This window comes from Paenibacillus sinensis (assembly GCF_019904155.1).
GTDB classification, from domain to species: Bacteria; Bacillota; Bacilli; order Paenibacillales; family Paenibacillaceae; genus Paenibacillus_AQ; species Paenibacillus_AQ sinensis.
This window is the reverse complement of record NZ_JAHCMB010000188.1, coordinates 1-115,343: the sequence shown is the minus strand read 5'-3', so window position 1 is coordinate 115,343 and position 115,343 is coordinate 1. Positions and strand designations below refer to the sequence as shown.

The following is a 115,343-nucleotide window of genomic DNA, read 5'->3' as shown; positions in this document are numbered from 1 at the left end:
TGGTCGAGGCGCGCTCCACAACAATGTCGCGGTTATGGTCCCAGACCAGAATGTTGACGTTCTCCAGCCCCTCGAGGTGCATGATCGGCCCCAGATAGTCCCTGACAAAATCGCGCTCTTCCTCCGCCGTATATTCGCAGGAATCCCAAGTCTGCTTGGCGGCCGGCTCGTTCTGCACCGTGATGCCCCAGATCGGCACTCCCTCAGCCTCATAAGCCCGGATAAACTTGGCGTAGTAATTTGCCCATGCCTGCCGGTATTCCGGCTTCAACTTGCCCCCGTTGTTCATTTCGCCATTCGTCTTCATCCAGGCCGGGGGACTCCACGGAGAGGCCAGCAGCGTGAAGGCGCCGCCTTTTACCCCCATCGCATCCTTAATCAGCGGCAGCACCCACTGACGGTCATGGGAAATATCGAAGCTCTCCAGCTCCACATCGTGATCCTTCACATAGGTATAATTGCCGAGCGCGAAATCGCAGCTGTGGATATGGACCCGGCCCAAGGTGTAGCCAAGCCCGTTCACGGGATCGAAATACCGGCCGATGATTTCCCGGCGCTTCTCTTCTCCGATCCGCGACAGCGTGTACGCCGCCGCTTCGGTAAAAGCGCCTCCAAAGCCGAGGATTGTCTGGTAGGAAACCGTTGGAATCAGCTCCAGATCGGCGGACTGCCCCGGCGTCTTGTCTGTAAAGCTCAGCGTACCGCGGTTGGAAAGACGGTCATTCGTGTCACGGCTGGTCAAAATAATGGTTCCGCTTGTCATAAGTAACGCTCCTTTTCTGAATTACTGAAATTCGGGAGAATACGGTGGATCAAAAAGGCTGATGAACGAATCGAAATGGGTTTCGTAAAAGTCAGCGAGACATCCCGGGGATGTCTTGTTAAATGCCGCTTTCACTTGTTGAAATGCCGCCCTCAATATAAGTATGCGGCTGAATGAGCGATTAACCCGCTAGCGCCGGCCTAATTCTCCTTACAGGGGCTTGCAGGAATCGCGGACAATCAGCTCCACCGGCAGCACAGCCGCTTCCGGCGCGCGGACCGTCTCGATTGATTGGATCAGCATATCCGCCGCTCTCTTGCCGATGCTGCTGATATCCTGACGGATCGTAGTCAAGGCCGGCGTTACCAGCCCGGCAGCTTCGATATCGTCGAAGCCGATGACGGACAGGTCCTCCGGAACCTTCAGGCCCCGCTCCTGCGCAGCTTTGATGGCTCCAAGGGCCAGATTGTCCCCTGCCGCCAGCACAGCGGTCGGCGGCTGGTCCAGATCCAGGAGCAGACTCATCGCCGCGTAACCGTCACGGGTGGAGAAATGCTCTCCTCCTGTAACGATATAATCCTCCCGCTTCCCCAGCTTCAGTCTACCGACGGCCATCTCGTAGCCAAGCCTCCGCTGGCGTCCCGCAAATGTTCCTTCTCCCCCGGATATATGGGCGATATGGCGGTGCCCCAATTCATGCAAATACTGAACAGCCAGGAAGCTGCCGTTGACATTATCGGAGCAGACCGTTCCCGCCTTCCTTGATTCGTAATCCAGAATGACGCAGGGAAGCCCGCTGTCCACCAGTTCCTCCACCCCGGGGTCCAGGGCGTCCGCCAGCACAATCACGACGCCGTCAACACTTCTAAACCGGCAGTGCTCCAAATAGCTGCTGCTCTTCCCCCCGATGTTGCCGGAGATGAACATAAGGTCATACCCTCCGGCTTCCGCCGTCCGCTTGAAGCTGTCGAGAACGCCATTAAAGAACGGATGCCGAATCCCCATCCCGGAGAACTCATTGAACAGAATGCCGATGGTCCAGGACTTCTTGGTCATCAGCGTCCGCGCGTGAGAATTGGGCAAATACCCCATCTCCTTCGCGGCATCCAGAATTTTGTTCTTGGTCTTCTCGCTCACGTCGCTGTAGTGGTTGAACACCTTGGAGACAGTTGTCGGCGAATAGCCGGTCGCCTTGGCGATGTCGTAGATGGTAATCAAGCCTTGTCACCTCCTTTTCGAAATCCATTTCGTTCGAGTGAAGTGTAACGGCTTCCATCTCAAAAGTCAATGATTAAAGTTCCGGGACCGCAAGCTGCACCAACACAAAAAACGCCGCCCGGCACGAGCCGCTGTCTGGCGGCTGCGCTGCTGTCGGCGGCGTCTTGATCTTCGGACCTGCGTACCAGGTCCCTGCCTATCAAACTGATGTCCTGCGTCCTTGTTACTCCGCGCTCTTCCCGGGTTTGTAGTACTTCGTCTTGAATTCGTCGAATGTGACATTATCCGTCTTGCCCGCCTCAAACGACTCATGGACATATTTCCAGTATGCAATCAGATCTGCATGTCTTCCCTGGTAAGTGTCCGGAATCTGGTACAGGGCTTCCACCGATTTCGCGTCGTCCCCATCCTGTCCGTAAATATTGTACTGGGCGAACAGATACATAGCCTTCAATTCTTCATCCGGATTCGAAACGGCCTTCACCAGTGCGGCGATCGTCTCATAGTCCTCATCCTGCAGCGATTTGTCGATCTTCGCCCACAGCTGCTTGTTGTCCTGACTGCTTGTTCCTGCGGGCTTGGTGGAGGGCTGAGCCTGTGCCTGTGTCTGCGCCGAAGCGGCTGGCGAAGGCGATGGTTCCGGCGAAGGCGAAGCGGGAACTGCCGATGCCTGCGGAGAAGGTGCGACCGGCGCGGCGGAAGCCGCCGGAGCGCTGCTCGCGTCCGAAGGCGACACCGACACAGCTGGCACGGCCGATTCAGCCGCCTGCCGCGGTGCAATTGCTCCGCCGCCGCAGCCTGTGGCGGCAAGGAGAAGAATGAGAACTGCCATGCTTTGTAGTTTTTTCATGTATGACCCCTGCTTTTTAATATATATAAGAATGGATAAGCGGCGTGCTTGTCCCGATTCTTCTTTTTACAGGAAAACACTAACCTAATAGTAACACTAAAAAACGGCAAAAAACAGCAAAAAACCAGCCCCGCGCACAGAAACGCACAAAGCTGGCCTCATGCTCCGATGGGAACCTTATCAGAACGCCAGTTCGACTGAACCGTCTTCGTAAATATCGACCCGCTGGGCGCAGAGCAGCATGCCAAGTCCGTTGGCAAAGCCCTTTTCCTTGATATCCTGCTCCCGGCGCTCCCATCTCGGGCGGTCATGGATGATATCGTACAGGTAGTAGAACTCATCTTCCGTCGCCGTCTTCATTTTCTCCACAAAAATAAAGTCCTCGCCGAACAGCGAGCTGAACCAGCCTGCCGCTTCTTCATGTGCCGAGAACTTGGGAAGGTCAGCCTGAAACTGCTTGGACAGAAAATTCTGCTGAAGTCTGCCCTTCTTCTCGTAATAGCTGCTGAGTGTCTCTGCGTTAATCACTGCACATCGCCCCTTTTCCTGAGTTGCCGCCTGAGTCATGCCAAATTTTTATGAAAATTTTATCGTATTTCAGAAAAAGGGGATATGATTTAACGCATGTCTTCCGTCTTCTTCAGAAACGCCCGTACAGCCCGGATGTAGGCTTCAGGTTCCTCCAAATAGCCTGAGTGCGAGCTGTTCTCCAAAATATGCAGCGAGGCTCCAGGAACCAGCGAACGGTAATAGGCCGTCGACTCCGGCGACGCCTCATCGTAACGGCCGCACAGAAAGAGCGACGGCAGATCCAGCTCATGCAGCCTTGGTGTACAGTCGTAGGTCTTCAGAATGCCGGTCGGTGTGAACTCGGAAGGTCCCCACATCGCCATATACACTTCCCGGTTGGCTTTGGCGCGGCTCTCCGCCGCCAGGGGGGACGGCTGTTCCAGCCGGTTCACATGCCTGCGGTAATATTCCTTCATCGCGGCCTCGTATTCCTCCGAATCGGTCGTTCCGTGCGCCTCATGATGACCGATGACCGCCTGCGTCTCGGCAGGCAGCAGGGCCAGGAAACCGTCGGCATCCCGTTTCCACAGCTCTGCGCTCAGGCAAGGGCTGGAGAAAATGACGCTGCGCACGCCGGATGGCGCACAATCCAGAAGATAGGAAGCCGCCAGTATCGTCCCCCATGAATGTCCAAGCAGATGGACCTCGTCCAGGCCAAGCTGCTGCCTGATGCAGGCAAGCTCCTCGGTAAATCGCCCGGTCGTCCAGAGCGAGGGATCAGCCGGTCTCTCCGAATTACCCGATCCCAATTGATCGTAGAACAGCACCGGCCGTTCATCAGCCAGCACATGGAGCGTAGACTTCAGCAGCAGATGCGATCCGCCCGGTCCGCCGTGCATAACGATGAGCGGGACACCGCTATTCTCCTCTCCAGTCAGGCTGTACCAGACCTTTCCGCCCGGCACGTCGACATATCCTTCACGCTGTCTCATCCTGTATGCTCACCATTTTCCTTTCTTGATTCCGTCTGTCCCTATACCATATAGGATGGCCATGCGGAGGTAAAGCCCCAGAGCCAGGCCGGGCACTCTACAGCACAAGAGCTGCTTGCACCTCCGAAATGACAGTGAGCCGAAGAACGGCTCCCCATTCCCGGCTCTACTCCAGCTTCAGTATGCTCTTCCAGGCGTCTTCAATCCTCTGCGCTCCCTCTCGGGGAGTCTCGCGTCCCAGCAGCATCGCGTTCAGATTCGTTGTGAAATCGCGGTACAGCTTGGAGCTCTCCGGTATCATGGGCTGGCTGCGCGCCAATGATAGCTGTTCCTTGAAGCTCTGCAGCAGATAATTCGAACTCAGCCGAGGGTCCGCGTACACATCGCTGCGGGTCGGCAGCGTCTGGAACGACAGGCTCTGCCTGGCCTGGACCTCTTCGCTCGTCAGGAAGGAGATCAGCTCATAGCTCTCCTTCGGATGCTCGCTGTATCGATTAATGACGAGGCTGTGGCCGCCGATTGGGGAGCCCTGTCCGGCGGGACCTCTCGGAATGGGGGCGACACCGAGGTTATCCGGATCGGTGAATTCCTTGGTCTTCAGCAGATCAGCCACCGCCCAGGGGCCGTTGATAACCATCGCGGCCTTGCCCACGCCGAAGTCATGCATCATCGTATCGTACCAGCCTTCGAAGCTCGCGTAGGGCTGTGAAGCTCCCTCTGTCCGCAGCTCCCGCATGAACGCAAAGGCCTTCTGCGAGCCGGTCGAGGAGATTTCAATCTTCCGGTCGGCGGTTACCGTATCACCTCCGAACGCCCATACGAAAGGAAGCGCAAAATAGGAATCCTCGGTGACATAAAGACCATATCTCTCCGGACCGGACAGCGCTTTAGCCATCGCCATCAGCTCGTCCATCGTCTGCGGCGGATGGTCGTAGCCCGCCTCCTTCAGATGGGCTTTATTGTACATCAGCGCCGGAACCTCCATTACGGAGGGTAGTCCGTAGACCTGTCCCTGATAGGTGACCGCGGACAGCGCGGTCGGCACGAATCGGGACAGCTCCCGGGCTTGCGCCAGCTGATCCAGCGGCATAATAATGTCGAGATCGGCATAATCGGGAATCCAGGTATTATCCGCCCGGAGCACATCAATGCTCTGGCCGCCCAGAATGGCAGTCTTATATTCATTGCTGGCAGATGACAGCGCTTTCTCAATAAGGATGACGGAGATATTGGGATGGGCGTCCTCAAACTCCGCGATCACCTGACGGAAGAAATGCGATTCCGACTCCGAAGTCGTCGTCCAGAACACCAATTGCACAGGTTCATCGGCGTTCCCCTTGGCGCTGCAGGACAGCAGCAGCAGGACAATCGCCAGAAGCGGCAGCGCAGCTCTAAGCTTCATAACGCGGGCCTTCCTTTCTTCATCGGCCTTTGACCAGGCCGCTAAAATCCCTGGCCGTGGACGCAGGTCCGGTTCCGTCCGCCCGACTTGGCCTGATAGAGCGCTTCATCAGCCTGCCCCAGCAGGATTTCGGGGCTTGCTGTGAGCGCGGCGGGCATAGCCGCTACTCCAAGGCTCAGCGTTATGAAGGCCTCAATCTTCGAGCCTTCATGCGGGATGCGCTCCCCGGCAACGGCCTTCCGGAGCGACTCTGCGATGCCGGCTGCGTCGTCAAGCGTCCGGTCCGGCAGCAGTACAACAAACTCTTCGCCGCCGTAGCGGGCAACGAAGCCCTGTCCCCGGATCTGCTCCAGCAGAATGCCTGCTACCCGTTTCAGGCAGGCATCCCCGGCTTGATGTCCATACTGATCATTGTAAAACTTGAAGTAATCGATATCCACCAGGATAATGGCGAGCGAACGGTCGCCGGTTGACAGAAGCTCCCACTCCCGGACCAGCGTCTCATCATAACAGCGCCGGTTCGGAATCCCTGTGAGGCCGTCAAGCAAAGACAGATGGTATAGAAAATGATTGGAGTCGATGACCGACCGCAGCGACTCTTTCATCATATTGAAGGATTCCGCCAACTCGGCAAGCTCGTCTCCGCCTTTGAAGGATAGATCCGCGACGCGCAGATTGCCGCCGGCTACCGCCTGTGCCGAGTTCTTGAGATGCCGGATTCGTCGGGTAAGATGGCTCGACAGTACGATCGCAACGGCAATGGACAGTAATACCGCCAGCGCAGTCAGCGTAAGATTGATGAACCGGATAATCTCTCCGTTGTGTTCGATCGTCGTCCTGTACGTCTCCGTATCGGCCTTCTCCCTCACATAGAAGCTGTGCAAAGAGAACGCAATGGGATCAAAGCTGTCTCTGGAGGAAATTTCACGCGCTTCTTCAACGCGCCCATCCTTCTTCATCTGAATAAGCTGGTTGCTCTCCTTCATGTATGACGCCCATTTTTGCTTGAAGCTATTAATCTGGGAGCCGTCCTCCGCCTCCTGGATCATGGCGCTGAGACGGATCAGCTCCTCGCTGACGTACTGAACGCCGGAATCGAAGCTGGTCTTGAATTCATCCTCTACATAAATAGGCGCAATCAGATAGCGCGCCAGGTTGTCGTTCGCCGTTCTGGCGAACAGATTCAGCCGCTGAACGCTCTCCATCCGCTGCTCCGATTCCAGAATGCTGCGCGTCAGATTGACATTGCGCTGCGACAGATAGGTCGAGACGGCAGCGGTAATCAGAAACAACACGATGATTATACTGAATCCAAGATATAGCTTGCTTCGAATGGATAATCTCATCGATCAGCACCCCGGCTGCTTTCAGTATGTTAGTTATTATATCGGTAGGACTTTAGTCGTAATGAAGCCAAAAATCCGCTGCTTCTCCTTATTCCCTTGCATTTCACACTAGGATAAATGACTCAGGGCATCTATTCAGTGCAGATCGTAATATCCCTAACTCGTCTACCAACCGGACCGACACAGCAACGAGCTCAGGAAGCGGAGATTCCGGTGTGCAAGCTGGAGATTATTTACCCGGAAGTCAATGTCCTACCTCTCAGTGCATGAGCCGGTCCAGGGTCGCCGCCGCTGATATGGGCTAAATAGCTGAAGAGGCTGCCGTACGTGACGGCAGCCTTTTTTTCCAATTGCGCTATTTGCGAACTGTGTGTATGAACTTCTCCAATGGAGCGGTGTCGGTAATACTGTCATTGCATTCCCGGTTATCCAGGCATATATAATGGCCGAATCGAGAGAGATTATCCTGCGACATGCCGGCAGCCTTGGTCTGCACCGAGAAGAATGCAAGCTCGTGATGCCGGTTGCAGAACAGGCAGTACCCTTTCTTGTTGGTCGGCGTAAGCCTTCCTTCGATGCCGATGAACTGTCCGCCGTGCGGATATACGATGAACAACTTGTTCGTGGCAATATCCGTCCAGCCCAGATAGGTCACATACCGCAAGTCGATGGATGCCAGATCCGGTATTTTCAGTTTTTTATTTTTAGGGAATAGCTTCTGAATCTGCTTCGGCGTAATCGGCGGAAAAGGCTCCAGGCAAGGTTCCAAAGCGCTAAGATATCTTTGGAAATCATAAGCCGACTCCAAGACCGATATTTGTCCCAGCATCCCCTTCTGATCCTCGGATAGACTGGGAAATGCCTCGACAATGTTCATGACGGCCCGATGTCTTACGGTCTCCAGAACGCTCCGGTCCGCAACGCTGCGCAGTGTCTTCTGAAGGAATTCCGCTTGCTTCTTAATAACATTAAATTGGTGGTTTCTAATAAATGGTGTATTCATAGCTTCTCAGCCCCTTATTATTATTGAACAAGACAATAAGGTGCAAAGCCCGTTATTAGAAACGATAAAGTCAGTTTGGGCGATCGAATTCATTCCACCGCACCCCACGCAAAGTATCGCCCCTAATCAGGCTCTGCATGAGGACTTCCTAGCCAATGAGCAATTCGGTATTGCCAACGGTAAGACCCCCTAACACATACGGATGGGAGAAGTATAGCAAAAATCGCCACCGGGTACAATTGATCCCCGTCTACGGATCACCAACCCCCAGACTCCTTTACACTCAGCGCCCCAAACCATGCAGCACCTTAAAATCCTCCGGGCTCATGCCGGTATGCCGCTTGAAGACCGCGCAGAAATAGCTGGCATTCTCATAGCCGACAAGGGCGGCAATTTCGTAGATTTTTCGGCCGGCTTCGCTGAACATCAGCTTCTTGCTCCGGTTGATGCGCTCCTGAGTGACATATGTTAGCGGCCGCATCTTCAGCGTCTTCTGAAAAAGCCTGCACAGGTACTGGGGCGAAACCCCGGCTATGTCCGCCAGTTCGGCGAGCGGCAGGGGGCGCTCCAGGTTCCCTGCGATATGCCTCAGGACAGGCCGTATTCGCTCCATCCCGTAATCCCGGTTCATTGGTGCGGGCAGAAGCTTCTTCAAATCCAGCAACAGCTGATACAGCAGCTTGGAGCATTCCGCTTCGAATTCCTCTTCCCCCTCTTCCAGCACAAGCATTTGCTGCAGCTCGTTCAGCAGGGAATCCCGCCTGAGATTGGCGGCCCCCGACTCATTCACTCCCGCATACGCCAGCAGCTGCCGGGCTTCTCTGCCCTGAAACGACACCCAGGCGAGCTCCCAGCGGTCGCTGATCGGTGTATAGCGGTGCGGAATTTCCGGAAACAGGAAAAAAACATCCCCGGGACCAACTGTCAGCTCCTTCTCCCCGATGATGAGCCTTCCCTGTCCGTTTAGCACCTGATGGAGCTGAAAATCGGGAAAGCCCGACGTCCGGATCGTCTCCGTCTGATGCTCCCAATACCCGGCCGTCGTCATATAGAGCGGCAGCAAGGACGTTTCATCCGACTTTCCGAAGATCATTTTGGACTCCATTTCCAGCCTCTCCTTAGTTTCATATTTTGATATTTTCAGATAATATTCTTTATTTTCTAAGCCATTATTCAATCATATAATGTTAATATTATACGATCTATAAGAAGGAGTTGCTACTATGCGCACCAAACTGGCTTATACGGCGCCGGCTAACGGCTACCCGGAATGGAACAACAATCCGGAGATTTTCCAATTGGGAAGGCTTAAGGCTCATTCTTCCATGATGCCTTTCCCCGGCGTCCCGGAAGCGCTGGCCCGCGATGCGGCATCTTCGCCGTTCTACCGGTCCCTGAACGGGACCTGGAAGTTCGCCTTTGCGGAGACACCGGAGCAGCGAATTCAATCCTTTTATGAAATGAACTACGACTCCAGCGGCTGGGGTGATATGCCTGTTCCCTCCCACTGGCAGCTTCAGGGGTATGATTACCCTCAATATACGAATGTCCGTTATCCCTGGGCGGAATCCGAGCCGGAGTTAAACCCCCCGTATGCCCCAACACGCTACAATCCGGTCGGCTCATACATCCGTACATTTAGTGTTCCCGACGACTGGAAGGGCCGTCCCGTGTTCATCAGCTTCCAGGGTGTCGAGTCCGCCTTCTACGTCTGGGTGAACGGGGAGCTTGTCGGCTATGGCGAGGACACCTTCACCCCATCGGAATTCGACCTCACGCCGTATCTTCGAGACGGCGAGAACAAGCTCGCAGTCGAAGTATACCGCTGGTGTGACGCCAGCTGGCTGGAGGATCAGGATTTCTGGCGGCTGAGCGGCATTTTCCGCGACGTGTACCTGTATTCGCCGCCTTCCGTCTTTATCTCGGACTTCTTCGCCCGTCCCGAGCTGGATGCCGAATACCGGGATGCGGAGCTGCAACTGGATGTTGAGCTGACGAACTATTGGGACGAGTCTGCCGGTTCCGTTACGGTGGAAGCGCAGCTGTATGACGCCCATGGCAGAGCCGTACTGGAGCAGCCGCTTGCCGCCGCTGCTTCCCTCGCAGGTGAAGAAGACTGCAAGCTCAAGCTGTCGGCCGAGATCCGAAATCCGCTGAAATGGAGCGCCGAAGCGCCGAATCTGTATACGCTGGTAGTGACGCTGAAAGACAGCGATGGCGGCATTCTGGAAGCCGTCAGCTGCCGGACCGGATTCCGCAAGTTCGAGCTGAAGGACGGCCTGATGAAGATCAACGGCAAGCGGATCGTCTTCAAAGGCGTCAACCGGCATGAATTCTCGGCGGATGCCGGCCGGGCTCTCGGCAAGGCGGAGATGATCCGGGATATCGAGCTTATGAAGGCCTTTAATGTGAACGCGGTCCGGACTTCTCATTATCCGAACCAGTCTATCTGGTATGAGCTCTGCGACGAATACGGCCTCTATGTCATTGACGAGACCAACCTGGAGACGCATGGCTCCTGGAAATACGGGCAGCAGGAGCTGGGCGAGTTCACCGTGCCGGCAAGCCGTCCGGAATGGCTCGCCAATGTGCTGGATCGCTGCAACTCGATGTTCCAGCGGGATAAGAATCATCCTTCGATTATCATCTGGTCGCTCGGCAACGAATCGTTCGGGGGTGACAGCTTCATCGCCATGCACGACTTCCTGAAGGAAGCCGATCCGACAAGACTCGTCCACTATGAAGGCATCTTCCATTATAGACCTTCCGAGGCGGCCAGCGATATTGAATCAACGATGTATATCAAGCCCCCCCAGGTTGAGGAATACGCGCGCAGCAATCCGAAGAAGCCGTATATTCTGTGCGAATACGCCCATGCCATGGGGAACTCCCTGGGCGGACTCCATCTGTACTGGGAGCTGTTCGACCGCTATGATATTTTGCAGGGCGCATTCATCTGGGACTGGGTTGACCAGGCGATCCGGACGACAACTGCCGACGGTGTGGAGTATCTCGCTTACGGCGGAGACTTCGGCGAATCGCCGCATGACGGGGATTTCTGCGGCAACGGCCTGATTTTTGCCGACCGGACGATTTCGCCGAAGCTGTATGAAGTGAAGAAATGCTATCAGGATGTGCGATTCGAGGCGGCCGATCTGCGTGAAGGGCTTATTCGCATCCGCAATCAGTATCTGTTCACCGATCTCGGCGTCTATGAGTTAGCCTGGAAGGTCGAGCATGACGGATCAGCCGTTCAAAGCGGTACGCTGCAGATTGCAGCAGCTCCCGGCGAAACGGTAGACGTGAAGATCCCATACACTACTGCGTTCGAGACGGATCAAGAAGCCGTATTGACGGTGTCCCTCGTGACAAAAGAGGCTCAGGCATGGGCTGAAGCCGGGCATGAGGTCGCCTGGGAACAGTTTATTCTGTCTCCCCGTGTCCGCCGCGCACTGTCCGCCTTTGCGGAAGGAACGGCCGAGATGATAAGCTCCAGCGATGAGCTCCTTATCGACTGCGGCAAAGCGGCTGTCCGCTTCAGCCAGGTTACCGGCGATCTGGTCTCCTATCAATGGGAGAACAGCGAGCTGCTTGCAGGTCCGGCGAGACCGAACTTCTGGAGAGCGATGACCGACAACGACTGCGGCAACAAGCTGCCGGAGCGCTCCGCCTTCTGGCGGTCCGCCCTGTCGGAGCGTCGGCTCACCGGCTTCAGCCAGCGCATGGAGGGCGGAACCGCTGTGGTTCAGGCGGATTACACATGGGAGAGCCATCCTTCCTGCACGCTGTCGCTGACCTACCGCATCGCTGCGGATGGAGCCATCGAGGTTCGACAGGCGCTGAACCCCGGAACCGGCCTTGCCCAGCTTCCGGAATTCGGTTACCTCTTCCCGCTGACAGGGCAGCTGGACACGGTATCCTGGTACGGCAGAGGCCCGCATGAGAATTACTGGGACCGCCAGACCGGGGCACGTCTCGGCTCCTACAGCGGCGCTGTCCGGGACCAGTTCGTCCCTTACCTGAAGCCGCAGGAATGCGGCAACAAGACGGACGTTCGCTTCGCCGAGATGTCGCAGAGCGCCGGCGGAGCCGGCCTGCGGTTCGAGGCGGATATCCCGTTTGAGCTGTGCGCCCTGCCGTGGTCGCCGCTCGAACTGGAAGCCCATGACCATGCCTACAAGCTGCCGACAAGCGACAAGACGATTCTCCGGGTCAATTACAAGCAGATGGGTGTCGGCGGAGACGACAGCTGGGGAGCGCCGACCCATGAGGAATTTACATTGCCGGCGAACCGGCCATATGTGTTCACCTTCACGTTCTCGCCGCGTCCTTAAGGAAGCAGGAAACGGGACGCAGCGTAAGAAAAGATAAGAAAGGCTCCTATCGAAGTCTCATCGAAGATGTTGCCGAATTCCTCTTTAGCGGTAGTCTTTCTTGCGGGATCAGGATGCCTGAACTTTAAATGCTCTACGTTCTGATCTATAAATTAACAGGGCTGTCACCAAGCGGTTTATCCGCCTGGAGACAGCCCTGTTTTTTTCGGAATACAGGCTTCGGCATGGGGCTATCCCCTAATCCTTCCCCTATACTTCGTTACTTTCCCTATACCTCATATCGTGCGTTCTGGCCTTCCTCATCCACATATTCGATGACCGTCCGATTGGCGGAGAGATTTACATTCAGGGTGCAGCGCAGATTCCCTTTGCTCCATTCGAGCCGGATTTCGTCCTTGGCGGAGTCCAGCACCCGGAACTCCCCGTTAAAGGCCTCATACCCGTTACGGAACCGGATCAGCTGAAGCAGCCGCTGCACGGCCTTCTTCTCCAGCGATCGTTCGATCTCCTCCACGCTGAAGTTATGCCGGTTGATTTCCCGTCCTTCCCCCGTCCGCTGCACGCTGTCCATATCGTTCTCACCGGCCAGAAGCCCTACATAGTACACCTGCGGAATGCCCGGTGTAAAGAACTGGATGGCCCGGGCTGCCAGATAGGCGTCGTCGTCACCATTCAGGACCGAGTAGAACGAGCAGCGGATCTGGTGGACATCGAACCCGTCACTGGCTTTATGCTCATCGGAGAGAATGAGGCTGAGGTTGGAGCCGCGCTCCACGCAAAGATCGACCAGCTTCCGCGCCTCCTTCGTATCGATCAGATCGTCGAGATCGGGCTTCACGGGGATGCCGTCATGGCAGTCCAGCATGGTGAACTGCTTCGCGGGACGCGCCCGCAAATAATCAAGCAGCGCTTCGCTGTTCTTGTTCACCAGCGTATCGAGGATGCGGTAAGGCAGAATAAAGTCATAAATCCAGAATCCGTGCTCCGCCAGCTTGTATTGAATGCTGTAATGGGCATGAACCTCCGGAAGAAGCTCGATTTCATGCGAGTCGGCCAGCTCCTTGATCCAGTCCAGGAATTCATAAATGTCCGGTTCCACGAAGAAGCAGCTGGTGCCGAGCTTTTTAACGACATAGCCCACGGCATCCAGTCTGACAATCTTGACCTTGTTTCGCTTGAAATTCTCGAAGATCTCCTTCAGCAGGCTCTTGACCGTCTCCGAATGGATATCGAGGTCGATCTGCTCGGACGGATCGGTCTTTCCGAAGGTGGTCCACACCTTCTCCTCTTCTCCGGTCTCCTTGATCGTGAAGGTGGAATATGGCAGGCTCCGCCGCAGAAACATTTTGGCGATGTCCTCCGGTACCGGCTTTCCGTCCTCCCATATTTTATCCAGCGTCAGAAACAGGTCCGCATAAGGCGAACGTCTTCCTTGCCCCAGAAAATCCTGAAAATACGCCGACTGCCGCGAAATATGATTGACCATCAGGTCCAGCAGAACATCGTACTTTTCCCCAATGGCCTTGATCTCTTCCCACGTTCCGAAGCTTGGCTCGATCTCCAGATACGTAAGCGGAGCGAACCCTCTGTCTCCCGACGAAGGGAAGGGGGGAAGAATATGGACACCGCCCTTGAAGATACCCGCAAAATACCGCTCCAGCACATGATTCAGCCCCGCTAAGTCCCCGCCCATCGAGTCGGGATACGTAATCAGCTGTACTTGGTTGTTGACCGCCATTTCCTGACCTCCTATATCTGATAACGTTGTTCAAGTTCCACAAGCTTCGGCAAATCGACGACCGCTCCCATATATTGCAGCTTATAGGCGCTTACCGCCATCCCGAGCTTCAGCGCCCTGCGAATGGGATAACCTTTGACCAGCGCGGCATAAAAACCGGACCAGAAAGCGTCTCCCGCGCCCGTCGTATCCGCCACATCCTTGGCGAGGGTATCGAATTTCACCGTTTCCTTTCCGTTGGAGACCAGAGCGCCGTCCTTGCCCAGAGTGAGAATCACCAGCTTGACGCCAAGATCCAGAAACTTCCGGAGCTGGTTCTCCGGCGTATCGGCCCCGAATAACCGCTGCGCGTCGTCCTCCGACGGCTTGGCGATATCCACGTGGCGCAGGATGGATTTGACATAACGGGCGCCGTCCTCCCCTTTCTCCCATAGCATCGGGTGGTAGTTGGGATCAAAGCAGATGAGCACCCCATTGCGCCCGGCATCCCGCATCACCTCTTCCATCGTCTGCCTCACCGGCTTTCTCGACAGGGGCCAGCAGGAAAAATGGACGATCTTCGTCCGCTCCAGCGCCTCCTTAAGCTCCGGCGTATAGGCCAGCTGATAATCGGCCCCCCGGTAGAAGATCGGGATCGGCGTCGCGCGGCTCTTGGTGATCAACACCATACTCGTCGACTCCTCCACCTGCTGGACACAGCGTGTATCTATGCCGGCCTCCTTCAAATGCTCAATCAGGAAATGGCCAAGCCCGTCGGCTCCCACCGCCGAAGCGACAAGCGGACGAGCCCCGAGCTGCTTCACATTCATAGCGATATTGGAGGGCGATCCTCCAAAAAATTTACGGTACGTCCGGCTTTCAAACGAATCGCCGTATTCCTCGGAAATCATATCGACGAGCATCTCGCCGACGGTTAAAATATCTAGGTTTCTCTCTGGAAATTCCACTCTATCCTCAAATTCAAACACGGGTATACCCCCTACGGTTCTTCTTGAACTTTTCCGGTTATTTGATCGATCCCTGCATCACCCCCTGGATAATGTACTTCTGGGCGAAGAGATAGACGATCATGATAGGCAATATTGTTAAGACCAGACCGGCCATCAAAGGCCCGTAATCCACGGAGTACGTACCATAGAAGGAATAAGTGGACAGCGGCAGCGTCCGGTTGCCGGGACTGATGAGCACAAGCGACGGCAGCAGATAATCGTTCCAAATCCACAGGACATTCAGGATCGAAATGGTCGCCGTGGTCGGGGCCAGCACCGGGAAGACAATCCGGAAAAAGGTCTGCGTGCGCGTGCACCCGTCGATTTGCGCAGCTTCCTCCAGCTCGGCGGGCACCCCTTTGACAAATCCGTGATAGATAAAGACCGCGAGCGAGCAGCCGAACCCGAGGTACATATAGATCAGCGACCATTTGTTGTCCAGCATGTTAAGGGAACCGTAAATCTTCACAAGCGGAATCATGATAGCCTGGAACGGAATAATCATGGAAGCGACCATCATCAGAAATGTGTACTGGCTGAATTTCGTGTTGTTCCGGACAAAATAATGCGCCGTCATGGCTGCGAACAGCGAGATGATCAGGACCGAGCACACGGTGATGATCAACGAGTTGAAAAAGGAACCGAAATAGTTCATATAATCAAACGCTTTGCTGTAGTTCGCCAAATTGAACGATTGGGGAAGCCCCAGCGGATTGGACGTAATCGCGGTATTTTCCTTGAAAGAGTTAAGCAAGAGCAAGAGAAACGGAAAAACAAAGAGAACCAGCAGCAGACTGAGAAGCACCGTCTTAACCCATCCGGAGTAAGCTTTCGTTCCTGCCATCAGGCCTCCACCTCCAACTTTTTGCTGAAATACACCTGGAGAAGCGTAATGACCGTGACGAGCAGGAACAGTACCAGCGCCTCGGCTTGGCCCAGACCATAATCGCGGGACAAGAAGGCCTTGCCGTATACATGCATGGATACCATTTCGGTGCTCTTGAACGGTCCGCCTTTGGTCAGCGATAGGTTGACGTCATACACCATAAAGCCGCGCTGGAGCGTAAGGAAGATGCAGACGATAAAAGAAGGAACCATCAGCGGAAGGGTGATTCGGCCCAGCTTGGTCCAGCCGTTTGCCCCGTCGATGCTGGCCGCCTCGAGAATATCGTTCGGCACGCTCATAAGTCCCGCGATGTAGATAACCATCATATAGCCGGCATACTGCCATACGGTAACAAGAACCAGCGACCAGAACGCCTTGCCGGGCTCCGAGAGCCAGGAGGCTTCCAGGAATGGAATGCCGGTCTTCGTCCCGATATACACGAGCACCTGGGAAAAAATAAACTGCCAGATCAGACCGAGAACGATGCCGCCGACCAGATTGGGCACAAAGAAGCCGGCGCGGAAAATGTTCTGTCCCTTCATTCCCCGGGTTAATCCGAATGCCAGCAGAAACGCCACCGCATTCACCGAAATCACTGTAAACAACACGTATTTCAAAGTCAGGCCGAAGGACTTCCAGAAGACGGCGTCCTTGAATACACCCAGATAATTGTCAAAGCCCACAAGCGATTGCGTAGTCGAAATGCCGTCCCAGTTCGTGAACGTCAGGTATAAACCGTAGAAGAAAGGCACGATCATGACGGTCAGGAAACAAAACAAGGTGGGACCGGTAAACAGCAGGCCGCCGCGAAGCCGGCCCCACCTTCCCTTTTCTGTATTCATCGAGATCCCTCGCTATCCGTATAATAAATGGCAGCGGATAAGGCCCTGCGGCCTTATCCACCATGTCTGCCGCATTGCAGAAGGTTACTTCAGATTCTTCCAGTAATCTTGAATTTCTGTCGCCAGGCCCTTACGGTCGCCCGCTCCGCTCAGGTATTTCTGCATCGAGGCGCCGACAACGGACCAGTGGTCGGCCGGCATCAGGCTCATCGACGGCTCGGACTTGCCTCTGGCGATATAATCCTGAATGGACTTGCCCAGCGGATCGGCTGCCGGAAGCGTAATGTTCTTGAAGGCCGGAATAATGCTCGATTTGTTCACCAGGAAATCCTGGCCGTTCTGTTCATACACAATCCAGTTGAGGAAGGTCTTGGCCGCCTCTTGCTGCTCCGGCGAGCTCTTCTCTTTATCGACTACGATGCGTTTGGAGACCGCCGAGGAGATTTCCTGGTTGCCGTAATCCGACGGATTGTTGCTGACCGGAACCGGCAGGAAGGCGTAAGCGCCGCTTGCGGTATCAAAGCTTTGGATTTGCGGCCATGCCCAGTTGCCCTGGAACCAGAGCCCGACTTCGCCTTTGCCCAGCATTTCGCCTCCGCGCTCGTAAGCGCCGGACAGCGGCGATTTCTGGTCGATGTTGTATTTCATCATGATGTCGAAGGTATCCATCAAGCCGTTAAAGACTTTGTTCTGGGTGAGGTCCACGCTTCCCGCCTTGAGCGATTCGATGAACTTGTCGACCTCGGCCATGTCCTTGCTCTGTCCCGCATAGGCAAGCGGCAGGAAGTGAGCGCCAAGCGACCAGTCCATCGGAGAGATGATCAGGGCCTTCTTGCCGGATGCTTCAATCTGCTTGAACAGCTTCTCCAGGTCTGCGGTCGTCTGAACGGTGGACGGATCGAAGGTACCGCCTACCGCTTGGTCCAGCACCTTCTTGTTATAGATGAAGCCATAGCCTTCAATCGAGAAAGGGAAGCCGTAATTTTTGCCGTCAAAAGTCGTATAGGAAGTCGCATTCTCTACCGCATCCGCATTCCATTTCTCGCCGCTCAGATCGAGAATGCGGTCCTTGAATTTCTCAACGTCAGCCGTATCCAGCATCATCATGGTTGGCGGGTTTCCGGATGCATACAGCGTGGAAGCCTTTTCAAAAGGAGATGTGCCATTGGGTGCCGCCATGATTTCCAGCGTAATGTTCGGGTGGTCCTGATGGAATGTCTTGGCGGCCTCCTCCAGCTGGGTTTGAATTTCGCTCTTCGAGTTTAGCAGGGTAATCTTAACCTTTTTCGCAGAACCGTTGGCCGAGCTTTCAGCGCTGTCTCCGCTGTTGGCATTTCCGCCGCAACCGGCAAGAACGAGAGAGAGAGCTGCAGTGCAGGCAATTCCTTTGACCCATCTAGTCTTTTTCATGTACCTTCCTCCAACCTTAAGATGTAATCGCTTGCAACTTACAAACTGATTATATGTCAAACCTTTAACATATGTCAATGGTTTGACATGTCAAACCTTTAGCATATTATTTTCGAAAAAAAACTTTCCGTTGTTATGTGGTCTCTCTTTCGACCAGCTCAACGGAAAGCACATTGTTAAAGCTCACTTGTTCGCCTTCGATTTGTCTGTGAAGAAGCCGAACCGCCTGATGGCCCAATTCATCGATCGGCTGCCGGATCGTCGTCAGCTCCGGTGTCAGCCAGCGCGCCGCCCCGACATCGTCGTACCCAACGATACGCACGTCCTCCGGAACTCTTTTGCCAGCCCTAATGCATTCCTTGAGGGCATAGGCGGCCAAGATATCGCTTGTCGCAAAAATACCATCGATGTCCGGATTGGATTCCAGCAGCGTATGCAGAAGTTCACTGTACAGCGATTCGTTGAACACGTTCATATCGGTCTGAACGACCAGATGGCCCACACCCGCCCTGCCCGCTACGTCGAGAAAAGCGTCGGTCCGCTGATTGGACAGCATCTTCAGATCCAGGTTGCCGCAAATGTGGGCGATCTTACGGCAGCCTTTGGCCACGAGAAGCTCGGCTGCCAGTTGTCCCCCCCGGTAATTGTCCGAGCTGAGACAGGGAATCTCCTCGTCGATTTTCCGGTCAATCGTAACAATTGGGGAACGAAGATTCTGGTATTCTTCAATCTCAAGCGTATGGCTGCCCATAATGATTCCGTCCACCCGGTTTCGCTTCAGCATTTCGATATAATCCCGTTCTTTGGAGGGGTCCATTTGGGAATTGCAGAGCAGGACCTTATACCCTTCCATATCCGCGTAGTACTCCACCCGATCCGCCAGCTGGCTGAAAAAGGGATGCGAGACGTTGGGAATGATCAATCCCAGAATATTCGATTGCTTGCGAAGCAGGGAACGCGCAATTTCATTGGGCTGGTAATTCAGTTCACTCATTGCCTGGTACACCTTGCTGCGGGTCGTCTCGCTGATGTATCCCCGATTATTCATAACACGGGAGACGGTTGTTACCGATACCCCTGCTCTTAAAGCCACATCATGAATGGTCGCCATCACTCCACACTACTTTCAAAAAGCATATGATTTTAAAAAAATCTGCCAAATCACTTTATTTTACTGCTTTTTGCCGGATTGCAGCAAGTGGCTCTGCCGTTTCATATGGCCATATGAATATTGAACTGAAAAGTTCATTAATTGCCTGCTTCTTTATTTATCCCCCGAATGCCAGTATAGACAGCTTCACATAGGTCCGTTGTATACTTGCCTGACATTCCTTCGAGCGCCGTATTCGTAAACGCGACTACACTGAGTTCCTCTGTTGGGTCAACAAACCAGGAATGACCGTAAGTCCCGCCCATCCGCCATGTTCCTATTGATTCCGGAGTATTTGCAGCAATGGGGTCCTTAAGCAATGTAAGGCCTAAACCAAATCCTCTCCCCGGCCAATACGGCATTATTAGGTCGCCGATTTGATTGGTTGTCATTTCATTAACCAGCGCTTCCGGAAGAATAGGGTATCCTCCACGGCGTAACGTTTCCAGCAGCTTAAGGAAATCACTTGCGCTGCCAACCATGCCAGCCCCGCCAGAAGGATAAGCTGATTTATCGTTCATTCGATTGGGAGCAAGTCGGAATCCCGCTGTCCCCTCAATAAAAGGGACGGTATCTAAATCGAGCAAGCGACGAGGTTCCCCGGGGCCATCAGCGTAAGCGGCGGTCAGCCTGTCCATGTCCACAACTGAAAAAGCAGTGTCTTTCATGCCTAGCGGCCGGGTAACGAGCATTTGGACAGCTTCATTTAGCGGCATCCCTGTGACCTTTTCTATCACTGCCCCCAACACGTCTGTTGCAATAGAATATCTCCACATTTCCCCTGGCGCATAAAGAAGCGGAACCGAAGCGAGTCTTTGCAAATTTTCCTCAAGCGTAATCCGGGCCAGATCCATGCCGTCCGATACTCCGGCTAGTTCGTATGTTCCCTTGTCTTCTTGGAAGAACCGGTAAGTTAGTCCAGCGGTATGTGTAATCAAATGATGAACGGTAATGGATGCATAACCGCCAGTCGGCAGTTTAGGGCGAAATGCAGGCAGCCATTTATCCACTGAATCACTAAGCCGTAATTCCCCTTGTGAAAATAAGACCAATGCAGCTGTTGAAACAATAGGCTTGGTTACCGAGGCGAACCTGAACAAAGCGTTTTCTTGCATCTTCCGCTGCTGCTCGCGGTCGGCATAGCCGGCAGCCCTGCTGTATACCAGATCTCCTCCCTTTGCAATCTGAACAACGGTACCCACAACTCTTTTTTCGGCAAGTGTACGGTCAATCACTTCGTTGACGCATGCATGCAAATCATTTTTTTCCATAATTCTCATTTAGCTCTCCCTCTCCTGTTGTTATTAACTTGATTATTTAAAGTGAGTGTGTTTATTATATAAATAATTCCAGAGGCATTACATAAGCGATTTAAGGTTGGCTCATTCAATCAGAAGGATTATAAAGGTATTTATAATAAATATCTTTGAATTTATAAGGAGGGGATGTCGTGGACGAAATCGATCATCACATTCTGTTTCACCTGCAAAACCAGGCGAGATTATCCATGACCGACTTGGGGAAGCTGATTGGCTTGTCTCAGCCGGCCGTAACGGAACGCGTGAAACGAATGGAAGAAAAAGGGGTTATTGAAAAATACCGCACTGTGGTTTCCCCGCAAAAAGTGGGCAAGCAGTGCACAGCTTACATGCTTTTTCGGACGCGGGAATGCTATGCTTTCCTTGATTTTTGCCGTGAATCGCCTGAAGTGTCTGAATGTTATCGGATCAGCGGAGAGCACAACTATTTATTGAAAGTAATGACCGATTCAACGCTGGGACTGGAAGAGTTCGAAAATCGGTGTGATCCGTTCGGGACCTATACAACCCTAATTGTGATGTCTTCCCCTATCGCATATAAAGACCTTATTGAAAGCGCGAATTTACTGGCATAAAACAGTCCGGTATCGAATGAAAAATAAATAAAAAAAGGAATCCGGCAGATCGGGTTCCTTTTTGCGTTCCAAATATAATGGTGTATCTTTACTTTTTTCTAGGGAACCCGTGCTTTTGGGCCCACCCGGCTATTATCAGAGCGGGAAGCAGCAAGATGAACAAGGAAGCCGGAAGGTATTCCGCCCCGAACCACTCAAGAAGGATAGCGCCGATGATCCCTCCCCCGCCGATAGCCAGATTCCATACGGTAACAAGCATCGATTGGGCAATATCCGCGCCCTTGCCCCCTGCTTGAGCAATGGCTGTCTGCAGTAAGGTTGCCGCCCCTCCAAACGTAAGTCCCCATGCCGTCACGCCTAAAAGAATAACTGGAGGTTGACCTGCGCCAATCCCGATCGCTATGGAGGCCAACGCAAACACTGTGATGCTGACTAATACGAGCAGCCTCATGAAACGGTCGATGAATAACCCTACAATCCAAATGCCCAGGACCGAAGTTATACCGAAGATCATCAAAACCAAATCAACCCTGCCGGCAAGCGCTGTCCGGGCGAGATACGGAGAAATATAAGTGTATAGAATGTTATGAGCCAACACCCAAGTCAAGACAACGAATAGAATTGGCCTCACTCCAGGAATCAAGAAGACCTTATAAAGAGGAAGTTGATCATCCGAAGGTTCCCCTCCATAATCCGGCAGTTTCCAGAGCACCCAAACAATCAAGACTGCTGTCAGCATGGACACGGTTCCGAAAATCAAGCGCCAACCCACAAGGTTTCCGAAAAAGGTACCGACCGGCACGCCAAGCGCCAATGCCAAAGGTGTGCCAACCATGGCCACAGCCATCGCTCTTCCTTTCTGTGAATCAGGCACCATTCGACGCGCATATCCAGCAGTCATCCCCCATAACACGCCGGCTGATACCCCTGCAAAGAAACGGGCTGCAAGGGTCAGCGCATACACGGAAGATAAAGCGGTTATGGTGTTAAACAAAAGAAAACCGATAATACACACCAATAAAAGTGGACGGCGTCTCCATCCGCGGGTGGCGGCCGTTAACGGTATGGCAGCCGATAGTGACCCGACCGCATAAAGAGTGACGAACTGTCCGGCAAGAGCCTCCGTTATTCCAAGGTCTTCTGCCATGTACGGCAGCAAACCGGCCGGCAGGCTTTCAGTAAGTATACATATAAATCCAGCCATGGCCAGTCCCAGCAGGCCAGTTAACGGTAACCGTCGCGAAACTTCAGCACTTTCACCAACTTTGGTAAGAACAGTTGTATTAGAGTTCATGAAGAAAAAGTCTCCTTTATCATGTGTTTGAAATGACTTACGGATAAGTTTATATAATTCATCCGTAATATTGCATACATGATTAAAGGGAATTACGGCAATTTGGAATGATCGTACAGTTATCTCCTTAATAATTCTTATAATTTTAAAGTCGGTGCTTATAGTAGTTCGTTCCGGTTCGCTTCGAGGCGACCTCCAGCATCCGGGCGGCCGAAGCCTGCGCTTCTCTGGCAAGCTGCTCTTCATCCGTGCCGACCAACCTTCCGTCTTTGACGACGACCTTTCCCCCGACAATCGTCATGTCCACGGGCCGTCCGCTGCCGACCGCAGCCGGCAGCGCCGCATCGTCGAACAGCGCTCCCGCGAATTCGAGCCGCCCGGCGTCGATCATGAACAGGTCGGCGGCCTTGCCCGGCTCCAGGGAGCCGATGGCATCCTCCCAGCCGAGCACCCGGGAAGAGCCGACGGTGCCTACCCACAGGCTCTCTTCAGCCGACAGCCCGTTCAGGCCGGAGGTCAGACGGTGCAGCAGATATGCCTGGCGCACCTCCGCCAGCAGATTCGAACCGTCGTTGGAGGCGGAGCCGTCAACGCCGAGTCCCAGCTTCACGCCGGCATTCAGCATTTGCCGGACCGGAAGCACGCCGGAGGACAGCTTCATGTTGCTGCTCGGGCAATGAGCAACGCCGCAGCCGCAGGCTCCAAGCCGGTGAATTTCGTCGTGATTGAAGTATATGCCGTGCGCATACCACACGTCATTGCCCGTCCATCCCGTCTTCTCCATGTATTCCAAAGGCCGGAGTCCGAGCTTGTCATAGCAGAACTTCTCCTCATCCTGCGTCTCCGCCAGATGGGTATGCATGCGCACCCCGTAGCTGCGGGCCAGCTTGGCGGATTCACGCAGCAGGTCCTCGGAGACGGAGAACGGCGAGCAGGGCGCCACGCCGACGCGGAGCATGGAGAACGGGGAAGCATCGTGATAGGTCTCGATGACCCGCTGCGTGTCCTTCAGAATCACATCAATCGGCTGGGTCACCTCATCGGGCGGAAGCCCTCCGGCCGATCTGCCCAAATCCATGGAGCCCCGCGTCGGGAAGAAGCGGATGCCGAGCTCGCGCGCCGCCTGAATCTCCTCGTCAATCAGCTCGCCGCTGACCCCGTTCGGGAAGCAGTAGAAATGATCCGACGCCGTCGTGCAGCCGTTCTTCAGCAGCTCGCCAAGCCCGACCTTGGCGCTTAAGTACACATCGCGAGGCTGCATATGTCTCCAGATGTCATACAGCGTGACCAGCCAGTCGAACAGCTCGCAATCCTGTGCCCAGGGAATGTTGCGGGTAAAAGTCTGGTACAGATGATGATGCGTGTTGATCAGTCCCGGATAGACAATCTTGCCCGCCGCGTCGATCACCGTGTCCGCCGTTTCATAAGGCAGATCGTAACCGATCGCCTTGATTTCATGCCCCTCGGCATAGAGGCTGCCGCCGGGATAGCATGTGCGGCCTTCATCCATGGTTATGATGTTTCTGGCATTCCTGATCAGCAGAGTTCCCATTCTCTTCTCCTCCTTATTGGATAACGCAAATAGGACCACATAAAAAACCTAACCGGACGGACGCAATATCGTTCATATTGCGTTCGTAGTTAGGTTTTACGGATCCTAGTAGAGCCCCCGAACCGATTATCAGGGTTATACGAACTCTATTTAATTGGTTCTTAGTATAATGCTTTCAATTTGAATGTCAATTGTTAAAAGAAAATAGAGTATTGGGCGGATAAATAGAATATTGGGCTGCGTAAGCGTTAAGCTAGAGGCGCTGTGGGCGAGCCGTTTATATATTCATCGCAATTGCTGTACAGCCCCAGCCCCTTCATTACATAGGGACGAACAATGTCTATAAGCAAATCGGTTCGATTATTTTCCCCAACAGTTAGCCAATTACGCGCAGCGCCATAGATTGCTGAGGCTGTCATAGCCGAAATGATCTTTACATGGTCGTGGTCTGTGTAGTCCCCTTGCAAAAGAATGCTTTCAATTATTTGCTGCAACATCTTCTTTACCTTTTCATCCACTAGCGCTGCAATCGATTTGGAATCCATTCTGCATATCTGATAAAAATCTACAATGTAGCGGTGTGTCAGCAGGATCAATTGGTCACATATTTCAACTGTAAACTCCCGCGCATTCATCACTTTCTCGGGAATCATTTCACGAAAAACCTGTTCTGTGATTTCTTCAAGCAAAGCATATTTATCTTCATAATGGGCATAAAAGGTGGCGCGGTTAATGGTAGCTTTCTGTGCGATATCTTTTACGGCTATTGCCTCAAATTCTCTGCTCCGCAACAAATCTCTGAATGCCTCTCTTATTAACTGCCGTGTACGCAAAACCCTTGGATCTTGCAGATTGACCATATCCCTATCCCCTTCTAAACATCAGATATCACAATATGTTGTCTATGCAACTTTCCAAGGAATCTGCCTGTTGAAACCATACAAATGCAGTACTATTATCTTACCAGACAAGTGTTGCTTAAACAATTTGTGACGAGTTTGCTGAAAGGAAGGTACAATATGAACACAAAACAACATAGACTTTTAATATTTGGCGCCGGTGTGATTGGCAGTGTATACGCTCTCCGATTTGCCCAGTACGGACTGGACGTAACTATGCTGGCACGAGGAAAGAGATTGGAGGCGCTGAAAAGGAACGGACTGAAATACAACGATAATGGAACGATACAGCAAATATCAATCAAGACTATAGAAAAGCTTGATAACGATGATATGTATGATTTTATCTTTGTTCCAGTACGATTTGATCAGGCCGAATCTGCCCTGGCTGCGATCAGGAATAATACGAGCAAAACCATTGTCACCTTGACCAACACCATTGGATATGACAGCTGGCTCGAAATCGTGGGCGACCGGTTGCTCCCGGGATTCCCGGGTGCGGGCGGAGACATCAAAGAGGATGTTCTATACGCCCAATTCGGTACCGAGAAACATCAAGGAACCATTTTTGGAGAAATAAATGGACAGACCACCGAACGAGTGAAAGAGCTTGCCCGAATATTTGAATCGGCGGATTTGCATTATGAGATCCAGAGGGACATTCAGTCATTCCATATTTCGCATACTGCGTTGGCTATCGTCAACAAGCATTTCTATGCGAATGACGGAATGGTGGATATAGAAACAGCAAGAAGTGTAGACACTTTAAGCAAGATCGCCGCAGATATTAAACAGAACATTCACCTGGTAGAGCAAGCCGGAATTCCAGTAATCCCGCTAGAAACGAAGGTCATGGGGGAATTACCCGAGAACGATATTATTTCCAGTTACCAGCAGATGCTGAGCAATGACTTTATTATTGATGTAAAGCTTGGAAACCATGCCGTCAGCCAAAGAGCAGAAATAATGTTATTAGATAAAATGTTTCATAAAAAGCTGTCCAGCTCAAAAAAACAACGGTAGTCTAGGACTTTATTTTCCCGTCCAATGCTACCGTTGTTTTTTATTGAGAGTCAGTCTAAAACTTATTTTTCAAAAGCTGCCGATTTCATATTTCTAGTACAGCGTAGGAATAGGCGGACAGGAAACCTCGCGTATAAACCGCGGATCTATGCCGTAGTAGTACCAGAATTGTCCGCTCCAGCGGTAGCCTGAAACCTCCCCATATTCAACACGGGTCGGATAATACCAGAAGCTGTCTCCATCCCACAGCCATACATAAGTGTAGTTGTGCAAGCAATCAATGAGGTATGATCCGCCTTGTGTTGGCGGAATGTAACTGGGCGGAGGGGGCAGCGTCTGACCGGGAGATCCCGACGGCGGCAAATAGGCCATTCGTAATCACTCCTTAACATCATAATCTAGTCGCTTCACCATATGCAGCCGCCCAGTTTAAGGTTCGTTCTGCTTTATATATTCAAGGCTTCAAAAAATCCCGTTCCACAAACAGAATGCAGTCAAAGGGCTGCATGATGATAGCTGCGGATTCGGGTGATCCGCCATAGAGTCCGGGCTTTGCGGCAGCCATCCCCGGCTTATCTGCGGCGATCCCCGCCTCCCCGCTCTTCTTGCCAGGCGCGCTTCCACCGCCCTCGCAATCTCCCGATACCGGCTCCCATCCAGCCGGAATGTCAAAGCTGCATGCGGTCCGGTTATGGTTCATGACGAAGTAATAGCTGCCGTCCCGGCCCCGCCTCCGGGCAATCTCGACGCCATCCGGAGCAGCCGCAATTCCGGTGATACCCGCACTCTTCATGATCTCCCGGACCAGCTTACCCATCATCCGGGGACCCAACTCCGTTCCGGCGTAATAAGCATGTCCCCGGCCGTAGGCATGGCGGGTAACTGCCGGTGTCCCTGCGTAGAAATCGCGGTTATAGACAGCCAGAACCTCCGCGCCTCCCGCCGTGATGATGTCGCACCACAGCTCCGCCTCTTCCACGCCTTCGCCACCTTCGCCGCCATCCGTGCCAACCGCGCCGACTGGCTCTGCTTCAGCCAGGTCCGCTCCATGACCGGCCACACCCGCGACCCCGGACAACCCGGCTTCCTTATACGTCTTGTCGAAATCATCCTCCATGCCGGAGGCGGCTGAGACCGGGGAGACGGCGCTTCCGCCATCCTCCAGCCATTTCACGCCTTGGCCGAACTGGCGGAGACAATCATAATCGTAAATGCTCAGCCCCAGCAGCTCCGCGTACTCTCCCGGCAGCGTCTGCGGAAAAACGGCGTTGTTCCGGTCCTTGACGCCTGTCCGCATATCGAGCAGGACATGGCCGCCCGCCTCCGTATAATCATAGAGCTTGCGGCAAAGCTTAGAATCCGTGACGAACAGAAGCGGAAAGATCAGCACTTTATACTTGCTGAAATCATCATGCTCCGAGATCAGATCAACCGGGACGCTCTGATCGAAGAAGGCCTTGTAGTAGCGGTGCAGATGGGCAACATAATTCAGCTCCGGATGATGTGGCTGGATTTGCAGCGCCCATTCCTGGTCATAGCTGAACACGATTGCGGCCTCGGCTTCGGGCAGACCGCCCCGGAACGCCTCCATATGTGGAGCCAGCTCGGCAATGCTCTGCCGGATCTCCTCATAGCGCCGGCCCGGAATGCGGCTATGCGGCAAAATGCCGTGCCAATACTGCTCGCTGCCGAACAGGCAGGTGTCCCACCGGAAATAGACGATGGCATCCGCCCCGTGGGCGACGGATTGGTACGTCCACAGCCGCATCTGCCCCGGGCGCGGCGTCGAGCCGAGAATTTCCGTGCCCGTCGGTCCGGCAAGCTGCTCCATGACCCAGAACGGCTTGCCTTTCGTACCTCTCATGAGGTCCAGCGCCATGCCGAGATGGGAGGGCGAGCTGCGCCGGATGCGCTCCTCCAGGAACAGCATCGGGTACTGGTCATGGGAGATGAAATCAAGATCCTTCGCCAGCTCGAAGTAATCCGTCTTGTCAAAGAAGCCCATGAAGTTATGGGTAAGAAAATGACCGGGACATACCTCCCGCAAAATATCGGCCTGCCACTTCTGGAACTGTACGACCAAACTAGAGCAGAAACGTTTCCAGTCCAGAAGAAGCGACGGATTATGGCTGTTAGGCGTAGGCATAGGGACGGGAATCTGCGAGAAGCTGGTGTAGGTCTGGCTCCAGAACACCGTCCCCCATGCCTCGTTCAGCGCTTCAATCGAGCCGTGCCGTTCCTCCAGCCAATGCTGAAACCGGCCCCGGCAATAGTCGCAGTAGCACAGATCGCGATGGCTGTTGCCCAGCTCGTTGTCGATCTGCCAGCCAACGACATGGGGGTTGTCCCGGTAGCGCAGCGCCATCGTGCGCACGAAATCTTCAATATGCTTCCGGTACGCCGGATGCGATTGGCAGTCATGATGCCGCCCGCCGAAGCTCACCCTTCCCCCTTCCGCATTCACCGGATACAGATCGGGGTGCAGCTCCATCATCCACACCGGCGGTGCGGCCGTTGGCGTGCCCAGCACGGTCTTGATCCCCCGCTCTCCCAGCAGGGCGATTGCTTCGTCCAGCCAGCCGAAGTCATACACTCCCGGCTCCGGCTCCATCTTCGCCCAGGAGAACTCCGCCATCCGCACGACCTCGATGCCCAGCTCCCGCATCATGTCCGCATCCTGCTCCCACAGCCCGGGCGGGCAGTGCTCGGGGTAATAATCAACGCCAAATCTCATGGCCTGGCCTCTCTCCTTCCTCTTGGGGCACAATCCGCAACGCATTCCGAACTTAACACCGTCCATTCCTTGCCTCTTCCGGTCATTAACGCGTCCCCGGCCTGCCGCTCTCCATTCTTGTTGCCGTTCCATTCCCATCCTCGCGCTTTCCTGTCACACGTACATCTATCCTATGCCCTTTGCTATCCTTTGCCCTTTGCTATCCTTTGACCGCCCCGTCGATCATGCCGGAGATCAGCTGACGCTGGAAGATCAACACGATAATAAGCAGCGGAAGCACGCTGACAACCGAGCCGGCCATGATGAGATGATACGGCGTGTTGTTGCTGTCCTCCAGCGCCTTCAGCGCCACGGAGAGCGTCATATGCTCCTGGGAGCGCAGAATGACGGACGGCCACAGGAAGTTGTTCCACTGCTTGACGAACAGGATAATTCCCAGCGCGGCGAAAGCGGATTTCAGGTTGGGCAAAATAATCTTGCGGAACATGCCGATCTCGCTGCAGCCGTCGATCCGGGCCGCCTCCATCATTTCATCGGGAATCGTGCTGCAGTACTGCCGCATGAAGAAGATGCCGAATGCGTTGGCCAGGTCGGGCAAAATCACGCCCCAGATGTTGTCGATCAGATGCAGATTCTTGTAAATGACGAAGAGCGGAACCATCGTCGCTTCATGCGGAATCATCAGCGAAGCAAGCACGAAGATGAACAGCATGTCCTTGCCGCGGAACTTGTATTTGGCAAAGGCGAAGCCCGCCAGACTGCAGAACAGCAGCGCGGTAACCGTCATGGTCGTGGACAGCAGCAGGCTGTTCCAGGTTATGATGCCGAATTTGCGGTTCACAAACAGCTCGGTGAAATTCTCCCAGTGCAGCGTCGTTGGAATCCAGATCGGCGGATTGATGAAAATTTCGCTGATATCTTTAAGCGACGAGCTGAACAGCCAGAACAGCGGGAACAGGGTCACGAGGGAGACGAGGGCCATCAGGAGGAAGGCCGCTCCGGAAGTCAGGCGCTTTTCTCCTGAACGGCTCGCCCTCTTCGCTGTGGGCTTCATTTTCGTCTGAGTCAGTATCGTCAAGCGAATCTCCCTCCTTATTTCTCATCGAACAGACGCATCTGGATCAGCGAGACGGTCATCATCAGGATGAAGAAGCAGACCGCGATCGACGAGGCGTAGCCGAAGTTGAAATTTTGAAAGCTTTCATTGTACAGCATCAGCACCGGCGTAAGCGTCGAATTGAGCGGACCGCCTTTGGTGAGGATGTATGGCTCGGTGAACAGCGAGAAGGTGCCGATGGTGGAGAGTACGGTGCAGAAGAGCAGCATTTTTTTGACCAGAGGAATCGTGATCAGGAAGAAGCTCTTCACCTTCGTTGCCCCGTCGACATAGGCCGCCTCGTACAGATCCTTCGGAATGCTCTGAAGTCCCGTCATCAGGAGCAGCATATTGTAGCCGAGCCAGCGGTACAGCACCATCGACGCCACCGAGAAGCGCGCCCACCAAGGGGAATCCAGCCACGGGAGCGGGTTCTTGATCCAGCCCAGATTCATAAGAAATGTATTGATCAGCCCGTCCTGGGTGTTGAACAGCAGTACGAATACGAACGATACGGCGACCACCGACACAAAGTTCGGAACAAACAGGGCCATCCGGAAAAATCCCTTGCCCACCATCCAGTTCGAATTCAGCATGCTGGCAAAAATCAAGCCGAGAAACAGCATCAGCGGCACATACATCAGGAAGATGACGACGCTGTTCCACAGCGACAGCCAGAAGTAATGATCCCTCAGCAGGGCCGCGTAATTATCCAGCCCCACGAACAGCTTGTCGCGCGATCCGTTCCACTCCGTCAGACTGAGATAGAAGGAATAGATGATCGGGTACAGCGAGAAGATGCCGAATAATATAAAGTATGGGGAAATGTACAGATACGGAGCATAGCGAAGCTGCCTGTTCCAGCCTGTCTTTTCCATGAGAATCCTCCCCTCCTTGAATCCTTGATTTCTGTATGCGGTCTACTCTCTCTTGGTCTTCTGGCGAAGCTCGTCGGCCATGGCCTTAAGCGCGTCATCCGAAGATGCATTGTTCAGGAATACCTTCGCCCACACATCGGTCATCAGCTTGTTGGCCATCGGGAAATCGGAGGTGTAAGCCAGCGGATACGTGCTCTCCAGCGATTTGGCGTATGTCTTCAGTACCTGCTGTCCTTTGAAATAGTCGAACTGCTTATCCATGGCCGAGGTTGTGTATACGGTAGTCAGCGACGGGAACAATCCCGCTTCCAGCATCATCTTGGTCTGCGACTCTTCGTTGCCCAGCATGAATTCGATGAACTTCCACGCTTCGTCCGCATGCTTCGAGTTCTTGTTGATCGCGAGATTGGAACCGCCTTGATTGGCTCCGCCGTACTGGTCATCCGCAGACCATTTCGGCATCGTCGTCACCGACCATTTGCCGGAGTCCTGCGGGGAGTACTGCTTCTCGATCGTCGCATCATGCCAGGAGCCCCCGACGACAGTTGCGATTTGGCCTTGGCTGATGGCATTGCCCCAAGGATCGGTGTTCGCGCGGGCGTCATAGACGAGCCCTTCCTTCTGCATCTTGATGAGATAATCCGCGATCTCCTTCACTTCCGGGCTGTCCACCGCAACCTTGCCGTTCTCGTCAAAATACCAGAGCCCGCGCTGCCACATCATCGATTCGAAGACACGGTTGCTGGAGTTCGTCTTGGAATCGCCGTACATGAACGCTCCGGTCTTCTCCTTCACGAGCTTGGCGGCTTCGTAATAATCGTTCCATGTCTTGAGCTTCGCGGCGACTTCATCCGGATCGGTCGGCAGGCCGGCCTTCTCGAACAGGTCGTTTCGGTAGAACATCACCACCGGGCCGCTATCCCATGGCATGGCATAGACTTTGTCGTCCATGGTGGCGTCCTTCCATTTGTAAGGCACGATTTTATCCTTGTACGGCGCCACACGGTCGGTGATGTCGAGCAGCGAGTTGATCTGCACCATCTGCGAGAGATTCGTCGATTCAAGCGCCAGCACATCCGGCACCGCGTCATCCGTATTGGAGGACACCAGATATTTCTGATAGAGGTCGGTGGATTTCATCGTCTGGAATTCGACGTCGATATTCGGATAGGCTTCCTTGAAACGGTCCATGTTGAGATCGATTCCCGCTTTGGCCTGCTCCCAGATCCAGACGACCAGCTTGACCTTCTCTCCTCCTCCCTGCTGTGTCCCGCCCGAACCGGAAGCGTTCTGCGAATTGGAGCCCGAGCAGGCGCTGAGCAGCATGGAAGCCGCGAAGAGCCCGGAAAGCAGCATTTTCCCTCTTTTGTTCTGCATGTGTTTATTTGACCTCCTCTAGTGGGTTGATCTCATCATAAGAAAAATGTAAGGGGTTTCACAGCCGATTACCGTTCGAAAAAGGTTCACTTTTATTGGAATGTAGCAAAAACGCCCGGCGGCTCTCCGGGCGATTGGTTCTTTTATTGGATTTCAGTGTCTTTTTGTCTGCTGGCGGTATTGTCCGGGGGCGAAACCAGTGCTCTTCTTGAACCATTTGGCAAAATACTTCACGTCACCGATGCCGGCCTTCTCCGCGATTTCCTCGATCCGGTAATCTGTCATTTCCAGCAGGCTCTGCGCCCGCTCCAGCTTCTTGCGCGTGATGAAATCAATCAGGCTGCAGCCGGTTGCTTCCTTGAACACCGTGCTGAAATAGCTGCGGCTGACGCCGATCCGGTCGGCAATTTCGCCCGCCCTCGGGTCAAGCTGCAGATGCCGGTTAATATAGTCAATGGCGCGGTAAATATCCTCTTTGTGCTGGCGGCTCGAGAGAGGCGTCTCCCGTTCAATCGCCCGCAGGCGCAGAAGGCGCATCACGCCCTCGGTCCAGCGCATGACGCCTTCTACCGGCCCGTCCCCCCTCCATTCCAGTCCGGGAATGCGCGCGAGCTTCACATTCAGCAGCTCATGCTCGGCCAGATCCCGCTCATCCCATGGGCAGAGAAGCAGCGCCGAGCCGTCCGGGCAGGGAAAGAGCGCCCGTCCGGGTATCCCCGATGCGAAATCCGGCGCAAGCAGCCGGTACAGCTGCCGCTCCGGCTCCTCCATTGATTGACGCCCCTCTTCCAGGGATCGCTGCTCAGATTCCTCCAGGGATCGCTGCTCAGATTCCTCCAGAGGCCGCTGCTCCGGTTCCTCCTGAGATCGCCGACCCGCCTGCTCTGTCAGGACAAGCCCACCAGCCTGCTCCGTCAGGACAAACCCGCCAGCCTGCTCCTGTGAAACGTCTTTCAGACGGTCCCTTCTCTCAGCGGAAGCGATATCCGAATTATTGGTAACGCTTCCAATATCGTATACATGAAGGATGCAGCTCTGTGAGATCATCCAGTTCCATTCTTTCTCAAGCTTTGCCGACAGCTTCGCAGACGCCGGTACATCCTGCCGTCGCAGCCAATCGGTCACCGTCTCCCCGTCATCTGCGATTGCCGTCTCCGTAACCCGTGCCGCCGGTACGGATCGGCATTCCCGGCGGATTTTATCCAGGCAGCGCTCCATTTCCTCGTCGCCCATGCTGGTCTTGACAATATAGTCGGAAATGCCGATCTGGATGCCCTGCTGCGCATAGGCGAAATCCCGGTGACAGCTCAGAAACAGAATTTTGATATGGGGATAGCAGTGACGGATTTTCTGGGCCAGCTCAATGCCGTCCATCTCGGGCATCACAATGTCGGTTATGACAACGTCCGGCTCGTGGCGGATTACCTTCTCCCAGCCCAAAGCGCCGTTCGGGGCGTCATCAACGACAGTCATACCATGCCTGCCCCATTCCACTGTCATTTTCAAGCCTTTCCGGACAAGCTGTTCATCATCGACGATCAATACCTTCAGGGGGCGGTCTATCCGTAAGTCTTGGGCCATCGTATCGTCACCTTCGTTCCTTGGTTTCGTTCAGACTCTATCGTGAACATGCAGCTCTCGCCAAAATGCATGCTAAAGCGCTCCATCACATTCCGCAGGCCAAGCCCGCCCTTTTTGCCGGGAATAACTTGACCGTCTCTGACATATTGCAAATGCTCCGGCTTGATGCCAAGCCCGTTGTCGGTCAGCACCGCCGTAATTCCATCCGGTCCGGAGAACAACGACAGCCTGATTTCGCCTTCCCCGTCCGTAAAGCCGTGAAAGAAGATGTTCTCCAGCAGCGGCTGGAACACCATGCGCGGAACAAGGCAAGTCATCAGCTCCGGCGCCGCCTCCATCGTGAACTTAAAGGCGTTATCGTAGCGAAACCGCTGGATCTCGATAAAATGCAGGGAGACGTCCAGCTCCTCTTCCAGCGTGATCAGCGTCCTGGATACCGACAGACTGCTGTCCAGCACAACGACAAGATGCTCGACCATCTTCTGGATATCGCGGCGGCCGGCCAGCCTCGCCTTCCACTGGATGGTGTTCAGGGTGTTAAAGAGCAGATGCGGATTGATCTGGTAGTGCAGCGCCCGCAGCTCCGCTTCGCCCCTCAGCTTCTCGGTTCGGCTAATCTCGCGCACCAGCTCCTGAATCTGCCCGGTCATCTGGTTGAACGACCGGCTTAAATAACCGAGCTCGTCGGAGGACAGCACAGGCGTCTGAATGAACAGCTCTCCCTGGCCGAATCTCCGCATTGACTGGGTAAGCTTCTGAATGGGCCGCGTGAGGCGGAGCGAGAAGAAATGAGCTATCAGGATGACGAAGACGAGCGTGCAGCCCGCAACGAGCAGCGAGTAATTGAGGATCACGCCGGAGGACCGGTAGAACTCGCTATGCGGCACCCGGGCCTCGACGGTCCAGCCCTCCCGCTCCATAACGCCGGACCACACCACATCATCCTCCGCGCTAGCGTATTCCTCCGAGCTCTGGAGCAGCACAGCGCCGTCTCCCGAGCGGATCTGCAGATGAGCGTTCATATTGTGCTGGAACGCCCGCAGCAGATCGACCACGGGGTCCGCCTTCGTATCAATCAGAATCCGGCTGCCCGAAGGAAGTCCGAAATGGTCCTTGACCGGCACCACGAGACTGATGACCGTACTCTCTTCCACGAAGCTATAATAGTAATCCGAACGATGGATGATGACCTGCCGTCCCCCGTCGCCGGAAGCGCCGTGCCAGAAGGAGGAATCCGCCAGCCGGATAGGATCGATCGCGCCGCTGCCGATAATTTTACCCGACGGGGTCACAACTGAAACGCTTACAATATTGACCGTCTCAAAAGACATCAAGTAGCGCCGCAGCGCCTGCTCCTCCTGATAGCGGCTGTAGCTCGGCGTCTCGCCCTCTTCGATCACAATCGGCGTCGAGATCAAATAATTCAGCAGATTCCCCGTAATATTGTCCATTTGCGCGACGCTGGTGTCCAGCAGCAGCTTCAGCTCCTCGATCGCGTTCATCCCATAGCTTCCGAACTGCGCGTTCACGATCTGCGACGATTTGTGGGTGGAGAAGTACCCCATGGCAGCCAGCGGCAGCAGCGCAATGACCATGAAGAACATCAGCAGCTTGGCATACATGCTCCGCCCGACCGGCACAGCCGGAGGACTGCGCCGGTCCCCGCGATACGAAGCGCGCCATTTCATACGATCCCCTCCACAGCTTCGATTGCCTTACCTACTGTATAAGTGTAAAAAGGGCAACCGGATCTGACGCGATCCGGTCCCCCTTGCCAATCCGTACTTCCGGCCTATGACGGCTTGTATCTGCCTGATACCGGCTTATTCGTCTTCCTTGAATACCGGCGCTATACTCAGCTCAAATTCGAACTCCTTCTCATCCAGCCTGTAAGGAGCAAGCAGCGCGGGACCGCAGGAGTTGGAGCCGACGCCACTCATCCGGTAATCCAGATGAACGATCGTCTCCGGTCTGCGGGACAGCTCGTAATTATGCCCGGCCTCGGTCAAATCCTCAGGCGTATAATGCGAAGCATTGAAAGAGAGCGGAGTGCCGCTGTCGAATCTCAGCCCCATGCCGAGCTCATTGGAGACGATGACCCATTCCGTTTCATTGTGGGAGCCATTCTCCTGCGGCATAATATAATCTTCGAACAAATCGTCGACAGTAGTCAAGTATTTTCCCGTTTTGGTGCTGCGTCCTTTGTCGATATAGCTCTCATGGGGGCCTTTTCCGAAGTACTCTACTTCTTCATTCCCCTCCGGCATTACAGCGCACAGTCCGAAGCGCGGCAGAAAGGGAATATTATCCCTCACCTTAACGCCCGCTTGGAGGTGAAGACCGCCCGATGCGTCCGCCGTCCAGCGCGCCGTTCCTTTCAGGATCGGCGGACGCAGATAGCCTCCGAGCGAGAACGCCGTCTCCAGTTCGACAGCTTCGCCGTCCTGGCGGATGATGTCTACGGCGTAAATATGCGTCTTCGCCCGCTCGTAGCCCTCCTGCATCCACTCCTCTTTCACGAACCGGTCGTTATCCGCCGGAGCGCGCCATACCGAGAAAGAAAGCGGCGCCTGCAGCAGCTCTACCCCGTTCTTGACCAGGCTGTCGAACGATCCGGTCTCCAGGTTGAAGCCATACTCAAAGTCAAAGCCGCGGATGACAAGCCGGCCGTCCAGCATCTCCGTATGCAGCGGCGAAAGCGCCTCGGGCTTGAACGTCTCCGGCAGCGGAGCCGGGAGCCTGAACTGGCCGAAGGAAAGCTCATGGCCGGGAGCCGCCCACCAGGTTTCCTGCGCCGTCACGCAGGACAGTGTCACATCGTACCTTCCCGGCCCATCCGGCTTGCCGAAATCGGCTTCAAGGGTCTGCGAGCCGTGCGGACCGGCGGACAGCCCGCCGATTTCGCCCTGGCGGACGGTCTCGCCGTCCCGCTCCAGCTTCCACAGCACTTTGACGCCGGAAAGATCATTGAAGTCGTAGCGGTTGTGAACCTTGATAAGACCCGCCTCCAAATCTTCGGCCTCGAAGATTACGGGAGCGATGACCTGCTTCAGCTCCAGCAGCCCGGGATGCGGCTTCCGGTCCGGCGCCACCAGGCCGTCGATGCAGAAATTGCCGTCATTGGGCTTGTCTCCGAAATCCCCTCCGTAAGCATAGAAGGGACGGCCGTCCTTCATAATCTTGATGCCGTGGTCCACCCATTCCCAGACGCAGCCGCCCATCAGCTTCGGATAGCGGTTGATAACATCCCAGTAATCCTGCAAGTCGCCCGGCCCGTTGCCCATGGCATGGCTGTACTCGCACAGGAACATCGGCTTGCTCGTATCCGGGTCGGATGCATAGGCTGCAATCGCCTCGCTCGAAGCGTACATCCGGCTCTCCATGTCGAGCACTTCCGTGTCCGGACTGCCGCCGTGCCGGGGGTCCGAGCCTTCGTAATGGATCGGACGCGAGGCGTCTCTGCCCTTGGTCCAGCGGGCCATCGCCATATGGTTCTCCCCATAGCCCGATTCATTCCCCATGGACCAGATAATGACGGACGGGTGATTCTTGTCCCGCTCCACCATCCGGTATGCCCGCTCCACAAAAGCCTTCTCCCATCCCGGCTGGCGCGTGAACCAGTTGAAGTCTCCCGCCGGCAGCGCGCCGTGGCATTCCAGATCAGCTTCGCCCACCACGTAGAAGCCGTATTCGTCGCACAGCTCCAGGAACCGGGAGTCGTTCGGATAATGGGAGGTGCGGATCGTATTGATGTTATGCTGCTTCATCAGCCGCAAATCCTTCACCATATGATTGACCGGAATCGTCTGGCCAAGCTCCGGGTGGGAATCATGCCGGTTGACCCCTTTCAGCTTCACTGCCTGCCCGTTGATGGTGAACACGCCGCCTTGGATCGATATTTCCCGGAACCCCACGGCAAAATGCAGCACTTCCCCGCCTGCGCTCACATAGAGGTGGTACAGGTACGGACGCTCCGCATTCCACAGCACGGGGTGGCTGACGCGGAGCTTCAGCGTTCCCTGGCCTTCGATTACTGCCTGTGCGGTTCCCACCGTGGCTCCGTCTCCATCCCGCAGTTCGGCTTCGACTTCCAAACTTTCGGTTGTCCCGATTTCGCAGTCCAGCGCCGCTTCTTCATAGCCCGCCGACAGAGACGTGCGGTTGAACACATCGGTGATGTGGGCGGATTCCCGGGCAAGCAGATAGACATCCCGAAAAATACCGGAGAATCTCCACAGATCCTGATCCTCCAAATAGCTGCCATCGCACCATTTCAGCACCATGACGGTCATCCGGTTCACACCGGGGCGCACATGGGAAGAAATATTGAATTCGGCGGGCATCCGGCTTCCCTGGCTGTAGCCGATGAACTGACCGTTCACCCACAGGTAGAAGCAGGAGTTGACGCCTTCGAACACCGCGTATTTCTCCTTGCCCTCCCACTTGTCCGGGAGCGAGAACTCCCGGACATACACGCCGGCGGGGTTCTCGTTCGGCACGAAAGGAGGATCGAACGGAAACGGATAATTGATGTTCGTGTAATGCAGCTGATCGTAACCGTTCGTCTGCCAGCAAGAGGGCACGGTCAGATCATCCCAGCCGCCGGTATCGCAGTCCGAAGCCACGCATTCCTCCTTCACCTCCGAGACGCTGCTGTGGTATTTGAACTTCCAGCGCCCGTTCAGCGTTACATAATGCGGGGACCGCCCCCGCTTCCGGCTTCGCGCATCCGCAGCGGACGCATAGGGGATATAGTAAGCTCTCGCCGCTTCCCTATTGATTTGCAGCAACTCGGGATCTTCCCAGTACTTCGGAACAAATGACATAACCATCCTCCTGAGCTTGTTGGCTTGTTGGCTTGTTGGCATGTTGGCATGTTGACTAGTCAGCGTATTGAAATATTGGCCGCCTACTTGTCAGCATATTGAATTATTGGCCGTCCGCTTATCAGCCTTATGGTTGACTGGCTTTCTGGCTTCTTGACTTGCCTTTCCATTGACTTGTTACCCGGCTTCTACCACTCCGCGATGCTGCCGTCCCGGTGCCGCCACACCGGATTTCTCCAGCGGTGTCCCGTCTTGGCCATCTCGCGGACATATTCCTCATTAACTGTAATGCCCAGTCCCGGGCCGTCCGGAATCCGGACATGTCCGTCGCTGTAGGCGAAGACCGAAGGATCGGTGATATAATCCAGCAGATCATTGCCTTGATTATAATGGATGCCGAGGCTTTGTTCCTGAATAACGGCATTGTATGAAGCCGCGTCGACCTGCAAGCAGGCGGCAAGCGCGATCGGTCCGAGCGGACAGTGCGGAGCGACCGCCACATCGAACGCCTCAGCCATGGCGAAGATTTTCTTGCACTCGGTGATGCCTCCGGCATGGGACAGGTCAGGCTGAATGATATCGACGATCCCGTCTTTCAGCAAATGCTTGAAGTCCCAGCGCGAGAACATGCGCTCACCTGTCGCGATCGGCGTGCTCGTATGGGTCGCGATGTCCCGCAGCGCTTCATTGTTCTCCGGCAGCACCGGCTCCTCGATGAACATCAAGCGGTAGGGATCAAGCTCCCGGGCCAACACCCGAGCCATCGGCTTGTGAATCCGCCCGTGAAAATCGACGGCAATGCCGAACTCCGGCCCGCAGGCTTCGCGGATAGCGGCGACCCGCTCCACAACGGCATTCACCTTGTCATGCGTGTCGATGAACTGCATTTCCTCCGAGGCGTTCATCTTGATCGCCGTGAAGCCAGCGGCCTTTTTCTCCAGAGCCGCCTGGACGACTTCGATCGGACGGTCACCGCCGATCCAGGAATAGACCCGCATCGTGCTGCGGCAGGCGCCGCCGAGCAGCTGGTACACGGGCGCGTTGAAACTCTTGCCCTTGATGTCCCACAGCGCCTGGTCGATTCCGGCGATCGCGCTCATCAGAATCGGACCGCCCCGGTAAAATCCGCCCCGGTACATCATCTGCCACAGATCCTCAATCCGCTGAGGGTCCTGCCCGATCAAATAATCCATCATTTCCTCAACGGCGGCCTGCACCGTATGCGCCTTGCCTTCGACAACCGGCTCGCCCCAGCCCGAGATGCCCTCGTCCGTGTCAATCTTCAGAAACAGCCAGCGCGGAGGGACGATAAACGTTTCATATCCTGTAATTTTCATGGCATTAAGCTCCTTTGGCTCTTGTTCTTCTGGCCTTGTCAACCTCTTCGGCAAAACGGCGCGCCGTCTCCGTCAGCTTCCCGTACTCTCCCCGCGCTGCCGCCTGCCGGTCCACGAGAGCGCTTCCCAGACCGAGGGCGACCGCTCCGGCAGCAATATACGAGCCGGCATTCGCAAGCGTCACGCCTCCCGTCGGCATCATCCTGAGATGCCCAAGCGGCCCCTGCAATTCCTTGATATAGGCAGCGCCCAGCGAACCGCCAGGGAACAGCTTCAGGAGATCGGCTCCCGCCTCATGCGCCCTGACAATCTCCGTCGGCGTCATTACGCCGGGAATGGCAATCCGCCCTGCATTTACGGTCAGCTCCACAATATTCTCATTCAAATTTGGGGAAAAAATAAAATCGGCCCCCGCCGCGATCGCCCCCTCGGCCTGCACTGCCTCCAGCACCGTTCCGGCTCCCACCAGCAGCTGCTCTCCGTACTTCGCCTTCAGCTCCGCTATCAGCCGGTTCACCTCCGGCGTATCGGCCGTTATCTCCAGCGCGCCTACGCCGCCTGCGGCCAGCGCCTCCGCGATCCCCGCGACATGCTCTGGCTCCGGGCGGCGGATGACCGCCACAAGCCCCGAAGCGATAAGCTGTTCTATCCGGCTCTCCTTGTCCATGTCCTTCCTCCTTCACATTGATGGGCTCCGCTTTCTCTCGAACACCTATCGGGTTATATCCTCGCTATCCGTTCCTCCCGCAAGGAGCCGCTCCACGTCATACCGCGCAGGCAGTCCCTCCACATCGCCGCTGACCCCCACCACAATGGAGCCGACCGCATTGCCGCGCCGCACGGCTGCCGGCAGCTTCTCCCCCAGCAGCAGGCCGCTTATAAATCCGGCGGCGAAGCCGTCTCCGGCGCCCATCGGATCAACCAGCCGCCTTACCGGGAAGCCTGGCTCATATCCGGCGCTCTCGCCGCTGCGGTAATAGGCCCCGTCGCCGCCGAGCTTGATGACAACCGCTCCCGCGCCGGCTTCAAGAAGGCGCTCTGCGATTTCCTCCGGCGCATCGCCTCCCGTCAGAAACCGGCCTTCCTCAACGCCGGGCAGCACATAATCGGCCAGACCCGCCATTGCGCCAAGCACCCCCCTAGCTTCTTCTCTGTTCCAGAGCTTCCAGCGGATGTTGGGGTCGAATACAATGGCCGTTCCATGCTTCTTCGCCGCTTCCATCGCCCGAAAGGTCAGCTTCCGGCACTCCGGACTCAGCGCGGGAGTGATGCCGGTGACATGCAGAATGCGCGCTTTTGCCACATAGGCCTCATTCAGTTCGCGCTCATTCATGAGACTGGCAGCCGATTGACGGCGGTAGTAGTACACCTGGATGCGGTCCGGAGAGATCAGTTCTTTGAAGAACACTCCCGTCGGCGCCTCATCCGCCGTCCGCACCTCTGAAGTATCCACGCCATGGCCTGTGATGAACTGCCGGACATAACGTCCGAACGGATCGTTCCCTAGCTTGCTGAACCATCCCGCGCTATGTCCCATACGGGCAAGTCCGATTGCCACATTGCTCTCCGCACCCGCCACATGTTTGTGGAAGCCGTCCACATACTCGAGAGGAGCCATCCGGTCCGGCACGAGCTGAACCATGGTTTCGCCAAAGGTAACAACCTCCATCCTCTTCCTCCTCGCCTGTTCAATAATTGAATATCCAGAATTTAAAGATCATATCTTTAATTTGAAGTTGACAGCATATTCATCAGATTGTTCGGAAAAATTTATAGATTCGTGGTGATTTTACGAAAAATCATAGAATTAAGCGCTGCAATTATTCACTTTGTTCACAATGATACGATCTTTGTGTTACAATCATATTATCTTATCGACAGGCAGTCAATACTAATCTCTTATCGTAGGCGGACCTGTGCTAAAATAAGGGCATTCATCCCAAGACAAGGACGGACCATTATGAAACAGACGAAACAAACCGCGTTTCAGGCTACGATGGAGCTTATGAAACAGAAAATCCAGAGTGGGGAATGGGCGCCGGGCGACCGCCTCCCCACCCTGCAGCAGCTTGCCGCCGATTTCTCTGTCAGCGTCACCACCGTCCGCGAAGCGCTGCGGATTCTGGAGAGCCAGGGCAATGTCAGCATTGAGCACGGGAGGGGCATGTATGTCCGTAACGACCCGCTGCTCCTGGATAACCCGGCGGCGGCGCTCAAGGAACTTGAGGACATCTCGCTCGTCGATCTTCTGGAGGCCCGGCTGCTGATCGAGCCGGAGCTGGCCGCCCTGGCGGCACAGCGTGCTGATGAGACGCAGGTGCGCAGACTGCGGGAGCTGGCGGAGCGGATGGTGCGGCAGATGGAAGAAGGCGGTCCCTTCTTCGAGACGGACCTGGCTTTTCACCAGCTCATCGCCGAGAGCGCTTCAAATCCGGTACTGGCCCGCATGCTGAATTCGATTCTCCCTCTGCTGGCGGAAGGCCGCAAGCAGACGAATACGCTGCCCCATATGCGTACCAAAGCGTCCAACTATCATATTCTGATCGCCATCGCGATTGAGGAACATGATAACGGGACGGCCCGGCAGCTCATGGACAGCCATATCCGCAGCATGCTGACAAGCCTGCGGAAGTAGTCTGCCGTATAGCTCCGTATACCCCAAGGCGCAGAAGGCCCGGGGCGCCGGACACACAAGTCGCGAGACGTAATACCCAAGGAGGCGACGCCCGTGAAAATGATGATTTGCCCATCATACTGTTCGAAGACTCCCGAGCCTTTGAGCAGTGGCTGGAGGAGCATCATGCCATATCGCCGGGAATTTGGCTGCAGATTGCGAAGAAGGACTCCGGACTCTTCTCCGTCAGTTACGGTGAAGCGCTCGAAGTCGCACTGTGCTACGGCTGGATCGACAGCCACAAGGAGAAGCAAGATGACCGGACCTGGCTTCAGCGCTTCACGCCCCGCGGGTCCAAAAGCGTATGGTCGAAGGTGAATAAAGAGAAGGCAGAGCGTTTGATCGGGGAGAGCCGGATGAAACCGGCCGGTTTGGCGGCAATCGAGGCGGCCAAGCAGAACGGCGAATGGGACAAGGCCTACGAGTCGTTCAGCAGCGCTTCAGTGCCCGAGGATTTCGAGGCCGAGCTTAACCGGCATCCCCAGGCGAAGGCGTGCTTTGATTCGCTGAACCGGCAGAATCAATATGCCATCCTGTACCGGCTCCATCAGGCCAGAACGACGGCAACGAGAATTAAACGGATTCAGCAATTCCTTGAGATGCTGGAGAAAGGCGAGAAGCTGTATCCTTAGCGGATAGACCATTTGTGATCCAGGGATGATTGTCCGGGAACGAGGCCGCTGCTTTTTTCATGATGATAGGGTGGAGATCGGTATGGGCATCAGCCATGCTTTTATCATTCACAGTAACCCGGATCTTCTCAGCCGCTCCCTTCGATTCTTTGCATCTTGCTGCGAACTGCGATATGCAATCACCCCCGCTTCACCCAAAGCATCAACTCACACAAGAGAGCGGGGAACCCCCCTCTCTTTTGCTCGGTTCAGGCAAGAATCGGCGTCCCGCTAGGGAACGATATGGTCCCGCTTCGCTTCTCTCGCCGTTTGTTAAGGAATCCCCGGAATGTGCCGATATAAGCCATGTAAGCTTTACAAGGTATGATTATCGGCAGGCAGGCGGGACGAACCAATCCCCCGGCACTCATCTAGGAGGAATCCCATTTGAAAGGTCTATCTCTTGGCAATCTGAAGCTTCGCACCAAAATGAGCATTCCCCTGCTCGCTCCACTGCTGGCCCTTGTTCTCCTGGCCGTGTTCTCCAACAATTCGTTAACCCATCTGTACGGGGAATTAACAGACCGCCTGTACAATGAAGCACATCAAAGCGATTATTGGCTGCTTAATGCAGACCGCGACTTTTATCAGGCCGATGCTGCCCTGCGAGCCCGGATGACCGACGACAGCCGACAGCAGCAGGACCAGGACCGGGCGGACTACCTGGAGAATGTTCAGCAGACCGCAGAGCGGGTGGGCAAAGCCAAAGAGATTTTACAGCATAGCGACAGTACGATTATGTCTTATAAGCACAAGTCTTCCGGAAAGACGGTGACCCAGCTCTTTGACGAGTTCGACCAGAACTTCAAAGCATGGTCCGGCCTCTATAATGTCGAGCAGAATTCATTAACCGACTCGGCCGCTTACAAGAACGCTTTTGACTTGGCGCGTGACAAGATCAATCAGGTGGAAGAGATTCTGGATGATTACAGCCAGGATATTATCGCGCGGAACAAGGCAGATGTGGCGGACGCGAAAAAGCAAACCCTGCTGCTGACAGGAGGCGCTCTGCTGCTCTCCCTTTTGCTTGGCGTCTGGATCATCCGCAATGTTAACCGGCGCACTCAGGCTGCTCTCGGCTTGATCCGCAAGACGGCGCAGTTTGATCTGAAATACGACGACAGCTTTGATTCCTATGTGAAGGAAAAGGATGAATTTGCCTCGATCATCGCAGCGGAGGCGGGGGCAAGACAGGAATTCCACACTTTGATTACAAGTGTGATCGAGGAGACCAGCCGTCTCAAGGAGGCGATTGGCAGCACCAAGGCCAGCATGAACGAGCTGGGCCGGGAAGTCGAGGACATTTCCTCCACCACGGAGCAGCTGTCCGCAGGCATGGAAGAAACAGCGGCCTCCACGCAGGAAATGAACGCTTCCTCTCATGAAATGGAGCACGCGGTCGAAAGCGTGGCCGTTAATGCCCAGGAAGGCGCCCAGGCGGTCGAGGAGATTAATGAAAGAGCAGGCCGTCTGAAAGAGAGCTTCGAAGCCTCCAACGCGCAGGCTCTGATCCTGTTCTCGGAGATGAAGGACACGCTGGGCAAGGCACTGGAAGACGCCAAGGCGGTCGAGCAAATCGACGTGCTGGCGAGCGCGATCCTCGACATTACCGCCAAGACGAACCTGCTTGCGCTCAACGCCTCCATTGAGGCAGCCCGCGCCGGGGAAGCGGGCCGGGGTTTCGCCGTGGTCGCTGGAGAGATCCGCAAGCTGGCGGACGACTCCAAGAACACGGCCGCCGAAATCCAGCAGGTCGCGGGGACCGTCGTCCAATCGGTATCGCATCTGTCAGGCCAATCCGCCAAGCTGCTGAACTATGTGGAGCATGATGTGCGCGGTGATTACGGAACCATGCTGCAGGCGAGCGACCGGTACCGGAGCGATGCGGACCAGATCAACGGGCTCGTCACCAGCCTGAGCGCCACCTCCGAGGAGCTTCTGGCCTCGATCCACAGCATTGTGAAGGTCATTCAGGAGGTCTCAATCGCCGCCAACGAAGGCGCCACCGGGGCCGCCCACATTGCCGAGAAGTCCGGCGTCATTGTCGAGAAGACCGAGGAAGTCTCGGCTTATATGGATCGCTCCGTCGAAGGCGCGCGGCTGCTGGAGAACATGGTGTCCAAGTTTAAGCTGTAAACGGTGTAGCGGTGCATCAATTGGGTCCGGATGAATGCCAACGGTAAAAAGAGGCCATTGAAGCTGTACGCTTCAATGGCCTCTTTGGGCTGTTTGGCTGCTTTTGGTGTGCTGCAAGCTGCGTTTGGTACGGCTGTTTCGTCACTTTGGCGTAGCTGCTTGAACGTGCTTGCGATGGCTGTTAGCCGTTCTTGGTGTGGCTGTTCAACCGCCTTGGGTACCAGCTGCTCAATCGCCTTGGGTACGGCTGTTTAGCCGCTCTTGGCGGTGGCAGTTAGACGTTTTTGGCGTTGCTGTGTAGCCGTCTTGGGTATGGCTGTTTAGCAGTGCTTGCGGTAGCTGTTTGCCCGCTTTAGGCGCGGCCGTTTTGCCGTTTTTAGCCGCTCTTGTTCTGGTTGTTGAGCCTACTTGGTGAGGCTAATTTGCCGCTATCGCGGGCTGTCTACCCGCTTCCCGGAGCCCGGCCCCTGTCACCGTCGTCCCCGGAAGGTCCGGCGAAGGTCTTCCACCCACAGCTCCGGAATTTCCCACGGGATGAAGTGCCCGCCCTCTTCATGGGCGGTGATGTTGACCGGGTTATACCAGGATGCCCGGTCGCTGTCCAGAAAGTTTTGTACACGGCCGGCGGTTGCAACCCCCGGAGGATTCTCATAGCCCACGAACGTAATGCCGGACGGGGTTTCAATGGCAGGCTGGCGGGAATGAGCGGGCGCCCAAGGGTAGCAGTTCGCGTTCGCATATAAAATGCTGCTATGGGACCCGGGGAGCCGCCGCTTCCCTCACTCTTCTTCACTTTTGCTCTTCACATTGTTTACTCCGCTTTCGGTTGCTTCCCATTTGTTTGCTTCATTTTCGTCACTTAACTTCTCTCACTTTACTTTCGTTACTCACACTGGTCAGGTTGCTTCGCCGCTTAATTTTTCGTACTTGACTCTATTGCTTGACTCTATTGCTTGACTCCATTGCATGATCTGCATGATTTGACTCTCGGCACTTCACTGCCTCATTACTTCACTTTCGCAACACTGGCCGCAATCTCTTCCAGCTGCGTCTTGCTGACGGATTGATCGGCCGAGCTCAAGGTCACGAACCGGTCGTCCAGCTTGAAGGTCAGCATCGGCGTGTCGCTGGGCGTATACCATTTGCCCTTCAGTCCGTTCTTCAGCGTAACCGAGGTGCCGTCATATTCATAGGAGTAGTCTCTCGGAGAAACACTGACCCGCATGTGGGTGAACAGCAGGCTTACACCGTCGTCCGAAGCCGATGCCTGCTTGAAGGCGTCGCCCTTAACCATTTTCAAAGGAGCATACGGTGACTCAAATCCCTGGAACTTGGCAAACTCAGCCTTGATGGCCTGAAGCTGTGATTTGCTGTAGCTGACAGTGGAGTAGCCTGCGGTATTCCCGGCGGGGGCTTCTCCCTTGGAGCCGACGGTCACCGTATGGGTCTTGGCATCAAACTGCACCTGAACCTTCAGTGCATCTGCAAAAGCCCGGAGCGGCACATACTGCATATTCTGATAGTTAATCGGCGCCAGCTTCGTTCCCTTCGCGTCCGTCGGAGCAAAAGCGGCCCCATTTACCGTAATGGTAGTCTGGCGATCGAGATAGGCCGAAATTTTCTGCAAATTCGTGCCCGCGTATACGCCCGCCGCTCCCGACAGGGTCATGCCCATCACCATCAAAGCCGCTACCGATTTCTTCATTTTCTTATTCATTTGTATATTCCTCCCATGTTGTTTTTGATTGATATCTTCTTTCTGCTTACTTAAAATCAATAATCTCCGTTACCGGCAGACTCTGATCTCCCGAGAACGTAACGCCAAGCCGTGTACCGGAAGGATTCCAGCTAAGCGGATAGGTCGGATAATAGCCCGGTCCCACCAGCGATACTTTGCCGGAAGCTGTGTCAAGGACATACACGCCGTTCATTCCGCTTGTCTCCTCCGTGTATACGGCAAATGCCAGCTTGGAGGAATCCGGCGACCAGGCGGTATACGTAACGGTGTCGCCCTTGGCCATCAGAGTGCCCTTGGGACTTCCGGCGGGATCAAAGAGGCGCAGCTCGGTCCCAGGCAGCCCTGTCGAGGTTCTCAACGTGACAGCGATCCACTTCCGGTCAGGTGCGATATCGAAGCTGTCCACTTGTTTCAGCAATGAGACCGGCTTCGTCTCCTTGGGATCGAAAGATTTCAGCGTCCGGTTGTTATCGGTGTAATAGATCCGTCCCTGTGCCGCACCGAACTGCCCGAACGCCTCGACCTCCGGATCGTTCAGCTGCAGCGTGGAGACCGTACCGTCTGTCTGGATGGAGAGAAGCTCTCCCCGGCCTTTCATGGACCCTGGCGCCAAAATATAGGTATCATTGTCCATCCAGCTTCCCGTCTCCAGATACGTCGGCCCCTTGATCTCTCGTTTCTCGCCGGTCTGTCGGTTCTTGATCCAGTTGCGAGCCGTGTATTTGTCCTGCCACTCCTGGATAAAGCTGAACGCTCCGTCCGGGGAAATTTCCTCTTTAACCACTCTCCCGGCGGCAGCCTCTTCATTCTTGCCCTCGCCGGACTTGACTCCAGTGGTCACATCATAGGTGGAGGACAGATAGGCGTATTCCGGCTCTGTCGTTGCCGTACCGGGCTTGACCACCTCCGTGGTCGTAATCTGAACGAGATCATCCGACTTCCAGCGGTCAAGGGAGACGCCTTCGAGCCGGTGAATGCGCGCAATTGCGATGTCCTGGCCGGCCTGGCTCTCCGGTCCCTTCACCACGGTCAGCTTCCGGCCGTCGCCGGACGCAGCTCCCGATCCGGCGCCGGCTGTAGCCTGGCTGCCGTTATTTGAATTGATCGGCGTTACCTTCGCGCCGGAGGGCTGGCACGCGGTTAGTCCGGCGACCAGCGCGGAGGCGGCGATCAGCTTCATGATTGTTCTTTGGCTGCTTCTATTCATTACAGGTCCCTCCTAATGCAGTAGTTGTTCAAGCTGCTTCCCTGTTCGAATTCAGTATAGAGCCGCAATATCTCTGACATATATCCGGCTTGTATCCAACTTGTAAACAAATGTACGCCAAAAGCCCAGGCTGCCGTATACAGTCCTGGGCTTGCTTAATGATCGGGCCGGGCATCTTCCCGGACCTCTTCCGCACCGGGCTTTCCCTGCCGCATGTCCCTCTTCCCCTGCTGCACATCCGGCTTCCCGGCGGGCAGCGTAAGGACAAATCTGGAGCCTTCCGGCCCCGTCTCGGCCAGATATACGCTCCCGTTCTGCTTGTCGGCCAGGCTGCGGACCAGGGGCAGCCCCAGTCCCGAGCCGCCCGTCTCCCGTGACCTGTCGGCGCTCACCGTATAGAAAGGATCGAATATCCGCTCCTTCGCCGACTCCGGAATGCCGATTCCCGTATCGGCCACCTCAATCTTCATTCGGGCCTCCCCTTCCGGCCCGTCCTCCGGCATATTGGAGACCGTAACCGAGCCGCCGGGTCTGTTGTATTTGACCGCATTATCCAGCAGGTTCAGCAGCATATGCATTATATGCTCCGGGTCCGCCCAGACCGTTCCTTCGGTCAGCCTAGGAACCAGGCTGATCCGCCGGCTGGCCGCTTTTCCCTCCAGCCGGCTCACCGCCTCCTCAAGCAGCGGCTTAAGCTGCACCGTCTCCGCATGGGTTTCGAAGTCGTAAATATCCATCGAAGATAGCTGCAGCGCCTTCTCGACCAGCCCGTACAGCCGCTCCGCATCGCGGCGGATCTGCATCCGGGCCTCGCCGAGCAGAGCCGGGTCGTCCTGATACATCTCCAGCAGATCGGCGTATGCCATAATGGAGGTCAGCGGCGTCTTCAGCTCATGGCTGATGTTGCCGATGAACTGCTTCTGCTGCTGCTCCAGCTCCTGGAGCCTGACGATGGCCGCCAGCAGCTTCTGCTTCTCTTCCGTCAGCAGATTGACTGAAGACTCCACGCTTCCGCTCATCTCATAGATGCCCTGCGCCAGCTCACCGAGCTCGTCCCGGCGGCGCACCGTCGGCTCCGACAAATACCGGCCCTGCCCGATCCGCCGGGCAGCCTCGTTCAGCCTTCCAATTACGTTCACCTGGCGCCAGACGTAGAGATACCCGAGGAGAAATCCGGACGCCAGCACCGCGGCTCCGATTCCGAGGAACAGGTTCTGGATGCGTCGGTAGAACGCATGCTGCTCCGCCAGGGAAGCGTGAAACTGCAGCGTCCCCAGGAACTGGTCCGCGTTGTACAGCGGAGCCAGATACAGAATCTGATCGCCTTCCGTAATATAGACGGATTGCCTATTGGCGGTGTAAGCCAGAGCATCCTTGACGTCGGCCTGCGGCTGGAACGGTAGCGAGGTTCCGGCAAAGACGCCCTCCGCGTCATACAGCGTCACGGCCATCCCGCTCTGCTCGCTCAAGTCCACCGCGAGCTTCTGCCCGTTCCGCTCCATGAAAGCCGCCGGCTCCACAGGCTCGCCGGTCAGAAATTGCTGCCGAACCCGCAGATTGGCGGCATCGGCCTGATGGGCGAAGGACTGCTCCAGCCGGCTTTGCTGGTCATCCCGTATGCCAGCCAGCACCAGCACGCTGAGCAGGACCAGTACAAAGGCAAGGAGCAGAGCGAGCAGCAGCGCCAGCTTCCCTTTTAATCCGATGCGAAACCGTCTATTCATGTCTGCTTCCTTGTGGCCTTATAGCCGATCCCGTACACCGTCTGAATCAATCCCTGCATGTCCCCGAGCTTCTTGCGAAGCCGCTGCACATGAATATCCACCGTACGGGTTCCGCCCGCAAAGTCGATATCCCATACCTGATCCAGCAGCGCCTCCCGGGAATAGACACGCTCGGGATTTCGTACGAGCAGCGCCAGCAGATCGAACTCCTTGGGCGTCAGCTCCAGCGCTTCTCCATGCAGCAGGACAGTCCGGCTGTAATTTTCTATCGTTAAATCGCCCACCTGAAGCACATCTTCCGCAGGCGCAGGCGCGGCTATTTCCGCTCCCCGCCGGCGGGACAGCGCCTTGACCCGGGCCATAATTTCACGCATATCGAAGGGCTTGGTCATGTAATCATCGGCTCCAAGCTCAAGCCCCAGCACCTTGTCCACAATATCGTCCTTCACCGTCAGCAGCAGAATGGCCGGCTTGCGCTCCCTTCCTTCCAGCCTGCGGCATACCTCGTATCCGTTCAATTTGGGCATCATGACATCAAGCACCATGACATCCGGCTGAAAAGACTCCACCCGCTCCAGCGCCTCCTCGCCGTTGCCCGCCGTTTCCACGGTATAGCCCTCTCTCTGAAGCGCATAGGACACCGCTCCCGCGATGCTGGCTTCGTCGTCGACGACAAGCACTTTTACCATCAGTCTCCGGCCCCTTTGTTCATTATTGCCTGTTACCCGGCTGCACCTTAACCCTAGTGGATGGAAGAAAGTCTGTCAATCGGGCCACCTGGTTCAGGACTATCCCGATTCTCAGTTGCTATAACGGAAGGACGGATGTTTCATAGACCTGAACGGGCTCCGCCTTGCCTTTAAGCATAATCCGGCCGGCGTCGGCCAGAGGCGCCAGCCCCCGAACACGCTCGGCTGCGTCGGCGCTTAGTAGAATCTGATGGGACCGGGCATTCGACTCCAGACGGGCGGCTGTGTTGACAGTGTCTCCTATCGCCGTATAATCCATCCGGTAGGAAGAGCCTATATTCCCGATAACCGCTCTCCCCGAGTGAATCCCCACGCCGAAGGAGAGCTGGACGCCGAATTCCGACTCCAGTTCCGCAAGCACCGGCTCTCCTTCCCTGAGCAGAGCCCGGGCGGACTCCACCGCCTGCTGCGCATGGTTCGCCGAAGCGGCGGGCACGCCGAACAGTGCCATTACCCCGTCTCCGATGAATTTGTCAATCATGCCGCCGTTGCGGTAAACGCAGTTCGTGCATAGTTCCAGATAGCGGTTGAGGATGGCAACGACCTGCTGCGGCTCCAGCCGCTCACACAAGGAGGTAAAGCCCCGGATATCCACGAACATGACGGACACGTCCTCCGTTGTTCCGGTAAGGGAGGGCCGGATGCCGCTATCAACGAGCTGTCGTGCAACCTCGGGTGACACGTAGCGGCCGAACAGGGAGGTCACCCTGCGGCGCTCTTCCCGTTCGCGAATCACGTCCTGGACCATCCGCAGGATGTACGCGGACAAGATCGCGGCCTGTGGATACAGCAAAGGAAGGACTACCTTGGCTGCAACATAGACGGCGACAGATCCGGCCACCGTTCCTCCAGCGCAGAGGACCAGAACAAGAGCCGCCCAACGTCTTCCGGAAACCGCTGCAAAGGCCAGGCTGGACAGAAGGACCGCAGCTGCAATCCATAACCACCCCGCCGTCTTGTCCGCATAGCGGTAATACCCGCCGTCCAGCAGGCTCTGGATGAAATTGGCGTGAATCATCGTCCCGTAGCTCTCGCCCCCGGAGTAGGAGGTTGCAAAGGCATCGGCAGGCATCGTATCCGAATAAGCCCCCAGAATAACAACGCTGTCTTTAAATGTTCCAGTCGGGAACGCTCCATCTATTACATCAATGAGCGACACCTCGCGGTAATCCCCGCTTTTGGGCTGGGCATAGGCAAAGAATAGCCCGCCGTCCCGGCCAGCAGGCAGCGGACTTTTTCCCCTAATCCATTCCCCCGCTTCATTTCGCCGTATTTGCATATCCGCCGGAAGCAACGCGTTGGCCAGCAGCAGTCCGCCTGACGGAATCCAGCCCTGCTGAAGATCATGGACGGCGAGAAGGCCCTGGCTGACCTTGCCGTATTCGCTGCGGAAATGAACATGGCCGATCTGATCCGCCGGTACTTGGATATCCAGCGGCGCCAGCTCCCCTTGGACAACCTCGCCTCCGACGAACACATTCGGATAACGGCCTATGACCTCCTCCAGTTTCCCGTTGTCGGCCTTGTCATTGACGCCTGTAAACAGCACATCCAGCCATACTGCCCGGGCTCCGTCATGCATCATCCGCTCGATCGCAGCGGCATACACCTCACGCTTCCAGCCGAGCATATTCCGGTCCAGCCGGTTCAAGGTTTTGGTGTCGATTCCGGCAATCACAATTCTGGAATCGAGCGCCCTGCTCTCCCGGGTCAGCCGGTCCGAGGCAGCCCTTTCGAGTCTTCCCCAGGCCGAATATTGATACAGTATGCCAAAGATCAAAATCAGCAGCGCCGCCACTGCCCCCGACCGGATTAATCGCTTCATTATGCCCATCCCCCCGCTGTTGCCTCCCTGTACCTTATGATTGCCGCCGGAACGGAACGGCCATTGCTTCGAAATAAAGGATTTGCACAGGCTTCGGACGAACTACTCTGTACGCGCCTGCCGCTTAATCTATCTTCATGAAAGAAGTGAGTCTATGAATGTCTTGTCGTTTCTGCATCAGGAAGTCCCGTTCTTTGCGGGCCTGCGTGAGGACGAGCTGGCTCCGCTTGCCCCCCTGCTGGCCAAACGCAGCTATAAGAAGAACACGATGATATTCTTTGAAGGCGATCCCGGGAACGAGCTCTACATTATCAAGAGCGGCTCCGTCAAAATATACCGCAACAGCGATAGTCGCGAGATCATTCTGAAGGTGTTCCGGGACGGTGATCTGTTCGGTGAAATGGCGATGCTGGAGGAGGAGCGGCTCCGCTCCGCATCGGCCGAGACAATGGAAGCCTGTGAATTGCTGATCATGAGGAAACGGGAATTCGTAGAGCTGCTCACTTCCCGCCCCCAACTCATGCTTCGCCTGCTCTCCTTGTTTATGGAACGGCTGCGGAGAGCCGATGACCTCATTGAGCATCTGTCCTTCCTTGATGTAAGGTCCCGGGTAATCCAACTGCTGCTTGACCTGTCGGAGCAGCATGGGCGTCCTAGCGATGCCGGAACGGTTATCGATGTCCGGATGACCCATCAGCAGCTCGCCGGCATGGCGGGCACCGGCCGGGAAGCGGTCACCAAAGTGCTCTCCGAGCTCCAATCCAAGAATCTCCTGCTGGTGGATCGAAAGGCTTTTACGCTGATTTCCCCCGAGCGGCTCAGAGACCTTGTCTACTGGTCCTGAATATCGATAAATACATAATCGGCCGGTTCCTGCCCGCTGCGGCGCATCAGCTCCTCGATCGGCAGACGGCCAGCCCCGTTAATCTGAATATAACGGGTATATTTTTTGTACAGCTCCCCGCCCGAGTCCAAAGGCTCCCAGCCCGCTACCTTCGGATAGGTGGAGGCGCCAAGGTTCCATACATGGTCCAGGACGCCCATTTCGCTCGTATCCACCAGTTTGGGGTCGTGAATCCGGAAGATGACCGGTTTACTCTGCGCTGCGTCCGGTGCCCATTTGACTTGGCCTGCGTTGGTGTAGAAGTTGATCTCCGCAGGGAATTCGGATTGAATGGAACGGTACAGGATGCCGGTCTTCTCGTCCAGATAGCCGCCTTTAAGCGGAGCCGCATAGAAGTCGGTGTCCGTCAATACATAGTCGAGGAGATTCCGCGCCTCGCGCGCCTGTGCGTCCAGTTCTTTCTCCAATTGTTCGGCCAGCTCCGACAGGCGCTGATTAGCGGAAGCGTCCTCCCCGGTTCTCTCCCTGACATCCAGCAGCATCTGCTGAAGAAGCGGCCGGTCCGCTCCTTCCAATAGCTCCTCCACCTTCAGCTCGGATTTCAGCTTCCCGATATTGGCGCTCCCGCCAGCGGCATCTAGCTGTTCGAACGGGTTCAGCCAGGCGGTGTCCGTCCCTGCCTCATCCGCCTTATCCGGAAGCCGGGAATTGCCGCTGCCTGCCGCCAACTGGCCGTCTACCAGCGCGATCGAGGTGGACTCGCCGCTTCCGGCATCGACATAGAACAGGGTTCCTCGCACGGAAGCGTTAACTTGCCCGCTCTCCACATCGAAGCTTTCCTCGCCGACAATCAGATGCTTGACCTTGATCCAGATCCGGCCCGCCGAGACGCGCAGCCGCACACCGCTGCTGTCCGCCTGACCGATGGTCAGCGAAGTTCCGCCGCCAAGCGTCGTTGCAGTGCCATCCTCGTATATAATTGAGCACGAGGCGTAATCGCCTGTTCTAACTGTGTCTCCAGTTTGGAGAGTGTCCGGATGAGTCAGTTCACGCTGCTCTCCCGATGCAGTGAGAACGCTGACGCTCCCCTCGATCGCCTCCACCCGAACGGACAGAGGGTCTGCCGTGGCGGACGAGGAGCATCCGCCTAGCAGACCTGTCAGAAGGGTGAACAGAAGAAGGATGTTTATGGAATGAATAAATCGTGTATGCACCACTGTTCCTCCGCTTAATGAAATGGCCGTGATTTACGAAATATGTATCGAGATGACCGTAGCCTTGTCCATCTTGTTGAGCGCGACCCCCACCTCCGGGTACAAGTTCTTGATGTAATCCACGCCGATCATCATATTGCCATTGATCAGCTTGGCTGCTGTGCCCAGTTTGAGCGTACGCGCAATCCCTTTATAGGTCAATGTGACCGTGCCGGCTTTGGTGTTGGTGCGAAGGGAGGAGCCCGTGATCGAGGCCATATCTTTGAGGGAGATATACATCATACCTCCGGAGACCACAGGCTTCGCGCTGACTGCCCCATTTCGATTATTGATCTTCACCACGGTACCCGAGGTTATGACGGGCTTAGCCGAACCAACCACCGCATTGTATTTATATTCACCGATGTCAGCCAAACGCTTCGTCTTGACGGTGAACTGCCACATCTTGCTCTCTCCCGGCTTCAACACGAGTTTCTTCAGGTCGGCGTCGATCGGATAGCTCACACTTTCAAATCGATTGCCGTTTCGATCATAAAAATCCATATGCAGCGAAGAAATGCCGTTCAACGTCATGTTGCCGGTATTATGCAGCACTGTCCGGTATACGAATCCCGTGTCGCTGTAGGCAACAGACAGATTAGTGATATGCAGGTTTGCGGTATCTTGAGTGGCCGCTGAAGCGGCGGGGGCTAATGCAATCGCCAAAACAAAGGTTAATAGAAGCAGGGTCAGCTTTTTCATATTCGTCATCTCCAATTACGGGTTATTGTTGTATCCAACCGGTTGATATGTACTCATTATATCGGTGCGCCCCGCTTTCTTCCGTATCTTCGCCCACCAAAAAAACGTGTCTTTTACCACATTAATGATCTTTGCTTCTCACATATGGTCATTTCAACTTACGCCTGGAGGAACCCGGGTATCGGTTATATCGGACTGGACTGGACTGGGCCTGGTTTAAAAAAAGACCCTTGGCAGGTTGAAGAATGCAACCGCATTCAAAGATTCTTCCGCGATATCGATCCTGCCGACTACCGCCGGTACACCATTGACGGCCAGCCTTTCGAGGAACCGGCTCTGCATCCGGTCAGCCTGCTGGCGACGAATACCATGACCTCGCTGGCAGCCGATGGCCCGAATGCGGAGACGTTCGTCCGCCGCTTCTGGAACACGCCCCTCCGCAGCGGCGAGCGCAGGTACTATGACAACTGCCTGTACTTCTTCAGCTTGCTGGCGCTGAGCGGAAACTACCGCATATATGGACCCGCCGCCACCGGGAATGATTAGCACCAGAGATGAACACTTGTGTCTTAAGCCTTACCGCGTCCTCTGAAGCCAAGTTAGCCGAGAGATAGAAAGCTGTGGCAAGACCTCAACCTCGTACATTCTTATATTTCAAAACAGGCCGCCCAGGACCGGATTGCCCGGTCCCAAGCGGCCTGTTCGCCTTTTTCCGTCTAAGCCTATGCAGCTGCTTCTCATGAACGTCTCGGTAACGCCTTGCAGCGAACCCGGAGCCAATGCTGACCCGCGCGGGGCGGCTCTTCATGTGCTCTCGATCAAGCTACAAGCGAATACCGGCTTTATTCCAGTTTCAGGGCATAGCTGATACCCACACTGTGCGGTCCGCTATGTGCGCATATGGCACAGCCTCCTTCAATGATGGGAACGTTGCGGATTCCGGTCTCCTCCAGAATGTAGTCTCGCAGCCATTCCACCGTCTCCTCCTCCATGCTCTGGACAATGATGATCCGGTCATGCGAGATATGCTCGCGGTGATTGATAATGCTCTGAAGAATCTGTTTCATCACTTTCCTGACATTTCCCCTGATCTTCGCTCCTGAGCACATTCGCCCCTGACTGGCGTACAGAACCGGCCGGATCTGAAGGATGCTGCCCAGCAAATGCTGAAGATTTCCGACCCTTCCTCCCTTGTGCAGATAATCCAGATGCTTAAGAACGACGTTGAATCGGATATCCTCCCGAACTTTTCGGAGCGTATCGGCAATGGATAAGGCGCTTTTCCCTTCCGCAGCCATTTCGGCGGCCAGAAGCACCAGCATCGCTGTTCCGGCGGACACATTTAACGAATCCACAACGGTTACCCTCCCTGGCGGGAACTCCTTGGATGCCAGCAGTCCGTTCTGATAAGTCGATGACAGCTTCGAGGACATGCTGATATACAAGACATCCTCGCCGGCGGCAACCGCCGGACCGAAGGCTTGCAGGAAGTCGGCCGGCGAGGGCGCAATGGTCTGGGGCAGCATCCCTGTTGCGTCCGCCAGCCGGAACATTTCCGGGGCCGCAATCTCGATTTTGTCCCGAAAGACCTCATTGCCAAACGCGATATATAACGGAACTACCCCGATGTTGTGCTGATCGATCCAACCCTGCGGAATATCCGAGATGCTGTCGGCATAGATGCGTACCTTGGACAATTTTTCGGCCTCCTTATTTGATTCCCCCTGCCCTTTCAGGAACGGCAGCCTTCATCTCCCTGCTTCCTCCGCTCTGTGCGGCGTGCGCTTCACCGGCAGGCTTCATCACCGATTCCCCCTCAACATCAATGTTGGGAAGCAGGCGATCCAACCATTTCGGCAAATACCAGGCATGGCGTTCCAATAAGGTCATAACCGCCGGAACCAGCGTCAGACGCACGATGAAGGCATCGAACAGAATACCGAAGGATAGCGCGAGACCCATGGACTTGATAATCGGATCCCCGGCAAAAATAAAGCTGGCGAACACGGCAATCATGATCAGACCCGCAGCCGTTACGACAGGACCGCTGTGCTTCATTCCGCTGATAACGGCTCCGCGCGCATCTCCGCTGCGGCTGTAGTCCTCACGCATGCGGCTGACGAGGAATACTTCGTAATCCATCGCCAATCCGAACAATATGCCTGTGACCAGGATAGGCAGGAAGCTGAGTACCGGCCCCGGTACGGGAATTCCGAACAGATTCGCCAGATGCCCGTCTTGAATGACCCATACCACAAAACCGAGCGTGGAACCCAGGGTAAGCAGAAACCCGAGAACGGCTTTGACCGGAACGAGAATGGACCGGAATACCAGCATGAGCAGCACAAAGGCAAGGCCCACAATAAGCAGTGCGAATTTCGGCAGCGCTTCGGAGAGCTTCTCCGAAATATCGATATTGACTGCTGTTCCGCCTGTAACCATAATCTCGATATTTTTCTCCTTCAGCACCTTCTCCGCCTTGTCGCGGATATCCTTGACGAGTTCGGTCGTCTTGATGTCATGCGGTCCGGTCTTCGGCAGAACGCTGATGATGGCGGCCTTGCCCGAAGAGCTTGGAATAACCGGACTGACGCTTGCCACATCATTCAGATCCTTGAGATAAGCCGTTGCACTCGCAATCTCCTTCTGAGGGTCCTTGCTCTGCCCGGCTCGCGCGACAACGATCAGCGGACCGTTAAACCCTTCTCCGAATCCTTCAGCCAGCAGGACATAGCCCCGCCGTTCCGTAGTCTTGTCGGATTTAAGCCCATTGTCGGGAAGCCCCAGCTCCATGTGCAGAAACGGCAGTGTGCATACCGACAAAATGGCAATGGATAAAATAGCGGTTAACCAGGGCTTGCCTGTCACCAGCCTTCCCCAGCGGTTGGCAGACCCGGACTGCTTCTTGCCGCCGGATATTTTCCGCAGCCATTTATTTTCTCTTGCCGGGCCAATGCGTTCACCTGCGGCGGCCAATACGGCCGGCACAAAGATAACGGCAATCAACACGGCAACGAATACGCTAATGGCGGCCGCAAGCCCCATCATCGTAATGAACGGAATTTGCACAACGGACAATCCCGCCAGCGCAATAATGACCGTCAGACCTGCAAAGACCACCGAGCTGCCGGCGGTGGCATTGGCCTGGGCGATCGCTTCATTACGCTCATAACCCGCCGCCAGCTGCTGACGGTATCTGGATATGATAAAGAGCGCATAATCAATACCGACAGCCAGCGCCAGCATGACGGCCAGCGTAATGGAGAATGAAGACATGTTGACGAAGTTCGAGCCGATAACGACGATCATTAAGCCGATGCCCAGTCCGATCACCGCTGTCAGGATGGGCAGGCCCGCAGCCAGGAAGGAAGTGAAGGTGAACGCCAGAATGAGGAAGGCAATCAGGATGCCGATGACTTCGGAGACACCGCCGACTTCAATCTCGGAGAAAGCGACGCTGCCTCCAAGCTCGGTCTGGATGCCGTCCTTTCTTAAGGATTCAACCACTTTAAGAACATGTTCCTTGGAAGTCTCGGCAACTTCTCCGGCCGCTTGCTTGTACGTTACATCTGCGTAGCCGATTGTATGGCCGGCATTCAACGTGCCGGATTCATACGGGCTTGCAATGGACTGTACGGAGGAATCCTGCTGAATCTTCTGCAGCGCCGCCGTAACTTCTTTCTTGGCCGGATCGGAATCCAGCGTCCCTTCGCCGGATTTAAAGATCAGCCTGATCTGGCCTCCGCCGCCGGAGGACGGAAATTCCTGCTCCAGAATTTTGCCGGCCATATCCGATTTGGTTCCCGGAATTGTCATTTCACTAGTGAACGCCGTACCCATTCCCAGGCCAATTGAAGCCGCCAGAACAAGAATCAGCAGTCCTCCTGCGATAACTCCCTTCCTCCTCTTCGCCGACCACTTGCCAATTTGAAACAGCCATTTAGCCATAGTGCCACACTATCTCCTTTCCTTGCTGCTATTTTTTCAGGGCTTCCGTATGCCGGACAACCTCGTGCTCCCATCATAACGAAAACCAAACAGCAAAAAATCGTACATTAGGGCATGCCCTTCATGTACGATCGGGAAGAGTGGGGGAAGCTGGTAGGACAGCCCTGAAGCATAGGCCAGGCGGATTTATAAATGCAGAATGCCTTTCTCCACCGACACCGCTACAGCCTCCGAGCGTGAATCAACACCCAGCTTGTTGTAAATATTAGTCAAATGCGCCTTGACGGTCCGTTCCGATATGCCGAGGTCAAAAGCAATCTCTTTGCTTCGCAGTCCGCGGGCAACGGCTTGCAGGATAACCAGCTCTTTATCCGTGAGCAGCGTATTGTCCGGCTTGCTGACGGAAGCCGGGTTCTCCCGGTATCCGAACACCCTCGCCGTAATGTCGGGCTGAAGCAGCGTCTCTCCGCGCAGCGCGGACTCCAGCGTCCGGAACAGGTTGTCCCTGCCGGTATCCTTCAACAAATACCCTTTGGCTCCAAGCGCCAGACCATTGATCATCAGCTCGTCCTCATTATAGGTGGTCAGAATAATGACCGGAATGTCAATCTGCTTCTCCTTCATGACCGACAGCGTATCCAAACCGCTTAATCCGCCGGGCATGTTCAAATCCATCAGGATCACATCCGGCCTCAATTCCTCCATCTGTTCGAGAGCGGCCCTGCCTTCCTCAGCTTCTCCCACGATTTGGTACAGATCATTCGTCTCCAGGATCAGCTTGAGCCCTTCCCTGACTACCCAATGATCATCCACGATAAGTACCTTATGCTTCATGCTTCAGCCTCCATGCTCGATTGGTATGGTCAGTTTGATTGTTGTGCCGCCGCTGCCGCTCCGGATTTCCACGTCTCCCCCGATCAGCCGGGCGCGTTCGGACAGTCCGATCAGACCGTAGTGTCCCGCCTGCTTGCCTATTCTTGCAGTGTTAAAGCCTTTGCCATTATCGCTTATGATCATCCGAAGACCATTCTCCGTATCCGCAACGATAACCGTTACACGGGTGGCTTCAGCATGCCGGGCTGCATTCATCAGCGATTCGCTCAGAATATGAAGGATATGCTCCATCTGGAATCCTGACACGGATTGCTGAATCTTCCCGTCTAACACAGCTTCCACTCCTGTCGCCTGCCTGAATCGCATAAGCTGCTCCCGGGCGGCTTCATTGATGCTCAGAGTCGGCGCCGCTTTCGTCCTCAGATCGTCGATCGCCTTCCTGGCATCGGCCAGCGTCTGTCTTGCCTGTCCCATTGATCTCAATACGATCTCATGCGCCCGTTCCGTGCTGCCCCGGTCAAGATAAGCATCCACAGCCTCAAGCTGCATGATCAAGCCCGCAAGTCCCTGGGCGAGAGTGTCATGCAAATCCCGTGCCATGCGCTGCCTTTCGTTGGCCAGCGTCAGTTCCTCCACCTTCCGGTGAGCCCGCTCAAGATCGCTGAGAAAGGCCTGTGTCCGCACGCGGGCGTTAACCTGCCTGTAGAAGAGCACTGCGTAAGCGACCACGACTACGATCATCAGCAGGAGCATAGGGATAAAGAGCGCAAGCTCCCGCCCTCCGTTCTGCCTCGTAGCCGTTATCACAATAAACAGCAAATACAGAACAAAAGCGACCAGCACCACTTTGGACGCTTCATAATAAATGGCTATCGTCTGCCCGATAAGTACGGGAATCAGACCGATCGTTACAGCGGGCATTCCATCCGGCAGCATGAGAGCACCCCCGAATATCAGCAGAGCTTGAACGAACAGATAGAATATCCTGGACTTCTCCAGCAGCTCATTCGCGCGCCAGTACACCGCCATATGAATCCCCATAACGACTATAAAAAGAAGACTGGCCGCCGGCAGCGGGGCCGACAGAGTTTGCAACACAATCGTGACGATCGCAACAAGCGCGACCCAGAGCATTACAGGCAGCCGCGAAGCCGCGATATTGCCGGTCTCTTGAGCGGCTCCCGATTGCAGGGGCCTGGATGGGTTAAGCTTCCATTTCATCACATCACCTCGTCTCCATCCATTATAGTATGGGAGTTCGTCAATAACATGTACATAAGTACATGCCCATTCGTGCAGGGAGCGTATTACCGTTGAACCAATCCTGCCCGACTTCTGGCGAAAAAATGTAAAGAAGAACAACCCGGTGCGGGTTGTTCTTCCGTTCACTTCACTTTTATACACTTCCAGCAATGCACCTGTTAAATGACTCTTGCGACTTCATGAGCCTCGGCAACGGCGTTCAGGGCTCTGCGGGCGCGCAGCGCATCCCCTATTACATGGCATGGGATATGGTGGTCCTCACAGTACGCATTGATGTTCTCAAAATTACGCGATCTCGCACCGATGGCTACCACGACGGAATCACATGGATACTCAGCAATCTGACCCTTGCTTTCAATGACGACCCCATGCTCCTTGATCTCCACGCATTTGGCATCTGTCAGTATCTGTGCGCCGGAAGCGTTCAGATTCTCCATTACACAGATCGAGCGCAGATCGCCCAAATCCTTGGCTACCCGATCCAGCATTTCGACGACAGTTATATCGGAAGCCTTGCCGTGCAAGTATTCCGCGACCTCCAGGCCTACAAGCCCGCCCCCGATAATGATCACTTTGCCCGAAACTTCCGACTTGCCCGCAAGCACGTCATGGGAATTCGTGACCAACGGCAGATGACCGCCGGGCACTTTCAGCTCCATCGGGGCAGCGCCTACCGCGACAATCACTTCATCCGGCTTCAGCTCTTCCAGCACAGAGGCGGTGACAGGCGTTCCAAGTCTTACCTCGATCCCCGCCCGGACCACCTGCTCTCCCCGGGACAAGGCCGCCTCTTTCATCTCTTCTTTTCTCGGAGCCTCGCCGGCAAGCGCGAACTGTCCGCCGAGCGTCGCCCCGGCTTCGCATACAATGGGATGATGACCTCTGCGTTTCAGGATCATGGCTGCTTCCAGACCGGCGATTCCGCCTCCTGCAACGACAACCTTCTTCGGATGATCCGTTGCCGATAACCGATATTCCGCTTCTCTTCCCAGTGCCGGATTTCTCAAGCAGGTAATGAAAGGCATCTCGCTTGATACGAATCCGTCGTAGCAGCCCTGATTGCATGCGACGCACTGGACGATATCTTCCGTCTGTCCCGCCTGGGCTTTGTTGCAGAACTCAGGGTCCGCGAGCTGGGCGCGGCCGATGACGACCATATCCGCCTTGCCATCAGCCAGAATCTCTTCGGCCTGGGCCGGAGCGTTGATTCGTCCCACCGCCACGGTCAGCATGCCGGTCTCCTTTCGGATTCGGGCGGCGTTGTCAACATTGAAGCCTCTCGGAAGGTCGATCGGCGGAACCTCATACTTGATGGCCGGAGAGGAGAAGTTGCCGCGCGATACGTCCAGCACATCTACTCCGGCACCCTTGGCCATGCCGCAGAACTCGATTACTTCCTCTATGGTCAAGCCGCCCTCCAAATAATCGTCATGCGCATCAATTCGCATGAAGAGCGGCATTTCATCCGGAATATTGCTGCGTATGGCCTCGATGCACTCAATGAGGAAACGGGCCCGGTTTTTCAAATCTCCGCCGTATTCATCCGTTCTGCGGTTGAAGAAAGGACTTAGAAAGGAATGAGGCGTGTAATTATGGCCGGCATGAAATTCGATAGTGTCAAATCCCGCGTCCACCGCCCGTCTGGCTCCCTCTCCGAAGGCTTCGGCCGCTTCTTTTAGCGTTGAGATATCGGCACCGGGAATCGTATACTCTGTTCCCTGGACGGGCACGGGACTTGGAATAATGATCATCTGCTCGGGGTCGCTGGCCACCGCCAGTCCTCCAAGCCATAGCTGAATCCCCGCCTTGCCTCCCGCTTCGTGAATCGCATCCGCAAGCTGCTTTAGACCGGGAATATATTTGTCATCGGAAATGGCAAGGAAGTTCTTGGGGGAAGCAGGTCCATAAACGGAGCATACTTCGGTAAAATTCAATCCGCAGCCTCCCTCGGCCCGGGCTGTCTGATAATCGATGAGCTGCTGTGTTACGTAACGATCCTCGCTAGGCATCTTTGTTCCCATTGCGGGAAGTATAACCCGGTTCTTTAATTCCAAACCTCTGATCCGAATAGGGCTGAACAAAGTATGAAACGCCATATGAATTCTCCTCCGCGTTATCGCGTTATTTTGCCATGCAAGCACGAAGATTGTTCATTAATTCACATACCAACCCTCACCGGCTTGCCTGTACGATAACTATATCGGAGAACCAAAATTAAAACAATATGTTTGAAACATAATGTTTGAACAATTCAGTAACTTAAGAACTTAAGGAATTAAGCCGACTGCAAAGCTCTAATCAGCAGTTTAAGGTACTCCATTCTTGCCTCTTTCTGCATTAAGAACATGCTGTCCATCTCGGCAACTCCTTCATATTCCGTGGGGTAATTGATGGATGAGGTGAACATCAGATACTTGTAATTATGGCTGATCTCATCGCCCGCTATAAGATTCCGCAGCAATTGCTTCAGGCGCTCCCCTATTTCCGCAGATAGCCGGATAATTCTCGCGGAGGTTTCGTCCGTCCCGGCCATTTTCAACGAATGCGCATGGATGACCATGTTGCCGGGAAAACGCAATGCATACTCCATAATCTCGTTGGCGGCCAACAGCAGCTTCTCTTCATCGCCGTATTCTTCGCTCTTCAATATGTCCAGCACGGTCATGGTGTTCTCAATGTAGAACTCTTTAACCAATCTCACCATCTCGTCCTTTGTCCGAAAATAGTAATTAATGGCGCCCACGTTCACGTTCGCTTCCTTCGCTATAGCCCGAATGGAGATATCGCAGGTTTTCTTTGTTCCCATTAAATATAAAGCCCGGTCCAGAATGCGTTCCTCAATATTGTTAAGCTCTCTCATATGCCACCTCTAACTTGTTAATCTGTAAACAATGTATTAGAAAATGGCGGATTGCGCAAACCTCCTTTCCTGAGCGCAACACAAAAGGGATTGCTCCCGGCCGTTGAACACGGTGTCAGGGCAACCCCTCGCAGGCCAATCCTGCAATCTGAAAACAACATCTGCGCATGGAGCGTTATCATGTCTGCATGAAATGCTGTTACACGTCCAGCTCTGAAACCTCCTTGGGATATTCCCGCTCCTTCTCGTTGCTGCTGTGCAGCGGATTCCACACCTGGGCGAAGAACGGGTCCAACTTGGCTCTGGCGGCATAATTCCAGCTTGTGCGCTCGCACACCGGACACCAGTGGCCGCCTTCCAGAACAAGACGCGGACTTGCTTCAAAATCATGGCCGAAGGCGCAGGTGAAGTTCAGTTTGCCTTTCCAATCCCCTTTGTTCATGGAATCCGACTTGCATTCTCCCCCTCTGAATTTCGCAGCGCCCTTCATATCTTCCAGTTCCAGTTCGCTCTCCGGCTTGAATTCGTTATAACCGTGGTCAATCCATACCGCCTTATCCCAGTCCTTGAAATGCTCGAATTGATTAATGTCATCCGGTATCGCTTCCCAGGCTTTCTTACTGCCCCAATAGGCGTCGATATGCTCTTCCATGCCCTGCTCGATGAACCGGACTGTACCGTGATCGGTTCGGGCCTCCTTCAGAAAAATCTTCTTCATGATGCTTCCCATCAGCCGTTGTCCTCCCGGCAGCCTGCATATGAACCGGGACACGCCTGCGGTGGCTCCGAGATTCTCCAGATAGGCGTCATAGAAATACTGCATGGAATCCTGTCTGAAATGCAAGTGCTCCTCCAGCTTGTCCGAATCCAGATAATACTGCCCGTGGAAATTCCGCGTTGCATACCATTTGGGGTCAATGACATGCTTCAAATCCTTGAAGCCGATGGCGCCATAGAGCTCCTTGTACATCGCAAAAGTATCGACCCGGCAGCTCTCGCCGCCCCCGATGTTATAAATATGCCCCCAGAAATCCTGCGACAGCTCGCCGGTATGATCCCTCCGGCATAGATTCCCCAGCAATCTGCCGGAATCTCTGTCCGACACATATTCCAGCACATTATCCAGGCAATTGTGGAACATAATCGCATCCTTGATCTTGCTCATGGCGGGCCCCATAATGCCGGTCTGCCTGAGACTGACCCAGTATTTCAGTCCGGATTCAATCAGAAGACGCTCTGCGGCTATTTTGGAGACAGCATAATAATCGTACATGCTCGGCTTGATGGGATCACCGACCCGGCCCCAATGAATCGGCGGCATACGGTCCCCTGTCTCGGCAATCGTGCCGATGGAGACGACTTTGACTTCTCCCATGCGGCCCTGTTCCTCGATCGCCTGAATGATATTTCTCATGGACCCGTAGTTCACCTGCATCGCCAGCTTGGGATGATAATCCGCCGCCGGCGATACCAAGGCTGCAACATGCAAGACGATATCCGTATTCTTCATGCATTCACTTACGTCCTTGTAATTGGTAAGATCCCCCCAATGGATGGTCAGACCCTTCCTGTTCTCATAGTCCTTCAGCTTCTGTCTGTCTTTCTCGGTATCCATGACCAATATTGCAATATCGAATTTATCCGTATGCTTTAACAGTTCCTGCAAGCCCAGAAACCCCATGCCTCCGGTAGCGCCGGTTAACAGAATTTTTTGTTTGCTCATGTCTGTACTCCTCTCATTACATCTCCAGCATCCGCTTCTCAAACTGGATCATTGTTGGTTATAATTCTGTTATACTGACACAGTGTCTATTTCACAACCACCAGTTGTTTTCAGATTGTTGTGTGTAAGACACTTTTCGAATACATGTTGTCTTCCCGTCAAATCATTCCGTATTCTTCAGAGAAAGGGTGCATCCGATTGAAGAACAATGAGAACCAGAGAGTGCGATTAACGAAAACTTTATTGAAGAACAGTCTGATCGAGCTGATGCGCTCCAAGTCCGTCCATAAAATCACAATCAAGGAATTATGTGAAAATGCCGGAATCAACCGCTCCACCTTCTATCTGTATTACAAAGACCAGTTCGCGCTTCAGCATGATATTGAAGAGGACCTGCTCCACCATGTCCGGCGGCATCTGGAGAAGATCGACTCCAATTCGGACAACCTTCATTATTTACAGGAACTGTTGGCCTATATCAAGGATAACTCCGAAGTCTTTAGCATCCTGCTGAGCCGTCTGGACAATTTGACATTCCAGACCAGCTTCATCGGCGAAGCCATCACTGCCCTGAAGGTGAAGCTCGATCTGAACAGCCCCGAGCATATATCCGGCTATATCTACCGCTACCTGATCATGGGGAGCTTGAGCATAATCAATAAATGGATGGAAGACGGGTTCGATCTGACTGTTGAAGAGCTGTCGGATATGATCTTCCAGTTATCCGACAGCGCCGCATCCGCATACAGCCGGCTGTGATCGTGTCAGGCAGGGAGCCGCTGTAGCCGTTCAGGACTTGCCGCTCCCTGCTCCTTCCCCGGCTGGCTGGATGATGCTGCATGCTACTTGCGGAGAGGACAGGTGTATTCATGCTTGCCGCTCTCAAGCGTCCGGGTCTCCCCGTCCGGCATAACCAGTGTGCATACGGTCGAGACCGGAACCTGCACCCGAATGACAAACCGATCTCCTTCCAGGCTCCAATCGGAAGCAACAAGCCCATAAGGCGTCTTGACACTCCCTCTGGCTGACGTAATTTCGCCGCCTATGAGCGGAGCGATTCGAAATGTCCGATAGCCCCCGCCGGTCGGCTCAATGCCGGCAATCCGTCTGTACAGCCAGTCTCCGACAGCGCCGTTGGCATAATGATTGAAGGAGACCATGCCTCCGCCGGATTGCTCGTCTGACTTCTTGCCGGCAAGGTCGCTGATATTGACCGAACCGTCCGGTCTGAGCGCATCCCAACGCTCCCAGATCGTCGTTCCGCCCGCTTTGACCTCGTATAACCAGGAAGGACAACCCTCCTGAAGAAGCAAATCAAAGGCTGTATCCTCATATCCATTGTCAGACAGAGCAAAGAGCAAATATGGCGTTCCTGTAAACCCCGTCGTCAGGCGGTTGCCCGCATCGCGTACGAGACGGGCCAGATTCTCGGCCATAGCCTCTCTCTCGCGGCCCTCCGTCATCTCAAAATGAAGAGGCAGAACATAGGCGGTCTGGAATTCCTTGTTCAATTTGCCGTGGCCGTCGGTGAAGATCATACGGTACGCCTGGATAATCTTCTTGCGAAGCTTGCGGTAATCGGCCGCATCCTGCTCGTATCCGAGCAGCTCGGCGATTTGGGCGGCGATTGCGCAGGAATTCGCAAAGTAAGCCGTGCCCACCCATTTCCCTTTCTTCAGCCACTGTCTGATCGTCTCGTCCGGCGCGCACCAATCGCCGAAGTGGAAGGGAAAGCGCCAGACATGGCGGCTGTTCGGTGTAAAGGACAGAAACGACGACCACCATTTCGCCGCCTTGAGAAATTTCTGGATGGTCGGATACTGAAGCTGCAAGAGCCGCATATCTCCACGCGCCAGGTATTCCGCCCAAGGAACCAGAACACAGCTATCCCCCCAAGCCGAGTTCGCCATGACCGGCCAGGAATCGCCGGCACGCGGGATGACCATGGGGATACCGCCGCCGCCGCCCTGCTCGGCGCGCATATCCATCAGCCATTTGTCAAAGAAGCGGCTCAGATCAAAATTGTAACAGGCGGTCCGGGCGAAGACGGCGATGTCGCCGGTCCAGCCCTGTCGTTCGTCCCGCTGCGGACAATCGGTAGGGATGTCGAGGAAGTTGGACTTGCCGCCCCAGCGAATATTGCTGTGCAGCCGGTTGATCAGTTCGTTCGAGCACTCGAACTCGCCGATCTCCTCAAAATCGGAATGCAGGACAAGGGCCGACAAGTCCAGGCTCTCCGCATCGATTCCGCTTACGCCTACATACCGGAAGCCCATGTAGGTAAGGCGCGGAGAATACGTCTGCTCGCCGTCCGTGCAAATATAAGTGGCCGTCGCTTTGGCCGTCCGCAGCGATTTGACGTACAACTCGCCGTCAACAAGCACCTCGGCGTGGCGGAAGACCACCTCCTGCCGGTGCTTGCCGCGCAGGCGGGCCGAAATGACACCGGCAAAATTCTGCCCGAAGTCATAAATAATCTCGCCGCTGGGGGCTATAACGCAGGAGATCGGCCGCATGACCTCCTGCACCCGGACGGGATCGCCGTACTGAGCCAACAGAACCGGGTCCTTGCGCGGCGCGGTCCGGTTGACAGGCTTCCAGGCGATGGTCTTCAAATCGACGGTGGCATCATACCTCTCTCCGTCATACCATTCCGCCATGCGAAAATTGCCTTCCTCCGATACCTGCCAGGCTTCGTCGGTGCCTACCATTTCCCGGGTTCCGTCCGCGTATTCAAGATGCAGCTCGCATAGGAAGGCTTGCCGGTCCGCATAAATCTTGCTCTTGCGGTTGTAATTGAAGGAGCCGGCCGCCCAGCCCCCGGCCACAATAGAGATCAGCATATTGGATTCCGCCAGCATATCGGTAACGTCATAGGTTTGATATTGAATCTGATGCTCATAAGAAGTAAAACCCGGTGCAAAATAGTCCTCGCCCACCTTGCTTCCGTTCAGCATCAGCTCATATACGCCAAGCGCGGTTGCATGAACCCATGCCCGCCGCAGCGGCTTGCTGACCGTAAAGGAGCGGCGGAAAGTCATTGGCGCAGGAGATTGCTTCTTCGGATAATCATAGCTTCCGTCGGTAATCCATTGCGCTTTCCAGGGAGTATTTAACCGTCCGGTTTGAAAGGCGGTCTCGGCCTCGGCCGATTCTCCGCTTGTCCCTGTGGCAAGCACATGTACCGGGTAAGTGGTGTAAGGCTTCCATTCACCGTCATACAGATTGTTGATTTGATCGGTTGTTTCCCGCGACCAGCTGCCGATTGTAATGACCGCCTTACGGAGCTTCTCTCCTGCACGATCGGAATCAAGCGCGAAGGAAATATTGGGCTTTCGGTCTGTAACACAGCCTGCCGCGAGGCCGTCAATTTTCAAGCTGGATATGTTAAGCATATAAATTCTCCTCCCGGCGGGCGCTGATCTCCTGCTGCTTGCTGTCCAGATTCTTCTCCACATTCAGGAAAGCCAGCAGCACAACCAGAACTAGACTGGTAAGCGCTTCCAATCCAACAAAAGAAAAGGTGATGATATGCTGAACCGCCTCAGGCTGCGCAGAGACAAGAGCTCCCGACTGGTTGTAAAATGGTGCTGCATAGCCGGCGGATGCCAGCAATCCATTAAATATACCCGTGCAGATTCCGATCATCGTTACGGAAATTGTCGTATAGATGGACATCGCAATGCCATCGCAGCGGAATTTGTATTTCCATTCCATATGGTCCAGCGTATCGGCGAATAGCGCCATAATGATATAAGCGCTGGGCAGCAGACCCAGATTCTTAATAAATTGCCCGGCCAGCACAATCGGCATATTGGCCGGAAAGATCCAGCATATAGCGCTCCCAAGGGCGACAAAGACAAACCCGGCCATTGTCAGGTTCCGTTTGCCGAATCTTTTGGCAAGAGGCCATACGGCAAAAATTCCAATGCCGAGCGGAACTCCGCCAACAACGGAAATCAGCATCTGTGTGATCCCGTCGTTGTACGTGCCAAGCACATAGTTGCAGTAATATACAAGACTCAGGTTTTTTAGGCATACCGCAAAGGTGTAGATCAGAAAATAGCTTAAAAAGATTATCATATACTTGTCGGTAATGACCGCCTTCCACTGACTGCGAAACGGCACATTGCCTTCCTCGCTTCGGTCCGAGGCTTCAGCCGTAACCCGTTCCTTGGTAAAGAAGTATTCAAGCAGCGTCAGCGGAAGGGCCACAATGGAGATGATGCACATGACCGTGATCCACCGGCTCTTGTCCACCCCGATGATCGGGAGGATGAACATTGGAAAGATCAGCGCGACAATAATGCCGCTCATCATTATCGTTGAAATCTGGCTGAATACGGACAGCTTGCCGCGCTGGCTGCTGTCGCGGGTGGACAGCGGCACCATCAAATTATGGCTGACGTTGTAAGTTGTAAAGGCAATGGAGTAATACAGATTGTAGGACACAATAATCCATATCACCTGGACCTTGGTATCAGCCTGCGGGACAAGAAACAGGAGAATGCCCGATAGCATCAGAAGCGGAGCAGCCAGCAGCAAATACGGACGCGCCTTTCCTTGTCTCGTTCTGGTACGGTCAATGAGATAACCCATGACGAAATTGGCGATGGCATCCAGCACCTTGGAGACGATCGGAAACACGACCAGAAACGCCCCGCCTGCGACAGAGGTCAAGCCCAGGACATCCGTATAAAACACATTCAAATAAGCGGCCAGGACCGCATTCAGCAGCAGTGCTCCTGACGGTCCGATCAAATAACCCAGCCAATGTTCCTTGGCTGCGGTTCCCTGCGAAGTGATGCGGGAATCCAGTGATTTAGCCTGGAAGAACGCTTTCATTCCTTTCATGTCGAACACTCCTTATTGGTCGGCCGGCAGCGGCAGCGGTTTATCCTTGTTCAAGAATGCTTTCATACCTCGAAGCAGACGGCCGTTCGCCAGCTCCACAAAACCGATGGCTGTCTGGTAAGTGAACTTGCCCCCGGATGACATGCACATGGAACGGATAGAGTTGTACGGCATCATTTTGACAAGAAAGTGGGAGTTCTTCAGCCTTGTGTCCCGTTCAAGCGAATCCGGCATGGCTAGCGCCTTGTTATACTCCTTCTGAATTACACTCATAACCGCCTTATACAGAATCCGCCCCATAACAGATCGCTTGAATTCGCTGAGCCGGGATTCCAGTGTCAGGGGCTCGCGTGAGCCGGATTGCGTCTCCGTAACAGGGAAGCCAACGAGCTCCGGGAAGCAGGACGGGATGCTGCGCGGCGGTGTGGCATAAGCGGCTGTGATTCCCGATGAATACGGGCTGGCTGCATCGGCTCCGTCCGTTACGTTCAGCGGCGCCATCAAGCGGATATCAGCGGCTGAAGCGGCAAGACAGATGTCGTAGGCGCCGTTCTCCAGCACCCAGCTGCGGAGCTTGACGTTCCAATAGGACAAATCCGATTTCTTGAAGGCCAGGGTGACGGTTCTCGTCTCGCCGGCGGGCACGAAGATTTTGGTGAAAGCGCGAAGCTCCTTGGCAGCCTTGAATACCTTGCTTGTGTTGCTGCTTACATATAGCTGGACGACCTCGGAGCCGTCACGGTCTCCGGTATTCGTCAGTTCGGCCGATACCTGAATGCTGCCGCCCGCTTCGCTGACAGACAGGCCGCTGTATTGAAACGACGTATAGGACAATCCATATCCGAATGGGAAGCGTAGCGCTGTTCCTGATTTGTCATAATAACGGTAACCGACATAGATGCTTTCGTAATACCGGGACACGGAGCTGCGGTTATAGTCGGCGTAACTGCTCGAATCCTCTACACGCATAGGCCAGCTCTCCGTCAGCTTGCCGGATGGCGTCGCCTCGCCGTACAACAATGCCGCGGCGGCCTCTCCGCCGTACATCCCGGGCAAATACATATCCAGCATTGCGGAAAGCCCTTCCCAGGAAGGCAATTCTACCGGAGCGCCCGCGAACAGGACGAGCACCACTTTCTTGCCGGTCTCAACCAGGGCGCGCAGCAGCTCGGTCTGGTTCTCCCCCATTCTCATATGCTCCCGGTCGAAGCCTTCGCTCTCTTCGAAGTCCGACAGACCGCCGAAGAACAAAATGGTATCGGCTTGCGCTGCCGCTTCAAGAGCGGCCTTCTCCAGCCCGGCGTCCCGTTCCGTATAGAAGCAGCGATAGCCTTTGGCATAGACGTACGAAATGCCGCGGCGGTCAAAGGCATTCTGCGGTGTAATCACCATGGGCGGGTTAATCAGAGAGGACCCGGCTCCCTGGTACCGCATTTTCTCAAACATCTCGCCGATGACGAGCAGCTTCTCGCTGCCTCTGAGCGGTAGAGTGCCATCATTCTTGAGAAGGACGGCGCTCTCTTTGGCGATCTCACAGGAGAGCCGGGCATGCTTCTCGGCGTCATATCCGCCCTTCGGCCGCTTGGCCGTACATCGGTCAATCAGCTTGAGCATTCTGCCGGCAGCCTGATCCAGCTGATCCATCGGCAATCTCCCGCTCTTGGCAGCTTCAATGACCGATTTCCGGTTATGCCATACACCTCCCGGCATATCCAGGTCACAGCCGGCAAGCACACCTTCGACACGATCGCTGGTTGCGCCCCAATCGGTCATCACAACGCCGTCATATCCCCACTCATCGCGCAAAATCGTATCCAACAGCAGCTTGTTTTGCGAGGCGAACGTACCATTCAGACGATTGTAGGAGCACATGACCGTGTAGGGCTTCGTTTCTTTTACTACGCTTTCAAAAGCCCGGAGGTAAATCTCGCGAAGTGCGCGTTCATCGACAACGCTGTCGCCTATGAACCGGTAATTCTCATTGGAGTTGGCGGCAAAATGCTTGACGCTGACTCCGACGCCCTTACTCTGGACTCCCCGCACAAATGCCGAGCCGAACATGCCAGAGACCAGCGGGTCCTCCGAGTAGTATTCGAAGTTCCGCCCGCACAATGGGCTGCGCTTGATATTGACGCCGGGCGCGAGCAGCACGTCTACCTCTTCCGCGAGGCATTCTTCCGCAATGGCTTCACCCATACGGAAAGCCAGGTCCGGGTCCCATGAAGAGGCAACAGTCGCAGAAGTCGGAAAGGCCGTCGAATGCTCGTTGTCAGCGACAGAGAAACCGCCGTTTGCCGTCCGGACCTTGCGAAGCCCATGCGGACCGTCGGTCAGGAAGAGCTTCGGTATGCCGATGCGGGGAATGGAATTGGTGTTCCATGAATCCACCCCCTCGAGCAGGGCAGCCTTTTCCTCAATCGTCATTTTACCTAGAAGTTTTTTTGTGTTATTCATCATTTCCCCCCCTTTGGTGCTTAATTTCAGTCTAGGTGGTCCCGGGGAAACCGTATTGTAATTTCATTAACTTTTTTGCATTTATTGAAGACATCTCTACCTTGGAAGAAACCGTGAATCAGGCCCTCGCAGTAAAACGGCGACCTGCCGCAGGTCCAAATACCTGCAACAAATCGCCTTTATCCATGATTATCAAATTTGTACTCCCGAAGCTGCAAGCTATGTGCGATTCCGGGAAGTATTCCTGTATTTCAGGGGAGTCATTCCCACATGCTTTTTAAACAAGTTCTGAAAATAGCTCTGCGACGAAAAACAAAGATAGCTGCTGATCTCGCTTAACGATTTATCGGAGAACGCCAACAGCCTTTTGGCCTCCTCCAGCTTCTCCATATTAATGAACGTGTTCAGGCTGATTCCCGTGTCTTTAATAAATTTGCTGGAAATATAGGAAGCGCTCACTCCAAGATCACGCGCGATATCATGAACCAGAAGGATGGTATTGATGTTTTTCTTAATGTATTGAATGCATTTGATCGTGACGGATGAAGCGTTCGAAGGAAGCTTGTTCTTGGCGACTCTTTCCGCAAAATCCAGAACCATCTGCTGGCGAAGCAGAGACAGCGAATCCACCAAAGAGATGCCTTCCGCTTGCTGAATGTAGATATCGCTCAATTGATACGCCGTTTCCACATCCAGGCCGCCTTCAATCGCTGCCCGGGTAACGAGGGTGCTGCTTATGATAAATATGTTTTTTTCCTGGCGAAGCGTATCCTTGGCAATCGTTCCTGCCTTGCTTCGTACCGAATTCTCGAATAGGGCGCTCAGCTTGTCGGTGTCTCCGCCGCGAACATAAGCGAGCATTTGCTGCTCCAGATTATATGTGCCATGACGGTACAGCGCTTCATCGGAATCGTACAGGGCTTCGGTCAGATTATGTTTGATGTCGGTCCCGAAGCTGTGAAATTTATTCCCCAGCAGCAGTAATTCTTCAACGCTCACCCGTGTCCGGCTCAGGGAAAAATTCAAAAAACATAACGCATTCAAAAAGCTTTCAAACGAAATCAGGGGGATTTCGGACAGGAATTCTTCAAATTCCGCCAGATAGGGATGGGGGATCGAGGAATCCATCATAATCCTGTTCAGATGCCCATGCGTTAATGGGATATTATAGCCCGGACCAATGATGAAGCCGCTGTCCGCATCAAGGGTTCCGACTTTGCCACAGAACAGAAAATGCCCGGTCACCTGATAGCTGACTCTGTTTGAATCTTGAAGCAAAACTGAGATGGGTTGTCTCAAGGGTTCCAAATAGGGCGGAACATCGGGCAGCATCCTCATTAAAGCTCCATTCTTATAGAGGCGTATGGGCAGCCCGGTCAAATTATAGAAAGAATCCATCAAGAAGTACATATCCGTCTTATGCATGAAATCACCTCGGGCAGCCTTATATCTCTATCATACTCAAAACAGCGCAATAACAACATTGTACATAAGGGTAGGCCCTGCATGTACGATTGGGAAGATAAAAAACCTCCCGGCAAGGCCTGTGAAAGCCCTCGGGAGGTTATGGAGCACTAATCAGGCAATTACCGCTTCCTGTTGCTCATTGTGATTACGGCCCTTGCCTTGGCGTAAAAAGAACACCAGCGTCAGCAGCATGAAGGCCACCGCGTAGCTGAGAAGAAGGCCTGCCTGATGCCACATCATTCCGTAATCGCCGATGGAAATGACCGCCTTCATTCCCTTTATGCTGTGCGTCATCGGCAGGAAGGGATTCAGGCTCTGCATCCATCCGGGCAGCATCTCGCGCGGGAACGTTCCGGCGCTGGAGGTGATCTGCAGAATCATCAGAATGATGACTACGAACCGGCCTGGCTGATCGAGCCAGGTGACGATCGACTGGATGATCATCAGGAAGGTCAGGCTGGTGATGAAGACGAAGGTCAGGAACAGCGGGACGCTCTTCACCTCAATCCCTACTCCATACAGCAGAATCAGTCCGGCTATAAGCGATTGGGCCAGGCTCATCAGCACGAACGTCAGCGTCCGGCTCAAGAAGCTGCCGAATCGGCTGGTGCCGGGAACACTGGTGGTCCGTGTCGGAACGACCACGGTCAACACGAGTCCGCCGACGAACAATGCCATTGACAGAAAATAAGGTGCGATGCCCTGCCCATACAAAGTCACCTTCCGGTCCGTGTTCTCGGTGATTTTTACCGGCTGGGCGAACATACTGACCATGGCGTCATCGGACTTAACGTCTCCCGCCTTGCTTCCCGCTTCTGTAAGCTTCCCGGTCAGCTCGTCAAGGCCGCTGCTCAGCTTGACGGTGCCGCTTTGCAGTTGACCTGCGCCGGAAGCCAGCTGCTGCGAGCCGTCCGCCAGGCTGGCCGCGCCGCCGTTAAGCGCCGTAAGGCCAGTCGCCAGCTGGGCCGCGCCGTCGTTCAGGCTGCCCGCGCCGGAGGCCAGCTGTGCGCCGCCTGTTGCCGCTTCGTTCAGCTTCGCGCCGAACTGCTGAAGGCCGCCGGTCAGCTTGCTCTGCCCGGCCGCCAGCTGCTGCGCTCCCTGCAGCAGCTTCTGGTCGCCGGCGTTCAGCTGCTGCCCGCCTTCCAGCAGCTTCTGCTGGCCCGAGGCCAGCGACTGGCTGCCCTCCAGCAACTGCTGCTGGCCGGCGCTAAGCTTCTCGCTGCCCTGCGCCAGCTGGCGGCTGGCCGCCAGAAGCTGCTGCACCTGCGTGCTCTGCGCCAGCTCGGGATTGGCCGCGGCCAGTTGTTCCAGTCCGGCGGCCAGTTGCTGCGCGCCGCCGGCGAGCTGCGTGCTGGCCTCGGCGGATGACTGCAGGCCCGAAGCGAGCTGAGCCGCGCCTGCCGAAGAACTCTCAAGGCCGGCGACCAGGCTGCGGCTGCCTTGGGAGGAAGCCGCAAGGCCATCCGCCAGCTGGCTGGCTCCCTGCTTCGCACTCGCCGCTCCCGTCTCAAGCTGCTTCTCGCCCGCTGACAGCTGCTTCAGCCCGTCTGCCAGGGTGGATGCCCCGCTTGATAACGAAGCTGTTCCGGTATGAAGCTTCGTGGCCCCCTCCGTGAGCGGCTTCACGCCGCTCTCCATCTGAAGCGAGCCGTCTGCCAGCTTAGCCAGGTTGGCTTTCAGCGTATCAACGCCGGATTTAAGCTGGCCGGCGCCGCTGCCAAGCTGGCTCGCCCCGTTACCCGCCTCATTCAGTCCGCTGGCGATTTGCTGTACTTGCTCCAGCATGCTGCGGGTATACGATTCGGTAAGCTTCGCCGAGAGATTGGTCTTCATCTCTTTAACCGCGTTAGCGCCAATCTGTCCGGCGACATAATTGTAATCCCAGTTCGGCTCATAGATAATTTCCGCCTGCTCGGGGCGATCCGACATCAGCGTCGTTGCCTTCTCCGAGAAATCCTTCGGAATCGTAACCGTCATATAATATTGGTTGCTCTCGATTCCTTTCTTCGCCTCTTCTGCGGTCACAAATGACCATTTGAAGCTGTCGCTTTGCTTAAGCTCCTTTACCAGATCCTTGCCAACCTCCAGTGCCGTTCCTTCGTAATCGGCTCCGGCATCCAGATTGACGACGGCGACGGGGAGCTGATCCAGCTTCCCGTAAGGGTCCCAGGCTCCTTTGATCATAACTCCGCTGTATAGAATCGGCAGACACGCAACAACAATAAGCGTAATCAGGGTGATCGGGCTGCGAAGCATCCTCTTCACATCCTGGGCAAACACATTCAGTCCACGCATGGTTTTTCTCCTGTTCTCTTTATATTTATTTCAAATACCCAAAGGGGTATGGACCGTAAAGGCGTTCCTCCCAACACTATCCGAGCTTTCCGGCCAGAAGTTCCATGCTTGCCAGAACATGCTCTTGGTTGAGCGGTTCGCCGGTCCGGCCCCCTTTTCTGCCCTGGCGGCTTTGGCCACCGCGTCCATCGTCGTTGCCTTGTAGCCGAAACGCAGGAACGAACGGGAAGCGGCCGAAAGAACGATCCTTCGCCTTGCGCTTTCCGACATGGAGCTCCTCCTTTCCGATAAACTCTGAGCCTCTGACTAAATTCGTCATCGGGTCAATTTACGAGTCACCAAGACTCTTCAGCAGGTCAGAAGTTGACTCCGTGCACATCTTAGCATATATTTTTACTTAAATAAATTTCAGTTTAATTGATAATAGTTGACTTTTAGTTAACTAAAGGGAAGTGTGAGGCATTGAATCTGGAGCAATTGGAATGCATAGTGGAAGTGGCGCGAAGCGGGTCGCTCACCCATGCCGCCCATAAACGCCTGATGACCGTTGCCGGAGTCAGCCGGGCGATAACATTGTTGGAGCAGGAGCTGGGGATGTTGATTTTCAACCGCTCCCGCCGGGGCGCAGTCCCCACCCCTGAGGGGGAAATGATCATTCAAAAAGCAAGGAACATTCTGAAAGAAGTGCAGGAACTGCGCACCGAGGCGCAAAATTATACCCAGATCAACAATGCCAAAGTACGAATCGGCACGATTCCCGGACCGATCGCCTTGCTGGTGGACGTGCTGACCGAGATGAAGAAGGAATTCCCCAACCTGCAGATTGAAATTATTGAAGATAACACTGCCGGGCTGATGCGCGATATTCAGGACGGCAGTCTGGACGCCGCCTTTGTACTGCTGTCCAATGATATTGAGAAGTACCCGGACCTCTATTTTGACGAGATCATGGAAGGCAACCTTGTAATCGGAGTCAGCAAGCACTCGCCTCTCGCCGCCAAGACAAGCGTCACCCCCGCCGAGCTGTTAAACTACAGCTTTGTGCTGTATGACGATAAATATGTTACCAAACTGGTCTCTCAGTTCGGCAGCTCCGTGGACATTCTGTTCAAAACCAATCAAGTCGAAGCGATCCACAAGGCGGTCAAGGAAGACATAGCTATTACTGTCGCAACAGACTTCTCGCTTCGAGGCTACCCGTGGATCAGGGCGAGCGGCGATGTCGTCACCCTCCGCCTTGATGTGCCAACAACGAAGAAGCATTTCTTTTACGCCGTACGTTCGGCGGATAACGCCAATCACAAGGTGCTCAACATCTTTTTGAACCGGCTTGAGCAGTATTTCAAATAATATAGCCGGCATCCGGAAAGATGCAGCGGCGCTCGTAACTTCATGCGAGTGCAGCCGTGTCACAAGATAAGCTGACATCCTCAGTCGAACCGGTAGGTCCAGAACTGTTCCGTCCCGTACCGGCTCCGGGCTTGCTCGTCAGTCAGCTCCTGATCGCCAACAAGCTCCAACGCCTGGTATTGCGAACGATGCGACTGGATCGACGCCATTTTCTTCTCAAGAAATGCAGTCACATTTACGGTCACATCCGCCTTGCCGATCATCTGCTCGTGATTGTTGGCGAACGCGATGCAATGCACCAGCGGACGCTCAGCCGCGGGGAGCCGGCCTATCGTTCTTATGACGGCGGCACCGGTAGCATCATGATCCGGATGCACACTGTACCCCGGATAGAAGGAAATAACCAGCGACGGAGTTACTTCCTTGAGCAGCTTCATGATCATACTGTCCAGCAGCTCCCGATCTTCGAACTCAATCATTTTGTCGTGGAAGCCGAGCATCCTCAAATCCTGGATTCCAATCGCAAGGCAGGAACCTGCCAGTTCGTCCTTGCGGATACCCGGCAGCGTGACCCGGTTGGCGAACGGCGGAATGCCCATATTGCGCCCCATCTCCCCCAGTGTCAGACAAGCATAGGTGACTTGTGCACCGCCTTCTATGTACATAGCCAGCGTCCCTGCCGCAGTGAACGCTTCGTCATCGGGATGGGGAAACACAACCAGAATGCGTCTATGTTCAGCTTGTTCCGTATTCATTACCACTGTTTGACCCTCCGCTTTCATCAGAACTCCTCCCGGCTCAACTGCAAGGCTACAATCAGCTTTCCTTGACTGTCATGCCCGGCCAGAATTAATCGTTCCGCTTCATTCTCATCAACATGCGTAAGGCCTTCGGCATAAACCCAGCCCTGCTCTGTCTTTAACCCGACCCGATATGGACCCGTGCCGGAGATGGAGCCATGCGTATATCGAACAACCGCATTAGTGATGAATACCGAAGCCGGATGCCGGCTGCTGTCCAAGTGACTGGCGTAGGCGCCTGTCGTGAGTTCGAGATGTATATATAGGTCCTGACCGGCGAGGCGCTCGAGCCGGAACTGGATATCTTGAGGATGTATCAGCTGCATGGTGGCCTCCTTGTAGATTTAGAAATGCATAGTATTAGTCCATTCTAGCACAGGATGCTCTCACATGATGATCTCACACATGAAGCCTATCGTTCACCCGAACCGTTTGACCGAATTCATATTCTCCCCGAGTCCTGTCAAAATTTCATGAACAGCCTTGGCGGCCGGAGTCAATTCTTCGAACGAATGAGCAATGATTCCAATCTGCTGGCGAATGGCGGGAAAGACCGGTTTGACGATCAGATCATGCCGAAGCGCGGATTGAGAGATGCGGCTGATGATTCCGATGCCCAAACGATGCTGAACCATGTTCACCAGCGTTTCCGCCGTTTGCACAATCAAAGGGCTATTCAGCTCCTTATACCGGCCTGCAAGTAAATTCGATAACGTCCCTTCATAGCCGCTGCGGCAAAAAATCAGTTCCTCCTGATTCTCCATCATATTAATTTCCTCGGAAGAAGCCAGCCGATGTTCCTGAGGCAGCACCGCCACCATGTCATCTTCATATAACAGCTGCCAGTCAAAGGAATCGAACGGTGCCAATACAATACCGATTTCTACCGCTCGCTCTTCCACCCATGTTTTGATCTCGTTCGACGACCCTTCCATTAGCTGAATACGAACAGAGTCATACCGGGATTTGAGCAGAGACATCGCAGATGGCATCAAATGGCTGGACACCATGGGCAGAGCGCCTACCTTTACTGTGCAGTCCACCAGATTATTTTCCCGGTTAGCGATTTGACGAATCTTCTCTTCAGTCATGATCATTTGTCTCGCCAGAATCAGAATCTCCTTGCCCGTGTCGGACAACATTAATCCGTTTCGTTTATCTCGCCAGAACAATTGAAGATTTAATTGGCTCTCCAGGCTTTTAATGGCCTTACTGACTGCCGGCTGGGTAATGTAAAGCTCTCTCGCCGCCTCTGTAATATTCATTTTTTCCGCCACGACAGTAAAAATGCGCAGATTATGCAGGTTCATAACCTTTCGCTCATGCCCCCTCGCTCAATAATTCATTTCAGTTATCACCCTATTTCCCTTATTATAAAACTCAGGCTTTAGAGATTAAAGAGCGGGGGGATCAACCATGCCGTATAAAAAAATAATCGCCTATATACTTGCGGCCAGCTTATTGATCAGCTCGCTGGAAATCACCTTGAAAATTGCCGGAAACACCTTTCATCCGGTGCAGCTTACGTTTCTGCGCTTCATCATCGGCGGATTGGCGCTACTGCTTCCTTCCCTGATCTCCATGCGCAAGAACAACATCAGACCAGCCCTGAAGGACTGGACTCTGCTCGCGCTTAATGGATTCATGGTGGTCGTAATCAGCATGATTTTGTTCCAATTGGCGGTAGACCATGCCAAGGCATCCACTGTCGCGGTATTATTCAGCTGCAATCCCGTGTTTACTCTGCTGCTATCTTATCTGTTCCTGCAAGAAAAGCTGTCCAAGCTGACCCTGCTGTCGATCATTCTCTCCAGCATCGGGCTTCTCGTCATCGTCAATCCCGCCAATCTGAACGAGCCGCTGGGGATGACGTTCGCGTTACTGAGCGCCGTTGCCTTCTCCGTCTACAGCATAATCTCTCGCTTGGTGAGCATTCGTACCGGGCTAAGCGGACTAGCCGTTACCGGGTTTACGCTCCTAATCGGCAGCATCGAATTGCTTGCGCTGATGCTTCTCACGCATCTTCAACCGCTTGCCGCCGTCTTCTCCGGCGTTCCAGGGCTGGAGACATTCGTGCATATCCCGATATGGGCGGGAATTGCTTGGGATTACGTGCCGCTCCTGCTGCTTGCCGGCATAGGCAACAGCGCCGCTGCGTTTGCGCTATATTTCCTGATTATGGAGTTGTCGAACGTCTCACTGGCTTCCATCCCCTTTTTTATAAAACCGGGACTCGCGCCATTATTATCGTTCCTGATTCTATCCGAGAACATAACCGTTCATTTGATCATTGGCATCGTGATCATACTGGCGGGATCGCTGCTCATCATTTACAGTAACCGGACCCACGCACATTAATTGGGATCTTCCCGGCGTTTCTATTCTTTTTCAAAATTATAATATTACAATATTTCAATATACCCTTCTGTTCCATTCACGCGAATGCGTTGCCCATCTGTTATCAGTCTGGTCGCGTTCTCCACTCCGACAACTGCCGGCAGGCCGTATTCGCGTGCAATCACTGCTCCGTGGGTCATCAGCCCGCCAACTTCGGTGACCAGCCCTTTGATGGAGACGAACAGTGGTGTCCAGCTGGGATCGGTGAAGGGGGTGACCAAAATGTCTCCCTCATCCAGATCAGCATCTTCCATGTTAAAAATAACACGCGCCCGTCCCTCTATAACGCCGGAAGAAACCGGCAGGCCTGCAATGGCTTTGGCCGGGAGATTTCCCCGTTTGTACTCGCCTGCAATGATTTCGCCATCAGACGTGATCACACGCGGCGGAGTCAGTTTTTCGTATAATTTGTACTCGGCTTTGCGTGTGTCGATGATCCGGTAATCCAGTCTATGGGTGCGCGCGACTTCGTGAAACTCTTCAAAAGTGAGATAGTAGACATCCTCTTTGTCATGAATAACACCCGATTGCACGAGCTGTTTGGCTTCTCTCAGCAGAGCCTGCTTATACACGAAGTAGCGGCTAACTATGCCGTATTTGGGATACTCCCGATACCCGCTGAAATTGCGGATCAGGTCGATCATTATTTTGGTTTCCTTGGCTTTATGCTCACCATCCGGCAATTGCTTCAATCGCTCCAGTAGCTCTTGTTCTTTCTTCAGCGCTTCCTGCCGCCCCTGCTCGAATTTCCGGCTGCCGGCATTTGGCTCAAAGCTCTTAACATTGTTAAGGATCATGGGGACAAGTGTAGTCGGCTTCTCGCTCCACCGGGTTCTGGTTATATCGATTTCTCCGGCACACCGCATTCCATATTTGCCAAGATAATTATCGATTGCGTCCAGGGCTTCCTGCCCACCCTCAACCTTAATCATTCCATCCAAAGAGTGCCCATCTTTCACATGCTGCAAATAGTTAATGACTTCCGGATATGGGCGAATCACATCTGCAACATCCAATAACGCCAGACCCATTTCCGAAGTAATATTGCCCGGTACCGATTGAGCAAGTGTATCTGCTGCGTTTTTCTCACCCAGCCACTGGTTCATGCTTGCATTGATCCATGCCGAAGCATTCATAGCCGCCATAATCACAGGCATACTTCGCGGGTCAAATAAAAGCTTCTTTAACTGCTCGATATCTTCCCGAATAAAAACAAATAAATCCGCTCCCGATTTCGACTGGATGCTGAGCTTCAACTGATCGATCGATGCTTCACTATCCTTAATCAAGTCAGAAACGATAGACGGATCAAGTTCGGGCTGATCTTGAGAACCCGCAGACGAGCGCCCTTTATGGCTTGTCCCGGAACTCTGTTCCTGGTTCTCATCTGGTTGCAATTTGATAAAGTCTCCCCGCTCGATTACGGTCATAAGGGCGTCCTTGATAAGCGGATCGGATGGTCCCAGGGTATTGATTAAATAATCTCTGCCAGCAGGAGAAGCCAGATTAGGTGCGACATCTACAAACAGCCTTCCGCCGGCTTTACGCATAGGTGCGCGAGTTATTAACAGGTAAAAAGACAATCCCAATGGTTTAATGGGATCGGTCATCATTTGCTGGTGGCCGACAGAGACGTACACATGATTCTCCCCATCATTAGCTTCAGGGATCGGATATAACGTTGTGATCGGCCGACTCTGGACGATATAAAAAGTATCATGGGCCAGACACCATTCGATATCTTGCGGGCAGCCCAAATAAGCTTCGATCTGCCTTCCGATGCGTGCCAGTTGTACAATTTGCCGGTCAGTAAGGGTTTGAGCCGTCTGCTGATCGGAATCGATCTGCCGGGTTTCTGTTCCGCCTTCCTTTAGTCCATAGATAGCCAGCTTCTTGGCCGCTATCCTCTTATCGACGATTTCCTCTCCCTGTACTTTATAGCAATCAGCCGACACCAAGCCGGAGACCAGCGCTTCGCCAAGTCCAAAACCGGCGTCGATGGACAGCAGCTTCCGGCTGGAAGTGACCGGATCAGCGGTAAATAAAATTCCTGAAGCCTGCGGGAACACCATCTTTTGCACGATAACGGATAAATAAACCTGACTGTGATCGAATCCATTTTGCATACGGTAGATTACCGCGCGATCCGTAAACAGGGAAGCCCAGCATTTGCTGATATGCTGCAGGATTGCTTCCTTGCCGATGATATTTAAATAAGTGTCTTGTTGGCCGGCAAAAGAGGCATGCGGCAAATCTTCGGCAGTCGCACTGGAGCGCACAGCATACGCATGCTCATCACCATATCGGGAGAGATATTGAGTCACGGCTTCCATAACATCGGAAGGAATTTCTGCTTCCATAATGATGTGCCGAAGCTTCCTGCTGATTTCACCAATTTGTTCCCGGTCCTCTGCTTTCAGCATTGTAAGTTGATCCAGCAAAGCATAATATGCTTCATTATGTTCGATCGCTTTTTGATATCCCGCCGTTGTAACGCAAAATCCTTCCGGCACTTGAATACCTTCAATTTTGGATATTCGTCCTAAATTCAACCCTTTTCCGCCAACGAGCAACAGATGCATCTTGTCCATTTCCTGAAAGCCGAGAACCCATTCACCCATTCAATATCTCTCCTAACCATCAGATTGAAAAATAGCTTGAGAAAAACATTTGACAAGAGTTAACCGGCATGGTATATTTGAAATATAAGATGAGATAATTATGTCTGCGTAAAATAAATAGTTGCGTTCTGATTATAGCATCACGTTTGTATATACGCAATATTAAAGAACCTGGCAGGATGCCAGGTTCTTATTTGATTTTCCCTATACGTTAGTATCATCAACAACCGATTTGTTTGCGCTGTGGCCGGCTTCAACGCTCGCATACCCAGTACTGCATTACGTCTGCCCCCCCACTCTTTTTAGATCAAAGCCTTACCTACCGACCACGCATCAGCAATGACGTCACCGACTTTTATATACTTTCTTTGATAAACATCAAAAAGTAATGGCTTTGCCAATGAAATATCCAAATTATTATCTACTATACTGCTTTCATTCCAATAAGTATTTTTAACCGTGCATACATAGACATTATGATTAGGCATATCAACGATTTCTACCACTTCACACTCCATGCAGGCAGAAGCCCCATTAATCATAGGCGCACCTTTCAAATCTCCATAGAAGCTCTCAAATACGCTAGATTTGTCAACTTTCGCTCCGGAAACCATCCCAACATAATCCGCTTTGGCTACCATCTCCTCGGAGAGGACATTGATACTCATGGACCTATTTTCCTTCAGCCCTTTATTGGAGTATTGAATCTTGCCAACACTTACCAATACAGTCTGGCTATCCAGCATACCTGTGTTGGCAACCGTAATATAATTGACTTTACCATCAAATTCCGTGCCGATCACTACCAATGGTATCGGGCTGAGCGCTACCTTTGCATCAACTTTCTTCATCACGTTACATTACCTCCAAGAAATATTTCGCACTTTATTGATAATACTCGGGCGATTTTTTCAGGTGCGGCCATTGTACAGGATCATGACCAAATACCACTAAATTTACATTGTGTTCTTTTCACCAAATCCACCTCTCTTTCAAATAATACACTTATCCCTAATTAATCCTGAATATTACATTTAATTGTAAATAAAATCTATTATATTTCTATCTTACCAATACTTAAACATATAGTGATTTTCAGAAAAACAGAGTTAAAACTAGCAGATTCAGTCCGCTTGCATCACATCAGGCGTTTTATTCAACATGCACCTTCCTGCCTTTCTTGTGTACATAAAGATGCTCCCCTTACAGTAACAGGTTGTTGTTGATCTCCAACAGAATATATGACCTTCCAATCATATTCTTATATGAATCATCACAAAATTCTGTGGCCATTAAAGAGCCCCTCAAATGACAACCAGTCGCCTGAATTAATTGGCGACTGGTTATTGTTTTGTTTGAATATGAATTAATGAAACCATTCGATGGAGACATTATCAGAGGCTTATCCTATTAAATACACCTCCAATTTCCGGATATCATGCCTTAGGCATTTCGTTGAAGAAAGCGACATCCTCAATCGGCAATCTTACCGTCGGGTGTCCCGGCTTCGCCGCCTTGCCGATGGCGATAAGCACAATAGGTGCATATCTCGCCGGAATATCGAACGCTTCTACAAACTTAGCCTGGTCAAAGCCGCCCATCGAGACCGTATCATAGCCTTTAGCGCGGGCGACAAGCATAAGCTGCATGGATACCAACCCACTGTCGATTAATACTTTTCGGAGAACATTATCTGGAGACATGCTCGCGAACATCTCTTGGTAGCGTTCCACGAATGATTTGGCTGTCTCTTTGGGCATGTAACCCGCATCGACCGCCATATCGTAAATTTTCGCAGCCAATGTATAGCCTTCCATATCTCCGAGTACCGCAATGACAGCTGAAGCCTCAATCACTTGTTTCTGGTTGTAGGCAATCGGAAGCAGTTTTTGCTTCAGCTCCTGTGAGTCGATTACAAGGAACCGCCACGGCTGCAGATTTGCGCCTGAAGGGGCCAACGTAGCTTGCTGCAAGATTTCGTTCATTTCCTCCCGTGAGATTTTTGCTTCGGTATCATAGTAACGCACGGACCGCCGATCCTGAATAACGTTAAAGAACTGCTGTTGCTCCACCTCTTGGGACGATTGTGAAAGGGACAAGCTTCTCTCCTCCTCATAATTCTTGTGCTCTATTCGTTTATTAAGCCTCATTGATACTATATAATATTAAATATACAATCGATAGTAGACACATTATTTTTATATAGCTCTATAAATCAGTCTAACTATATTATAGTAAGGAGTGATTTCTGTGGATGTCAGCAAAGAGGACGAACTATGCCTCATTTCCATTTTAGAAGCATTAGAGGTTGTTCGCGGAAAATGGTCAATTTTAGTGCTTACCTTACTTAGTCTGGGTCCGCAGCGATTTAATCAAATGCGAAGACAATTACCCAACATCAGTATCAAGTCTTTAACGGATGTCTTGCGTCATTTAGAGCAGCATGAGGTCATCAATCGCCAGGTGTTTCCTACCGGACCTGTAACCGTTGAATACTCGCTAACGGAAAAAGGAAAAGCGTATATCCCCGTGCTTCGAGAAATGCGCATATGGGGTGATAACTGGGTGGGGAAATCTGAAGCACGTTAATGACGGGCAGACTTCGTAGAAGAACTCACATAACTATTCCGTAACCATTCTCCTATTACGAACCACGTTGTCCTAGTCTATAGCATGGCCAAAAAGCTCGAGATGCCTTTATAGATTTCGCCTGGTGCTTCCAAGGGAGAGATGTAATCTTTACGCCTGCTGCAATAAGCTTGTCGTGAATTCCTTGCGCATCAGGGGCATGAAGCCACAGAGCAACACCAAGTCCAGGCTGAGTATCTGAACCGAGTTCTATTCCTGGCAGTAGGTCACGAAGAGCAAATGCAATAGGCTTTGTTTCAAAGACCACAGCATGAGGTCGTCCCGCCTGTGAGCGGACCAGTCCGAGATAGTTTTGATAGAATTCCGCAGAGCCCTCAAGATTGCTCACTTGAAGTGAAATGAAGTCGGGTCCAATTGCTGACATAATATAATGTCCTCCTTTGTATTTGGAGTTGTTTATGTTATGTCTGGATACCTCCTTGGGTATCTTTTCAAGGAAACCGTCAATTCACTACGCATGTCAATGGAAGCTGTTTTGCAACCACACGGCATGACCATAATGTACTATTTGCTATTGAAGTTACAATGTTGAGAGAGAAATAATCTTAAACATCTCGATCCGCCATCGCCTCAAAATAAGCATTCGCAACCCTCAGTGCACCATTCGTTTCATTAAAGTCATGTAAATAACCTCGCTTTCATTTTGTATAGCTTGATTATATAAGCCCCCTATTGCCAACAGTACGTCAGTAGCGATCTTTCATTTTCTCGATTTCTTCTCTCATTCGGGAGTCTGAAATGTATCATCAGTCACAGGAAGCAACTAACAGCCAGCCATTCTGCTCGTCATGTGCTAATCCGAATGGCGATACAGTTCGCACAGTTCCCCTATCCCCATCAGCTTCAGCACTACAGTCATAAATCCATTTCAATTCCTTATACATATCCTCTTTATAAGCAAAAAAAGCCGCTCAAAAATATGAGCGACTTAGCAGTCAAAAATAATTATTAACAGAAATTACAATCTGTATTGTTAAGATACAAACATTATTGTTAAGTTACAATGTCAAGACACAAACCCGTAATCCTTACTCAACCGTCACGCTCTTCGCCAGATTTCTTGGCTTATCGACATCATGGCCGAGGGCCAGGGAAGCGTAGTAAGCCAGCAGTTGGGTGGTGACAATGGACAGAACCGGTGTCAGCATCGGCAGTGTCTTCGGAATGACAAAAGCCTTGTCAACAGACTTCAGCAGGTCATTGACATGCTCCTGATGCGTTATGGCTAACACTTCGCCACCGCGGGCTTTGACTTCCTTGATGTTGCTTACCGTCTTCTCCAGCACCGCTTCCTGGGTAGCCAGCGCGATAACCGGCACGCCTTCTTCGATCAGCGCGAGGGTACCGTGCTTCAGCTCGCCTGCCGCATAGGCTTCGGAGTGGATGTAAGAGATTTCCTTCAACTTGAGGGAGCTCTCCTGTGCTACAGCATAGTCGACACCGCGGCCCAGGTAGAACAGATGCTCATGCTTCGAAATATGTTCGGCATAAGCCTTGATGTCTTCCTTATTCTCCAGAATGGATTCTACCTGCTCCGGCAGCGACTGCATGGCGGCCAGAATATGAGCGATTTCCTTCTCGGATTGCGTGCCGCGAACCTCTGCCAAATACAGGGCAAAGAGTGCGAATGCGATAATCTGGGAAGTATAAGCCTTGGTCGAAGCCACGGCAATTTCCGGTCCAGCCAATGTCACGAGAACATCGTCCGCTTCACGGGCAATAGAGCTGCCAACCACGTTGGTGATGGCAAGCACATGCGCGCCGTTGGCATGACCTTCACGAAGAGCAGCCAGCGTATCAGCCGTTTCGCCCGATTGGCTGACTACGATTACCAGCGTCTCCGGTGTTACGATCGGCGAACGGTAGCGGTATTCCGATGCGATATCGTTCTCTACCGGAATGCGAGACAGCGACTCGATCAGATTGCGTCCGACCAGTCCGGCATGGTATGCCGTTCCGCAGGCGACGATCTGAATGTTCTTGATATTCTTGATCTGCTCTACAGTCATCTTCAGTTCGGGCAGAACTACCTTCGTACCTTCCGGATTCATGCGTCCCAGCATGGTGTCGCGGTAAGCCTTCGGCTGTTCATGGATTTCTTTCAGCATGAAATGCTCATAGCCGCCTTTTTCCGCGGTTACCGCATCCCAATCGACAGTAATCATTTCCCGAGAAATAAAGTTGCCTTCAATCGTCATCAGTTCGACAGCATCTCTTGTCAATACAGCCATTTCGCCGTCGTTCAGGATGTACACATTACGGGTGTATTCCAGCAGAGCAGGAATGTCCGAACCGATGAAATTCTCGCCATCGCCAAGTCCGATAATCAGCGGGCTGGCTTGACGAACAGCAACCAGTTTATCTGGCTCGTATTCCGTCAGAACACCAAGAGCGAACGCACCGCGCATGAATTGGATTGCTTTCTGTACAGCCTTGACGATGTCGCCGTCATACTCGCGCGCGATAAGATGGGAAATGACCTCGGTGTCGGTCTCAGAGCTGAAATGACGGCCTTCGGCGATCAGCTCTTCCTTGAGCTCCAGATAATTCTCGATGATGCCGTTATGAACGACAGAGAATTTGTGAGTCTCATCCGTATGCGGATGAGAGTTCGCATCCGAAGGCTTGCCGTGCGTAGCCCAGCGCGTATGACCGATACCGGCACTGCCAACCAGCGGATGGTTCTCCAGCTTGGATTCCAGGTTCACCAGACGTCCGAGCGATTTCACGATCTGCAATCCGTCCTTCGTGAACACCGCGATGCCTGCCGAATCATAACCACGGTACTCCAGCTTCTTCAGACCCTCCACCAGGATGCCTTGCGAATTCTGATTACCGATATATCCTACAATACCACACATAAATAATTTCCCCCGTCCATTGGAATATACATGAATGGCAGCATGAGGGAAGAAACGTGCCGTACGGCATGTTTTGAGAAAAAGCAAATATTCTGTTGTCAATGCTCAACAAAATAACCTGTCAAATGTAATAACTTACAATTGGAAATGCACAGTCTTTCGCTCTGCCGCATGCAGATGATTTCGTTCCGTCATGCACACCCAAAGATAAGTTCGCATGTCATACGCCCACAAAAGCGTTGTCTGAACGGTTGCCCTGTTCGTTTTCCGCTATCGCTTACGGTCTGGCGCTGTACCGGGAGGTCCCCGCCGAACATTTCGAACACCTCCACCTCGTCAGCTTGATCTGCCGTGATCCGGCCTTGTTAACGTCTGACTGACAGACGCTAAGCTCATCCTTCTCCCCCGCGCAGCCTCAAGCTCTGGCGCTTACGTTGTGTGAACCTCACGATCCCCGCTTTCTCTTCCTGAATAAAGAACATAGTCTATTATATGCACGTACTGCCGCTTTGGCAAATGATTTACTCATGATGTCATATTTTAATTTGAAGACCGGCCCTGCCCGCCTCATTCAAGCAGGACCGTAAGATGATTATATGATTAGACCAGCTCGCGCTGAACTACCTCCACAATTTGGCCGACAAAAAGATCCAGATCTTCCTTAACCGGCCCCTCCGCCATTACGCGAATCAGCGGCTCCGTACCGGAAGGACGCACCAGCACCCGCCCATTCGAGCCCAGCTTGCCCTCTACATCCGAGATCGCCGCTTCGATAGCCGTATTGTTCGGATAGTTGCTCTTATCCAGTACCCGGACGTTGACAAGCACCTGAGGATACTTGATCATCATCGTTTTGAGCTCACTCAGCTTCTTTCCGGAAGCCAGCAGCGTATCCACCAGCTGGATTGCAGTCAGAATGCCGTCTCCCGTCGTATTGTAATCGAGGAAAATAACATGGCCCGATTGCTCGCCGCCCAGGTTATAGCCGCCGCGACGCATTTCCTCCATAACGTAACGGTCGCCAACCGCCGTCTTGGCCGTCTTCAGATCCAGCTTCTCCGTAGCCTTATAGAAGCCGATATTGCTCATGACCGTCGATACGATCGTGCCGTCCTTCAGCTTGCCGGCGCGGTTCATCGCATCACCGCAGATGCACAGAATGAAGTCTCCGTCAATTTCCTCGCCTTTGTCATCAATGGCGATCAGACGATCGGCATCGCCGTCGAAGGCAAGCCCCAGATCGGCTCCGAGACGAAGCACTTCATCGCGAAGCTTCCCGGGATGCGTGGAACCGAACCCGTCGTTGATATTAAGCCCGTCCGGCTCCGCGCCAATCGCATGAACCTCGGCGCCCAGCTCCTTGAAGAGCTTCGGAGCCAGCTCATAAGCCGCTCCATGCGCACAGTCCAGAACGACCTTGAGGCCTTCGAAGCGGTGGGAAATCGTCGTCTTCAGATGATCGAGGTAGTCGTATTTCGACTCGGCATCCGTCTTTACCGTGCCCAGACCGGACCCGATCGGACGAGGAAGCTCGTCAATCTCCGCATCCATCAACTCTTCGATGCGCAGCTCGGTTTCATCGGACAGCTTGAAGCCGTCAGCTCCGAAGAATTTGATACCGTTATCCTCAACCGGATTATGCGAGGCCGAGATCATAACTCCTGCATCCGCTTTAAGCAGTCGCGTAATGTAAGCAACGGCCGGCGTTGTGACGACGCCCAGCCGGATGACTTCCGCACCGATGGACAGCATGCCGGCCACGAGCGCCGATTCCAGCAGCGGACCGGAAATCCGCGTGTCCATTCCGATGACTACCTTGGGCTTCTCTACATTTCCCGTTAATACATATCCCCCGCAGCGGCCGATACTGTAAGCCATCTCCGCTGTCAGTTCACGATTGGCGACTCCCCGAACACCGTCGGTTCCAAAATACTTACCCATTCTTGTCTGTTCTCCTTTGTTATGCTGCAGCAGCTTAATATTCGTAATATATGATTTCAGGCCCAGGATCGTTCGCCTCGTATCCGGCTATTGTACAGCCGGCTGCTCGGAAGCCTCTCCGACACCTTCATCGGTATTTGAAGGAGAAGGCGTTGCGGACGGCTGGGGCGAAGGCTCCGGAATATCGCCCGGCACGGAGGCGTTGGCTTCGCTTCCGGTGACGGGCTCAGCGCTCGGCTCCGGTGATACGGTGACAGCAGATCCGCTCTCCGGAGAAGGCGTTGGCGATGCGTAGGTAGCCGAGGTCACCTTCACCGTCACGGCCGGGGCTCCCGCGCCGCTCAGCTCAATGAAGCTCGGGAGTGTCACCTTTACCGGCACCTCGTGATCCCCCGCCCCTAGACCGCTCACATCGGCTACAGCCTTGATATCGTCTTGTTTCAGCCCGTCCAGCAGAGAGCTTGCACCAGACACTGTAAGAGATATAGTGCGGCTGGAGGGGGATGTGACCGTCGCTGATAGGCCGCTTGCAGCCCCTTCAACGGTTACCGGGATGTCCGAAACCGTCCTTTCCGCCACCTCGGAAGCGACGACTGCGACCTTTATCGACTTCGGTGCCACCTCGCTGACACCTTCCGGGGGCTTAAGCTCCAGCTCAACCGTCGTCGTTCCGGCCGATTTGACCGTCCCTAGATCGAGGGTGGCCTGATAGGAAGTAACGGCCTGAAGATCCTTCTCCTGTCCGTATACGGTTACCTTATCAGCTTCTGGCTTGACGCTTGAGAGCACCAGGGAATCCGGGAGACTCCCGGTATACCCTATGCTTAGCGGAACGCTCTTGAACGGGAGCGTAACCGGCACATCCACACTGACCGACGAAGGATCAATCTCTGCGTCCTTGATTTCGCTTCCGTCTGCGTCATATGCCACAAGCTTGACTTTCTTACCGGCTATGGACCCATCCAGCCCATCAAGCTCGACAACTCCCTGTACCTTGGCGACGCTGGACAGCTCACTTGCAGGCAGCGTAACCTTCACGGTGGAAGGCTCCGTAACCGGGGTTCCCGCCTGATAGCCCTCCGCCGGCGTTCCCTTTGTTACCACTGTGACAGGAAAAGACTTCTCGCTCCGTTCCTCGATATGCACATGCACTTCAGCAGGATCAATCGAGATCAGCTGTACGCCGCGCGGAAGCGAATATTTGAGCGAAACGGTAGCCGTTCCCGGCTCCACATGGCTCAAGTCCAGCGTGACCTTATATGCGTCTGAGAAGAGGTAAGACAGATCGTTGCTCTTGCCCATAACCTCCAATCGGACGCTGTCGGCGTCCTGCGCCAGGACGTATTTATCTTTATCCAGTCCGGTGACCTGAATCGGAACGTTCTCGATGACCCGGGTCTCCATCCGGGCGGTAGTCTGTGTCGTCGATGCGGTATCGATATGAACCATCGTCCACAGAATAATACTCAAGGCAAGGGCGAGCACCTTGTTGAAATTGTTGTTGTTCATCCATTTATCCATTGTTTCCGCCCCTCCACTTCCAGAAGGCGCTCCGCTTCTCCGACAGCGCAGACCGGGCCCGAAGCTCTTCGTACAGCTTGGAAATCAATGATTCTTCCTTAATATCCCGGACCACCTGGCCATTGATCGCCAGCGAGATTTGCCCGGTCTCCTCCGATACGATGACGGATATCGAGTCCGTCACCTCGGTAATGCCGATGCCTGCCCGGTGGCGTGTCCCAAGCTCCTTGCTGATAAAAGGATTCTCCGACAGCGGCAAGTAGCAGGCCGCCGCCGCAATCTGGTTGCCCTGCATGATCAGCGCCCCGTCATGAAGCGGTGTATTCGGAATAAAAATATTGATCAGCAGCTCCGAGCTGACTTGGGAATGCATGGGGATGCCCGACTCTTTGTATTCATTCAGGCCGGTCTCACGTTCGAACACGATTAATGCCCCTATTTTTCTCCGTGCTAAATAATTAACGGCTTTAATCACTTCTCCGATTAACTTGCTGACTTCCTCATCGTTCTCCGGCCCCCGGCCAAAAAACTTCCCTCGGCCAAGCTGCTCCAGCCCGCGGCGAAGCTCCGGCTGAAAGATGATGAAGACGGCCAGCACGCCGAAGGTGAACATCTGGTTCATCAGCCATTTTAGCGTATAGAGATCAAAGAGCGTGCTGAACGCCCAGATAAGGAACAGGACAAATATCCCTTTCAGAAGCTGAATCGCGCGGGTACCGCGGACCATGTTCAGCACTTGGTATATGATATAGCTGACGATCAGAATATCGATGACATCCTTGATCGACTCTTTCCAGGTCAGGTCCGTAAAATAGCTCATCGCTTAAAACCCCCATCACTTCATATTAGCCGGGTTTATGTAAAAGTTCTGTTAATTGTGTAACATGTCTAGGTTATAACGTTCACGTTCATGATGCAAGTTTAGACCTGACCAATGCCTGATCGGAATATTTTGCCTGAAACAAGCGAATCTCATCCATCTGACTTATAAATGAAAGTTCGCCTGAACGAGCAAAAAAGCGCCGTCTTTTCCCTTGAGAAAAAGAGGCGCGGCATCCCGTTATGTACGACGGCCGCCCCCTTAGCGGTAGGCGACGTCGTTGAACATATTGGTGACTTTATACCAAATCCAGCTGAGCGCTTGGTCTATGCTTTTGACCTGCCCGGAAATATGGGCGGTGGACGCCTGGTAGAGCGAACCATCAATCACGGTCACATTCCCGTTGACTTCCCCGTATACCTGAGTCTTACCGTTCTCGACCGTAAGATCTCCGGATACTTTCTTGCCGGAAGGGACGATAACGGTATCTCCCTGGATCACTACCTGGTCCAGGTCATTGCCCTTGACGACCAGCTGCCCGTTATCCTGGTTCCACACGGTGAGCGAGCTCATCAGCATGACCAGCAGAAACACTGAAGCGGCCGTGAGAGCCGGATGACGCTTCACCCAAGCAATGAATCGTCTTTCCTTCTTAGAAGCCGGCAGAGCGCCCATAATGCGTCCTATCAGGTCATCTGAGGCTTCGGGAGGCTGATGCATCAAGGAGAACAACAGCATATCCGTCTGTTCCAGTTCCTTGAATTTTGCTCGACAATCCGTACAGGATAGAAGATGCTCCTTCAAGTCCCGCTGCTGCTGCTGGGGCAAGTCGTCATCCAGGTAATCGTGCATCAAAGAGACGGCCAGTTTGCATTCCATAGGAGCCAATCCTTTCATCGTGCTATTTCATAGAGCCTTCTGCGCCCCCAGGCGCGCAAGGCTCGCTTAACTTTCATACGTATCAGATTATTATGAGTTTCACAAAAATCCGAAGGGTCTCTACATTCGCGGTCCTAATTTTTTGCGCAAAAACTCACGCCCCCGGTGCACCCGTGTCTTGATTGTCGTTACCGGCATATCAAGCACGTCGCTGATTTCCTGAAGCGATAAATCTTGCAAATACCGCAAAATCATCACCGACCGGTATTTGACCGGCAGCTCGTCAATGGCCTGATAGATCGTCCTCTGTGTCTCCGACAGCAGAAGCTCCGTTTCCGGCGTGACGTTATCGCTGGGAATCAGGGAGTAGCCATCCGTTCCTTCCTGATCACCAAGTTCCGCATCCAGCGAATACGTCGGTCTGCGCTTACGCAGCCGGTCGATACAGAGATTGGTCGCGATCCGGTAAATCCAGGTCGAGAACTTCTGCTTCTCGTCGTATCGATCCAGATTGCGGTAGACGCGAAGAAACGTCTCCTGAACAATATCCTCCGCTTCATGGCGGTTATTCAGCATCCGGTAGCCTAGATGATAGATTTTGTCTTTATATAATTCGACAAGCTCGGCAAATGCCCGCTGGTCGCCCTTCAGGGCGAGCTTAGTCAATCGGCCTTCCAAATTATCCACCAGTCAATTCCCCCAGACTTGCCGCCCAGGCATGTCTGAGCAACACCTGGAATCACGGTACAAGTATATAAATCGTAATTCAACGGCTCTCAAAAATCAAGGCTTTACCGGGACAATTCGGAGAAGCCAAAAAGCCCGCCCCCCATATGGGAGGGCGGGCTTGCATAGCCGAGCAATCAGCCGGTATTCCGGAGACCGGCGGCAATTCCGTTGATCGTAAGCAGCACTTCGCGCAGCAGCTCAGGATCATCCTGCTCCTGCTCGCGCAGCGCCCGAAGCTCCGTAAGGAGCTGAACCTGCAAATAGCTGAGCGGATCAACATAAGGGTTCCGCAGCCGGATGGACTCCTGAATGACCGGAACGTTATCCAGAATATCCTGCTGTCTCGTAATCTTCAGGATAAGTTCGGAGGTCAGACGGAATTCCTGCTCGATCTGTCCGTAAATCCGTCTGCGGGCCTCCTCGTTCTTGCCCATTTCGGCATATTCCTTGGCGATGATAAGATCCGCCTTGGCAATCGCCATCTGGAGCGTATCAACCAAGCTTGTGAAGAAAGAGAAATGCTCATACATATGCTGAAGAATCTTCAGATTCTCTTCCTTATTATCATAGAAGCTCTGCAGTCCCGTTCCCGCCGCATACCAGGCAGGCAGCAGATAACGGCTCTGCGTCCAGGAGAATACCCACGGAATCGCCCGCAGATCCTCGAAGCGGTCGCTGTTCTTGCGCTTCGAAGGACGGGAGCCGATATTCAGCTCGCCGATCTCAGGAAGGGGCGTGGATTCCTTGAAGAAGCTCAGGAAGTCCGGATCGCGGAAGATCAGATCCTGATACTTGTTCAACGACACCTCGGAAATTTCCCGGCAGATTTCTTCCCATTTATCTTCATACAGGTCACTGTGCGGCGTTCTGGCGTTGATCGCTGCTATCACGAGCGCCGATGTGGCCTGCTCCAGGCTTCGGTAGGCGATTCCTTTCATAGAGTAGCGGGAGGAAATAACCTCGCCCTGCTCCGTGATCTTGATGCCGCCACCGATTGTCGAAGCCGGCTGGGCAAGAATGCTGCGGTTCAGAGGCATGCCGCCTCTTCCGAGCGCTCCGCCGCGGCCATGGAAGAACTTCAGCTTGATGCCGAATTCGTCGGCCATAGCTGTCAGGCCCTTCATGGCAATGCGCAGCTCCCAGTTGGCGGTGACGACGCCGCCGTCCTTGTTGCTGTCCGAGTAGCCCAGCATGATTTCCTGAAGATTGCTCATGGCCGTAACGGCTTGCCGGTATACCGGCAGTCCGAAGATTCTGCGCATGATATCCGGCGCCGCATGAAGATCATCAATCGTCTCGAACAGAGGAACGGCCTGAATCGTGCAGGTGACGCTGCCGTCATTTTCCATGCGGAACAATCCGACTTCCTTGGCGAATACCATTACCTCCAGAATATCGCTCGCGGCCTCAGCCATACTGATCAGATAACTGGTGATGCAGTTCTGTCCGTACTCCGTCTGCGCCGTATGAATGGTCCGATACACGGCCAGACACTCCTGCGTGCTCTCGCTGTACTCCTGATAAGGAGAGGTCAGCGGACGCGGATCATGAAGCAGCTTCTCCAGCAGCTCAATCTTCTCGTCCTCCGAGAGTTTGGAGTAGTCCGATGTAATGTCCATCTTTGCCAAAATCTCCGTCATCGCGTTCTCATGTTCCTGACTGTGCTGACGGATATCGAGCGTTGCGGTATGGAACCCAAACAACTCAACCTGGCGGACCAATTTTTTGATATAGGTATCCGCAACATAATCGGCAAAGTGATGCCGCAAACTGCGGTCAATAATGTTCAAATCTTGTATAAGCTCGTCAGGCGATGTGTAGCGTTCCGGCGAACCTTTTTTCTCATCGTCCAGCACGTTCTGAATCTTCGAGATCATATAGCTGAGCTTGATTCGGTAAGGCTCGTTGTCATTCCGCCAGGCGTCACCGCGCTCCAGCTTAATAACCGCCTTGTCCTTCACAATCGATTCCAGCAGTTCCGGCGTTACCTTCACAATGCTTGTGCTGAAGCTCAGGTACTGAATCATTTGGCGCATAATCCGCTGGTATTCCCGGACAGCCAGAATGCGCTGCAGTCTCAGCGTCTGGAGTGTTACCGACGAGGTCACCGAAGGATTGCCGTCACGGTCGCCGCCGATCCAGGAGCCGAATCGCAGATAAGTCGGAACATGCCAGTTCTGGCCCGGATAGTATTTGCTTAAACATCGCTCCAGTTCTTGATAAACGTCCGGCAACACATGGAAGATCGTCTCATGAAAGTAGTACATTCCGTTCCGCACTTCGTCAAGCACCGTCGGCTTGCGATCGCGCAGCTCATCAGTCTGCCAAAGTGTAATGACCTCGTTCAGCAGCTTCTCGCGAAGCTGTTCCCGTTCCCGGTAAGTCAGAGTCGGATCATCCAGCCCCGTTACATCATCCGCAATCCGTTTATGGATATCCAGAATCGCCCGGCGCATCGCTTCCGTAGGATGAGCAGTCATGACCAGCTCCAGCGACAGGCCGTTTACGATCTCCCATACTTCCTTGGGGGAGAAATCCCGTACCCGCAGTTCCTGAATCGCGCTCTCGATGGACCCCGGTTGAACGGTTTCGCCCGCAGAGCGCTCGTAGTCTCTTTTGCGGCGAATCCGATGGTTCTGCTCGGCGATATTCACCAGCTGAAAATAAATGGCAAAAGCCCGTATCACTTGGTGTCTGTTCTCCGAGTCCAGGGAATTGATTAACTCCTTAAATTCGCTGTGCAGTTCAGGCAAGAACACTGAGCGCAACGATTTACTGGTCTCCCGGATTTTCTCCACGATCTCAAGCAGTTCATTTCCGCCTTGATGTACCAGTACCTCGCCCAAAATGTTCCCCAGGAACCGTACGTCTCGCCGCAGCAGGTTATTGGAGTTGACTTTGCCCGCGGTAGTCGTAAGTTCGGTCATGCTGTTCCCCCCATCCTTCTTCCGTTTCAATGTCTCATAACAAGTCATGTCTGAAGCTTTCCTCATATCATACAATAAAACGACCCGAAAATCCTCAACTTTCTTTCGCGGTGAAGCACTATAGTCTTTTAAGATTATACATCAAGATGAGTAATTATACAGGTATATTTTTTTACATTTCTTTTAAACTATCGAGGAAATCGCTTAAATCGTTCTCATTTTGTTATGGAAAAAGGGGCCCAGCCGACCGATTCGGCAGTTTTTATGCAAAAAGAGCGTGAAACTCATCTAAAAAAAGTTTTATTTTTTCTGCAAATTCATCATTTACTTGACCTTGTTTCGACTTGGATCTCAACTGTTCTTGTCTTCGGATCGTACAGAATGCTTCCGCCCAGCGCTTCGGCCAGCGCTCTTGCCGGTACATAGGTCACGCCCTGCTCCAGTATGCCATCCGCCGACTTTATTCCGTTTACTTTCACGGATACGGTTACTTTGTCTTCCTTCATTATAATGCTCTCCTTCTTTAGCAGCTCATTTACTTTGCTGACCGCCGCCGATGCAGGCTGTTTCCCTTCCCGCAAATTCGCAAGCGAAAGGCCGAAGGTCATTTGCAGATGACAATAATCCTTGAAGCTGCTCCAATCGCCACCCCATTCAAAGCCAAGGTCTTTGGCCATTTGAACTGCTTGCATCCAGTCCACCGATCCGTCGCCATTGCCATCTCTTTTCATATCCCAGGATACGTTCTTTCCGTCAGGGAGCAGAAGGGCGAAATCAATCGCCAGCCCATAGTTATGATAGCTATAGCCTCCCCGCGCATTCGTCACAATGGCACCCGGCTTGGTCCGCCCCTGCTCGTACAGCGCATTCTGCTCGGCGACAGTCCGCAGGCCCTGCGTAATGATGATAGGAATACCGGTCGTGTAGCACTTCTCAACCAGCATTTCAGCCGCGGCAGCTACCGTTTCATGGAGTCCTGTCCATTTGGATCTCGATTTATTTTTCACTTCGTTTAGTGTCAACATGACGTTCTCCCTTCCGGTCCAGTCTTCTCAAATAAATGAACTGGTCGAATCTTCCCGATCTTGTCAGCACCGCAAGTGCGAGCAGCCCCACAGTTATTCCGAGTTGGGTGACCGTCCGGCCGTACAACAGCCATGTCTTGAATCCGGCAGCAGCCACTCCCGCTATTACAGTTAAATGCGACATTAGTACAAACAGCATATTGAAGGTAAAGGCCAGCAGAAACAGGAGCATTACTAGCATGAAGACGCTGATTACCCCTTTGCGAAAGCGTTCATGATAATACTCTCTGTGCTTTAACAGAATGTAGACAGAGCAGCCGATCGATATCAGGTACAGCGCAAGAAGAATAACGTCAATCTTCCTCATGCCCATCCCCCCGATCATAAATCAGATACTGGGCGAACCTGTTCCGCCCGATCTCTTCCTGAATTTCGCGAGAAGTGTCGCAATAGCGACTGATGGTTAGCGTAACACGGGTGGAGGCTTCCCGCAGTTCCTGCTCCTTATCCGCATATAGAGCCAGGAGCCTGCGCAATATCCATGGAACACTCATGCTTACGCCCCCCTGTCTTCCGATTGATCAACCTTCAATTTCTTAAGCACGTCCAGCGTCGGCTGCATGAAGTCGGATCTTTCCTTATCCAGAATAGCTTGCAGCCTGTCACGGTCCTCCTCCGCTTTATCGAGCAGCTCGCGGGGCACCAGACTTCCCTTGACGATCGCCCGCAGCATTACAATAACGACAATCATCAGAACCAGCGCGACCACATAGGCGAGCCCGTATTTGTCCGCAAGCGGCAGCAGTTTCTCCAGTTGTGCAATATCACCCTGTTCCATATCTCATGTCCCTTCCTTTCATTTAAATTAAAAATGCCCCCGATTGCGGGGGCGCATAAGTTAGAGCATAGGTAGTCACATATTCTGCCTGGCTCTTATTGTTGTTCGATGATCAGACGGACTTCTTCCCGCACGATGGAGGGATCTCATCGAACGTTTTCTGTCCTTTCCGGATCAAATCGGCATAGACCTTAGCCATGAGCCGCTTCCCCTCCCTTCAGTACGAGCAGTTGCTCGTACACTTCTGTCAGAGCAAGCTGCATATTCAGCGTTTCTTGCGAAGCAGAAACAAGCTGACTGTTGGTCTCTTCAAGAGCCGCCTTCGTGTCCGCCAAATCCTGCCGAAGACGTTCCAGCTCGTCCAGATTTTCGGCAGGTTTATCGGCTTCCTCCTGCTGGTAAGCTTCCCAGGCAGCTTGAAGTTCAGCCTCAGTCGGCTTCGGAGCGTCAATGTTCCAGACAGCAATATACGGTCCCTTGTCGATCAGGTCGTAATCCTCGCCCTCAACGAGACGATTATAATCGATACCGAAGCGAAAGTTCACACCTTCGACGGGTTCTTCCCCCGCCTCGGGAGGCTTAATTTCGTAGCGAACGCGGCCTTTTTCTTCTGCGCCGGGGCGGAGGACTGGCGTGGGGCCGTCGTCCTGGACGATAAAATCCCGGAGCGGTTCGGCGCTTGGATACAGATGCAATATGGCTGATGGTATGTGCATGTGTTATCCCTCCAATCTTTACGCGACACGTATCAGTGATGCGTGAGTGTATAGATCCCCATTATTAATCGTAGCTGCCATTGAGCATTGAACATAAAATTCTAGCACAGCACCTGCTTCTAAATATAGTTGGGCTGTTCCGGCATAACCACACCCGCCAACTCCAGGGTGGATTATACCGTCAGAAAGAGCGGTATTTAAGTTCCCATCTAATGCGATGAACAGTAGCGCTCTTTGCATTGTCGATGACGTCGGGCTTACATTTAATCCGACGCGAACCGATACGATATATATACCGCGCTCCGGTACGATAAAGCGTGAATTTGCGACGTCACAAGGACTTTTCTGATTCATTATAGAGGCGGTAAACAATAACTTTGTCGCAGTATTAGCCGCAATGTTTTGAGTCGTTATATTATTTCCACGCGTTAGTTCTCCTGCCACTCGGTTAGTTTGTGTATTATCTCCCCATGGATTGAGGATATTTTGATTCACCGAGCCGCCATTTATTGCGAGATCACCGATTGTTGAGGATGGTTGTGTTCCGGCGTATGAAATGTGTCCGCCAAGATCGGCTACATATCCAGAATAATTCCCCGCTCCTCCACTGTTTTCGACATACACCTTCCCACCGTTAATAACGGTAATAAAGCGGCCCTTGTTCGACATGTTGCAACCAGCTATACGAGCAAATGCGAGGTTAACAACAATTCCCGAATTAGGGTCTGGCTGTGATGTTGTGCTGTTAACTCGGTCTACTACAGCGCCCGAACAAGAAAGTATAGTAACCGGGGTTGCCGTCGTTGTGCTGCAATTAAATCCAGTAACTGAGGTAATTAATGAGCAATTTAGGATTTCGATTCTATTCACGATTCTTGAGGTCGAAATCACTGAATCTCCGTTGATGCTCACGCTGCCTTTGCCAACAAGACCTTTAAGTGATAAGTCTTCGTTATAAGTCCCAGAAGCCACATTAATAACGACAGAGTGATTAACAACCGGCGGCAACTTCGCGATCGCCTTCCCAATCGTCTTAAACGCCCCCGCCGCCGTATTGGCCAGCCCGTTGTTGCTGTCACTACCATCTGTCCGGACGTAGTAGGTCACGTCCGCCGTTGTGGCCTGCACCGCACTCGATGGCAGCTGCCCGGCGGGCAGCTTCGCAGTGGCGTCAAGGGACGCCACACCGCTCGCCGCGCCTTTTTGGGTCAACGGCACAGAGGCAGCCGCTTGATCCTGAAGGGTCTTTACCACCGAATCCAGCGTATCCATATTGCCATTCAGATCGGCAATATCCACAATATCGGTGCCCTCCGGTTTTTTGAGTCCCAGATTGCTCGTTGTCTTCATTGTTCACACTCCTTATTCATAGACTCTAAGATCATCCCATGTTTTGGCATGGGTCGCGTTCCAGGTCATTGCCTTTAATGCATTCCACCAGGTATAGGTGTATTGATAGCGGCAGTCCAAATGCGCCGGCTTGATCTCCTCAATAAGCTCCATCAGTTCGTTCATGCGAGGAGGAACACCGAGCGTTCCGACAAATCGGACCTCGAAGGCGTATTCATCCGGAATCTCCTCCACAGCAACCTCCCCTCCTGAAAAGGCAGATGCGGTCCGGCGGATCATCTCCGGCGTAGTCGTTCCTGCCCCACGCAGCTTGGCCTTGATAACCTCCCTGCGTCCCACTTCGCTCTTGGAAGGATCGACCTGCAAGCCAAGCTCCCTCTCCCAGCGGTCCAGCAGCCGCACCGCCGTCTCCACATTGAGCTGATCCCTTTCCTCCTCAAGGGCAAGCCAAGTAAGTCCGATTTCCTCCGAGCTACTCCCCTGCAGGGCTTCCATCTCCCGGACGCCCCGGTAATAATCCGGCAAGTAATCCATAAGATTCGGCCCGGCGGCTGAAGAATCCGCAGCCGCAATCACTCCGGTCCCTTCTATCACAGCCGTATCAGCCATTCTGCACCTCCAATACCGCATCCCCAAAGAGCGGCACCTCTTCCGCTCCCAGGGAGACATTGCTTGCGGTGCCGTTCAGCTTCAGCTCCGAGTAGTCGACAACCCCTTCCGTTGCCAGAAGCAGCGCTCCGATTACAGACTGGCTCAGGTAAGCGGAAGCATACCCCTTCTCCTTCCGGTAAGCCTCCAGAGCCAACTGGAATGCCGTGGCAACCTGCCCAATCGAATAACCCGCCGCCAACGCAACCTTTGCCGATACCGTAACGCTCTTGCCTTGAACCGAGGCGACCGTGACGACAGCTCCGACAGGAGCCTGTCCTTCTCCCAGCCCCGGAGCCGGGTCGATATATTGCTGCACGTCTTCCACAAGCACGGCGGAAGCCGGCCTTTTGTCGGCGTCGGCAATGACCACTTTAACGGTCTTCGCTCCGTTCCATAACGGAAAGATCCGCGCGCTGCCCACACCGGAGACCTTAAGCGCCCACTCCTCGTAATGGGCCTTGTTCCCGCTTGTCGCGGGTTTGCGGGCTGCATTGAAATAGCGCTGCCGCAGAGTTTCATCTCCCTCGGTCTCCACCCCAGGGATCAGCAGGGCGGCAATCTCCGCCCGCGCGAGCCGAGGAATATAATCAATTGGGAGTAGCGTTCCCGAGCTCCGGCTTCCCGCTGCCCCTGCCGTCTCGCAAATCAGTCGATAGCTGCCGGCTCCAAGCTTCTCCGCTGCCCCGTAGTTAATGGTGTCCGCCGAAAAGCGGCTGCCTATCGGAACATCCATCGCTTCGCCAGCTTCGTTATAGAACCTTCCCTGAAGCTCGGCGGGGCTGGCCGGCTTTCTGGCTATACCCGACCAGGCGATACTGCGGTCCAGATATTCTCCGGTCGCCGTATCGGCAAAGAACAGATTCGCGTTAAGCTCAATCTCCATGTAGAGCTGGGCAAGCTCGGCCGCGGCTGGCGCCAGCGCGTCATAGATGATGCTGCCTTCACGCTTATCCAGCTCGTCCGGCACCCGGTCCAGCATCCGCTCCAGTATGTCTTCAAACGTCTGGTCAGCCATTTGCACTCACTTCCTTTCTCATTTGGATATCTCCGTAGCGTGAATGCACCGTCAGGTACATCTCTACCTGATCGCCGCTGAAGACGATTCCGGAGAATGTCACTTCAGTAATCCTGTCGTCCTGAAGCAGCGCTTCTGTTACAATACGCCGAAGCTCGGCTCTCGCCAGCAGCCGCTCCCTGCCCAGCACCAGATTCCACTCCGTACCATAATCGGAGCTATAGATGAGATGCTCGTAACGGATTGTCCGCAGTGCCTTATCAACCGTCTGCCTCAATGCATCCAGACCGTCGACCCAGCCGGTAATCCTTCCTTGCTCCAGATCCACCGAGTAGGTCAGACTCGGAAGCATTTCATCCTGATCTTCCGCCATAGTTATGGAGCCCGATTGACCGATTTCAGGTATCATGATCTCATCACCAGCCTGTCCATCACCACATAGCTCTGTCCACCCTGCATGCGCAGCAGCAGTACACGGTCTCCCGCTTCCAGACCTCTGCGTAATATGATCTCATCACCATTCCATGGGAGACGCAGCTCCATCACCCCTTCCGGCAGAACAATGGCGCTCTCCGGAAGGATGAATTTCTGGTCGATCTGAATCCGAAGCGGCGATCCGGCAACGACCGTCCCAAAGAAAAAAGCCACCGGACTGCTGTTCTCCACAACACCGAGGCTTGCTTTTTTAATAATATCCAGCATGTTACACCACCTTAATTTGCAGAGACATAGTATGCTCCCCACCGGATAAGCTGTGCGTACACTCCTCAACCAGGAACAGCTGCGTCTCCAGATCATCCAGAAGGACATACAGAAAGCTGCCCGCACGCACCCGCAAATCGCCGATCGCCTGAACGGAGAGCGAGACCTTCTCCCGGTTATGCAGCTTGAGCAGCTGCTCCGCCTTCTCCTGAATTTGCGCTGCATTGGCATTGTCGTCGGCCTTCTTGGACAGGATCAAAGTCCCCCAGCGTTTGACATTCCCGGTGTCGGTGACCGGATAGAAATCCCGTTTGCCTGTCTCTTCATTGTTCCGATATAAAATAACCGTGTTATAAGTCTCGTCATCGATGCTCGATTTCAACGAATAGTCATACAATCGACTGCCTTCTCCCAAAACAACGGGAACCAGCATGGAGCCCGGCCCGCGAAGCGTCAGTGCGCCAAAATCATCGTAAAAAGCGAGCAGCCTTCCCTTCTGCCGAAGCTCGCTTCCGATCGCTCCCATGATGATATCCAGCAGCTTCTTGTCGTCCTCGATCAAGGAAGGCTGCACGTACTGCGCCTCCTCGACCACGCCTGTCTGCAGACCGTAATCCTTGGCGATTTTGCGAATAACATCAGCTGCCGTTACATTCTCCAGCACATAGCTTCCGTTGCCCATCAAGTAGCGGATCTGGTCGTAAGCCGTCAGCTTCAGTTCGCTGTCCGCTCCCCGCTCAATGCTGAACACGAAACCATAGAATACATCGATCCCGTCCTTCCGAAGCTGCACGATATCGCCATTGGACACCTTGAATTCCCGGCGTTGATATAAACCTCCGTCCACAAGCGTCAGCTCAAGGGTTGAGGGCTTGCCGGCGCGGGATGTCTTCCAGGAGATCTCGGAGGCTATCCGGGAAAGGTCCCACAGTCCGCCTTCCTTGTTCTTGATCAGCAGTTCCATGCCATCCTCCTTTCCGTCCTTGCTTATCCTCCAGAGTCCCGGGCTCTTAAGGAATCTTGAGCGTCATGCCGATCGGGAGCTTACGGAGCCTGCTGTCCGGAATGGCGTTGAGCTTCTGGATTTCTCTCCATCTGTTGGCGTCGCCCAATAGCTTCTTGGCTACCTTCCACAGATTATCGCCCGCTTTAAGCGTATAGGTGGTCTTCGCCACCCTGTCGTCATCCCGCTTCTGTTGAGCTTTCGCCTTACCCTTGACGGTCTTCACCGGCATCGCCTGATAGAACTCGTACTTCTTCAGAGCAATGGAGTATTCGATGTCTCCCGAAGTTCCGGCGCTGAGCTTCCAACTGAAGCTTTCAATGCTCATGGCCATGTTGACGGCAAAGTCCCTTTTTTTGAGAGCTGCTCGCAACTCTTGGGCAGTCACTCCATCTGGCGCCGACATTTCCGAATGATCACTTTCCAGTCCCGAAAAAATAAACCGGATCGGTCGTCTGCTCCTCATCCACTTCTTGATCATACTTACGTACTCAAACGGACTGAGCAGACTGTTCTCCGGCACCAGCACGAACGGATAACGCTGCGCAGGAAAAATGCTATCCAGCGTAATCTCGGTCAGTTTGGGATAGGAAATCGCGTTAATGGCGCCATAGTCGATAATCGTGTAGCTTTTTCCCTCACCCGCCTCCTTGATTTCCAGCGTCTCAGGATTCACCGGCAGCCGGAACAGCTCATCCATGTTGTTATAGGTAAGATAAAAACCGTATTCTTCGCCAGCCATCACGTATACACCCCCTGTGCGGTCGACAGGAACTCTTCGTTCAGCTTTTGGCTGATTTTGTTCATAATCGAGTCGATATCGCCCGCATTATGAATATCACCTGTTGTTAGCTGTACGGTTGGAGTCAGCTGGACGAAATTCTGTATGGCCTGTATCTCGGCCAGATCCCGCAGCATTTCCAGGTCGTCACTGGAGATATCGACGCTTCCCTTCACTTCGCCGACTTCGCCGACACTGTTGACGTTGTTGATGTTGTTCATGCCGCTCATACTATTTGTGTTCATGCCGCTTGCCGTCATGGCGTTCATACCGTTAATTCCTGCCGGAGCGCCGCCTGTGGTAAGCTTGTTATCTTTTCCGCTACCTGTAAGCGATTTTACCTTTCCATTGAGGTTGGACATCGCGTTACCAGCAATATTAGCATACTGTTTGGCGGCTATCGAAGGATCGACGAATGCTTTCTTCTCACTGCTTACCGTCTGTTTGTCACTGGTAGGCGGAACGATCTGCTTGCGGAGATTATCCACCATGCCGCTGAACACATGGGGGTCATCGGCGTCCAGCAGATTGACCTTCAAATTGGCCAGGCCCTCAAATCCCGGAATATGGCTTAGAAAATCGGTAACGGCCTTGAACTTGGTCAGAACCATATTCACTGCTGTGACAATCGCTTTGACGAAGCCGCCGGCGAAATTCTCCACTCCCAGCGCCATCATGTACACGAAATCCAGTATTTGCATCGTCAGATCATAGAACAGCTTCTTCACGGCAAAGACCGGATCGATGAACAGATTACGCAGAAAGTCCGAGAATATAATGAAGGTGTTGTACAGCCCGATGATGATATTCTCAATAACAGCTTTTAGAAAGCCAAACATGCCGGCGATGAAGCCGATAATTTCCCCAGCCGTAACCCCCGACTGCATGAGGCAGTAGATGAGCAGCGCAATGACGGCAATAATAATCAAGATCGGCCAGTTGACGGCCAGCCAGGCGACAGCCAGCGACCAGACCTGTACAATCATTGCGGCTAAATACACAAAGGCAATCGCTGCCAAAATGGGACCGATGACCGACCAGTTCTGCTGGATCACGCCCATCATATAGATCAATCCGTCCACAACCATGCCTACAGCCGTCGCTACGATGAGGAAGACATTGGCCATAAAGTTGATCGCCGCAACCATCTGATCCGACTTGAACGCGTTATTGAGCGCATCCAGAGCGGGCCGGAGCGCGGTCATCGCTTTCTCTCCCATCATGCCAAACGCATTATCGATATTCTGCTGCAGCTTCTCCCAGTTCTCCTGGTCTTTGGCGGTGCTTGAGTTCTTGATGACCTTCTCGCCCATCGACTTGGCAATATCGAATGCACCGGACAGGTCGATTTCTTTCAGAGCGCCGGTGGTTTTTCCGAGAAAGCCTTCTTTCTTCTCCGGCTTGCCGGACGACGACGCAGCTCCAGAATGCGAGACCTCACCGGAGCCGCCACCGCTCCCCGACGCAGCTGCCGCCGCTGCAGCTCCGGTTCCGCCCGATACGGCGGCAGCGCCCGCCAGTTTGCCCGGGAATACGCGGGCCGCCACTTTTTCCCCGATATATTTGACCACTTCAAATGTATTGATATTAAAGGCATCCAGCACTTCATCCACCCGGCTTAGAAACGTCTTCTTCACCTCGGCCGAGGCATTGCCTCCGCCCGATCCGCGCGCCTGCTCGTTCAGCTTTCGGGCAGCTTCCTGCGACTGCATGAAGCCTTCAACAAAAGACTTGTTCTTCTCCTCATATACACGCTCCAGAATTTTCTGAAGATCGTTGAGGGAGGAGGAGGCGCGGTCAAAATTCTGGTTAAGCCGGTCCCATTCGGCATTTACATTGCGCCATACCACAAGGGCTCTAACTGGCACCAATGCGGTACTCGTCGCTTCATTTCCCATGAATCCACCTCCTTTATCGCTTTCTTGAGCCGGATTTGGCTCTCTCCCGCTTCTCCCGGTCCACACGCACGGCGATCATAGCGTAAATGGCGGCTCTCTCCCGTTTGGACAGCGACATCAGCTCATGCGGCAGGATATGCAGCTCATGGAGGGCGTAATAAGCCAGGTTGGCTTCGCCGTCGCCCTCGTTAATCAGTTTTTTACTTCGTCCACCAGTTCGTTCATATCTGTAGCGAAGCCGTTAAGCGTCTGAACACGCTCGCCGAGCGCGGCAAATTCGCCGGGGAGCAGCATTTTCCGCAGCAGCGCTTCCGCGCCCAGAACGCCGTAAGAGCGCTGGAGCTCCGCGTTTTTCAAATCGGGATACTCCACGCTTGCCGTCATCAGCTTGGCCATATAATCATTGGCGTCAATTTCCGGCGTATAGATGCCATTCTTGCCTTTGACTTTACGCGTTGCCGCCTTCCGGCATTCCTGATTCTCGTCCTCCGTCATGCTGCGCAGCTTCCAGGGCACGGGATTACCGTCCTGGTCTTTGAAGCGGCTGGAGACGATAAATTCCTCGGTGGTATCACAGCTCACATTTTGGGCAAAAAACATACTGAATTCGCTCATTCTTCCTACTCCTCCTATATAGTTCATCATTGGCTCATCGTGAATCGCCGGAACGTCCCCTTCAAGGTTCCGTCCCGGCGGCATCAGCTAGCAGCAGCTGTTTACGCTGTTAAGCTTGCGTTGGCGCTCCGAAAGTCTGCACAATCTGCACATCCTCAAAGGTGAAGCTGACATCTTCCTCCAGCGCATCCGACTCCGTGTCGAGAGAAGCCATAATGACGCTGTCCAGATTGACGCCTTTCAGGATGATCCGCTGGGCACCGATGCTGGAAGAAGGATCGTCGTTAGTCACTTCGATATCAAAATACTGATCGATGCCTGTATTCATATAATCCAGCATCATCTGCCGGAACCGGCTCGTCATATAGAAAATCGTCATCGACCCGCTGCCCGACCAGCCTGTCGCTTTATGCTGCACGCCGCGGCGGCCCAGCGTCTTGACTTCCGCCTTTTGCTTCTCCACCGTAGCCTCCAGCTTCTTCACATAGAACATTTCTTCCGTCTGGGTGCCGATCACCGCAAAGGCGCGGCCCTCTTGACCGGAAATCGTATCGCTTGCTTTCAGGAACGCCATATTATGCCACCTTCACTTTCATATAGACTTTTTCTACCGAATCGACAGGCTGTACGGCAATCTCCAGCACTACGCTGTCGCCGTCCCGGCCAGCCGTTACAGTAATATCTTTCTGGGCGTTGAAGTTCTCAATCGCTCCCAAATCCTGAAGATCGCTCATGTATGAGGCGCATTGCGACCAGAACAGGGCTCGTCCGTCCTCGTTATTCGAGACCTTGCCGAGAAAGTACGATTCAAAAATCGATTTCATATCACCGGCAATCGCATCCAGTACGCGGAGCACACGATTCTTGGACAGCACTTTGCCCTTGTCCGGCGTGAATGACGTCAGCGTATTGATATCCTGCTCAACCACCGCTTTCGATCCGCTGTAAGTAAAGAGCAAATTGCCATTTTGCAGCGCCGTCTCCGTCTCGGAATGGCTCAGACGAATATCGGCGTCCACGGCATCATCATACGCCTGATAGGTCAGCGACTCGTTCACCGCAGCAGCTGCGGTTGCTCCAGCTGTCCAGGCAACGGCGTTTACTTTATCGACTACGGTGCCATCGCTTAGAATAACGCCGTTCTTGACGCTGACCGCTCCTTCATAATCGGCTGCCGCATAATCGGCCAGCACAGCTTGAACCTTCTTGCCCTCTGTATCCCGCAGCCGCTTCACATAGGAGACATAGAGGGATTTCAACGTATTGTCTCCGGACAGCAGACCGACGGTTTGAAACTCCTGCACCTCCAGCTTGCTCATGAAGCTGCTGTGATCCAGATTTGTTACGGTACCGTCGCTGCCGCCTGCAAGGGGGATAGACGCCGCCGCTTGAAGTCCTTCGGAACCATTCTCTTCAAAAGAGACAAAAGCATTAGCGACCAGTTCAGTTGCAGACGAAACGGTCTGTCTGTCCACTTCCGCTCCTTGAAGAATCGTCTTGATGTCGAATTTGGTCTCATCTTCGATATTGGAGCTGATGACAATCGCCAGATCATTGCCGCGAATGCCTCCGTGAACGGCTGTGGCCTTCACGCCTCCGGCTGTGGCGGTCGCCTTAACGCCTGCATTCAGCCGGTATACAAGCAGCTTCCCGGCACGCTTCAGCGCCTCACGGACCGGAAGCAGCGAAGCATGGCTCCAATCGTAACCGAGAAGCTTCAGCACCTCCGTCTGCGGCGTTACGGTAATGATCTCTCCGGCGGGGCCCCAGGAAAGAACCAGAGCCAAAGCTGCGATTCCACGGTCTCCTACGGTTCCAATCGCCCCTGAGTGGGTGGACACGTCCACATACACACCGGGTCTTACTTTATTCTGCGTCGTCCAAGTTCCTCCGGCCATTAGTTAACCTCCTTTGTCATAAAGAATGTCAATTCTTCTCTCGCTTGCTCGACGGTGTAGTACCGTTCCGGCTGCAAAATCACATTCAACACATCTTTTTCGATTGGCGTGAAAAACGCCGATTCCAGAATCTGATTCTTCTCGAATCCTGTCTTCTTCTCATTCACGGTCATTTCAATCTTCCTTCCTCTTCAAATTGTCCCATTAACACTTGGCCCTGCTGCCCGCTTCGCAGCACATACATGCTGTACTCCGCTATGAACATTGGCGCCTCATTCTGAATTTCCGCTGTCCACAGCTGATTCCGGCTGCGATATTGAACCTCATCGCCTTCAACAATGGAGAGTGCTTCCTGCAAGTCGTCGGTCAACATCTCCGTCTCTTCAACCGAACTGCCTTCATGGCGGATACCGAAACGGTACACTGCCGTGGAGCGATCTTCCCGCTTGCGTTCATAAGCCGCCGACAGCAAGTTAACCTTGAATGACGGCCCTTCCGCATTGGCTTCGGCCGAAATTACAGGCACCTCCGGGAAACTTTGCCCCAGCGCACTAATGATACAGTTCTTCAAATGCCGCACAGACATGGCATCCTTCCTTTCCTCCCGGCTCCAGCCGGACCATGCTAAGACTGGTAACAACCCTCCTTTATCCCTTCATCAGGTTCGGAAATATAAAACGGATATCATTCACAAAGGAACGATATCCGTCATGGCTTTATGACAAACGCCGAAAGAAGCTTTCACCGATGATAGGCCGCCGTTTGTGGCAGGCTTGAGTGAAGCATTTATGCTTCCTGGTGTCCTTTCGCTTCATTTGCCATGTTATAATCATAATCTCTTTTTTCACTCATGAAGACGGTAAAGGAGCGGGTTAAGGGCTGATATTTGGGGGTAATATGCCGGTTGCAGGGAAGCCTCTGATTCAAGCCACAAAAAAAGCGGCTGCCCCCTCTTGAACTGTCGAAAGTCTCAAGAGCCGCGATCCAAAGATCGCTTGGGTCATCCGCTTGATATAGAAGTTTGTATTGTGCTTTACCGCAACTTGTTACCGTTGACCTTTATTTCTTCCGGATTGTTTTCTTCAGTGTATTGGCCATTGAAGTGGGCAAAAGCGGTTTGAGATCAAGCATGTTCAATTCATGAAAAGCCAGCGCCATTTTATAGAAAGCCCGGGTCCGAATCTTCACGTACGTATCCTTACTCACCGGCGGGTTCAGCACATGGTTGTATACGGTATAGTCATAGACCTCGTCCCGTCTCATGTACCTCTCCCGAAGCAGTTGCTGTTCCCTGCTGTCCAAGCGCTCCACCACCGAGTCGATTGCGGAACAGTAAGCCATTCTGGCTGCGGGTACATCCACATTATGAGCGGCGAGAGATCCGGTTGAGTCCGATATCGCATGTGTGGGTCCATGAAATCGTTCCGAGTAAGAATACGTGATCGTAGCCTCACGTGCTTCAAACGTAATCGTTTTGAAAATCCGGTATTTTTCCAGCATGCTCTCGATCGCAATCTGAGTCCGTCGGCGGTCCAGCTCAGGCAGAGTTGATATAAGGTTCATTGTGCAGCACTCCTTTGTCTTTGTGTGAGAATTCGCTTCATTGTTCTCTTATGAATGTGGTAAAATGACAGTGTTCGTATGTTGTTCGTATTTTTCTATAATATACCACTTGCTCTTTCTACCGTAAAATCCGATTACAAGGCTTGTACATATGAATATCTCTGTGTATCTCTCTTTATCTTGCCTAAAGGCAATTTATCTCTAATGGTCTTTACCTTTTGGCAACATTCGTATATATTGATTATGAAAGAGATGAGTTTATAAGGAGAGTTGCGGAATGGGACAAGATTTTGGAGTTTATTTGAAAAAGCTGCGGGAAGCCCATGGACTTACCCTCAACCAGTTCGCTTCAATGACCGGGATTAGCGGTTCACAGATTTCACGAATGGAGAACGGCATCAGAGGCGTCCCCAAGCCGGCCACATTGCGAAAAATTGCCGACGCGCTTGGGATGCCCTATGAGCAGTTAATGGAGCAGGCCGGATATCTTCCGGGCACAAGCGAAATGGATTCGGTTCCTGCGTGGGCTACTGGAAAGGATAAGCGCGATTTTAAAAAGATGCTTGAGGATGACGGGGAATTAATGTTTGATGGAATTCCGCTCAACGAGGAAGACAAGCAGCGGATCAAGGATGTGCTGACAGGACTCTTCTGGGAGGCCAAGCGCATGAACAAACGCAAGCCGCCCTCCGAGTAAGGGAGCCGATGCTTTACATTTGTACAATATATCATGCTGCAGGTGAAGACTATGGATGAACTGATCGGTCAACTGATAAGAAAATACCAAACCAACAATCCGTTCGAACTATGCCAGGCTCTGAGCATTCATGTCCGCTTTATGGACCTGGGCAACCATACCAAGGGATTGTATTACCGTAAACTCCGTAGAAGATTTATCATCATTCATAATGAATTGTCACCCGAATGGCAAAGGTTCGTCTGTGCGCATGAATTGGCTCATGATCGGCTGCATAAAGGGATCAACCGTTTCTTTCTTGAGAAAAACTCCTATTTCGCCCCAGGCAAGCTGGAACGACAAGCCAACCATTTTGCCGTTCTTCTGCTGACTTCATTCAACCGTCCAGAGCAGGATGAATCCTTGGAAAGCTTCTGCTCGCGAATGGGGATTCCCCCTGAAGCCGGCATTTTTTTAGAACCATGATCCGAACATATATTCTCATTCAATATTTGAGGATCTCATCTTTTCAGCCCGTTGTTGAGAAGGTCTGATCAACACAAAAAAACCCTTACCGGATGTAAGAGTAACTGAAAGATTATAATAAGATGGAGCGGGTGATGGGAATCGAACCCACGCTATCAGCTTGGAAGGCTGAAGTTCTACCATTGAACTACACCCGCATAGCTAGAAAGAATCGGGATGACACGATTCGAACATGCGACCCCCTGGTCCCAAACCAGGTGCTCTACCAAGCTGAGCTACATCCCGTTATAAAGAAATTAAATGGCGCGCCCTGAGAGATTCGAACTCCCGACCTTTTGATTCGTAGTCAAACGCTCTATCCAGCTGAGCTAAGGGCGCATATTATGGAGCGGACGACGGGAATCGAACCCGCGACCCTCGCCTTGGCAAGGCGATGCTCTACCGCTGAGCCACGTCCGCAATTAAATGGTGCGCGTGGAGGGACTTGAACCCCCACGTCAAAGACGCTAGATCCTAAGTCTAGTGCGTCTGCCAATTCCGCCACACGCGCAAGTGAATGAAAGTGAGCCATGAAGGACTCGAACCTTCGACACCCTGATTAAAAGTCAGGTGCTCTACCAACTGAGCTAATGGCTCTCAGATAAGGAGTCACCGAAAGGTTATCGGATTCGCCCTCACAACCAGGCATCATATCAGGAATGAAGTGGCTGGGGATATAGGATTCGAACCTATGGATCACGGAGTCAGAGACCGTTGCCTTACCACTTGGCTAATCCCCAATAATGGATATTTACATCTTACCCATATTCAAACCTAAATATAAGAAGTATATGGTGGAGGCTGAGGGGATCGAACCCCCGACCCTCTGCTTGTAAGGCAGATGCTCTCCCAGCTGAGCTAAGCCTCCATATTGATGGAATCCTTATGAAGTAACACAAGCATTTAATAATGGTGACCCGTAGGGGATTCGAACCCCTGTTACCTCCGTGAAAGGGAGGTGTCTTAACCCCTTGACCAACGGGCCTTAAAAAATGGAGCTCTCAACCGGGATCGAACCGGTGACCTCATCCTTACCATGGATGCACTCTACCTTCTGAGCTATGAGAGCATGGCTCCCCGAACAGGACTCGAACCTGTGACAACTCGATTAACAGTCGAGTGCTCTACCAACTGAGCTATCAGGGAATATGATACCGCTTGGCAGCTTCCTACTCTCCCAGGACCCTTCGGTCCAAGTACCATCGGCGCTGGAGGGCTTAACGGTCGTGTTCGGGATGGGTACGCGTGGAACCCCTCCGCCATCGCCACCAAACGGGCATTTGCGGTACAAATGCATATTCAGGCTTGATCGCCTGAAAACTGGATCGAAACGAAAATTTGCGTTTTGCCCCTTCGTGTTCCGGGGTCTTTTTGGATAAGCCCTCGACCGATTAGTACTGGTCAGCTCCATGCATTGCTGCACTTCCACCCCCAGCCTATCAACCTC

The 115,343-nt window shown here is 53.6% G+C and carries 97 protein-coding genes, 11 tRNA genes, 1 rRNA gene, 2 pseudogenes and 1 riboswitch (1 of these 112 running past the window's edge); of the genes and pseudogenes, 14 read left to right on the top strand and 97 right to left on the bottom strand.

Translation table 11 applies throughout. The features are described from left to right. From KIH86_RS22320 to KIH86_RS22280, 9 genes are all read right to left on the bottom strand, one after another. On the bottom strand, positions 1 to 763 hold the 5' portion of the coding sequence (locus tag KIH86_RS22320; RefSeq protein ID WP_223083527.1) for a glycoside hydrolase family 30 protein. Its footprint begins 578 nt before the window's first position; only the first 763 of its 1,341 coding nucleotides appear in the window; its start codon is at positions 761 to 763; its stop codon lies beyond the left edge, outside the window. Between the two features lie 210 nt (positions 764 to 973). Further along, positions 974 to 1,981 (bottom strand): LacI family DNA-binding transcriptional regulator, encoded by a 1,008-nt coding sequence (locus tag KIH86_RS22315; protein ID WP_223083526.1) that lies wholly within the window; start codon positions 1,979 to 1,981, stop codon positions 974 to 976. Between the two features lie 223 nt (positions 1,982 to 2,204). Continuing rightward, positions 2,205 to 2,831 carry a hypothetical protein gene (locus tag KIH86_RS22310; RefSeq protein ID WP_223083525.1) on the bottom strand — a complete coding sequence of 209 codons (627 nt, stop codon included), beginning with the start codon at positions 2,829 to 2,831 and terminating at the stop codon, positions 2,205 to 2,207. Positions 2,832 to 3,011: 180 nt separating this feature from the next. Next, the gene (locus KIH86_RS22305; RefSeq protein ID WP_223083524.1) at positions 3,012 to 3,359 is read right to left on the bottom strand and encodes a hypothetical protein; all 348 of its coding nucleotides are present in this window, start codon (positions 3,357 to 3,359) and stop codon (positions 3,012 to 3,014) included. Positions 3,360 to 3,448: 89 nt separating this feature from the next. Continuing rightward, positions 3,449 to 4,333, bottom strand: coding sequence for a proline iminopeptidase-family hydrolase (locus KIH86_RS22300; RefSeq protein WP_223083523.1), 885 nt, complete (start codon positions 4,331 to 4,333; stop codon positions 3,449 to 3,451). Positions 4,334 to 4,499: 166 nt separating this feature from the next. After that, entirely contained in the window at positions 4,500 to 5,735 is a 1,236-nt protein-coding gene (locus KIH86_RS22295) for an extracellular solute-binding protein (protein ID WP_223083522.1), read from the bottom strand. A gap of 41 nt (positions 5,736 to 5,776) precedes the next feature. Further along, complete coding sequence (locus tag KIH86_RS22290; protein ID WP_223083521.1) at positions 5,777 to 7,081, bottom strand: diguanylate cyclase; 1,305 nt, start codon at positions 7,079 to 7,081, stop codon at positions 5,777 to 5,779. Between the two features lie 355 nt (positions 7,082 to 7,436). Then, on the bottom strand, positions 7,437 to 8,084 hold the full coding sequence (locus KIH86_RS22285; RefSeq protein WP_223083520.1) for a FusB/FusC family EF-G-binding protein: 648 nt from the start codon (positions 8,082 to 8,084) through the stop codon (positions 7,437 to 7,439). Between the two features lie 283 nt (positions 8,085 to 8,367). Then, positions 8,368 to 9,189 carry an AraC family transcriptional regulator gene (locus KIH86_RS22280; protein WP_223083519.1) on the bottom strand — a complete coding sequence of 274 codons (822 nt, stop codon included), beginning with the start codon at positions 9,187 to 9,189 and terminating at the stop codon, positions 8,368 to 8,370. A 118-nt stretch (positions 9,190 to 9,307) separates the two neighbouring features. Between KIH86_RS22280 and KIH86_RS22275 the strand changes: the two genes are divergently transcribed. After that, positions 9,308 to 12,418, top strand: coding sequence for a glycoside hydrolase family 2 TIM barrel-domain containing protein (locus KIH86_RS22275; protein WP_223083518.1), 3,111 nt, complete (start codon positions 9,308 to 9,310; stop codon positions 12,416 to 12,418). Positions 12,419 to 12,686: 268 nt separating this feature from the next. Here KIH86_RS22275 and gtfA read toward each other — a convergent pair whose 3' ends face one another. The 7 genes from gtfA to KIH86_RS22240 all read right to left on the bottom strand — a co-directional run bounded on the left by gtfA (position 12,687) and on the right by KIH86_RS22240 (position 20,713). Continuing rightward, positions 12,687 to 14,156: a sucrose phosphorylase gene (gtfA, locus tag KIH86_RS22270; protein WP_223083517.1), complete on the bottom strand. Its 1,470-nt coding sequence runs from the start codon at positions 14,154 to 14,156 to the stop codon at positions 12,687 to 12,689. Between the two features lie 11 nt (positions 14,157 to 14,167). After that, a complete protein-coding gene (locus tag KIH86_RS22265; protein ID WP_223083516.1) occupies positions 14,168 to 15,124 on the bottom strand; it encodes a carbohydrate kinase family protein in 957 nt (318 codons plus the stop codon). A 37-nt stretch (positions 15,125 to 15,161) separates the two neighbouring features. After that, positions 15,162 to 15,989, bottom strand: a complete 828-nt coding sequence (locus KIH86_RS22260; RefSeq protein WP_223083515.1) for a carbohydrate ABC transporter permease — start codon at positions 15,987 to 15,989, stop codon at positions 15,162 to 15,164. After that, the gene (locus KIH86_RS22255) at positions 15,989 to 16,873 is read right to left on the bottom strand and encodes a carbohydrate ABC transporter permease (protein WP_223083514.1); all 885 of its coding nucleotides are present in this window, start codon (positions 16,871 to 16,873) and stop codon (positions 15,989 to 15,991) included. The genes KIH86_RS22260 and KIH86_RS22255 overlap by 1 nt, the downstream gene beginning before the upstream one ends. A gap of 84 nt (positions 16,874 to 16,957) precedes the next feature. Further along, positions 16,958 to 18,283 (bottom strand): ABC transporter substrate-binding protein, encoded by a 1,326-nt coding sequence (locus KIH86_RS22250; RefSeq protein ID WP_223083513.1) that lies wholly within the window; start codon positions 18,281 to 18,283, stop codon positions 16,958 to 16,960. A gap of 133 nt (positions 18,284 to 18,416) precedes the next feature. Beyond that, positions 18,417 to 19,394: a LacI family DNA-binding transcriptional regulator gene (locus KIH86_RS22245; RefSeq protein ID WP_223083512.1), complete on the bottom strand. Its 978-nt coding sequence runs from the start codon at positions 19,392 to 19,394 to the stop codon at positions 18,417 to 18,419. A 137-nt stretch (positions 19,395 to 19,531) separates the two neighbouring features. Continuing rightward, a complete protein-coding gene (locus KIH86_RS22240) occupies positions 19,532 to 20,713 on the bottom strand; it encodes a serine hydrolase domain-containing protein (RefSeq protein ID WP_223083511.1) in 1,182 nt (393 codons plus the stop codon). 170 nt (positions 20,714 to 20,883) lie between these two features. Here KIH86_RS22240 and KIH86_RS22235 point away from each other — a divergent pair, with 170 nt between their 5' ends. After that, positions 20,884 to 21,327: an Lrp/AsnC family transcriptional regulator gene (locus KIH86_RS22235; RefSeq protein ID WP_223083510.1), complete on the top strand. Its 444-nt coding sequence runs from the start codon at positions 20,884 to 20,886 to the stop codon at positions 21,325 to 21,327. Positions 21,328 to 21,415: 88 nt separating this feature from the next. On the opposite strand, the gene KIH86_RS22230 is transcribed toward KIH86_RS22235, so the two are convergent. The 3 genes from KIH86_RS22230 to KIH86_RS22220 form a co-directional block, all read right to left on the bottom strand. Next, on the bottom strand, positions 21,416 to 22,621 hold the full coding sequence (locus KIH86_RS22230) for an MFS transporter (protein WP_223083509.1): 1,206 nt from the start codon (positions 22,619 to 22,621) through the stop codon (positions 21,416 to 21,418). Between the two features lie 145 nt (positions 22,622 to 22,766). Then, positions 22,767 to 24,173: an 8-oxoguanine deaminase gene (locus KIH86_RS22225; RefSeq protein WP_223083508.1), complete on the bottom strand. Its 1,407-nt coding sequence runs from the start codon at positions 24,171 to 24,173 to the stop codon at positions 22,767 to 22,769. A 66-nt stretch (positions 24,174 to 24,239) separates the two neighbouring features. Next, positions 24,240 to 24,336, bottom strand: a riboswitch (purine riboswitch). Positions 24,337 to 24,421: 85 nt separating this feature from the next. Then, a complete protein-coding gene (locus KIH86_RS22220; RefSeq protein WP_223083507.1) occupies positions 24,422 to 25,033 on the bottom strand; it encodes a TetR/AcrR family transcriptional regulator in 612 nt (203 codons plus the stop codon). 159 nt (positions 25,034 to 25,192) lie between these two features. Between KIH86_RS22220 and KIH86_RS22215 the strand changes: the two genes are divergently transcribed. Continuing rightward, positions 25,193 to 26,095, top strand: coding sequence for a ketopantoate reductase family protein (locus KIH86_RS22215; RefSeq protein ID WP_223083506.1), 903 nt, complete (start codon positions 25,193 to 25,195; stop codon positions 26,093 to 26,095). 93 nt (positions 26,096 to 26,188) lie between these two features. Here the strand turns inward: KIH86_RS22215 and KIH86_RS22210 are convergent, their stop codons facing one another. From KIH86_RS22210 to KIH86_RS22160, 11 genes are all read right to left on the bottom strand, one after another. Then, positions 26,189 to 26,467, bottom strand: a complete 279-nt coding sequence (locus KIH86_RS22210; RefSeq protein WP_223083505.1) for a transporter — start codon at positions 26,465 to 26,467, stop codon at positions 26,189 to 26,191. A gap of 82 nt (positions 26,468 to 26,549) precedes the next feature. Next, positions 26,550 to 28,829, bottom strand: a complete 2,280-nt coding sequence (locus tag KIH86_RS22205; protein WP_223083504.1) for a beta-galactosidase — start codon at positions 28,827 to 28,829, stop codon at positions 26,550 to 26,552. A 199-nt stretch (positions 28,830 to 29,028) separates the two neighbouring features. Next, positions 29,029 to 29,907 carry a carbohydrate ABC transporter permease gene (locus KIH86_RS22200; RefSeq protein WP_235775545.1) on the bottom strand — a complete coding sequence of 293 codons (879 nt, stop codon included), beginning with the start codon at positions 29,905 to 29,907 and terminating at the stop codon, positions 29,029 to 29,031. Positions 29,908 to 29,921: 14 nt separating this feature from the next. Continuing rightward, the gene (locus KIH86_RS22195) at positions 29,922 to 30,803 is read right to left on the bottom strand and encodes a carbohydrate ABC transporter permease (protein ID WP_223083503.1); all 882 of its coding nucleotides are present in this window, start codon (positions 30,801 to 30,803) and stop codon (positions 29,922 to 29,924) included. 42 nt (positions 30,804 to 30,845) lie between these two features. Then, entirely contained in the window at positions 30,846 to 32,180 is a 1,335-nt protein-coding gene (locus KIH86_RS22190; RefSeq protein ID WP_235775544.1) for an ABC transporter substrate-binding protein, read from the bottom strand. Between the two features lie 153 nt (positions 32,181 to 32,333). Continuing rightward, a complete protein-coding gene (locus KIH86_RS22185; RefSeq protein WP_223083502.1) occupies positions 32,334 to 33,761 on the bottom strand; it encodes a response regulator transcription factor in 1,428 nt (475 codons plus the stop codon). Further along, positions 33,740 to 35,449, bottom strand: a complete 1,710-nt coding sequence (locus tag KIH86_RS22180) for a cache domain-containing sensor histidine kinase (RefSeq protein ID WP_223083501.1) — start codon at positions 35,447 to 35,449, stop codon at positions 33,740 to 33,742. The genes KIH86_RS22185 and KIH86_RS22180 overlap by 22 nt, the downstream gene beginning before the upstream one ends. A 135-nt stretch (positions 35,450 to 35,584) precedes the next feature. Further along, a complete protein-coding gene (locus KIH86_RS22175; RefSeq protein ID WP_223083500.1) occupies positions 35,585 to 38,587 on the bottom strand; it encodes a glycoside hydrolase family 2 TIM barrel-domain containing protein in 3,003 nt (1,000 codons plus the stop codon). Positions 38,588 to 38,775: 188 nt separating this feature from the next. Then, the gene (gene dgoD, locus KIH86_RS22170; protein WP_223083499.1) at positions 38,776 to 39,924 is read right to left on the bottom strand and encodes a galactonate dehydratase; all 1,149 of its coding nucleotides are present in this window, start codon (positions 39,922 to 39,924) and stop codon (positions 38,776 to 38,778) included. Between the two features lie 4 nt (positions 39,925 to 39,928). Next, positions 39,929 to 40,591, bottom strand: coding sequence for a bifunctional 4-hydroxy-2-oxoglutarate aldolase/2-dehydro-3-deoxy-phosphogluconate aldolase (locus KIH86_RS22165; RefSeq protein WP_223083498.1), 663 nt, complete (start codon positions 40,589 to 40,591; stop codon positions 39,929 to 39,931). A gap of 45 nt (positions 40,592 to 40,636) precedes the next feature. After that, positions 40,637 to 41,593: a sugar kinase gene (locus KIH86_RS22160; protein WP_223083497.1), complete on the bottom strand. Its 957-nt coding sequence runs from the start codon at positions 41,591 to 41,593 to the stop codon at positions 40,637 to 40,639. Positions 41,594 to 41,884: 291 nt separating this feature from the next. Between KIH86_RS22160 and KIH86_RS22155 the strand changes: the two genes are divergently transcribed. The 3 genes from KIH86_RS22155 to KIH86_RS22145 all read left to right on the top strand — a co-directional run bounded on the left by KIH86_RS22155 (position 41,885) and on the right by KIH86_RS22145 (position 45,405). Beyond that, on the top strand, positions 41,885 to 42,559 hold the full coding sequence (locus tag KIH86_RS22155) for a FadR/GntR family transcriptional regulator (RefSeq protein ID WP_223083496.1): 675 nt from the start codon (positions 41,885 to 41,887) through the stop codon (positions 42,557 to 42,559). A gap of 107 nt (positions 42,560 to 42,666) precedes the next feature. Then, a complete protein-coding gene (locus KIH86_RS22150) occupies positions 42,667 to 43,230 on the top strand; it encodes a YdeI/OmpD-associated family protein (RefSeq protein ID WP_235775543.1) in 564 nt (187 codons plus the stop codon). Positions 43,231 to 43,656: 426 nt separating this feature from the next. Next, positions 43,657 to 45,405, top strand: a complete 1,749-nt coding sequence (locus tag KIH86_RS22145) for a methyl-accepting chemotaxis protein (RefSeq protein ID WP_223083495.1) — start codon at positions 43,657 to 43,659, stop codon at positions 45,403 to 45,405. Positions 45,406 to 45,875: 470 nt separating this feature from the next. Here the strand turns inward: KIH86_RS22145 and KIH86_RS22140 are convergent, their stop codons facing one another. From KIH86_RS22140 to KIH86_RS22115, 6 genes are all read right to left on the bottom strand, one after another. Continuing rightward, entirely contained in the window at positions 45,876 to 46,064 is a 189-nt protein-coding gene (locus tag KIH86_RS22140) for a hypothetical protein (RefSeq protein ID WP_235775542.1), read from the bottom strand. Positions 46,065 to 46,411: 347 nt separating this feature from the next. Next, the gene (locus KIH86_RS22135) at positions 46,412 to 47,122 is read right to left on the bottom strand and encodes a stalk domain-containing protein (RefSeq protein ID WP_223083494.1); all 711 of its coding nucleotides are present in this window, start codon (positions 47,120 to 47,122) and stop codon (positions 46,412 to 46,414) included. A gap of 46 nt (positions 47,123 to 47,168) precedes the next feature. Next, positions 47,169 to 48,350, bottom strand: coding sequence for a WD40 repeat domain-containing protein (locus tag KIH86_RS22130; protein WP_223083493.1), 1,182 nt, complete (start codon positions 48,348 to 48,350; stop codon positions 47,169 to 47,171). Positions 48,351 to 48,505: 155 nt separating this feature from the next. After that, a complete protein-coding gene (locus KIH86_RS22125) occupies positions 48,506 to 50,074 on the bottom strand; it encodes a sensor histidine kinase (protein ID WP_223083492.1) in 1,569 nt (522 codons plus the stop codon). Next, a complete protein-coding gene (locus KIH86_RS22120) occupies positions 50,071 to 50,763 on the bottom strand; it encodes a response regulator transcription factor (protein WP_316503205.1) in 693 nt (230 codons plus the stop codon). The genes KIH86_RS22125 and KIH86_RS22120 overlap by 4 nt, the downstream gene beginning before the upstream one ends. A 118-nt stretch (positions 50,764 to 50,881) precedes the next feature. Further along, positions 50,882 to 52,648: an adenylate/guanylate cyclase domain-containing protein gene (locus KIH86_RS22115; protein WP_223083491.1), complete on the bottom strand. Its 1,767-nt coding sequence runs from the start codon at positions 52,646 to 52,648 to the stop codon at positions 50,882 to 50,884. 154 nt (positions 52,649 to 52,802) lie between these two features. Between KIH86_RS22115 and KIH86_RS22110 the strand changes: the two genes are divergently transcribed. Beyond that, positions 52,803 to 53,492, top strand: a complete 690-nt coding sequence (locus KIH86_RS22110) for a Crp/Fnr family transcriptional regulator (protein WP_223083490.1) — start codon at positions 52,803 to 52,805, stop codon at positions 53,490 to 53,492. Here the strand turns inward: KIH86_RS22110 and KIH86_RS22105 are convergent. Both KIH86_RS22105 and KIH86_RS22100 read right to left on the bottom strand, forming a co-directional pair. After that, positions 53,480 to 54,706, bottom strand: a complete 1,227-nt coding sequence (locus KIH86_RS22105) for a FecR domain-containing protein (RefSeq protein ID WP_223083489.1) — start codon at positions 54,704 to 54,706, stop codon at positions 53,480 to 53,482. The two genes, KIH86_RS22110 and KIH86_RS22105, sit on opposite strands and share 13 nt — an antisense overlap. A gap of 33 nt (positions 54,707 to 54,739) precedes the next feature. Then, positions 54,740 to 55,447, bottom strand: coding sequence for a hypothetical protein (locus tag KIH86_RS22100; protein ID WP_223083488.1), 708 nt, complete (start codon positions 55,445 to 55,447; stop codon positions 54,740 to 54,742). Positions 55,448 to 55,635: 188 nt separating this feature from the next. On the opposite strand from KIH86_RS22100, the pseudogene KIH86_RS22095 reads away from it, so the two are divergent. Beyond that, a pseudogene (locus KIH86_RS22095) lies at positions 55,636 to 55,993 on the top strand (glycosyl hydrolase family 8); the annotation flags it as partial. A gap of 296 nt (positions 55,994 to 56,289) precedes the next feature. Here KIH86_RS22095 and KIH86_RS22090 read toward each other — a convergent pair. The 7 genes from KIH86_RS22090 to KIH86_RS22060 all read right to left on the bottom strand — a co-directional run bounded on the left by KIH86_RS22090 (position 56,290) and on the right by KIH86_RS22060 (position 66,075). Then, the gene (locus KIH86_RS22090) at positions 56,290 to 57,144 is read right to left on the bottom strand and encodes a DegV family protein (RefSeq protein ID WP_223083487.1); all 855 of its coding nucleotides are present in this window, start codon (positions 57,142 to 57,144) and stop codon (positions 56,290 to 56,292) included. Between the two features lie 13 nt (positions 57,145 to 57,157). After that, positions 57,158 to 59,395 (bottom strand): MMPL family transporter, encoded by a 2,238-nt coding sequence (locus KIH86_RS22085; protein WP_223083486.1) that lies wholly within the window; start codon positions 59,393 to 59,395, stop codon positions 57,158 to 57,160. Between the two features lie 186 nt (positions 59,396 to 59,581). Continuing rightward, positions 59,582 to 60,229, bottom strand: coding sequence for a response regulator (locus KIH86_RS22080; protein WP_223083485.1), 648 nt, complete (start codon positions 60,227 to 60,229; stop codon positions 59,582 to 59,584). A gap of 3 nt (positions 60,230 to 60,232) precedes the next feature. Further along, positions 60,233 to 61,450 carry a sensor histidine kinase gene (locus tag KIH86_RS22075; RefSeq protein ID WP_223083484.1) on the bottom strand — a complete coding sequence of 406 codons (1,218 nt, stop codon included), beginning with the start codon at positions 61,448 to 61,450 and terminating at the stop codon, positions 60,233 to 60,235. A gap of 200 nt (positions 61,451 to 61,650) precedes the next feature. Beyond that, positions 61,651 to 63,588, bottom strand: a complete 1,938-nt coding sequence (gene baiCD, locus KIH86_RS22070) for a bile acid Fe-S flavoenzyme BaiCD (RefSeq protein WP_223083483.1) — start codon at positions 63,586 to 63,588, stop codon at positions 61,651 to 61,653. Between the two features lie 179 nt (positions 63,589 to 63,767). Beyond that, positions 63,768 to 64,352: a TetR/AcrR family transcriptional regulator gene (locus KIH86_RS22065; protein ID WP_223083482.1), complete on the bottom strand. Its 585-nt coding sequence runs from the start codon at positions 64,350 to 64,352 to the stop codon at positions 63,768 to 63,770. A gap of 199 nt (positions 64,353 to 64,551) precedes the next feature. After that, positions 64,552 to 66,075 carry an NAD-dependent epimerase/dehydratase family protein gene (locus KIH86_RS22060; RefSeq protein WP_223083481.1) on the bottom strand — a complete coding sequence of 508 codons (1,524 nt, stop codon included), beginning with the start codon at positions 66,073 to 66,075 and terminating at the stop codon, positions 64,552 to 64,554. Positions 66,076 to 66,297: 222 nt separating this feature from the next. On the opposite strand from KIH86_RS22060, the gene KIH86_RS22055 reads away from it, so the two are divergent. Beyond that, a complete protein-coding gene (locus tag KIH86_RS22055; protein WP_223083480.1) occupies positions 66,298 to 66,834 on the top strand; it encodes a TetR/AcrR family transcriptional regulator in 537 nt (178 codons plus the stop codon). An 83-nt stretch (positions 66,835 to 66,917) separates the two neighbouring features. Here KIH86_RS22055 and KIH86_RS22050 read toward each other — a convergent pair whose 3' ends face one another. The 6 genes and pseudogenes from KIH86_RS22050 to KIH86_RS30205 form a co-directional block, all read right to left on the bottom strand. Then, complete coding sequence (locus tag KIH86_RS22050; protein WP_223083479.1) at positions 66,918 to 69,470, bottom strand: family 78 glycoside hydrolase catalytic domain; 2,553 nt, start codon at positions 69,468 to 69,470, stop codon at positions 66,918 to 66,920. Further along, positions 69,463 to 70,929, bottom strand: coding sequence for an MFS transporter (locus KIH86_RS22045; RefSeq protein WP_223083478.1), 1,467 nt, complete (start codon positions 70,927 to 70,929; stop codon positions 69,463 to 69,465). The genes KIH86_RS22050 and KIH86_RS22045 overlap by 8 nt, the downstream gene beginning before the upstream one ends. A 12-nt stretch (positions 70,930 to 70,941) precedes the next feature. Beyond that, positions 70,942 to 73,383 (bottom strand): beta-glucosidase, encoded by a 2,442-nt coding sequence (locus KIH86_RS22040; RefSeq protein WP_223083477.1) that lies wholly within the window; start codon positions 73,381 to 73,383, stop codon positions 70,942 to 70,944. A gap of 219 nt (positions 73,384 to 73,602) precedes the next feature. After that, entirely contained in the window at positions 73,603 to 74,661 is a 1,059-nt protein-coding gene (locus KIH86_RS22035) for a helix-turn-helix domain-containing protein (protein ID WP_223110666.1), read from the bottom strand. A gap of 300 nt (positions 74,662 to 74,961) precedes the next feature. Continuing rightward, entirely contained in the window at positions 74,962 to 77,145 is a 2,184-nt protein-coding gene (locus tag KIH86_RS22030) for a YhgE/Pip domain-containing protein (protein ID WP_223083475.1), read from the bottom strand. A gap of 150 nt (positions 77,146 to 77,295) precedes the next feature. Next, positions 77,296 to 77,415, bottom strand: a pseudogene (locus KIH86_RS30205) (TetR family transcriptional regulator); the annotation flags it as partial. A 192-nt stretch (positions 77,416 to 77,607) separates the two neighbouring features. On the opposite strand from KIH86_RS30205, the gene KIH86_RS22020 reads away from it, so the two are divergent. Beyond that, entirely contained in the window at positions 77,608 to 78,495 is an 888-nt protein-coding gene (locus KIH86_RS22020; RefSeq protein ID WP_223083473.1) for a LysR family transcriptional regulator, read from the top strand. Between the two features lie 80 nt (positions 78,496 to 78,575). Here the strand turns inward: KIH86_RS22020 and bshB2 are convergent, their stop codons facing one another. The 3 genes from bshB2 to KIH86_RS22005 all read right to left on the bottom strand — a co-directional run bounded on the left by bshB2 (position 78,576) and on the right by KIH86_RS22005 (position 80,605). Further along, entirely contained in the window at positions 78,576 to 79,277 is a 702-nt protein-coding gene (bshB2, locus tag KIH86_RS22015; protein ID WP_235775541.1) for a bacillithiol biosynthesis deacetylase BshB2, read from the bottom strand. Continuing rightward, positions 79,277 to 79,621 (bottom strand): YojF family protein, encoded by a 345-nt coding sequence (locus KIH86_RS22010; protein ID WP_223083472.1) that lies wholly within the window; start codon positions 79,619 to 79,621, stop codon positions 79,277 to 79,279. Before KIH86_RS22010 ends, bshB2 begins: the two co-directional genes overlap by 1 nt. A gap of 93 nt (positions 79,622 to 79,714) precedes the next feature. Further along, the gene (locus tag KIH86_RS22005; RefSeq protein ID WP_223083471.1) at positions 79,715 to 80,605 is read right to left on the bottom strand and encodes a LysR family transcriptional regulator; all 891 of its coding nucleotides are present in this window, start codon (positions 80,603 to 80,605) and stop codon (positions 79,715 to 79,717) included. 106 nt (positions 80,606 to 80,711) lie between these two features. Between KIH86_RS22005 and KIH86_RS22000 the strand changes: the two genes are divergently transcribed. Further along, positions 80,712 to 81,653: a DMT family transporter gene (locus KIH86_RS22000; RefSeq protein ID WP_223083470.1), complete on the top strand. Its 942-nt coding sequence runs from the start codon at positions 80,712 to 80,714 to the stop codon at positions 81,651 to 81,653. A gap of 44 nt (positions 81,654 to 81,697) precedes the next feature. Here KIH86_RS22000 and ppsA read toward each other — a convergent pair whose 3' ends face one another. The 3 genes from ppsA to KIH86_RS21985 all read right to left on the bottom strand — a co-directional run bounded on the left by ppsA (position 81,698) and on the right by KIH86_RS21985 (position 86,412). After that, positions 81,698 to 84,313 carry a phosphoenolpyruvate synthase gene (ppsA, locus tag KIH86_RS21995; protein ID WP_223083469.1) on the bottom strand — a complete coding sequence of 872 codons (2,616 nt, stop codon included), beginning with the start codon at positions 84,311 to 84,313 and terminating at the stop codon, positions 81,698 to 81,700. Between the two features lie 302 nt (positions 84,314 to 84,615). Beyond that, positions 84,616 to 85,164, bottom strand: coding sequence for a flavin reductase family protein (locus tag KIH86_RS21990; protein WP_223110664.1), 549 nt, complete (start codon positions 85,162 to 85,164; stop codon positions 84,616 to 84,618). Positions 85,165 to 85,749: 585 nt separating this feature from the next. Further along, a complete protein-coding gene (locus KIH86_RS21985) occupies positions 85,750 to 86,412 on the bottom strand; it encodes a nitroreductase family protein (protein ID WP_223083467.1) in 663 nt (220 codons plus the stop codon). A 151-nt stretch (positions 86,413 to 86,563) separates the two neighbouring features. Between KIH86_RS21985 and KIH86_RS21980 the strand changes: the two genes are divergently transcribed. Further along, positions 86,564 to 86,902 carry a winged helix-turn-helix transcriptional regulator gene (locus tag KIH86_RS21980; protein WP_223083466.1) on the top strand — a complete coding sequence of 113 codons (339 nt, stop codon included), beginning with the start codon at positions 86,564 to 86,566 and terminating at the stop codon, positions 86,900 to 86,902. Positions 86,903 to 86,957: 55 nt separating this feature from the next. On the opposite strand, the gene KIH86_RS21975 is transcribed toward KIH86_RS21980, so the two are convergent. The 28 genes from KIH86_RS21975 to KIH86_RS21845 form a co-directional block, all read right to left on the bottom strand. After that, positions 86,958 to 87,326 (bottom strand): VOC family protein, encoded by a 369-nt coding sequence (locus KIH86_RS21975; protein ID WP_235775540.1) that lies wholly within the window; start codon positions 87,324 to 87,326, stop codon positions 86,958 to 86,960. Between the two features lie 664 nt (positions 87,327 to 87,990). Beyond that, positions 87,991 to 89,823, bottom strand: coding sequence for a glutamine--fructose-6-phosphate transaminase (isomerizing) (gene glmS / locus KIH86_RS21970; protein ID WP_223083465.1), 1,833 nt, complete (start codon positions 89,821 to 89,823; stop codon positions 87,991 to 87,993). Between the two features lie 600 nt (positions 89,824 to 90,423). Next, on the bottom strand, positions 90,424 to 91,764 hold the full coding sequence (gene glmM, locus KIH86_RS21965; RefSeq protein WP_223083464.1) for a phosphoglucosamine mutase: 1,341 nt from the start codon (positions 91,762 to 91,764) through the stop codon (positions 90,424 to 90,426). An 87-nt stretch (positions 91,765 to 91,851) separates the two neighbouring features. Then, a complete protein-coding gene (locus tag KIH86_RS21960; protein WP_223083463.1) occupies positions 91,852 to 93,285 on the bottom strand; it encodes a CdaR family protein in 1,434 nt (477 codons plus the stop codon). After that, complete coding sequence (gene cdaA, locus KIH86_RS21955; RefSeq protein WP_223083462.1) at positions 93,278 to 94,105, bottom strand: diadenylate cyclase CdaA; 828 nt, start codon at positions 94,103 to 94,105, stop codon at positions 93,278 to 93,280. The genes KIH86_RS21960 and cdaA overlap by 8 nt, the downstream gene beginning before the upstream one ends. Positions 94,106 to 94,366: 261 nt before the next feature. Then, a complete protein-coding gene (locus tag KIH86_RS21950; RefSeq protein WP_223083461.1) occupies positions 94,367 to 94,984 on the bottom strand; it encodes a zf-HC2 domain-containing protein in 618 nt (205 codons plus the stop codon). Positions 94,985 to 95,104: 120 nt separating this feature from the next. Next, a complete protein-coding gene (sigW, locus tag KIH86_RS21945) occupies positions 95,105 to 95,671 on the bottom strand; it encodes an RNA polymerase sigma factor SigW (protein ID WP_223083460.1) in 567 nt (188 codons plus the stop codon). A gap of 176 nt (positions 95,672 to 95,847) precedes the next feature. Continuing rightward, positions 95,848 to 98,640 (bottom strand): phosphoenolpyruvate carboxylase, encoded by a 2,793-nt coding sequence (ppc, locus tag KIH86_RS21940; protein WP_223083459.1) that lies wholly within the window; start codon positions 98,638 to 98,640, stop codon positions 95,848 to 95,850. A 320-nt stretch (positions 98,641 to 98,960) separates the two neighbouring features. Continuing rightward, positions 98,961 to 99,665 (bottom strand): M15 family metallopeptidase, encoded by a 705-nt coding sequence (locus tag KIH86_RS21935; protein WP_223083458.1) that lies wholly within the window; start codon positions 99,663 to 99,665, stop codon positions 98,961 to 98,963. After that, positions 99,637 to 100,032, bottom strand: coding sequence for a hypothetical protein (locus KIH86_RS21930; protein ID WP_223083457.1), 396 nt, complete (start codon positions 100,030 to 100,032; stop codon positions 99,637 to 99,639). Before KIH86_RS21930 ends, KIH86_RS21935 begins: the two co-directional genes overlap by 29 nt. Beyond that, the gene (locus tag KIH86_RS21925) at positions 100,019 to 100,219 is read right to left on the bottom strand and encodes a hypothetical protein (protein ID WP_223083456.1); all 201 of its coding nucleotides are present in this window, start codon (positions 100,217 to 100,219) and stop codon (positions 100,019 to 100,021) included. The genes KIH86_RS21930 and KIH86_RS21925 overlap by 14 nt, the downstream gene beginning before the upstream one ends. Positions 100,220 to 100,221: 2 nt before the next feature. Further along, complete coding sequence (locus tag KIH86_RS21920) at positions 100,222 to 100,503, bottom strand: hypothetical protein (RefSeq protein WP_223083455.1); 282 nt, start codon at positions 100,501 to 100,503, stop codon at positions 100,222 to 100,224. A 112-nt stretch (positions 100,504 to 100,615) separates the two neighbouring features. Then, positions 100,616 to 100,702, bottom strand: coding sequence for a CD1375 family protein (locus tag KIH86_RS30200; RefSeq protein WP_407672334.1), 87 nt, complete (start codon positions 100,700 to 100,702; stop codon positions 100,616 to 100,618). Beyond that, a complete protein-coding gene (locus KIH86_RS21915; RefSeq protein ID WP_223083454.1) occupies positions 100,695 to 101,219 on the bottom strand; it encodes an XkdW family protein in 525 nt (174 codons plus the stop codon). The genes KIH86_RS30200 and KIH86_RS21915 overlap by 8 nt, the downstream gene beginning before the upstream one ends. A gap of 18 nt (positions 101,220 to 101,237) precedes the next feature. After that, complete coding sequence (locus KIH86_RS21910) at positions 101,238 to 102,569, bottom strand: hypothetical protein (RefSeq protein WP_223083453.1); 1,332 nt, start codon at positions 102,567 to 102,569, stop codon at positions 101,238 to 101,240. 12 nt (positions 102,570 to 102,581) lie between these two features. Next, positions 102,582 to 103,178, bottom strand: coding sequence for a putative phage tail protein (locus tag KIH86_RS21905; protein ID WP_223083452.1), 597 nt, complete (start codon positions 103,176 to 103,178; stop codon positions 102,582 to 102,584). Further along, positions 103,171 to 104,235 (bottom strand): baseplate J/gp47 family protein, encoded by a 1,065-nt coding sequence (locus KIH86_RS21900; RefSeq protein ID WP_223083451.1) that lies wholly within the window; start codon positions 104,233 to 104,235, stop codon positions 103,171 to 103,173. The genes KIH86_RS21905 and KIH86_RS21900 overlap by 8 nt, the downstream gene beginning before the upstream one ends. After that, complete coding sequence (locus KIH86_RS21895) at positions 104,228 to 104,608, bottom strand: DUF2634 domain-containing protein (protein ID WP_235775539.1); 381 nt, start codon at positions 104,606 to 104,608, stop codon at positions 104,228 to 104,230. The genes KIH86_RS21900 and KIH86_RS21895 overlap by 8 nt, the downstream gene beginning before the upstream one ends. A 32-nt stretch (positions 104,609 to 104,640) precedes the next feature. Continuing rightward, complete coding sequence (locus KIH86_RS21890; RefSeq protein ID WP_223083449.1) at positions 104,641 to 104,937, bottom strand: DUF2577 domain-containing protein; 297 nt, start codon at positions 104,935 to 104,937, stop codon at positions 104,641 to 104,643. A gap of 1 nt (position 104,938) precedes the next feature. Then, on the bottom strand, positions 104,939 to 105,901 hold the full coding sequence (locus tag KIH86_RS21885; protein ID WP_223083448.1) for an XkdQ/YqbQ family protein: 963 nt from the start codon (positions 105,899 to 105,901) through the stop codon (positions 104,939 to 104,941). Between the two features lie 46 nt (positions 105,902 to 105,947). Continuing rightward, the gene (locus KIH86_RS21880; protein ID WP_223083447.1) at positions 105,948 to 106,682 is read right to left on the bottom strand and encodes a LysM peptidoglycan-binding domain-containing protein; all 735 of its coding nucleotides are present in this window, start codon (positions 106,680 to 106,682) and stop codon (positions 105,948 to 105,950) included. Then, positions 106,682 to 108,619 (bottom strand): hypothetical protein, encoded by a 1,938-nt coding sequence (locus KIH86_RS21875; protein ID WP_223083446.1) that lies wholly within the window; start codon positions 108,617 to 108,619, stop codon positions 106,682 to 106,684. Before KIH86_RS21875 ends, KIH86_RS21880 begins: the two co-directional genes overlap by 1 nt. Before the next feature lie 192 nt (positions 108,620 to 108,811). Then, complete coding sequence (locus KIH86_RS21870) at positions 108,812 to 109,234, bottom strand: phage tail assembly chaperone (protein ID WP_223083445.1); 423 nt, start codon at positions 109,232 to 109,234, stop codon at positions 108,812 to 108,814. A gap of 109 nt (positions 109,235 to 109,343) precedes the next feature. Then, complete coding sequence (locus tag KIH86_RS21865; RefSeq protein ID WP_223083444.1) at positions 109,344 to 109,808, bottom strand: phage tail tube protein; 465 nt, start codon at positions 109,806 to 109,808, stop codon at positions 109,344 to 109,346. A gap of 1 nt (position 109,809) precedes the next feature. Beyond that, positions 109,810 to 111,132 (bottom strand): phage tail sheath family protein, encoded by a 1,323-nt coding sequence (locus tag KIH86_RS21860; RefSeq protein ID WP_223083443.1) that lies wholly within the window; start codon positions 111,130 to 111,132, stop codon positions 109,810 to 109,812. Next, positions 111,132 to 111,305 carry a hypothetical protein gene (locus KIH86_RS21855; protein WP_223083442.1) on the bottom strand — a complete coding sequence of 58 codons (174 nt, stop codon included), beginning with the start codon at positions 111,303 to 111,305 and terminating at the stop codon, positions 111,132 to 111,134. Before KIH86_RS21855 ends, KIH86_RS21860 begins: the two co-directional genes overlap by 1 nt. Further along, positions 111,302 to 111,718: a phage tail terminator family protein gene (locus KIH86_RS21850; protein ID WP_223110663.1), complete on the bottom strand. Its 417-nt coding sequence runs from the start codon at positions 111,716 to 111,718 to the stop codon at positions 111,302 to 111,304. The genes KIH86_RS21855 and KIH86_RS21850 overlap by 4 nt, the downstream gene beginning before the upstream one ends. A gap of 473 nt (positions 111,719 to 112,191) precedes the next feature. After that, on the bottom strand, positions 112,192 to 112,695 hold the full coding sequence (locus tag KIH86_RS21845) for an ArpU family phage packaging/lysis transcriptional regulator (protein WP_223083440.1): 504 nt from the start codon (positions 112,693 to 112,695) through the stop codon (positions 112,192 to 112,194). A 277-nt stretch (positions 112,696 to 112,972) separates the two neighbouring features. On the opposite strand from KIH86_RS21845, the gene KIH86_RS21840 reads away from it, so the two are divergent. After that, positions 112,973 to 113,392, top strand: coding sequence for a helix-turn-helix domain-containing protein (locus tag KIH86_RS21840; protein WP_223083439.1), 420 nt, complete (start codon positions 112,973 to 112,975; stop codon positions 113,390 to 113,392). A 51-nt stretch (positions 113,393 to 113,443) separates the two neighbouring features. Further along, positions 113,444 to 113,857 (top strand): ImmA/IrrE family metallo-endopeptidase, encoded by a 414-nt coding sequence (locus KIH86_RS21835; protein WP_223083438.1) that lies wholly within the window; start codon positions 113,444 to 113,446, stop codon positions 113,855 to 113,857. A gap of 123 nt (positions 113,858 to 113,980) precedes the next feature. On the opposite strand, the gene KIH86_RS21830 is transcribed toward KIH86_RS21835, so the two are convergent. The 12 genes from KIH86_RS21830 to rrf form a co-directional block, all read right to left on the bottom strand. After that, positions 113,981 to 114,054, bottom strand: a tRNA-Gly gene (locus KIH86_RS21830). Between the two features lie 14 nt (positions 114,055 to 114,068). Then, positions 114,069 to 114,142 (bottom strand) — tRNA-Pro (locus tag KIH86_RS21825). Positions 114,143 to 114,158: 16 nt separating this feature from the next. Next, positions 114,159 to 114,235, bottom strand: a tRNA-Arg gene (locus KIH86_RS21820). A 6-nt stretch (positions 114,236 to 114,241) separates the two neighbouring features. Next, positions 114,242 to 114,316, bottom strand: a tRNA-Gly gene (locus tag KIH86_RS21815). A gap of 7 nt (positions 114,317 to 114,323) precedes the next feature. After that, a tRNA-Leu gene (locus KIH86_RS21810) sits at positions 114,324 to 114,407 on the bottom strand. A gap of 13 nt (positions 114,408 to 114,420) precedes the next feature. After that, positions 114,421 to 114,493 (bottom strand) — tRNA-Lys (locus KIH86_RS21805). 68 nt (positions 114,494 to 114,561) lie between these two features. Then, positions 114,562 to 114,636, bottom strand: a tRNA-Gln gene (locus KIH86_RS21800). Positions 114,637 to 114,688: 52 nt separating this feature from the next. Then, positions 114,689 to 114,764, bottom strand: a tRNA-Val gene (locus tag KIH86_RS21795). Positions 114,765 to 114,806: 42 nt separating this feature from the next. Beyond that, positions 114,807 to 114,881 (bottom strand) — tRNA-Glu (locus tag KIH86_RS21790). A gap of 8 nt (positions 114,882 to 114,889) precedes the next feature. Further along, a tRNA-Thr gene (locus KIH86_RS21785) sits at positions 114,890 to 114,965 on the bottom strand. Between the two features lies 1 nt (position 114,966). Next, a tRNA-Asn gene (locus tag KIH86_RS21780) sits at positions 114,967 to 115,042 on the bottom strand. Between the two features lie 10 nt (positions 115,043 to 115,052). Beyond that, positions 115,053 to 115,169 (bottom strand): 5S ribosomal RNA (gene rrf, locus KIH86_RS21775). Between the last annotated feature and the right edge of the window lie 174 nt (positions 115,170 to 115,343).

Excerpts from the sequence above, each read along its gene's own strand:
- KIH86_RS22310 (WP_223083525.1), bottom strand. The coding sequence starts at position 2,831 with ATGAAAAAACTACAAAGCATGGCAGTTCTCATTCTTCTCCTTGCCGCC.
- KIH86_RS22300 (WP_223083523.1), bottom strand. The coding sequence starts at position 4,333 with ATGAGACAGCGTGAAGGATATGTCGACGTGCCGGGCGGAAAGGTCTGG.
- KIH86_RS22295 (WP_223083522.1), bottom strand. The coding sequence starts at position 5,735 with ATGAAGCTTAGAGCTGCGCTGCCGCTTCTGGCGATTGTCCTGCTGCTG.
- KIH86_RS22290 (WP_223083521.1), bottom strand. The coding sequence starts at position 7,081 with ATGAGATTATCCATTCGAAGCAAGCTATATCTTGGATTCAGTATAATC.
- KIH86_RS22285 (WP_223083520.1), bottom strand. The coding sequence starts at position 8,084 with ATGAATACACCATTTATTAGAAACCACCAATTTAATGTTATTAAGAAG.
- KIH86_RS22280 (WP_223083519.1), bottom strand. The coding sequence starts at position 9,189 with ATGGAGTCCAAAATGATCTTCGGAAAGTCGGATGAAACGTCCTTGCTG.
- KIH86_RS22275 (WP_223083518.1), top strand. The coding sequence starts at position 9,308 with ATGCGCACCAAACTGGCTTATACGGCGCCGGCTAACGGCTACCCGGAA.
- gtfA (WP_223083517.1), bottom strand. The coding sequence starts at position 14,156 with ATGGCGGTCAACAACCAAGTACAGCTGATTACGTATCCCGACTCGATG.
- KIH86_RS22260 (WP_223083515.1), bottom strand. The coding sequence starts at position 15,989 with ATGGCAGGAACGAAAGCTTACTCCGGATGGGTTAAGACGGTGCTTCTC.
- KIH86_RS22255 (WP_223083514.1), bottom strand. The coding sequence starts at position 16,873 with ATGAATACAGAAAAGGGAAGGTGGGGCCGGCTTCGCGGCGGCCTGCTG.
- KIH86_RS22250 (WP_223083513.1), bottom strand. The coding sequence starts at position 18,283 with ATGAAAAAGACTAGATGGGTCAAAGGAATTGCCTGCACTGCAGCTCTC.
- KIH86_RS22245 (WP_223083512.1), bottom strand. The coding sequence starts at position 19,394 with ATGGCGACCATTCATGATGTGGCTTTAAGAGCAGGGGTATCGGTAACA.
- KIH86_RS22240 (WP_223083511.1), bottom strand. The coding sequence starts at position 20,713 with ATGAGAATTATGGAAAAAAATGATTTGCATGCATGCGTCAACGAAGTG.
- KIH86_RS22230 (WP_223083509.1), bottom strand. The coding sequence starts at position 22,621 with ATGAACTCTAATACAACTGTTCTTACCAAAGTTGGTGAAAGTGCTGAA.
- KIH86_RS22225 (WP_223083508.1), bottom strand. The coding sequence starts at position 24,173 with ATGGGAACTCTGCTGATCAGGAATGCCAGAAACATCATAACCATGGAT.
- KIH86_RS22220 (WP_223083507.1), bottom strand. The coding sequence starts at position 25,033 with ATGGTCAATCTGCAAGATCCAAGGGTTTTGCGTACACGGCAGTTAATA.
- KIH86_RS22215 (WP_223083506.1), top strand. The coding sequence starts at position 25,193 with ATGAACACAAAACAACATAGACTTTTAATATTTGGCGCCGGTGTGATT.
- KIH86_RS22210 (WP_223083505.1), bottom strand. The coding sequence starts at position 26,467 with ATGGCCTATTTGCCGCCGTCGGGATCTCCCGGTCAGACGCTGCCCCCT.
- KIH86_RS22205 (WP_223083504.1), bottom strand. The coding sequence starts at position 28,829 with ATGAGATTTGGCGTTGATTATTACCCCGAGCACTGCCCGCCCGGGCTG.
- KIH86_RS22195 (WP_223083503.1), bottom strand. The coding sequence starts at position 30,803 with ATGGAAAAGACAGGCTGGAACAGGCAGCTTCGCTATGCTCCGTATCTG.
- KIH86_RS22190 (WP_235775544.1), bottom strand. The coding sequence starts at position 32,180 with ATGCAGAACAAAAGAGGGAAAATGCTGCTTTCCGGGCTCTTCGCGGCT.
- KIH86_RS22185 (WP_223083502.1), bottom strand. The coding sequence starts at position 33,761 with ATGGCCCAAGACTTACGGATAGACCGCCCCCTGAAGGTATTGATCGTC.
- KIH86_RS22180 (WP_223083501.1), bottom strand. The coding sequence starts at position 35,449 with ATGAAATGGCGCGCTTCGTATCGCGGGGACCGGCGCAGTCCTCCGGCT.
- KIH86_RS22175 (WP_223083500.1), bottom strand. The coding sequence starts at position 38,587 with ATGTCATTTGTTCCGAAGTACTGGGAAGATCCCGAGTTGCTGCAAATC.
- dgoD (WP_223083499.1), bottom strand. The coding sequence starts at position 39,924 with ATGAAAATTACAGGATATGAAACGTTTATCGTCCCTCCGCGCTGGCTG.
- KIH86_RS22165 (WP_223083498.1), bottom strand. The coding sequence starts at position 40,591 with ATGGACAAGGAGAGCCGGATAGAACAGCTTATCGCTTCGGGGCTTGTG.
- KIH86_RS22160 (WP_223083497.1), bottom strand. The coding sequence starts at position 41,593 with ATGGAGGTTGTTACCTTTGGCGAAACCATGGTTCAGCTCGTGCCGGAC.
- KIH86_RS22155 (WP_223083496.1), top strand. The coding sequence starts at position 41,885 with ATGAAACAGACGAAACAAACCGCGTTTCAGGCTACGATGGAGCTTATG.
- KIH86_RS22135 (WP_223083494.1), bottom strand. The coding sequence starts at position 47,122 with ATGAATAAGAAAATGAAGAAATCGGTAGCGGCTTTGATGGTGATGGGC.
- KIH86_RS22130 (WP_223083493.1), bottom strand. The coding sequence starts at position 48,350 with ATGAATAGAAGCAGCCAAAGAACAATCATGAAGCTGATCGCCGCCTCC.
- KIH86_RS22125 (WP_223083492.1), bottom strand. The coding sequence starts at position 50,074 with ATGAATAGACGGTTTCGCATCGGATTAAAAGGGAAGCTGGCGCTGCTG.
- KIH86_RS22120 (WP_316503205.1), bottom strand. The coding sequence starts at position 50,763 with ATGGTAAAAGTGCTTGTCGTCGACGACGAAGCCAGCATCGCGGGAGCG.
- KIH86_RS22115 (WP_223083491.1), bottom strand. The coding sequence starts at position 52,648 with ATGAAGCGATTAATCCGGTCGGGGGCAGTGGCGGCGCTGCTGATTTTG.
- KIH86_RS22110 (WP_223083490.1), top strand. The coding sequence starts at position 52,803 with ATGAATGTCTTGTCGTTTCTGCATCAGGAAGTCCCGTTCTTTGCGGGC.
- KIH86_RS22100 (WP_223083488.1), bottom strand. The coding sequence starts at position 55,447 with ATGAAAAAGCTGACCCTGCTTCTATTAACCTTTGTTTTGGCGATTGCA.
- KIH86_RS22085 (WP_223083486.1), bottom strand. The coding sequence starts at position 59,395 with ATGGCTAAATGGCTGTTTCAAATTGGCAAGTGGTCGGCGAAGAGGAGG.
- KIH86_RS22080 (WP_223083485.1), bottom strand. The coding sequence starts at position 60,229 with ATGAAGCATAAGGTACTTATCGTGGATGATCATTGGGTAGTCAGGGAA.
- KIH86_RS22075 (WP_223083484.1), bottom strand. The coding sequence starts at position 61,450 with ATGAAATGGAAGCTTAACCCATCCAGGCCCCTGCAATCGGGAGCCGCT.
- baiCD (WP_223083483.1), bottom strand. The coding sequence starts at position 63,588 with ATGGCGTTTCATACTTTGTTCAGCCCTATTCGGATCAGAGGTTTGGAA.
- KIH86_RS22065 (WP_223083482.1), bottom strand. The coding sequence starts at position 64,352 with ATGAGAGAGCTTAACAATATTGAGGAACGCATTCTGGACCGGGCTTTA.
- KIH86_RS22060 (WP_223083481.1), bottom strand. The coding sequence starts at position 66,075 with ATGAGCAAACAAAAAATTCTGTTAACCGGCGCTACCGGAGGCATGGGG.
- KIH86_RS22050 (WP_223083479.1), bottom strand. The coding sequence starts at position 69,470 with ATGCTTAACATATCCAGCTTGAAAATTGACGGCCTCGCGGCAGGCTGT.
- KIH86_RS22045 (WP_223083478.1), bottom strand. The coding sequence starts at position 70,929 with ATGAAAGGAATGAAAGCGTTCTTCCAGGCTAAATCACTGGATTCCCGC.
- KIH86_RS22040 (WP_223083477.1), bottom strand. The coding sequence starts at position 73,383 with ATGAATAACACAAAAAAACTTCTAGGTAAAATGACGATTGAGGAAAAG.
- KIH86_RS22030 (WP_223083475.1), bottom strand. The coding sequence starts at position 77,145 with ATGCGTGGACTGAATGTGTTTGCCCAGGATGTGAAGAGGATGCTTCGC.
- bshB2 (WP_235775541.1), bottom strand. The coding sequence starts at position 79,277 with ATGAAAGCGGAGGGTCAAACAGTGGTAATGAATACGGAACAAGCTGAA.
- KIH86_RS22010 (WP_223083472.1), bottom strand. The coding sequence starts at position 79,621 with ATGCAGCTGATACATCCTCAAGATATCCAGTTCCGGCTCGAGCGCCTC.
- KIH86_RS22005 (WP_223083471.1), bottom strand. The coding sequence starts at position 80,605 with ATGAACCTGCATAATCTGCGCATTTTTACTGTCGTGGCGGAAAAAATG.
- KIH86_RS22000 (WP_223083470.1), top strand. The coding sequence starts at position 80,712 with ATGCCGTATAAAAAAATAATCGCCTATATACTTGCGGCCAGCTTATTG.
- ppsA (WP_223083469.1), bottom strand. The coding sequence starts at position 84,313 with ATGGGTGAATGGGTTCTCGGCTTTCAGGAAATGGACAAGATGCATCTG.
- KIH86_RS21990 (WP_223110664.1), bottom strand. The coding sequence starts at position 85,164 with ATGAAGAAAGTTGATGCAAAGGTAGCGCTCAGCCCGATACCATTGGTA.
- KIH86_RS21975 (WP_235775540.1), bottom strand. The coding sequence starts at position 87,326 with ATGTCAGCAATTGGACCCGACTTCATTTCACTTCAAGTGAGCAATCTT.
- glmS (WP_223083465.1), bottom strand. The coding sequence starts at position 89,823 with ATGTGTGGTATTGTAGGATATATCGGTAATCAGAATTCGCAAGGCATC.
- glmM (WP_223083464.1), bottom strand. The coding sequence starts at position 91,764 with ATGGGTAAGTATTTTGGAACCGACGGTGTTCGGGGAGTCGCCAATCGT.
- KIH86_RS21960 (WP_223083463.1), bottom strand. The coding sequence starts at position 93,285 with ATGGATAAATGGATGAACAACAACAATTTCAACAAGGTGCTCGCCCTT.
- cdaA (WP_223083462.1), bottom strand. The coding sequence starts at position 94,105 with ATGAGCTATTTTACGGACCTGACCTGGAAAGAGTCGATCAAGGATGTC.
- KIH86_RS21950 (WP_223083461.1), bottom strand. The coding sequence starts at position 94,984 with ATGGAATGCAAACTGGCCGTCTCTTTGATGCACGATTACCTGGATGAC.
- ppc (WP_223083459.1), bottom strand. The coding sequence starts at position 98,640 with ATGACCGAACTTACGACTACCGCGGGCAAAGTCAACTCCAATAACCTG.
- KIH86_RS21935 (WP_223083458.1), bottom strand. The coding sequence starts at position 99,665 with ATGTTGACACTAAACGAAGTGAAAAATAAATCGAGATCCAAATGGACA.
- KIH86_RS21930 (WP_223083457.1), bottom strand. The coding sequence starts at position 100,032 with ATGAGGAAGATTGACGTTATTCTTCTTGCGCTGTACCTGATATCGATC.
- KIH86_RS21925 (WP_223083456.1), bottom strand. The coding sequence starts at position 100,219 with ATGAGTGTTCCATGGATATTGCGCAGGCTCCTGGCTCTATATGCGGAT.
- KIH86_RS21920 (WP_223083455.1), bottom strand. The coding sequence starts at position 100,503 with ATGGAACAGGGTGATATTGCACAACTGGAGAAACTGCTGCCGCTTGCG.
- KIH86_RS30200 (WP_407672334.1), bottom strand. The coding sequence starts at position 100,702 with ATGGCTAAGGTCTATGCCGATTTGATCCGGAAAGGACAGAAAACGTTC.
- KIH86_RS21915 (WP_223083454.1), bottom strand. The coding sequence starts at position 101,219 with ATGCACATACCATCAGCCATATTGCATCTGTATCCAAGCGCCGAACCG.
- KIH86_RS21910 (WP_223083453.1), bottom strand. The coding sequence starts at position 102,569 with ATGAAGACAACGAGCAATCTGGGACTCAAAAAACCGGAGGGCACCGAT.
- KIH86_RS21905 (WP_223083452.1), bottom strand. The coding sequence starts at position 103,178 with ATGGCTGATACGGCTGTGATAGAAGGGACCGGAGTGATTGCGGCTGCG.
- KIH86_RS21900 (WP_223083451.1), bottom strand. The coding sequence starts at position 104,235 with ATGGCTGACCAGACGTTTGAAGACATACTGGAGCGGATGCTGGACCGG.
- KIH86_RS21895 (WP_235775539.1), bottom strand. The coding sequence starts at position 104,608 with ATGGCGGAAGATCAGGATGAAATGCTTCCGAGTCTGACCTACTCGGTG.
- KIH86_RS21890 (WP_223083449.1), bottom strand. The coding sequence starts at position 104,937 with ATGCTGGATATTATTAAAAAAGCAAGCCTCGGTGTTGTGGAGAACAGC.
- KIH86_RS21885 (WP_223083448.1), bottom strand. The coding sequence starts at position 105,901 with ATGGAACTGCTGATCAAGAACAAGGAAGGCGGACTGTGGGACCTTTCC.
- KIH86_RS21880 (WP_223083447.1), bottom strand. The coding sequence starts at position 106,682 with ATGGCTGGCGAAGAATACGGTTTTTATCTTACCTATAACAACATGGAT.
- KIH86_RS21875 (WP_223083446.1), bottom strand. The coding sequence starts at position 108,619 with ATGGGAAATGAAGCGACGAGTACCGCATTGGTGCCAGTTAGAGCCCTT.
- KIH86_RS21870 (WP_223083445.1), bottom strand. The coding sequence starts at position 109,234 with ATGAGCGAATTCAGTATGTTTTTTGCCCAAAATGTGAGCTGTGATACC.
- KIH86_RS21865 (WP_223083444.1), bottom strand. The coding sequence starts at position 109,808 with ATGGCGTTCCTGAAAGCAAGCGATACGATTTCCGGTCAAGAGGGCCGC.
- KIH86_RS21860 (WP_223083443.1), bottom strand. The coding sequence starts at position 111,132 with ATGGCCGGAGGAACTTGGACGACGCAGAATAAAGTAAGACCCGGTGTG.
- KIH86_RS21855 (WP_223083442.1), bottom strand. The coding sequence starts at position 111,305 with ATGACCGTGAATGAGAAGAAGACAGGATTCGAGAAGAATCAGATTCTG.
- KIH86_RS21850 (WP_223110663.1), bottom strand. The coding sequence starts at position 111,718 with ATGTCTGTGCGGCATTTGAAGAACTGTATCATTAGTGCGCTGGGGCAA.
- KIH86_RS21845 (WP_223083440.1), bottom strand. The coding sequence starts at position 112,695 with ATGAACCTTATATCAACTCTGCCTGAGCTGGACCGCCGACGGACTCAG.
- KIH86_RS21840 (WP_223083439.1), top strand. The coding sequence starts at position 112,973 with ATGGGACAAGATTTTGGAGTTTATTTGAAAAAGCTGCGGGAAGCCCAT.
- KIH86_RS21835 (WP_223083438.1), top strand. The coding sequence starts at position 113,444 with ATGGATGAACTGATCGGTCAACTGATAAGAAAATACCAAACCAACAAT.